Origin of the sequence: Salmonella sp. SG203, assembly GCF_013350575.1 — a bacterium.
Classification (GTDB): domain Bacteria; phylum Pseudomonadota; class Gammaproteobacteria; order Enterobacterales; family Enterobacteriaceae; genus Salmonella; species Salmonella enterica.
Map to the genome: position 1 here is coordinate 1 of NZ_SNMT01000008.1, position 114,446 is coordinate 114,446.

Consider the following 114,446-nt stretch of genomic DNA (forward strand, 5'->3'; position numbering starts at 1 on the left):
CCGGACGCTGACATCCAGGTTGCCGCTGATATTCTGGCTCAGGTCGGGAAGCTCAAAAGGCCCCGGCGACACCCGGGTCTGGTACAGAATGCGACCATTCTGGCTGACGGTGACCTGTGCATTACTGTTCGCAATGCCGCTAATTTTCGGGGCATACCCCTGAAGAGAGGGCGGCAGCATGCGCTCATCGCTGGCCAAAGTGAGCCCAGCAAAGCGGAAGGAGTCAAAAATAGCGGAGCTGAGGTACGTCTGTCCGAGCGTCAGTTTTGAGCGCAGTGCTGGCAAGGCACGGAACAGATACGTCTGCGGCAGATAAAAATCGGACTGTGATGCGCCCTGCCCACTGTCAAAACGGCTGTACTGGTAATCGCTCCGCAATCGCCAGGCGCCGAGATTAAACCCGGCGGTGCCGTAGAGGCTGTAGCTGGTAGAGGTTTCCCCCTGCTGCGGCATATAGCGGTTGACCATCAGGCTGTAATCAAGCAGGCCGGCGGTGACGCCATCGCTCCAGCGTGAAGGGGGCACCCAGTCCGGGTCCTGATAACGCATCCAGGCCTGGGGGATAATGAAGGTCAGACGCTGATTTTCAGCGCTGTACCGTACCTGACTGTCAGCGGAGCGCAGCTCAAGGCATTGCCCGTCCGGGATACCGGTAACGGGTTTCAGGCCATGAATAATCTTATCCTTAAGACCCAGCATGGCCACCATGTCTGTTGTCACACAGATGACGGCCGCGTCGAGTCCGGCAACCGGTACAACCCTGACCGGATACTGTTCCCGTACCGGCTGGTCATTGAGCCAGATATCGAGAATATAGTTACCGGGCGCCACATACCCCTCGCGGCTGAAGGCCGTGAGGTCCACGTTAGACAGGTTCCCGCTGTCCAGCAGGCTGGCATTGAACTCCGTGGCCTGCGACTTCAGGACGGAAAATGTCAGGGTAATCAGAATGGCAAGCCGGGTAATTTTCATGGCATGGCGCTTTCGTGTTGTCGTCCGTGTAACAGACAGCCCGCAGGCACAGTCAGATATAAAAGCCGTCCGATCCCCTCCGTGGACGGCTTCTCTCTGTCGTTATTTACCGCGTAAAATCACAGGTATTTCAGGGTGTAGGTGACGGAGGCGTTAACATCGCCAGGAGTTGCGGCATCTGTCAGGGCTATCAGGCGGGCAAAGAAGTTGAGTTCGTTATTCCCGGCCTGCAGTTGCTGGGCGTCGGTATCCGGCATTGGGGTGTTGGGCTCGATAATTGTGGTGTTGTCACTCTTCAGTAGCTGGACACCAACATGCTGGGCCTTGCCGGTGCTGACGTAAGCTTTACCTGAGGTATCAGCTGTGCCACTGAAAGAGACGGTTACTTTAGACATTTTCCCTGCGGAGCCGGCTATTGTAGTTTCATTCGGATCGAAGGCGCAGTTCTGCAGATGAATGGTGAACGGTTTTGAGTCCGTGGTTGCGTCGGCGGTATTCAGTTTACGGTAAGAAATCTGTCCAAACGGAACGGTGATCGCATCGTCGCCCGGTGCGATATCACAGGGTGAGTTGGTGATGGTACCAGTGAAAAGAATTTTACCTGAGCCGAACGGGCCTGCTGTGGGTGTAGTATCGGCGGCAAATACAGAAGCGCCATACATCATACCGGCAGCCGCCATGGCAAGTATTATTTTATTACGCATAGATAATATGTCCTTTGGGTGAATGAGAATTATTTTGCAAAGGCTGAAAACAACTCTGAGGGTATTAATGAAAGCGTTCAGAAAAGATTCGTATGAATAATAAACGCCTGGTGTTAAACGAAGCACCTGAACTTTCCATCGAAAAATATTGATTTCAGCTAATGCCTAATCAGTTGTAAGAAAATTCTTATTCAAATTAAAACAATAAAAATAGATCGATACGATCGATGATTATGATCGTAATTTAAGAATAATCATCAAAGAAATATTTTTTAATGTAATTATAAGCGGGTGAATACCTAACAGACAGATATTCGCAGCGGACATGAAATGTTTTGTAATATGTTATCGGGAATGTATGTTTTGCTTTTCCATTACACTGGATATTTACAAAACATAATACTAATCATATATAACAATGAAATTACTGGCAGCATAAAAAACTAGATATAACGCAAGTAAAAGGCATTTAATTCCAAAACATTAACTTAATAAATCATTATGAACCATCATAAGTGGAAGGAATAAAAAATAATAAATTGAATGATATTCTTCTGTATTTGTGATGGGCATCACAATAGATATAAATGCAGGTACCCTGACATTTCTGAACTTCGCGGATGAAATTTAAAAACAATGCCGACAGCAAAGAACAAACTGGTAATAGCTGTCAGACATAATGCTGCCTGCTGTAATGTATACAGCAGGCTGGGGGATATTAATGCGCGGCGTCGTGCTGCACGGGGGCCGTGGGTGATTCCTGAACTGACTGAGAGTCTACAACTATGCCATCCTGAGCTGATTTCAGTAACAGACCTGCCTGATAGTATTTTCCTTCGTTCATCAAGGAAAGCGCGGTGGTCACATCCTTACGGGTTTGCTGAAGAGGAATGAGTTCCTGATTTTCAATAACACTGACGCCTGCTAGTTTCAGGGCCTCTATAGTCCCTTTTTTATCTCCTTCTTTCATTTTCTGGTTTGCTTTATTAATAGCATCATTTTTCTGGCCCGCAGGGAGATAATCTTCTGCTACCGTAATCGATGAATTTATCCGAATATAGTGGTCTCCTTCAACTGGGGCTTTTTTATCTGATTTGACATACAGATTCCAGTCAGTGCTGTCATCGTTCAGGAGTTTTTCTGCTTGCGCAGCCAGTTGTTCCGCCTTTTGGGTCCGACCATTAAACAACTCGAATCGCGACATTCCGATATCACGCATGGCCTGCCAGGCCTGTCCGGATATCTTGTCATTATTCAGAGTAACGTTATCAGTCATGTTTGTTGCGGCCATAATATTTCCTGAAAACAGGATAACCATCAGCGCAACGCCTGGCATAATATGGCTTTTCATAATCCATCATCTCCACAAAGTAACATTTTTTATCGGATTATCCTATTCAGAACCGGTAACCCACGCCAAGATTGAAGCCGTTGCTATTAAGGCTTCCGCTGTTATGGGTAGCATCAAAATCCGCGCCCTCATAACCCAGAGTTATAGCGACATTACTGACCGGGGTATAAGCCACGCCAGCAGAATAACCATATCCGACCTTACTATCAGACTCATTTATCCCGTGATCACGCTGATGCAATAATACGGGGCCCACTTGACTATACAGACTTAACTGGTTATTTATTTTCCATGAGGGGCCTGCAAGCAGGGAGTAATAACGGGTTGTTACACGACCATTACTGCTTTCATCGGAATAGCGCTGGCTTCCATTTAGCCAGGCAAATGAGGTTGTCAGCCCCCAGTCCGGTGACATTTCATAGTTGTTTGCCAGCCGAACCCCACGCAACGTCCCGGCGTGATTTGTATGGGACTGGGCGTATCCAAGTGAAAATGTACTGGCATTATCGTCTGCCCATACCGGACTGGCTGCAGCAGACAGCAGAACAATACCGGCACTTCCGGCTAATAGCATTTTGTTCATCTTCTTCTCTCCGGTTATTTTTACCTGATGCCTTACTGGCATGTATTAAGTTAAAATCTTTCCGTGATAACAAACTATAAATAAATCTTTTAATTTATGAGCGCTGTTACGCCAGCAAATACCTTTATCTCCGGCTGTCGGGAGGCTATTCACGAAAATATATCCAGGCCAGAAACAGTATTTAATAATAAATAAACTGAAAAATAAAAACTGACAAAAATAGAAGTTCACTGATATATACCCAAAATAATTTGAGTTGCTTAAAGGCGGCAAGGGAGTGAGTCCCCTGGAGCATAGATAACGATGTGACTGGGGTAAGCGACAAATCTGCCGGGAGCAGATTTGAACGTCGCGTGCGACGGCCCGTCAGGGCGAGGCCCATGGATGGGCCGGGTAATCCGTAGCCAACACATAAGCCACTTGAAGTATGAAGGGTATATAACGGGAAAGAAGGCATATCGGCCTGGTAAATCAACGTCTGTGATTTAAGTTGCAGGAAACGGCTATGGAGAGGGAGGGGGCGGCAGTTATCGGGCAGTAACGGCATTGTTCAGTGAGTATCCAGGAAACAAAAAAAGAAGGGAGCGGTACTCCCTTCGTAAACATGTCAGAATACGACATTTTGGTACTCTTTTATTTATTATCTGGCTGTAAAAGTTATGCTGTTGGCAGATATCTCCAGTCAACATAAAAAAATACCACCAGCTAAAAATGTGATGCAAACCACCATTAAGCAGGTAACCAAATTGACTGTGCCACTAAATCTGGAAAAGAGTTTGAATCCGGGGATAACATCTGATGCAGAAATTAGCACCAGTCTTCTATTCGGATACCCGGAATGCGTTCAAATTCGCGGAGATTGTTTGTGACGACGACCAGTCCGCGGCTACGGGCATGGCCAGCAATCATCTGGTCATAAGGCCCGACAGGTGTTCCCTTGCGGGCCAGTTCGGCACGGATTTGACCGGTATGTATCGCCAGCCTGAAGGGGCATGTTGGCTTTGACGATCAGGCAAAAAACAACGGCGAATAAAGTCGTATGATGATCTTCACATTTATCATCATCAGCGTTCATATTACTCAACCTGTAATCAACCTCTGGCGTTTTTCTGTATCCATCACAACCATTTCCGGTAAAGGTAAAAAAGGGATTTGAACCTTTCCGGAGATGATAATGAAGGTAAATGCATGGACAATTTTGCTTATGTCGGCGCATCTGACGGCCTGTGCCGTCCCTGGCACAGAAAAATATCAGACCAGCATGGACAGCGTTACGGCAGAAAAAATAAGCCGGATTATCCAGTCGGATGTCATTCCTTATAAAGGCGAAAACCATGGAGAAGTTATCAGCCGCGTATCGTCTGCTTTTCTCGGAACACCTTATCAGGCGGATACGCTCATCGGTGGGCTCGGCATCCCCGAAGTCCTTGTAGCGAATTTCAACGGCGTGGACTGCTTTACCCTGGCTGATTACGTTGAAGCCCTGGCCCGCAGCGATAATCAGAAATCGTTTCTGCATAATCTTGCCAGGACTCGCTACGCCGCGGGCAAAGTTGCTTATCTCAGCCGCCGGCACTTCTTCTCTGACTGGTTCGCCGCAGCACCGCGTAATGCACGGGATGTAACGCCGGATATCAGCCCTGATTATGTCGTTGTTGACAAGCAGCTTAACCATAAACCTGATGGCGGCGAGTACATTCCTGGTCTGGGCATCCATCCTCGTAAAATAAATTACATTCCCGGAAGAGCCATCAACCAGCAGGTCATGAACCACCTAAAAAACGGGGATTATATCGGTGTCTACTCCCCGCTTGACGGGCTGGACGTTTCACATGTGGGTATCGTAGTTCGCCATGATGAACAGGTGTGGTTCAGGAACGCCTCCTCATTGGCCGCAAACAGAAAAGTGGTGGACACACCGTTTATGGAATACATGCATTCCAGACCGGGCATCGTTGTGCTGCGGGCTGAATGATAAAGTCATTACCGGAGTCGCCAGCTGATAATAGCCGTCCGACATAGGTATTGAAACCCTGTGTACTGTGGGGCCGACACGGAAAATTGCTATAAATTCGTGGAGTTAGTAGATATTAGAAGGTATTTGTCTGGAGCGGGCGAAGGGAATCGAACACACCCACCAACAACCTGAAAAATATAGAATTTTCAAGTTATATCTTAATTTACACCCCCAAAGATACCCCCAAAGCACAGAGACTTTGAATTCAAGTAATTACCTTTGTCGATAAATCAGCAGGAAGCGAGATGATAGCAAATGGCAGGCATACTCGAAAGCAGCGACACCATTAGCATCAGACTAATTACGATTTAATAAACCCAGATCGCAGCGGGCCCTCATGATATCAATAATCGTGAGATATGACGTTTGTTCTTGCCAGCTAAACCCTCTGCGATCGATACGAACCAGTTCGTACTTTTCCACTAGAAAGTTAATGGCATTAGCGAGAGTGATACCGGCATCGATATGTTCCTTTATAACGGTTTCATCACTGAACGGCGTATCGTTCAGTGTCAGACCATAGTGCTGTTCCAGCAGGCGTGTCAGTAAAGTTTGCCAGACAGCCACGGGCGACAGGCAGGGTTCCGCCGCACGCGAAATTGTAGCAGGTAGAGTTTTCATGTTTGCTCTCGTGAAATTAGTTAGCGTTGACTGGGATAAACAGCGATGTATACGTAGCCGCAACTGCCAAGGGGATCGGCTTCGCAGGTAAAACCATTGTGGTACAGGGTGACGCAGTGGGCATGGCGGGGATTCATTTCACCAGTGGTCAGCATCGACTCCATCTGACTGATAAAGTGCGGGAATGTTTCATCCAGCCTCCGGCATTCGGCGTCACTTAATTTACCAGTGATGCTTGCCCGGTCAGCCAGATAGTGCAGCCGGTTGCCCTCCTGTACCAGACGGGCTCCCAGGCGCGGCGTGATATCACGCTGCAGTCCCCATGTGACATTACTGCTCATCGGGCTTCTCCTTTATTGTCAGTTCAGGGTGATACTCATCAGGCAGGCATAAGGCCCGTTGCGGTCCTGGCGGCGTTCGGCGTATACCGCCAGCACGCCGGGAATGTCAGGAACTACCTGACCGGTGTAATGACAGACACTGCCGTGCCACTGGTATCTGCCGGTACAGTATCGAAAAATGCGGGAGGCCGGATGCTGACGGTAAATCGTCATCGCCCGGCGTTTACTGATAATTTTCATGTAATACCTCAAAGCAGACCGTGTTCAGCGAACGACAATATCTGCGTGCCACCGACGATGAAATGGTCAGGCATACGGATATCAACGAGCTGAAGCGCCTGCACCAGACGCTGCGTGATGGTCTTATCTGCCTGGCTGGGCGTGGTGTCGCCGGAGGGGTGGTTATGCGCCAGAATCACTGCTGCCGCATTGAAGTACAGGGCGCGCTTGACCACCTCACGAGGATGTACCTCGGTGCTGCTGATGGAACCGGCAAACAGGGTTTCGTGGGCAATCAACTGGTTCTGCTGGTTCAGATACAGCACCATAAACTCTTCGCGCTCCAGCCCCGCCATTTTCAGTTTCAGCCAGTCACGGGCAGCCTGAGTGGAGGTGAATGCCACGCCTGTTTCGCGCAGGTGTCGGTCAAGCAGGGTTAAGGCGCGTTTTACCGTAAGTTTTGCTGTCAGTGGAAGTGCCAGAGTCTGTGGGATAAGTGACTGTTCCATCATGAATATCCTTAATCAATAATGCGAAAAATGGCGTGGGATTCAGGGTGCTGCAGAGCGTAATCCCGCAGGCGGTAATAGTGATCCGTCATGGCATCGCATTCAGTGCGACAGGAATGGTGGCTATATGCCATCAGGCAGAGCGCAATACCGGCAGCCTCTCCGCTTATTTCCGCACCATTGCCGTTCATGCCATTGAACAGATGCCATTTATCGTCACCGTCAGCATCAGGGGCCATAAACGCACCGCCATTACTGAGCGTGTAAAAGGACCAGATTCCACCGCAGTACTCGTCACAGAAGCGATCCATCCAAGCGAAAATGCGAGGTTCAAGAGTTATCCATTGCGGGATTGAGCCAAAGTGCTGCGGCCAGAAGCCGATGCGTAGCTCGTCAGGGACCACCGAGGCAGTAATTGCCGCCTGCTCAGCGAACTCAGGGTTGTGTGTATCCATTAAACTATCTCCTTATGCCGGAACGGTTGTTTAACGCCCGAAAAACTCGAGCATGTTTTCTGCCATCACCCACAGAGCACGATTGAGCTTCACATCGCCATCAATACCGGTAACAGCACGCGTGCGGCTGTTTTTCCCCTGTGCGGTTCGCCCTGACAGACCACCTTTCATCAGGTTCTCCTGCACGCGCTGGTATACGGTCCACAGGTCATCGCTGTAGTCCTCCCGACGACGCGGAGTCAGCAACTGCGATACCGTGACCGGCTGGTGGTCCTCACCAAATCGATACTTCAGTGCAGCATTCGCCAGTGCGTGACGGGCGGGTACAGGTAGCGCCAGAGACTGCATTGCATCTCGTTTCTCATCCACCCGGTCAAAGACCCCGAGCACTTCGTAAGCCCCTTCAATCACCTTCTCGATGACATTACCTTTATGCGATACCCGCACTTCTCCGAATGACTGGCCGCAGACCAGGCCGTTGGTACAGACGCCGCGAAACAGTCCCGGCAGCATCTGGTAGCTCGAGGAGCCGTCATGGCTGTTGAGCAGGATGATTTCCGGTACCTGATGCCCGGTAAGTTGCCCGGCTCGACGCAGACGCAGCATATGCTTGGTATGCTCCCGCTTGCTCTGGTCCCGGACCTTCGTCTGGCAGGCAAAGAACGGCTCAAAGCCTTCACGCTGCAGGCTTTCGAGGATGGTAATGGTAGGGATGTAGGTATAACGGTCTGAACGAGACTCATGTTTGTCACTCCCGAACACGCTGGGGACATGACTCATCAGCTCTTCGTGGGTCAGAGGTCGGTCACGGCGTATCTGGTTTATACGGCCAAAGCGGCTGGCTAATCGCATGGGTAACTCCTTATCTGATAATGAAATAAAAACAAAAAAAGCCATGTTCCCGAAGGAGCATGGCCTGTTGCTATCTGGTGTTGGTATGTTGCGGGCTGTAGAGGACTGAAATGTGAAGGATTAATCGCTGTAGTGTGTGGTCCGGCACTCACTGAGGTCAGACAGCTCTTTTTGCGTATTTTTCAGGCCCGGACTGAAGGAGCCAACTTTGTTATTGTTGACGTAGACATCGAAATTAGACGACTGACCCAGCGCGTCAATAAATGACACCCAGGCATTGTCACCGTTTCGCCAGCCGAGGGAGGAAGGTAACGGATACTGGCTGTTATCCATGACCACCGTTATTTCTGTCCCGTCATCGTGAGAATCCAGCATCGTACCATTGGGCAGGGTTATTAATACGCCATGCTGCAGAATGTTTTGCTCATCCGGATTACCGGTGCAGTTGAGGTTAAAAATGACCTTCTCGGGGCTACTGATAATGTATTCCGTCACCCCCATACCAAAACCGCTGGCCCACATATTAGGGATCGCGTGTGCGACGCCAGTGAATGCCAGTACGGCGAACAAGACAGATAAGTAACGTTTCATGACACCACCTCTTTTTATTTTATTCTGAATAGTCGAGAACCTCGACGATTTTGCCTTTGTAGTACAAAGCAACAGACGCCAGGGTGTTACGGTTAGTAGGTTTAATAAAGCCCACTTTAAAATCGGTAGAACAGACCTGGTCGATGTTCAGTTGACCTTGGGTTGGAAAGACATCCATCGCGTCACCGTTAGCACGGTCTACGACGCCGTAGAAGCCACCTGGGCAGGCCTTACTACCAGTGTGGCTGGTAACGATGGCAACCCGCTTATTGGAAGAGATGGAGACAACGGAACAACTCTTCTGCAGCAACTTACGCTGAGTACACCAGTAAGGCTTGTTATTCGCATTGATATCGCGAGTGTAGGCAGGGATCCCGCCATCGATACTCCCCTGGAAGCCACTGAAGACATCAGCCTGCACATGGTTGATGTTAAACCCAACGGCAATAGCCATTAAGGCTGTGTTGAGTAATTTCATACCTGTTCCTTATGGATAAGTTGCCCGTAACTGCCGTCACCGAGCAGTGAATGAAAAACATGAAAATGAGGTAGCGCTTGTAAAAATTCGGAGCGAGACAGGATGTCCCGCATATTGGCATCAGGAGTAAAGCTGTCGGGATGAGAAGTGACCGCCCGAATATCCGCCAGTGGCAGCGCGATAATGCGAGTCTGGTGCGTTCCTGTCAGATACCAGCCACCGTCATACAGAACCAGTCGGTAGGGAGCGACATCTGTATAGCAACATCCGTTGCATCGCAAGGTCACTTTCCTGCATTCCTGGACGGCATTCACCAGCCGGGTAAAGACTCCACTATCGGTTACAGCCGGAGAAGCGCGCCCCTGCCAGATGAGACAGGGTGATTCGCCCGAACCACCAAGAAGTGAACTGACAAGATGACCATCCAGTTCCGGAAACAGCGCTTCGACGCCTGACTGGCGGGCAAAAGTCATTACTACCAGTTCCCTCTGGCGACTGCCGGACAGCAGACGGCACCGGCCCTGACGATAATCGAGGTCCAGATACATCAGTCGTTCGCGGAAATCCCGGCGCAGGGTGCGGACCGACACACCAAACTCGGCGGCCAGTTTGCACATATCCAGCGTTTCACCCGCTACCAGACGACCAATAATCATCGACAGTCTGACCGCAAGCCGGTCATGGCGACGTTCAGCCTGAGTCATAAGACTTCGTTCTCCGGTAAGCTAATTCTCTGAAAAGATGCGGATTAGTGTAACAAGGGGGTATGGCAGGGTATGGACACAGAAAGACGATTTTTTAAATCGGTCGATTCAAGGAAGGGCGCGGTCTGCCCGGGAATTCAGCTCTTTACCCGGTATAAATCCGCCATAAACGGACAGGGTATGTCCCCGCATTATTGCCTTGCCTGCATAGCGTCAGAAGAAAATCCAGTCCCAGACGCCCCGGGCAACCGATACCACAGCATCACGTACGGTACGAATCACAGTTTTAAGGGGAGCGGGCAGGAGCGACGATGATTCTGCCGTATCAAACACCCTCCCCACCGCTTCACCGAAATCGTTACGGGCTTGCGACTTTACCGGCTCTGTGCATAGCCTCCCGTGCAGTTGCGTCGCTACCGGACTGGTGGCTCGATCCGGCAGGCAGCGCATCATGGTTGCCACCATCTCCTCAACGCCCCATCCACTACAGGCTGACACAACACAGACCGGATGACGGGGGCGAAACATCACAGCAATGGCGGCCTGCTTTTCCTGAAGATTAACCCGTTGCTGTGCTGAAGGCGTGCTGGTACGGGTATCCCATTCGTGGCAGGGTTCGATTTTGTCGGCCTGGTTCAGCACAAACAGCACCTGTTGCTGATAAGGTTGCATTACCCCGAGCCAGAACTGCTCGTCCACCGACAGCGCCCGGTCATCGGTTTTGATAACCCACAGCACTAAATCCAGTTCCGGCAGGATGTGACGATACAGTGCTGTATATTCCTCGTCGCGTTGCTCGCTTTCGCCCACACCAGGTAAATCAACAACCATCAGACTGTGATTGCCATTGCAGAGCCGAAAGCGCAGCACATCACGTGTGCAGGCTTTCACATCGCTGACCGGTGTGACTTCGCCCTGGAACAGGGCATTACAGAGCGACGACTTCCCTACTCCAGTTTTACCCATGATACCGATTACCGGCTCGTACTGCGTGAGACTGCGAAGACGTGCAAGGATAAGTTTTCGAAGCGGGTGTGGCAGTGAAGACAAGGGTTGCTCAAAGGCCTTAAGGCCGTCCAACTTTTGCATACGAAGATCTCAGCGTGAAAAATAACAAGCCCCGCAATCCGGAAAAGATGCGGGAGATTCACGAAGATAATATCTGTCTGAAATTATTTGGAATTTTAGATTAATACGTAAATGACCTTGTGCAGTATAGGACTGAACGATGTCCGTTTAGTGCCAGAAGCGGAAACTGGGACAATAGTATTCTATGTAGAGAAAGATCAGGTTATATCCGTTAGAGCCTAGTTGGAGGAAAAAAGGCTCTAATGGGAGAAGCAATCTTTTTTTACTTTGAAGTGGGAAGTCTGAGCGCCAAAGAATTCTGATGTAATTCCTCAAACAGCTCCGACCAGATATTTAGAGCCTCCATAGTAGTTCGGATCGTCGCATACTCTTCACTGTCATGAAGTGTTGTTGACGAAACTGCTGAAAAAAGTGCGCTTTTCTGACACTGATTCAAAAGGGCCCTAACAATTTTATTTAACTCTCTTTTCCTTGCAGGAATTGGAGAAGCCAGATAGTTTTTTAATCTTTCCTCTGCTTTTTCAATCCATTCTTCAATAAGTGTGCCAACTTTACAGCGTTCCGTAACATAATGTTCACTGTCGTTTAAATTAAGAACATCTACGGTCATAACACCCGTCGGATTTCTTCCCTTCAATCTATAAGCTTTTAAATAAATGTAATCTGCTGGATTATCGACGGCAGGATTGATAATAGGCTCGGCAACGACATCATGATCACTTTTTGTACCATTGCAGTGTCGGCAAGCAGGTAAGAGATTATTCCACTCTATGACATCATCTGGATAATCATCTTTATGCTTGAAATGGTCTATTTCTAGATATGTGCTTTTCTGATTAAGAATTACTTCGCAATAGACACACTTATTATTCCCTAACGTAAGGCATGCGTCTTTAACATCCTGATTCTGCCACACATGAGTTTTATTGGATTTATATAATTGGGTTAGTTGAGCAACCTTATTAGGATGAAAAAAGACAGGCGTGAAATTACGGTCGACCTTAATCATGAGTCTTCCCCGCTGTCCTCTAACATATCAATGCTCATACTTAAAGATTTTCGCAGCACGTTCTTCGGATGCAAGATAGTGTCCAGATACATATAAGATACGCGGGCATTTTCATGATCCTCCGCATCGATGTAACGATAAAATTCTTGGAGCTTATGCTCAAGCTCTTTACTTAATGTACTTTCCATCCCCATCACATCGCGCAGCACTTCATCAATAGTCCAGCCCGTATAGCCATTCTCACGCCCCGTATGACTGCGCACCTTGGTCTCACCATTTTCTGCCTGTTCCAATGCAATGATCTGCTCAGGCTTACCATTCTGTACTACATGTGGGCTATGGGTAGTCACAATAAACTGTGTTTGAGGGAACATTCTCGTTATCACTTCAGTGATGCGTGCTTGCCATTCAGGATGGAGATGCATCTCAATTTCATCAATAATAATGATGCCATCGAAATCAGCTGCATAAATATCTTCTTTGATAAAGCGAAGCTCAATCTCTTTGATAATTCCAATGATGATTGCCATGCAGGATTTGAATCCAGATGAAAGATACTCGTACCATATTTCTCCATTAGGAGTATTCACAAAGATATCGAAATTACGCCCATCAATACGACTGAAACTATAATCTTGGTTTAGTTGATAAATGCATGAGAGTGCCAGCGATAGATTTCTTTTTGAGTTTTCCGTGAATATTCCTTTTTGTGAATCTTCCAGCAGATAGCGCTTACCAAGCCACCCTTTTAAATCGTTAAATAAAACACCTTTACTGTTCTGATGAGAAATGTTACTTTCATCTCTTTCGGGATCTTCACCAATATTGGAAAGTCTGGAATAGGGGAGATTTCTTTCGATATCGAAGCGAATAAGATAGCGAATATCAGGTATTTGAGTATGATAACCTGGTTGTACACCCGGGGCTGTGGGCTCAACGTTTGAAATGAATTCGGTAACTGAGTCGTCAAAAAGAATAGCAATTTTTACATTACCATCCTCCTCACTCATAACGTTTTTTTTGATATTCGATCCATGTCTGATGAACATAAATGCAATTGCATCAAGTATAGTCGATTTACCTATCCCGTTAGGTCCGCAAATGATATTCATCGCCTCGGAAAAAGATATTTTTAGGTTCTTTATTCCACCGATGTTGTTGATTTCTATGTTTTTGACTTTCAATATTCTTCCCTCATCTCAAATCTGCATTCATTTCCAGGAATAATAGGACCGTTGGGGCTATGCAGTATTCACCTTCATTTTCACAACGTTTAGATCTCCGGTTAGTATACCTTTACTGCACTCATTTTACGCTACGAGATTCACACAATTTGACCTGACTTGCTTCCAGTGGATTCACACATCTCGATGTTTGTTCTGAACAACGTTCTGATAATAAGAAATGAGAACTTCCGCTTTTCGCTCACAGCGGACCTTTAGCACTTCACCTGATGCCTGACAGCATCGCACCTCGCTTCATGTCTAACCCCTCTGTTAGTCCGGCATGGTCAATGGCTCCGTTGACAATGGTGCTACTTTCCAATACGTTAAGCACAAGGTTAGCGCGACCCGGCAGCTCACGGCCAAAGCGGAATGCAGCGCAGACTTATCAAATCTTTTTTGGTTAAGTGTCTTTGATTCTTATGGTTCGTGAGCACATAAGACAGATTAGAGACTTAAACCATGAAACAATTCCCTACATGCGCTGAAGCAAAAGCCCACGCTAAATACCTTTCACGGTCGCTCAATATCAATCTAAGCTACGCCCGGGATGCAGTGGCATTACGCTATAACTGCCATAACTGGTCGGAACTCAGCACAGTATTTGGTCAGCTTAGCGATAAGTACATGTCGTTCTATGGCCTTGCCAGCCATGAAGAAAAGCGTGTTTTTAGCCAGCTTCTGGCACCGTATATCGCAGAATTGCAAAATGCCATTCATCCTGACCGCCATGTGCCGGAAAGCTTGATACGTAAGATCGCTGAAGGCCATATTTCCCGGGTATCCGGTAAAGTCATGTCGGCTGTAATACGTGAATGCGAGGATTTTCCTCCCACGACAGTTAAAGACATCATTGAACTGCTTGAATTTTATGATGAAACGGTCAGCCGGGTATTAGCAGGACATCACAAACAGATCCCGACCAATAATCCTTGGCTGGAACCTTGGGTATTTGGTGTGCGCTTTTATGCCTATTACCACTTTAATGGCAAGCAGGTCACCATCTTAAGCCGGGAGTGGGATTTAGATATTCATGATGCCTACCTGCCACATGCCTGTGACAGAGTATTTTCACGCCCATGGTTTCAAGACTATATGATCGGCTATCTGGCCTACCTCGTGAAGCAATTTATCGGATTGGGTTACGATGGTACCGTTAAGATTTGTTGCATTAATAATTATAGCGCGCTGGATTACCATCAGAAAAAAGCAGCCCCCAACGGTCGTGTGGGGCTCAATCACTTATACAGAGAGTTACTTAATCGCGGGGGAGAAGAAAAGTGGTCGTTTAGTCAAAATGGTCATAAACATGATTTTGGTATCGATCTCCCGTTTACCGCATTGACCTCATTGAAGAAAGGAAGAAAATGAGATGAACAAAGCCGGAAAAATAGCGTATTCATGGCTAAAGGCACAGAGCGATAGCGAAAAAATTCGATTTATTGCACAAGCGCTGGGGAGTGTCGAATATCAGGCGTTTATAAAAAAACATCAGCCTGAAAAGCAGCATGCCCACAATCTACCTTTAAGTTTTTTGAAATGGCATTTGCCTCAGAAACTAGTGGCCTCCTATCAGGGCAAGGAGATCGGCCTGAGAAGTGTACCGGAGACGGTTGGCGATAAGCTGGAAATTCGGCATACCTGGATGCCAACAGGACAGTTTGCTCCTTCGCGTCATGGATCTTACATACCACTGGGAACCCACGTTGCTTGTACTGCTCTGATGCAACCCTTTTTGCAAAAACAGCAGGAAAAATGTCTGGAGCAGGCCTGGCAGGCAGCACTTCCCCTGCTTCTGTCACCTGACATCAGTAATAACAATGAATTCACCGCTCCATGGCTTGATTACGAGCCCTATCTAAATGGTGAAACGGATGTGTACTTTTTACTGGATGAACCTCAGGAAAGAGTCAAGATTGGAATATCAGGTAATCTCAGGCAACGCGTGGATACCTTGAAGCAACAACATAATACCAGCCTGAGTCTTATCTCCATAATACCCGCAGGGGGTATTGAGACAGAATCCGCATTACATCTTTTCTTTAAAAAATACAGGTTGGATCAGAAGGGGCTTGGTCGAGAGTGGTTTTCTTACACGGATGAATTATGCGAATTTATCAATACCCTGAACACCTATGCAATCAGGAGCCACTGTCTAAGAGCTTACGGCATTATCTGACATAAGATCGTATCTTTAGGGCCCGTGGCGCTACGCACCTACAGGTGTGAAAAATCGATTATTTAACCCCTGTGCCGTATGTAACCATTAAGCCAGTACAGGTCTGGCAGAACCAGGCAACAACATGCCAGAATGAACGCTACAAGCCATCAGTCTTGGCAAGAGAAATTATATCTTCTTCGGAAGCGGTCACGGTGATGAGTACAGCAAAAACCTATCTTATTACGCTACATCCAGATCACACCAACTGCCTTTACGCGCTGGTGCGTATCAGATATCAATACTTATGCTTGGAACTCCGGTTCATGTCAGACAGAGCGTCTACACTGCAGCGCAATATATTCTTTATCACATTGCTGACTTTCACCGGCACAAGGTAATTCAACCTGGATGAGTCTATGGTTGCCACGGGATAGATGAAAACGCATGGCAGGAATAAGAATCAACGTTATTTTTTACCGTGGTAGACCACTATTATGTTGTCTGGTTTTCTTAACGTCGGGGCCGTAGCAGGGTCAATCAGGTACACAGGTACTATCACGGCATTTTTCCCACTAAACAGGATTGGCACCCAGCAGTGAACTCGTGGATCTCCTGTCGTCTCCGGGATACCACTTGTACCGTATGACATAAGATCAACCACATTGATAAAAAGCGCCTTACCTATATCAAAGAAAAACTCGTTAAAAACCACATCTTTTGCCAGCAAAATCACAGCGTCACCTGCCGCAAATTTGACTGGCGATGAGGAGAGTTCTGAGGTCCCGGCATCAGCAAATATAATCCTTTCGGTATAGATAAAACAGGCGTAACGGGCATCCTGTTCTGACCTCTCCAGGATAAACTGACAGAGCTCTTTGATATGTCGATTTTCGACCCTGCCAACTGCATTATCCCGACGGTAGTGTCGTTTATGTTCGCGAACATGCACCCTGCCATTGACGCTGTCAAAGTCATACCCTTTTCCAACCTGGAGCTTACTTTCCCAGATCTCCATGCAGTACTTTTCAGCAGTCACAACATTTCTTCGGCGAGGCAAATCCTGCTGGTAGACACCAGACAGTAATCGGGCCTTAAGTTCGTCCGCAAGCTGATAATAGCGATTAATATCTTTCAGTACCGGAACGGTGGCATCCAGCAATGTGGAAATAACCTGCGATCGTGAGATCTTCTGTTTTTTGCTGTATTCATCAACAACACGCAGAGTCTCAGAATTGGTTACATTGAAAGTGATTCGTTCTGACATGCCAATCACCTATTAAGCATTTTTTGGAAAGTGCATAACAATTAACCTTAAACACCTTCATTATCAACAAGTTTATTTTTTTGATCTTTCTCTTTCGTTATCAATTCATAGTAATATGCTCTCACGTAAAAATACTGAACATGATGCTGTCAGGACAGCCTGGATACCAGGAACGAACATTTGGGTTTTTAGTATAATTAAGGTCTTCATGTTTTAAGAAATTCCTCTTCATATCCCCTCCCACTGTGATCCGCTTAACCCGTCTGTATATCTCCTGTCCCCACAGTACTGCTCAGTAAACAGAAATACTGTGACTTTCCTGCATAAAAATTACATATCACCACCTTCCTTTGTACACACACTACAGAGGATTAAATCATGGACTTTCCCTGGCCCTGGAACCGCAAATACACGATGAACTGGTTCCTGCTGTCGTTACTGAACCACCATCTTGATCAGCTACTGGAACGTTACTCCCGCCTTCAGCCCCTCAGACTCGATGTGTTCTATCAGAATGACACATGGCGTTATAACCATCACGGATGGTACGAGACAGAAAGGGAGGTACGCCAGTTAACAGAACATCTGATGTCAGAGAGCAACATTGTAGGTCACTTCTGGGTGCTGGAGTGTACTTCCCGACACAAATGCCATGCCCATATCGTGATGTATCTTGATGGTCACCATAACCAGGCCACCTTTCCGGTGGCTGAACAGGCGGGGGCTGCCTGGCAGAAGATTACACAGGGTGAGGGGCACCACAATCGCTGTGATCCCAAAAAATGCTACGAAGCCGATATCACCCGCCCCGTCAATTACGATGATGCTGCAGCCATCAACAACCTGCGCTACATCATCAGCTATCTCGCCAAGGAGAAATCAAAACACGGGCAGACTTACTACGGGGCCAGCGAGGTACCACCCGCCAGTGGACTGGGCAGACCGCGAGGGCTTCGATAAAACGACGCACTTTTTTACGTCAGTTCCGGTTGTTATGCCGGAGAAGGGTACAGTGATTCATCACACGACTCCGGTACTTATTTAGCTACCGGAGAATCTCGTCATGACCATTAAACCTTCCCTGTCTGAAGACCAGTTCGTCAATATGGCTTTCATTACCCGTCTCACCGGGTTAACCGATAAATGGTTCTACAAGCTCATCAAAGACGGTGAGTTTCCGGCACCCATAAAGTTTGGTCGTAGTTCCCGCTGGCGACAGAGTGAAGTCGAAGCCTGGCTGCAGGCCCGCATTGATGCATCCCGGGGGGAGAATTCCGCCCTGCCAACGACCCACAAACTTACCGTAACTCCCGTGGAGGCGTTGTCATGAAAACACCGTATTCCCGTCATGACTTCCTGTTGCAGCATTACCAGCGCTGGCTGGACGATTTCACGCGTCTGGCTGTACGACATGGGTTGTGTCACCCGAACATCCAGGCCAGTCATCAACTCACCATAGGTTCGCTCCGCTTCACGGGTACGGGGCAGGTCACTGCCGTGGTACCCCATGCTTTGTACCGGTTGTTCTGCGGTAATCAACCCCCGGTCATCACGGTGACAGAGGACATGTCCACGCGGCTGGATTCAGATACCACGCTGCTGCTTCACCATCCCATGCTGGAAGGCATATTGCTGAGTGAATGTGCCCGACTGAAGCAGTTCCCGGTACAACGGGCACTGCTGGTGATGTTACAGCGACTGACCAGCCGGGAAAGCCGACACAAAATAGTCTGGCTGTGCTGGCGCGATTTGATGTGCGGGGATGACCCTTGCGACTGGCTGGAGCGTCTGGTCGGACAGCCAGACGACGCGCTGTATCTCTGGCTGGGTGACCGCCAGGATAGTGATCCCGTTTTAACCCTGATGATGGATGAATACCTGCTGTTTACCGGCAACTGATGCCAGAGACGAAAGCACATCCTCCTCCCCCAATCCCGCATTATTTTCCACAGATGCCGCTTCCCGCACCGCTTCACACTGGCGGAACGGCGCTGTATGCGATTCAACGATAAGGATTTACAGATGAACTCAACCATTTTTACCGCGCACTGTCAGGCCTGGCTTGATGACCTCACCCGGCTGCAGGTCACTCATGGACTCTGCCGGCCTGGAATTAAAAAGTGGCACAGGCTGACCGTGACGTCCTGCTCGTTACCAAACGGGCTTACCGGACTGCTCATTATCCCGCAGTTTTTGCTGACGGTAACGCAGGCTGCTTGTGTGGAAGAAGAATCGGTAGCGGGACGTATCATTAAACGTGCTGAGGGGCCAGCGCTGGCGGGGATGTTGCGCAGTGAATGTTACCGACTGGGACTCAGTGCCCTTGCTGAGCAGTTATCGCTGCTCTTCCGCCAGTATCCACAGCCCGGTATACGTGAATCACTGATGTTGCTGTGCTGGTGTGAGCTGGTGAAAGGGATTGAGCCGGAAGCATGGTACGCACTGCATCTGCTGCTTCCGGCCACGCTGAAGAAATGGATCAATACACGACAAAAAGAGTTCAATGGTTTATCGGCACTGACTGAGGATTACATTCGTGCCACCCGACCACTGTGAAGGTCGGATACCTGTCCGTAACAGCGATCCGGTACCGGGCGGCATGCGCAATGTACCGGAGCATACGACCTGGATTGAGCAGAAAAATACGCGCTTACTGTATGGCTGTAACGGAGTAGTTGACCATCGGTTAACCGTGCGCCGACGAAGTATCGATTTCTGAGCCTGACAGTTTTTTACGTCAGCATTCCATTATGTGACAGCCACACCAATCCCCTTTTAATCCCTTTAATCCATCTAATCGCAAGGCGCAGACTTCCCTTTTCGGGATGACTTGCGCCTGCCCTCAGGAGTCTGAAGATGTTTGCCAAATTCTTCCTGGCACACAACGGTAAACGGTGCAGTCTGGTCTGCCAGACCGATAGATACATTACAGAACATAACATCCTGGTCGGGGTACTGGCATGCGCATGCTGAAATGTTACCTTGCCAATAATCATGATGGGCACATTGTGACTGCTAAAGACGCGATGCAGTCACCAGGCAGGGTATGGACCTGCTCTTCCTGTGGCTGTCAGTTGATACTTCATGCGGGTTCATCTGGTGAGGCCCCCTGGTTTGAACATGACCAGCGAACAGTGACGACGAACGTTCTGATGCAATGTACCCATCTCGATCCTGAAGTGAAAGCCGAAGCCCGATGCCAAAAACTACGCAGAATCATCGGCAATCTGGATGCACCCGTAATGGTGCTGTTCTGGCATTGCGTATGGTGCGGAAATCATTACAGTGGGAAAAAGCATTGCACTTCATGCGGAACAGGCATCTACAGTATCGAAGAAACTGACAAGCAATCAGATGCGAACTGATTGGGCATGGGGTATTTCCTTAATATGATGAAGATCGCTTTAACACTCATGTTATTTCAGGAAATCTTATGGAGTATTTAAACGATGAGCTGACAGAAATGCAGCAAGTAAAGCGGGTAGTTCAGCAGGCCATCGACCAGTACCCACGTCTGGCTGTATTTCGGTTGACGCTGGACTGCCCAGGCCCTGAGACAATAGGGTGTTTTCAGGATACCGTCTACCGACAAGTAAGTGAACTGGCAGCGACCCGACAATTGAGCGGCAGGCCATCGCCACCAACAATTCTCAGATGGATTGGAAGCAAAACTTCTCCCCACTCATATCAGACACTACTGATGCTCAACCAGGACACTTTTTACCTTTCCCGACACGACTCACTTCCGGAGAAGTGTTTCCAGACAATGAAAACTCTGCTCAGTCAGGCATACAATACAACCCGAATAACGAATGAACAGTATCAGAGTAATGAAACAAAAATAACCGTCTTCAGAGTGGACAGAACCCAGGCAGGACATTCTGACGCTGAGCATAAATTATTACAGGAAAATGCCCTGTCGTTCCGACCAGCAGCGATTACACAGAGCCCCAGTATCTTTCCCTGACTAAGTGACGAAACTAAAGACGCCCCCCAGCTATACGTTGTGTATGTTCAAATATCAGATCTAAATCACAGTATTGTTAAACATACCTACATCATAAAGAAAGCTCCTACCAGTTCTCCTCATGAAGATTTGGTACGGTTTCAAAATGAGACTTAAGTGTATTAAGCTTTGAGGGACCCTGGAGTCCCTCTTTTTTATTCCACTCTGAATAACATCTCCGTACAAATATCATCCCCGCTGCACCTTCCTTTCAGGAGTTAAATAATGCGTAAACAAATATCAATTACATCACCAGATAATTATCTGGCGACAATACAGTTTCGACTGGATGAAATTACCAATAGTAATATTGATCAGGAAGACTCACATGAGGAAACGTTGCGTTATCATACTCTGACCTGGGTAACCGCAGCCTCTTCAAATGGAAAAAAAATAGCATTCATCGCACCAGTTTTTCTGGTCCGGTGTCTGAGTCCTGTAACCGGGCCAGCATATGTCCTCCCGCCATCGTGCGAATTACCGGAACCATTCACAACAGACATCCCATCTCTTTGTCATATTTTACTGAACGAGCTTCAGCGACTGGGCATGATGAAAAGGTATAAAGGGTTAAAAAATACATTAGAGTTAATAAAACAGAACTGGCTAAAAGAAAAGCTGGTTTTGACTAACTGGTATCTGTTGATGTCAGGGAATAATAATTGGATCTGCAGTGACCAGAGCACATGCGATGATAATGTTCTGGATTCAGAGATAACCCGCTGTCTTCAGGCACACGGACATCTTCATTCAGAGATAGATGCCTGTGTCTTTTTTTCATACTTCGGGTGTTGGTCAACAACTCCATAATTCTCTAACAACTTATCTGATAGCGACTGATTTCACCCCTTCAATCTTCAGAATCTCCGGACAAAGATTGCTTATTGATTTTCCGGGACGTAATGTCAGTACCAGAAATAATTCCCATGCCTTATCTTCAGACGGATTTTCTTTCAGTGACCGAAAATCAAAACGGATTGACATCGTCTGCAGCATCGTAAATACCCTCGAAACACTCTGCGGGCTGAGTTTGACCAGCAATCCACAGTGTCTGCTGAGCAAGCGATTACTCAATTGACGAAACACTTCCAGCACAACAAGAGTCAGAAAAGCCCCGTAAATACCAATCTCGTACAAACCGCTACCTATCACCAGGCCAATGGCCGCAGTGACCCACATACCAGCGGCTGTGGTCAACCCTTTTACGATTTGCTTCTGAATGATAATTGTCCCTGCCCCCAGGAACCCCATACCGCTGACCACCTGTGCAGCGATACGGCTTGGATCTAAAGCGACATGGCTTTCCAGCAGAATATCTTCAAAACCATATTTGGAAACAATCATAAACATGGCGCTACCAATACCAACCAGGATATGTGTTCGCAACCCCGCTTCTTTAGCACGTAGCTGACGTTCAAGACCAATCAGACCACCTAATAACCCTGCCAGTGCAATTCTGAGTAATAAATCAGTAACCATTTTTCTTCCTGTTTTTAATTAATATTCCGGGCCGAGCATTTTAAATTGACCGCCCGCAAATAATAATTGTTATCATCAACATCTTCGCATCGGCGAGCTGCTTAAAAACAAACCATTATTCTCTTTCCCAGGCTAATTCCGTATCGCAGGAAAAATTGTGACACCTGTCACAATTAAGCAATTACACAACTCCTCTGGAAACATAATGCCAGTGGAATAGTTATGTTTCGGTGAATGCTGAAAAACCAGAGAAATGCAGATATTTATATTGGTTACACCTCTGAATTTGAGGTAATCAACCGATATCAGGTAAAATACCATGCCTGTACAGAGTTTTAATTTTCACCCTGCCAAATAACGTGGCACAATAAGAATAATTAGTAATGAAATACTAACGTAAATTACCTCATCCTCTTAAGACTAAGATTCCGACCTCCCGCTTTGCCATCCACAATTGTCAACATGATAACTATTCTGAATTTACGATCGATAAACTCGATCGATACGATCGATATTACTCAATTTTAACCAATTGAGATTTTTCTTATAAATAACCACACATGAACTACGGCTATGCCTTTAATTAATATTTACGTCTTTCTTGCCTGAAGCGGATTATTCATCCAGCATGATGAAAGAAAGCCAGTCTGAATATTATCGGTTCATGAATTAACACCTAGCTATTTAAGCTCCTCCAGTTTGTAACCAAGGAATTGATATGTTCAGAAAAACCTCACTGGCCGTAATAACTGCAGCCACCATGCTGTGCGGCACCACTGCTTTTGCAGCTCCACCAGCAACCGGGCCTTTCGGGAACGGCACCATTCACTTTTCCGGTACCATTACTAACTCCCCCTGCGCTGTTGCTCCCGGGGATGATGCCATTGAGGTACCTTTTGGTCAGGTGTCTTACCGTGAACTGGCCACTACGGGTGCAACAACAACATCCCAGCCAGTAGTCATTCACCTGACCGGATGTGCCTTTGACCCGGACACCGCAGCCACCGACGCAAACCCTGTAGGACTGATGTCCAAAGCCAACGTCAGTTTCAGTGGTACAGCAACCTCAGATAAGAAAGGTTACGTCAGCACGGGTAGTGCCTCACATGTAGCCGTTCAGTTACTCAAAAATGATAACAGTACTGTCATTGAAGCTAACAGCATACCGACTCAGGCCGACGCTCAACAATTGCAAACCGGTAATAACGAACTGCGCTTCTTTGCCCGTCTCCTGGCCATGGATACCGTCTCTCCAGGCTCTGTAGATGCCACTGTGAATTACACCCTGACATACCTCTGATTTAAGAAAAATAAAAGCAGTGGTCGCACAAACCTTCCCGGACGGGGAGCCGGGGAGGTTTTGCCTTTTAAAAAGCCTCTCTGACCCTATTATCCCAAAACATGCAGAACCTGGATGTATGAAACTGACCCGGCTTGCCCTGATGATACCCCTGACGTTATCCGCCCGCGTTGTTCCCGCCACGGAGTTTAATGTCAACATGCTGAACACTGAGGACCGGCAGCATGCTGATCTCTCTGCTTTCAGCAGGGATGGATATATCGCGCCGGGTAATTATTTACTGGACATCTGGCTGAACAGTCAGTCTGTTCGTCAGCAATATCCCGTCAGTGTGGTCCCGGTAAATAACAATGCCGGGGCGGACAAAAACGATGGTTCAGCTATCTGCGTGACATTCTCCCTGGTTGAAATGCTCGGTCTGAAAGATGATATCGTTCGCAAGCTTAAGCCCGTTCCGGGCGCTGACAATGGACACTGTCTGGAACTACGATCACAGGACAGTCAGGTGCGTTACAGCGCGTCACAGCAGCGCCTGACCTTTGTGATACCTCAGGCCTGGATGCAATATCAGGACCCGAACTGGGTGCCCCCCTCCCGCTGGAGTCAGGGGGTCAGCGGCGCGTTGCTGGACTATAACCTGATGGCCAGTCGCTATATGCCGCAACAGGGGAATTCATCCACCAGTTACAGTCTGTACGGTACCGGCGGTCTGAATCTGGGTGACTGGCGTCTGCGCACTGATTACCAGTACAACCGCTACGACAGCGGTAAAGGATTATCACAATCCGACTTTTATCTGCCGCAGACGTATCTGTTTCGTCCCCTGCCCACATTGCGGTCAAAACTGACACTGGGGCAGATCTGGCTCAGTTCCGCCATTTTCGATGCCTTCCGGTTTACCGGTATCACGCTGGCCAGCGATGAGCGAATGCTGCCTCCCTCACTGCAGGGGTATGCCCCGCAGGTCAGCGGTATTGCAAACAGTAATGCCGATGTCACTGTCAGCCAGAACGGTCGTATCCTGTACCAGACCCGGGTGTCCCCCGGCCCGTTTGTCCTGCCAGACCTGAGCCAGAATATCAGCGGTAACCTGGACGTCACCCTCCGTGAGAGCGACGGGACCACCCGAACCTGGCAGGTAAATACCGCCAGCGTTCCGTTCATGGCCCGACAGGGGCAGGTGCGCTACAAAGTTGCAGCAGGACGTCCGCTGTATGGCGGGTCACACAGTAACAGGATGGTCAGTCCTAATTTTCTGCTGGGTGAAGCCACCTGGGGAGCCCTGAATAATACCTCGCTGTACGGTGGGATAATTGCCTCTACCGGCGACTATCAGTCACTCGCGTTTGGTGCAGGGCAGAATATGGGGGCTCTGGGGGCTGTCTCTGCCGATATCACACGGTCCGATGCCCACCTGTCGCACGGACAAAATCAGTCCGGATACAGCTACCGGATTAACTATGCCAAAACGTTTGATAAAACCGGCAGCACTCTGGCATTCGTCGGCTACCGCTTTTCAGACCGCAGCTACCTCTCTCTTCCTGAGTACCTGCAACGAAGGGCCATTGACGGGGGAGACGTCTGGCACGAAAAACAGAGTTATACCCTGACGTACAACCAGTATTTCTCAGGGCCGGCCATGAGCGCAGCCCTGTCCGTCAGCCGCCTTGCTTACTGGAATGCGGATTCAAACAATAACTACATGCTCAGCCTGAACAAAACGCTCAGTATCGGCGACATTCGGGGAATTTCCGCCTCTCTGTCACTGGCCCGTAACCAGTACGCCGGGGGAGGCACACAGAATCAGATTTATGCCTCCGTGACCGTTCCATGGGGCGATGGTCGCCAGGTCAGCTATAACGCACAGCGGGATAACCGGGGAAGCATGCAGCAAAACATCAGTTACAGCGATTACCACAATCCCGACACCACCTGGAATATCAGTGCCGGAGCCCGACGGGATGACAGTACCCGTAACACCAGCAATTTCAGCGGCAGTATCCAGAGCCGTCAGCCCTGGGGGCAGGTCAGTGCCGACGCCACCGTGCAACCCGGACAATACCGCAGCCTGGGGCTGAGCTGGTACGGCTCTGCCACCGCCACGGCGCACGGAGCGGCTTTCAGCCAGTCCCTCTCAGGAAACGAACCCCGCATGATGGTTGACACTGGCGGGGTGGCCGGGGTGCCGGTCTCCGGAGACAGCGGCGTGACCAACCGTTTCGGTATTGCCGTCGTCAGCGGCGGCAGCAGTTATCAGCGTAGTGATATTGCCGTGGATGTCACCCGCCTGCCCGGAGATGTGGAGGTCAGTGACTCCGTTATCAGCCAGGTACTGACGGAAGGGGCCATTGGTTACCGCCGAATCAGTGCCAGCCAGGGGGCTCAGGTTATGGGGAGTCTGAGACTGTCTGACGGTAAAGCGCCTCCGTTCGGTGCACAGGTGGTGTCTGAGCAAAGCGGCCGGACGCTGGGTATGGTGGGTGATGACGGGCTGGCTTACCTCGCAGGCATCAGTGAGGGTGACCGTCAGGCACTGGCTGTCACCTGGAATGGTCAGGTGCAGTGTCGGCTGACACTGCCGGAAAAACTGTCGCTGAACCAGGGGCCGCTTCTGCTGCCCTGCCGGTAACCCCGGCTATAACGACCGGAAAACAAGAGAATTTCTGACGGAGAACAGACAGTGAAACAGAGCAGTATTAACGGGGCCTTCGTTTTCGCCCTGGCGGTAGCGTGGAGCCAGTGTGCTCAGTCAGCCATCAACCCTGACCGCACCCGCGTCATCATGAACAGCAATGAGAAAACGGTCTCGGTCACCCTGACGAACGAGAACAGGACGATGCCCTTTCTGGCCCAGTCATGGGTGGAGGACGCTCAGGGCAAGAGGAGTAACATGCTGATGGTCCTCCCTCCGCTGCAACGCATTGACGGAGGGCAGAAATCACAGGTCCGCATTATGCAGGTACAGGGCAGCGGTCTTGACCACCTGCCGAAAGACCGGGAAACCCTGTTCTGGTTTAACGTCAGGGAAATTCCCCCCAAACCGGACACAGAGAATGTCCTGCAGCTCGCCCTGCAGAGCAGACTGAAACTGTTTTATCGCCCGGTATCTGTTGCCAAAAGCAGTAATGATATGTCGGAGAAAAAACTGGTGGTGGAGCGCGAGGGGGAACAGCTGTCGCTGAAGAATCCCACGCCTTACCACATCACCATTGCCTGGCTGGGAACAGACCGCCAGCATCGTCTGACCGGTTTCAGAGAGGGAGTGATGGTTCCTCCGTTTACCGACCTGCCGGTAAAAGCCGTGCTGCCAGCCGCAACAACGAAATTATGGGTCGGTTATGTCGATGACTACGGCGGTCTGAAGATGAATGCGTATACCTGCGACAGTAAATTCTGTGCGCGGTGAAAACAGGAGTGGAATGACAATGCTGAAAAGAGGGTTACAGGCACTCCTTTGTACATTAACCATCCTGACGAGTATGGCGTGTTATGCCATCCCCCCCGGATGCTATTCTGCCAGTTTGGGTCAGGACACCACGTTTCATGTGAACAACATTACCCTCCGTTCAGGCAGTCACCCGAACGTGGGGGATATCATCTATACCAGTCCCGCCTATACCATACAGTACCAGTGCCAGGCCGGTGACTATGGTGCCACAACATACCGGGCCAATCTGGTAAGCCTGCCGGACTTTAACATACTCAGAGATCAACTCAGGAATGCAGGTCTGGCGCTACGGATGCTGGTTAATGATGGTATCTGGTACTCTGGCCAGTTAATTAATTACACCCCGTTTCCATTTGGTGATGTTATTCCTGCTGGCAAAAACTCAGGTGTGAAGACTGTTCGTATTCAACTTCAGATTGAAGTGGTCAGTTCGCCTCCCAATGTTGTCAGCGTATCCCTGTCCCCTCACACCGCCTTTAAAATCATAATGGGTGGCCTTCCGGATCAGAATTACGGGTTAAATATCAACACTTCAGGGTTCCGTCTGCAGTCGATTCCCGACTGCTTTGGCCGGGTGAGCATCAGTCCCACCTGGGTATCTCTTGGTCATATCTATACCGACTATCCGTCATCACAGCACCTTCCCCGTCAGATACCAATAACCATAACTGCCGGGCAAAACATAGGGTGTACCGGCCAGTTCAGTGATAATTACGATATTTTACTGAGCACGACGTTCAGTGCTCCCGGACAGACCCTGACCAGTGCCAGTCAGGCTGTTGCTCTGGCTAACGGTCAGGGGGAACCCAATGGTCTGGCACTTTCCCTGAAAGATAATGCCGGAAACCCGCTCACCTTCGATAGTCCGTCAACGTTTGGCAATCTCACACAAAGCGGAGGCGATATATCCCGGACATACACAGCGAACCTGGATGCAATCCCCGGTACTGAGCTGAAAACAGGTTCTTTTTCGGCCAATGTGGTCGTGAACATCACTTATCAGTGACTGGTCAGCTATGCGGCATTTTCACACTTTCCCCGGCGACCTCTGCATCAGGATTTAACAGCAGAACAAGAAGAGAAATAAAACAGTAAACGGAATACAGCGGACACAGGGATGTATTTTTCAGTACCTCCGGGAATTCTGTTATCCGTTACAAGGAGCAGTGATTATGAGTTCAGAGAAAATGTATCCCCCCGAAGATAACGCGTACTATCCGGCACAGGGCCACAATGATGCCTGTTTTATCCCGGAAAGCGTCCGCCAGTACCATGGCGAACCCCTGTATATCCTGGTGGCATGGTGGTGCATGCAGCAACGGAACTGGGTGAACCGCTGCCAGATTTCGGAAGCATTCCGCATTCCTGTCCAGCGCGCCAGCTACCTGATGGCTTATGTGCGCAATAAAACCCGACGGGTAATCGTTGAAAGTCGGGAGGTGTTACTGGTTAACAATGTGTACCGCTATGAAATACAGGTCACCCGTGTAATGCCTCCTGAGTCTCGTAAAAAGCGAAGCCCGGGAGAAAAAAAACACCTGACCCGCAGCCGTATAGGTAATGCAGACACCTCACAGGCCACGCTTCTCTGGAACAATCTGAGAAAGGGAAATCCACACCCCGTGAAGGAGGGCATGGATAATGACTGAACCTAAAATGACATTTCCAGCAAGCGGAAACATTATCCTTTACGGTGACTGCTGGCCTGTGGTCAGTGCCGTGCAGAGTCTGGTAACGTCGATTCTGCCCGACAGTCAGTGCAAAGTGATTACCACTCTGCCTTCACTTTTAAAACAACTCACTCGGGATCCAAGGGCGTTATTGATTTTATGCCTCAGACCACGGGAGCATGTTTTCCTTTTCTACGCACTCAGACAGGAATTATTTGACCATCCGGCACTGATAATCAGCGACGAGATCTTCTTCAATGACAAACTCATGCTCAGGGTGTGGGGGGATCTTCCCTGTATGATGCATGACGAATTATCCATGATGGTCACCAGTCAGCAACTCTGTGAGCTGCTTACTGTCCCTCCCGATCACTGCCCTGAAAAAAGCCGTCTGGCAGATTTTCTGAAATCTCCGACGCTCCCGGAAGGATTATCAGAGGTACCACAGATATTTCACCTGGAAGAACCTTTGATGGACTATATGTCATTGCTGTTATACCGGGAGATGCTCGACAGAAAGATCACACCATTCCGGATGCGAATGCTTCAGGCAATCTGGTCTGGCTATCAGACCCGCGAAGAGCTAATTGCTGAATTAGATGCCCCAAAAAGCAAAATATGGAATGAGAAACACCGGCTTCTAATCCAGCTGGGGATGGATGCACGTTTACGTAACCTTTTGTACGGTACCCGGTTTTGCCTTTTTCTACAGCGAACAGCATTTATGTCACCAGCTGAAACGGAGCATCTACGGGCTGAAGCCAGGGAACAACTGACAACCGGAACCGAAAATTACTGCACAAAAATTATCACAAACGAAGCAACCTCATGAAGAGGTTACGCTCAAACAGCCAAAGCGACTATCAAATAAACGAAGGGTACCGGCAGAGCAAAGATCCTCCGTTGCGTTAACTCATTGCTGGTGATCATTGAAAACATTAACGCAGAGTGACTACTACCTCATCCCATTCGATAAGCCACGATGTCACCAGCTTAATTGAAGTATTAATGCTATTAGCAGTGACAGTCATAATAGCAACGATTACGACTGGAGGCTGTCTGCAAATTCTGGAATGAAAATAAAATTATGTTACCCGAAGATATCGTACATTCACTTTCTCGCTGGCTATCCGGTATGAATGATGTAGAGAAAATAGCCGCACTCAATAGCCTGCAACGATTTATACATTATCATGGACCGTTTCGCGATGAACCCATCGGTTGCGTACAGTGGGTACCGACTGAGTGTGTCACAGCAAACGACTATAATCCGGAGGCCATTAGTCTGGTCGAGCAAAAAATACTGGAGTTATCATTGGTACAGGATGGATTCACTCAACCTGTTGTTGTCACTGTAGGACGGACTGAAGATCTCCATTATCACGTGATGGATGGCTTTCAGCATTACTTTATCAGCCAGAAACCAGTATTACGTAAAAGACTTCGAGGGCATATTCCGGTAACTATTATCCGTCCCCGGCAAGATGCTATTTTTTCATTGATTGCCGCAGCTACTCGTGAACAAGAGGCGCTCAAAACGAAATAGCTGTTATTTGGAAAATCAAGGACAGGGAAACCGGGGCTCCTGAACTATGTATTCTCCTCATTTACAGACAGGGGTTTAATACTGTTCAGCAAAAGAACACCTGTCCGTGGGTTCCCTATAACCCTGTATCCACTCTCCGAGCTATATGATTCTCGAACTGATACCACCCACACCTTATCGGTTCGATACAACTTCACAGTTTTTCGAACTTTTCCTAAAGCTGTCTCAATAACCACAATCCCCGTATGTGTCTTTCTTATTCGCTTGTACATCGCTCCCCCTATAACACTGTCAACGCATCCCCCTTGATGCCAATGATTCTTAACTCATTGGTATCATCATATCTTTTCGTATTTTTAGAACAATCACTACCCATTGCTTCACACTCTGACTATATGGACATTATCTTTATCAAGAATTCTTTGATCTTCAGAAACACTAGAGCTAATCCAGTCATTGATTGAGATTAACTTTCAAGATTCAGTAAACCGCTCGCTTTAATCCCCTGTAATATCGCTGATATACATACATCGCAATGGTGCTAAATCAATAAGCAAGGAATAACAATCCTAAACTCAAACAAATAAATTTTATTATCACGATAAACACCCCTTGTTTTAGAACAACAAATGAATAGCATTAAATCTCATACAGGCCCATAGATTTATTCTAATTACTCCCGGAACATCACGATGAGAAGACAGGTCTGCCTTTTGAGTACAAAATAAAGTGGATACAATTTTAACGATATAGCTTTATTTGTATCAACAAGTGATATCTAAAACAATTCATCTGTACTGAAACGGTATAACTCGCTATGCTGTCCTGGTTGGCGTGAGTGTTGATATTACGTGTTTAAGGAGTATAAGAATGTCATCGATTTCTGGGATTGATATTGTTACAGGGTTGCTCATCCCTGTAGTTCTGTATTTGATAAAGAAAGTTATTGACTGGACAGGAAAAGTCGTTGGTAACCCACGACCTAAACGAAAATACCAGTTTGATAAAATTCCTGCGGATAAGAAAGTAGAGATTTTTTCAAAAATTGATGCATTAAAAGAAAAAACAACAACGCCGCATGTTCTTGTTCAGATGAAACTTTTATATGAACAACTGGGAATGTATTTGCCTGTGTGGCATTGTCACCAGTTGGTTTCCTGTATGGCGGCTGAAAATATTAGCTCACTGGATGTACGTCTGCGAGGTTTTCTGAAAAACACTATTATCGGTCACTATCCTGAGAAAGGGTTCAGCGTTAACACTAAAGTTGTCCGCAGATTCTACGTGATATCTATCTTGTTCGGGATATCTGCAGTTGCTATGTTTATTTATGCAGGATGGGATACCGTCTCTGCTTTCTGGAAAAACAAAGAGACAGGGTTGTTTATCTTGTTTTTATTGATTTATGCATCCGCTATTATTACTGTTATAGGTTATATAATTTCCCAGATTGAAGATATCTACCTGGGGTCTAAATTTGGGCATTTATTCGAGACTTGGCTCAAGAATAATCCACCGTGTAGCGATGTGTCTCCTGATACTTCTGCAACAATGCCAGCTGAGGAGCAAGAAACATCCGAAGGCCCCCAAGAAGAGTCTCTCGCGAGTTAACATGATTTATTGATGGGAGAAAACCGTTTGAAGTGCGCTTTTCTCACAATCACTATGCGTTTGGCATTACCTAATTACTTACTGCAGAAGTCTGATAATGAAGGGGATTGGAACTGTACTTCAGGCTGGATAATCTGAAACGTAAGGCACCTGAAGATCTAGGCTTGTGGCTGGTTGGACGGCAGGAGGAAAACATATCTCTCACGCAAATGATGGATGAATATCTGCTATTTACCGGCCACTGATATCAGTTCCGATTTGTGCCGAGCCGCTTTTACACCTAGCAAAAAAGCAGAACTCCTCCTCCCTACTACCCACTTTTACTCAATGACGCCCCCTCTTTATCCAAAATGTTCAGGGGCAATGCTATTCACTATTGGTATTTATTGGAGGATACGCTATATTTCCATTATTCTGGAAATATAGAAATGAGATGCAAATGGAGCTTTCAAAAGCAGCAGATACCCTGAAAGAGCTGGGTCACCCTACGCGCCTGAGCGTGTACAGAGAGCTGGTTAAAGCCGGGCATGAGGGGCTACCGGTTGGCGAACTGCAGAAGCGCCTCGACATCCCTGCCTCTACGCTGAGCCATCATCTTTCCTCGTTGATATCAGTTTCTCTGATACGCCAGGAACGTCAGGGCAGAACGCTCTTTTGTCATGCTCGATATGAAAACCTTGAGGCTCTGATTGCCTTCCTGACAGAAGAATGCTGCTCAGGGACTAACAACTGCCTCACCATGCCCCAGAAGACGGAGAAGTAAAATGACAGGCGATCTTAAGAATGTTGATTCAGGTTTGTTTGACACCTCAATCACAGAGGCAAGATTCGGCATTCCTGCCGTTCCCCATCCTCCTCGTATCCTGATGCTGTACGGATCTGTACGCGAACGTTCCTACAGCCGACTGGCAACTGAGGAAGCGGCAAGGTTGCTGACTGCCATGGGCGCAGAGGTGCGGATCTTCAATCCTTCTGGCTTGCCTCTTCCAGATGATGCGCCTGACTCGCATCCTAAAGTCATGGGGCTGCGTGAGCTGGTTCGTTGGTCCGAAGGCATGGTGTGGTGCTCACCTGAACGCCATGGTGCAATGACCGGCATAATGAAGGCTCAAATCGACTGGATACCTCTATCGGAAGGGGCCGTTCGCCCGTCGCAGGGGAAGACGCTTGCCGTCATGCAGGTCTGCGGTGGCTCCCAGTCTTTCAACGCCGTAAACCAGATGCGCATTCTTGGCCGTTGGATGCGGATGATCACCATCCCGAATCAGTCATCTGTGGCAAAAGCCTGGCAGGAGTTTGATGAAGATGGACGCATGAAGCCGTCGTCTTATTACGATCGCATCGTGGATGTGATGGAAGAACTGGTGAAATTTACTCTGCTGACCAGAGGTAGCTCAGCTTATCTCGTCGATCGCTACAGCGAACGAAAAGAGTCTGCAGAAGAACTTTCCCGGCGGGTTAATCAGAGCAAAATCTGAGGGCTGGTATGAGTGATGTAACGGCATTCAACAACTGCATGAGCGTGTTCTGGCGACAACATGAAGCCGAACTCTCTCGCTTCCTGACATCGAAGACAGGTGATAGCGAAAAAGCAGCAGACCTGCTGCAGGAGCTATTCCTGCGTGCCCGCGCTCATTCAGACAGTTTCTGCAAGATGGAGAATCCGCGAGCCTGGCTATATCGGGCGGCGAGGAATCTACTGATTGATGAGTACCGCACCACCAGGGAGTTTGTTGAGCTGGAAGAAGATGCCCCATTAACAGACGCATCCCCTGATGCAATCTCAACGCTGGATATTTGCCTGCCTGAAACATTACAGGCTTTACCCGAAGATGAGCGGTGGTTGATTGAAGAGTCCGACCTTAACCGGCGTCCCCAGCAGTCTCTGGCCGATGAACTGGGAATCACGCTTACGGCGTTTAAATCCCGTCTTCTTCGGGCCAGAAAGCACCTGAAAGAAACGATGACAGAACTTTGTCAGATTGAGGCGGATGACACGTCTCCCGTCTGCTGCCACAAAAAAATGAATTAAGCGCGCATCTTTTTCCCATTACCTTCGTTTACCTCAGTATAAAGCCAAATGACTAAACACTGAGGTAAACAGTCCATGTCAAAAATTGAGATCTTTGAAGCAGCAGGTTGCTGCGCAACCAGTAGCGTTGTGGTCAGCGACGAAGCAGTCAAATGGAACGCCAGCGCCGAATGGGCGAAAAAGAATGGCGTTGATATTCAGCGCTACAGCCTTGCGAAAAACCCGCAGCAGTTCCTGAATACCCCTGTCATCAAAGAGTTTCTGAACACATCAGGAATGGAATCCCTCCCTGTCACCTTGCTTGACGGCAAACTCGTAATGGCAGGAAAACTCCCGACCCGTGAAGATATCGCCCGTTGGGCAGGTATTCCGCTGACTCAGGACTGGAGTGAAGACAGCACGCAACCACGCTGCTGCAGCATTCCACGTATGCCTTAATTCCAGAGGAAATATCACCGATGAATATGCCATTTTTAAAAGACATTCCCCCGTTCATCTTCTTCACCGGTAAAGGAGGCGTGGGTAAAACATCTCTGGCCTGTGCTACTGCGGTATGGCTGGCCGATCAGGGTAAGAGAACGCTTCTGGTGAGTACCGATCCGGCTTCCAATATCGGCCAGGTATTTAGCCAGACTATCGGCCACCGAATCACCGATATCACCACCGTAGAAAACCTAGCCGCGATGGAAGTTGATCCGATGGCTGCAGCGCAAGCTTATCGTGACCGCGTGCTCGACCCGGTTCGCGGGTTGATGCCAGCCGATGTAGTCAGCAGCATTGAAGAGCAGCTTTCAGGTTCATGTACCACGGAAATCGCTGCGTTTGATGAGTTTACTGGTCTGCTCACCAATCATGAGCTGCGGGAAAAATATGACCATATCGTATTTGATACCGCGCCAACCGGCCACACCATCCGCATGCTTGAACTGCCGGGAGCCTGGAGCGGTTATCTCGAAGCGAACCCTGATGCCGCTGCAAACCTCGGACCTCTGGTAGGACTGGAGAAACAACAGCACCAGTACTCTGATGCGGTTAAAGCGCTGTCTGATGCAGCACTCACGCGCTTAGTGCTGGTTGCCCGTGCCCAGGCTTCAACACTGAAAGAGGTTTCCCATACGCACGATGAGCTGTCTGTTATCGGTTTGCAGCATCAGCACCTTGCCATTAATGGTGTGCTGCCGCCGTTTGCGGGTGAAAATGATCCACTGGCGCAAAGTATTCTGGCTCGGGAAGAAAAAGCATTACAGGCAATGCCTGATAATCTGGCTAATCTTCCCCGCTCACAGCTGTATCTGAAGCCATTTAACCTGGTCGGCCTGGAAGCCCTGCGGGAGCTATTTACCCAGAGCAACGCCGCACCGGCTCTTCCTGCTACCACGCTGAATGCTCTGGATTTACCGAAACTTGCTTCACTGGTTGATGAACTGAGCCAGACAGGCAAAGGGCTGGTCATGACGATGGGTAAAGGCGGTGTAGGTAAAACGACCATTGCAGCATCGGTCGCGGTATCGCTGGCGAAGCGTGGTCATAAGGTCCACCTGACTACATCCGACCCGGCGGCACATCTGTCTTACACGCTGGATGGTTCGCTGCCAAATCTTCAGGTTAGCCGTATCGACCCGAAGGTAGAGACAGAGCGTTATCACCGTTTTGTACTGGAAAACCAGGGCAAAGGGTTAGATGCAGAAGGACTGGCGGTGCTGGAGGAAGATCTCCGCTCGCCATGTACTGAAGAGATCGCCGTCTTCCAGGCATTCTCGCGGATCATCAAAGAGGCCGACGACCATTTTGTCATTATGGACACCGCGCCAACGGGTCACACGCTTCTGCTACTGGATGCAACTGGAGCCTATCACCGGGAAATGGTGCGCCAGATGGGGCAAACACATGACCATGTGATGACGCCAATGATGCAATTGCAGGACCCGGAGAAGACAAAAGTGATTATCGTGACGCTTGCCGAAACGACACCTGTACTGGAAGCAGCAAACCTGCAGCAGGATTTGCGTCGCGCTGGCATTGAGCCGTGGGCATGGGTTGTTAATAACAGCCTGGCGGCAGCTGAACCGTCTTCACCTTTCCTGAAGACCAGGGCGAACCGCGAGCTCCCTCTCATATCTGATGTGGAAGAGCAGTATGCAGAACGCATTGCATTAACAGCGCTACAGAGCGAAGAGCCTGTCGGTATTGACCTGCTGGAAGATATGGCGAAGTAACAATAAAGGGGGCATTAGCCCCCTTCATGCTTTGCTGTCGCTCTATTTTCCCGATGGATAATAAAGACCTCTGTCATTTTCCAAAAAGTATCTTTTCAAGTTCAATTAACTGTTGCTGAGATTGCTCATTGAGGTGGGCCTCGGCCTGGTCATACCAGGTCAGCAGGCTACGCCCCAATGGCGTCAGAACTGTCCCACCACCTTTGTTACCACCAGTGGAAGTGATTACAACTGGCTGACCAATTCCCTTATTCAAAGTGTCAATTAAGAGCCATGCTCTTTTATAAGGTATCCCCAAATCTTTAGCTGCCGCCGAGAGAGAGTGAAAACCATCAATTGCTCTTAAAAGGTCAATCTTCCCCGGCCCCAGAGAAATGTTGTCATTAATATAGATCCGTGGTCTGACTAATATTAAGTTCGATTTAAGGGGCTTACTTTTCATTCTGATACCTTTTTCAAAATCATTTTCTCTGTGATGCGGAATAGTCCAAAGCGTAAACCACCATCATCTTTGCCGGGTATGCTTAAAGGTTTTGATTGCGGAAATAAGCAGTACCACGCCCAACAGAGTCATAAGTTCTCTTACTGGGAACATACCGAGCATAAGGCCCCCAACAGCGGCCCCTATAACGGAACCGATGACCATCCACACAAAAAGTTTTTTCTCTTTTCTCAGGATCTGGAAAGCATCAGCATTAGTGTAGCGAGAAAAACCCACAATCATCGTCGGTAAACTGATCATTAATGACAAACTGCCAGCCAGTTTAATATCAGCCCCAAAAAGGATAACAATGGTTGGTATAAGGAGCTCTCCCCCTGCAACACCCAGCAGAGCAGCAACATTCCCGATGAAGAAACCCGCAATAACACCCGCAATAATGGTCGCGATTCCGGGCTGGAATAATCCAGCGGAGCTATCATGCAAAGGCATCCATGCTTCTGAAAGCATGACGAATGACAGGATAACAAGCAGGAGCAGAATGGTTCTGTCCAGCCAAATACGGGACATTTTTATGGCTCTTCCTGCTGCCCACCATGCACCGATAAGGCTCCCGGCCAGCAAATTGATGACAATATCAAGATGAGCAAACAGCTGGTCGATGGCGATGGATTTTGTGCGGAATATCAAAGCAACAGCGACAACAGTAAGGCTCATTGCTTTGTTAAAAATAACCGCTTCCAGCGTCGGCATTTTGAAACTACCCATCAGGACGGGAAGGCGGAACTCAGCACCACCAAGACCAATCAAGCCGCCTAAAGCACCTATTAACGTGCCTGATAAAAAACCTTTTCCATTCCGTTTCGAATCTGATGACATGTATTTACCTTTCCCGTTATGTCAAAAATGACATAACGGGAAAGGTAACATAAAAAATGTGGACTCTGGAAGCGTATATTTGACTTTCTGGAGGGAAGAAAAAAGATGATATGAAAGGGCCGGGGAATCAGCCCTTTCATTAAATGAAATTACTTGTTGTCGATTCGTTTTCCGCTAGCGTCAACCACCTTCTCACCGTCTTCCTTGGTGAAAGCCGCTTTCTGGGCATCTGGAAGGATATCCAGAACCACCTCCGAAGGACGGCATAGTTTAGTTCCCAGTGGTGTTACCACAATCGGACGGTTAATAAGGATCGGATGTTGCAACATAAAGTCGATGAGCTGATCGTCAGTAAATTTATCTTCTGCAAGACCCAGTTCCTCATACGGCTCGACGTTCTTACGCAGCAAAGCACGGACGGAAATGCCCATATCCGCAATGAGTTTGACCAGCTCATCGCGTGAAGGTGGAGTCTCAAGGTAAAGAATAACGGTCGGCTCGATACCGCTGTTGCGGATCATCTCCAGCGTATTACGCGACGTGCCGCAGGCTGGGTTGTGATAAATGGTGATGTTGCTCATATCAGTATCTCATTACAAAGTGAAAGAGAGACGTAGCGCCAGCGCGGCCAGCGTTACAAACAGCACAGGCAGAGTCATGACGATCCCGGTGCGGAAATAGTATCCCCAGGTGATGGTCATGTTCTTCTGTGAAAGGACATGCAGCCAGAGCAGCGTTGCCAGGCTACCAATCGGTGTAATTTTCGGTCCCAGATCGCAGCCAATCACGTTGGCGTAGATCATCGCTTCTTTGATAACGCCTGTTGCGGTGCTTCCATCGATAGAAAGAGCGCCAACCAGCACGGTAGGCATGTTGTTCATGATGGAAGACAGGAAAGCCGTCAGGAAGCCAGTACCCAGCGTAGCAGCCCAGAGTCCTTTATCCGCCAGTACGTTCAGCACACCGGAAAGGTATTCGGTTAGCCCGGCGTTGCGCAGACCGTAGACCACCAGGTACATCCCCAATGAGAAGATGACGATCTGCCATGGCGCACCGCGCAGCACTTTGCCAGTGTTAATGGCATGGCCTCGTTTCGCCACCGCAAACAGAATGACAGCTCCTACGGCAGCAATCGCGCTGACCGGGATACCCAACGGCTCAAGGACGAAAAAGCCAACCAGAAGAAGGATCAACACTATCCATCCGGTTCTGAAGGTTGCCAGATCTTTAATCGCCTTTGCCGGTGTCTTAAGGAGAGCCAGGTCGTAAGTCGGCGGAATATCTTTGCGGAAGAAAAGATGCAGCATAACCAGAGTGGCAACAATGGCTGCAATATCCACCGGCACCATTACCGACGCATATTCGGTGAATCCCAGACCAAAGAAGTCCGCCGATACGATATTCACCAGGTTCGACACGATAAGCGGCAGGCTGGCCGTATCGGCAATAAAACCGGCAGCCATGACGAATGCCAGCGTGGTGCCTTTGCTGAACCCTAATGCCAGCAGCATGGCGATGACTATCGGCGTCAGAATAAGTGCCGCACCATCGTTGGCAAACAGTGCCGCCACCGCCGCACCGAGCAGAACGATATACGTAAAAAGCAAACGTCCACGACCGTTACCCCAGCGGGAAACATGCAGCGCTGCCCATTCGAAAAAGCCGGACTCATCAAGCAGCAGGCTGATAATAATTACGGCAATAAAGGTCGCCGTCGCATTCCAGACGATATTCCACACCACCGGAATATCGCCCACATGCACAACGCCAGATATCAGAGCCAGACCCGCGCCCAGCATTGCACTCCAGCCGATCCCTAATCCCTTTGGTTGCCAGATAACCAAAACAATGGTCAGGACAAAAATAGCGCCTGCCAGTAACATAAAACCTCCTGACAGGGCGACTTTGCCGCCCTGTATATGCAAAAAAATTAACTCATCAACTCTCTGAGCTTTTCAATACCAGCGGGCTCTGACGCCAGCACCGGAACAAGCGCTATACGGTTAGCGTACTGATTCTTAACAGCCTCAATCTGAGGCTGTTCCTGATGAGCGCGCTGGCAAAGCAACGGAGAACGCGTATCCGCAATGGAAAGGCTGTTATTGATAATCCAGCCCCACGGATGAATTCCCGCTCTTTCAAGATCAGCCTGCAGGTTTGCCGCTTCCAGCACCGGTGTGGTTTCAGGAAGCGTAACCAGCAGAACTTTGGTTCGTTCCGGGTCCTGAAGCTGCATCATGGGGGTAGTAAAATGACCTTTACTCCCCATTTTTTTGGCAATCTCTCGGTGGTAAGCCCCGGTCGCATCCAGCAGCAACAGCGTGTGTCCGGTAGGGGCGGTATCCATAACAACAAAGCGCTTACCCGCTTCACGAATCACGCGGGAGAAGGCCTGAAACACGGCAATTTCTTCAGTACATGGAGAGCGTAAATCCTCTTCCAGTAGCCGTTTCCCTGCTTCGTCCAGATCTCTTCCCTTCGTCTCAAGAACATGCTGGCGATAGCGTTCGGTTTCATCGTGAGGGTTGATGCGGCTGACCTGCAGATTTTTGAGGCTGCCGTTCAGCGTTGTACTCAGGTGCGCAGCAGGATCAGAGGTCGTGAGATGCACGTCAAATCCCATGTCTGCCAGCCTGACGGCGATGGCAGCAGCCATCGTGGTTTTCCCTACGCCACCTTTGCCCATCAGCATAATCAGGCCGTGTTCACTGCGAGCGATATCATTGACCAGGCCAGAGAGCGATAAGTTTTCAGGCGTGTACAGGATGTTCGTTACCGGGAGCGGTAATGCCTCAGAATGGGTATCCAGCAGTCCCTTCAATGCTGAAACACCAACCATATTGACTGGCTGTAGTAATAGGGTATCTGTCGGTAGCTCAGATAAACCGGCAGGAAGATTTGCCAGTGCCTCCTGCTCACGTTGCCATATCGCAGCGGCCAGGGCGTCATGTTCAGCTTCGGCTTTAGGCAGCACACCATTAATAACCAGGTACTGGTTTTTCAGGCCAATTGCGGCGAGTTCTTCATGGGTGCGGGCGACTTCCTGCAGCGTAGATTTTTGCAGTCGTGCAACCAGAACCAGGCGGGTACGTTCAGGATCGGATAACGCCTCTACCGCATGAGCATACTGCTCACGCTGCTTTTCCAGCCCGGCCATTGGGCCAAGACAGGAAGCACCATCTGGATTACTTTCAATGAAGCTACTCCAGGCTCCGGGAAGCTGGAGAAGGCGAATCGTGTGGCCCGTCGGCGCTGTATCAAAAATGATGTGATCGAAACGGGTCAGCAGGGAAGCGTCTGTCAATAAACCGGTGAACTCATCAAACGCCGCAATCTCAGTGGTACAGGCTCCTGAAAGCTGCTCACTGATACTGTTAACAACGTCATCAGGCAACAGACCTTTAATAGGATCAACGATTCTGGCGCGGTATTGCTGGGCGGCTTCCTGCGGGTCAATCTCCAGAGCGGAAAGTCCAGGAGCTGCCGTCACAGGGCGAATGGTGTTACCGATAGCCTGATCGAATACCTGGCCGACATTCGAGGCAGGATCGGTACTGACCAGCAAAACCCGCTTACCCTGTTCGGCAAGGCGGATAGCCGTCGCACAGGAAATAGAAGTTTTACCTACACCTCCCTTACCGGTAAAAAACAGGTAAGGCGGGATATTCTGTAAGAATTTCATATGTCCTCCTGACATATTCAGCAACAGGAAGTATTACCACCACAGCAGCTGGTGGGAGCTAACCCGACCTTCTCCAGCGGAATACCGAACCAGCGAGCCAGCTCAGCACGTTTTGGGTATCGCCCTGCCATCACCGTTTCACAGTCCAACAGCAGTAGCGGAAGCCCTTCTGCGCCAGATGCTTCGAGGAATGCTTTCGCTTTCTCATTCTGAACAAAGCTCATGGGCTGCTGCGCCAGGTTGTAACGTTCAACCTGTACACCACGTCCTTTCAGCCACTGCACATCAGCAGAAAAATCAACCAGAACCTGATCGACATCTGAGCCACATACGCCGGTACTGCAGCACATTGCCGGGTCAAACACCGTTAACGTTTTCATTCTGAATACCTCACATTCGTAAAATCATATATGTTCAGGCAAATTTTTTAGATGCAAACAGCCTTACCGCTACCAGAGCAGTTTGCCGATGCCAGCTTACGGGCGATGGCCTGTACGTCGTCCTGTTGGCTTAACCAGGCCTGCTCAATCACCTGAGCGGCCCAGGAAGGAATATGTGGGGATAAGCGGTAGTGAACCCACTTGCCCTGTTTGCGATCCAGCAATAGACCACTTTCCCGGAGCATTGCCAGATGACGGGAGATCTTGGGCTGCGACTGCTCCAGCGCCGTGCAAAGATCGCACACGCACAGCTCTCCCATCTCCCTGAGCAGCAGCACGATGCCCAAGCGGGTTTCATCGGAGAGATTTTTGAATAGTTGTAATGCTGTAAAAATCATAGTCGTTCCCCTACCTACCTGGCTCTATGATACTCGGCTAAAGATTCCTTGCAAGATCATATACGGTAAAACAAATGTATAGAAGAAATAGCGAACGCACAAACTTGTGCGTTCGCTATTAACTAAAGGAATCATTCAGTAAGCCGACAAGTATCGACAAAAATATCGAGGTTTAAATCCAAAGGTTTTGATAAAAATGCTCTCTCATGCTTCCCATCACCAATAAAGAATAAATTCGTACCATCAGGAAAGTATCGATTCTTAATATCTTTCACCTTGGCTCTTCGGAATGCATTTACATTTTTACCATCTTTCAAGAGGTTATCTTCAGAATACTCAGACATCGATATAAATGATTGAGTATCTGTCGGAAGATTTCTTCCAACAAACGAAAGTATGAGATCAAAATTTCTGTCATCGATATCTTCTTTTAGAATCGCATCAAGCATAAATGGAAGTCGATGTATATTGTCTGTTTCTCTTATTAAAGAATTTAATGCAAAATGATATGACATTACAGTTTTGTGAAGCTCAACGCCTTGAAAAGGGAACGAGTTTATTTTATAAAGATCTGTATATCTAGGTTCTGTTACATTGAATAACTGCATGTCATTAAGGTATTTTTTAAATATCCCCTTGAAATCTTTTTCTTTGTTAAACCGCTCGACAAAAAGAGACTGCTCCTCTCCCATCCCATCAATCAACCCTTTAATTTCATCAGACCTTTTTGTATGTTCTTCTATCTCTTCATGAATATTGCTTAACAAACGTATATTTGCTTTATTATCGATCCATGTATTAACAGATACATTTTTTGATTTTTTCTCAAGAAAATATGAATAGTTTGAAGATATATCAATTTCTAACTTTTTAATCTTCGCAAGTGAACCATTAATATCAGACTGTATGTTTTGTATTTTATTATTTATTTGCTCTGATAGTTTATCAGTATCATTGATGTTTTGATAATAACCATATAACCCCTCCAGGGAATAAGGAAGTATTTGCGTACATGCAGGACAACGATCAATATTGTTATAATTTTGGTTTTTGATATTTCTTTTAGTTCTTCTTAGTATCTTGACATGATTTTTAGTTAAGGATAATTTATTACACAAACTCGTATATACATCACGTTCTTCGTCTAATGATGCAACTAAATTTATATAACCATCAATATACTTCTGTGCCTCATCGCCGAACTCTTCATCCAGTAATTTAGAAACAACAAAGTGAGGCTCAGTGCTATATTTACTCAATGAGGAGATCTTCGACTGAAGTTGCGCCCGCTCTTTTGTTAACTTATAAAAATATTCTTTATCAAAAGAATTTTCTATGCCAAGATAATAATCAAGATACGTATCTTTAAAGTCCTTATAAAAACCAAGGTTAGAGAATGACTCTCTTAAATAAACCCACCCTACAGATTGAGAAATATAGTAAGGTAGGAACATACATTCTATCGATGCTTTTTTTAGCTCCCCCTTCTGTTCTAAAAGCATGTTAAAATCAAATAATTGAGATAACATCTCCTTAAGTTTCACATGTTCAACTCGACCATCAGAGTCAATACCATGAAAACTAAAAACATCCCCCCCATCCTCTTTTAAATATATACTACCAAGCTCTCTTACTATTATATATTTTTTATCTACACCTCCTTTAGTGATGCTGAAATCCAATCTGAACGTAGGTTTGTATCGAATAATTTCGCTCAAACCATCTTTAACATCATTAATTCCAAAGGTAAATAAAATACTCTGTATTAAAGTACTTTTACCCGAGGTATTACATCCACTTATTATGTTTATTTTATTTGAAAACTTTTGGTCGAAATATAAATTATGACTTTCAGAGACAACAAACAATCTATCAAACTTTATAATTGTCTTCATGGTATACCTTAATCGTAGCACTCAACGTAAGAACACAGAACTGCAAAAAATGTATCAATATTATCCAGGTTTATAGAATGAGATTTTCTAATATTATCAATATATGCAGTTAATGCTTCTTGCAGAGAAATATATTGTGTTGTGTAATCATTATTTCTAACAAAGTCTTTAATAATTTGATAATCGTAATTACTCATATCCTTGAGTAGCTCAAAAGAGTTAAGTATATAGTTTTCATGATTTTTCTGTATGCTAAGTGGTATTCTAAATTTCATTGAGAATTGCTGTGCTTCGGCACGCCAATAGTCGAATGCCTTTTGCTGTGAATCAATAATATTCATAACTTTTTTTATATCTTCGCCTTCAACCCTTTTTGTTGGATCAAGTAGGCATATTTCCTGCCCTTGGTTATATACAGTCTCTACATCCCTAAATAGAGTAAGTATTACATCAATAGCTGCTTTCGGATCAGCTATATGAGGGAATTTTCTAACCATGAGTCCAATAAGAGATTCTTTTTGTTTCGCAGCAGTTCTTGGGAAATCGACCCACTGAATATGTAAGTTATCTAGCTCTTGCCGATGAAAAACCGAAGATTCTTCATTGCAAACTTCTGTTATTCTATTTTCGATTTTAACTTTAATACTTTCATGTAAATTATTATAAACACAGGTGGAGTTTTGCTCATTTATCTTTACTATCTGCTCAGTAGCACCTTCAGCTTTTAACTTCTTCAGAGGCGAGTATTTTAACTCTATTTCTGTATTTGATATAAATGTTAACTGATGCCTATAATCCTCACTTTTTTCGAAAGAGTCATTTTTAAGATTATCCCCAACTAATAGAATTTTAGATACCATCTCAGAAAATCTAGCATCGATAGTCCATATTTTTCCGCTAAGTTTTTTTGCTTGGTAGGCATATATCTCGTTAATATAAGCTAAACAGTCAGTTTTATAGCAAAAAAGAAAATCATCATGATGTTCAATACAAATAAAGAAGTTTTTGTCAATGAAAGAATTAAAATTATCTAACAAAAGATATAATGCACAGTTTCTTTGAAACTCGAAACCAGTTAAGGCATCTACCCCAGCATTTACCGCTTTATTTTTAGCCACCTCATTCTCCTACAATAGCTAAAAATTCCAATTGTTATCCAGCTGATTTAGTGGATGCAAATGAAACAATTTAAGGCGATATGTATCACGAAAATCAAAAAAAATAAAATTATAGAATCATATTTAGTGATCTAATGCACTGTTTAATATACTGTTTTTTTATACAGCCATGAACAATAATGACCTTAGAAAAAGGGAAGACATCAAAAACTCGTTTTCCCTATTCTCAGACTTATACAAACTTAGTTAAACACGCTTCGACATAATCCCCATACCACTGCATCATCTCCTTCCTCCCCTCCAGATATTGAGCATGGTTATACGTTCCACGAATTGAGTTCTTATCGACGTGAGCCAGTTGTAACTCAATCCAGGCCGAGTTGAATCCCTGCTCATGCAAAATGGTACTCATCGTGTGGCGGAATCCGTGCCCTGTAACGCGTCCTGCATAGCCGATACGCCTGACCAACACAGTCAATGCCATATCACTCATCGGTTTCTTAGGATCATTACGTCCAGGGAACAACAACGCTCCTGCTCCCGTCATGGGTTTAAGCTGATTAAGCAGGTCAACTGCCTGTCTTGATAATGGAACCAGATGAGGGCGGCGCATTTTCATGCGTTCCGCTGGTACATTCCAAACCTTTTTCTCAAAATCAAATTCCTGCCACTCCGCTTGCCTCAACTCCCCAGGCCTTACTCCCGTTAAAATAAGCAATTGCATCGCAATCTTAACAAGCACACTACCGGCATAGGTGTTCATAGTCCGAAGAAACTCTGGCAATTCATCCTGGGTTAAAAAAGCATAGTGCTCTTTCTCATGAGGACTCACGGCGCTGGCTAGATCAGGTGCTGGATTGTACTCGGCCCTGCCAGTCACAACAGCATACTTCCAGACCTCTCCACAGCGCTGGCGAACCTTACGGACCTTCTCAGTTGCCCCTCGTGCTTCTATCTTGGAAAGAACTGCAAGCAACTCCATCGGCTTGATATCTTTGATTGGCCGGTGACCGATATAAGGAAACACATCCTTTTCAAAGGTTCTCAGCATCTCTTCACGGTAAGAGACAGACCAGCGGTCATAGCGACGCTGATACCACTCCCGTGTGATAGCCTCAAACGAGTTTTCAGCGTCTTGTTGACGACTAAGTTTCTCAATTTTTCGTTCAAGAGAGGGATCGTTGCCAGCCGCTAATGTTCTTTTAGCATCCTCACGCTTACTTCGGGCTTCAGCTAAAGAAACATCGGGATAAACGCCAATAGCGAGCAGCTTCTCTTTACCTAACGAACGGTATTTGAGACGCCAGTATCTTTTACCGTTGGGATTAACCAGCAGGTAAAGCCCACCACCATCGGCCAGTTTGTAGGGCTTCTCTTTGGGTTTCGCAGTTTCAACCTGACGAGCAGTCAGCTTCATTGGGGGTACCTCTCAGCAGGGGGGACAATTATACCCCCATCCAAACCCCCACATTGAGCTTGACCCTGGGGGAGTATTATTGAGTTCAATAGACTAATAGAATGCTATAACTGCTGATTTATCAAGGGAAAATTGAGTTGGGTAGACTTCAGGAGACTTGAGTTTGGAGCGGGCGAAGGGAATCGAACCCTCGTATAGAGCTTGGGAAGCTCTCGTTCTACCATTGAACTACGCCCGCTTTGAGATGCGTAAGGCATTATAAACCTTACGCTCTGGTTGGCAAGAGACTTACTGGCTGACTGGCGATTAATTCGCCGTCAGCACTTCGGTTTACTCCCCTGCGGCGGCAGATAACGCAGCGGATCGATGGCCGTCGCCCGATAGCGAATCTGGAAGTGTAGTCTTACGGATGCGGCATCCGTGCTGCCCATCGTAGCGATTTTTTGCCCCGCTTTAACGCTTTGTCCATTATTAACCAGCATGGTGTCATTATGAGCGTAAGCCGTAATGTAATCTTCATTGTGCTTAATCATGATGAGATTGCCGTAACCGCGCAGCTGATTCCCGACATAGACAACTTTACCCGCTCCCGCCGCATAAACAGGCGTTCCGCGCGCGCCCGCAATATCGATCCCCTTATTTCCGCCCTCCGCGGTGGAATAAGGTAAAATCACTTTACCGTTAGCAGGCCATACCCAACAACGCTGCCCCACCGGCGGCCAGGAGGATTTTGGCACCGAAGATGACGGTCTGACCGCAGCAGTTTTTGTTGCTGTTTTATTGCTGGTTTTGCGTGTTGAACTGCTACTCTTTGCACTGTCGCGCACTTTAATTCGCTGCCCCACCTCAATAGTATAAGGCGGAGAAATGCCATTCAGTCGGGCCAGTTCTTTCACGCTGGTTCCCGTGGCGCGCGATATACGATACAACGTATCGCCGCGCTTAACGGTATAGACGGAGCCGGAATACGTTCCTGAGCCGGAATTACTGGAACACCCCGCCAGCAGCAGCCCTGTGCATAACAGCACCGCAATACCCAGGCTATTTTTGTTCAGGCGTCCTGCGCTCAAAACCATTCCTCACTCTATTGACAGACGCCTTATGATAGCAGCCAAATGCCGTATGCCCAATCCATTGACGCCGGAAAGGGTCCGCGCGGATGATGATGCCGCGAATATCCGATATGCCAGCATAATATCGACTCACGGCACAATGGTGCTCGTCTGCGTTCTGTCAGGGCCTGTTTTGGTAATGCCTTTCTTTCTGTTATGCGCTACGCTGATCGTCTGAGTATATGGCCTGGCCATGCTGCCGGGTCATTTTAATTTTCAGGAGCTTTCATGACTGAGGAACATGTCGTTTTATTGGATGAGCAGGATAAGCCTTCCGGCACACTGGAAAAGTACGCGGCTCATACGCTTAATACGCCTTTGCATCTGGCTTTCTCCTGCTGGCTATTTAACGAAGATGGTCAGTTGCTGGTAACACGACGGTCGCTGAGCAAGAAAGCCTGGCCAGGCGTGTGGACGAATTCGGTTTGCGGTCATCCGCAACAAGACGAAACCACCGAAGAGGCGATCATCCGCCGTTGTCGGTTCGAACTCGGCGTGGAAATTACCGATCTCACCCCCGTCTATCTGCACTTCAGCTATCGGGCGACAGATCCAAACGGTATTGTGGAAAATGAAGTCTGTCCGGTATTTGCCGCGCGGGCAACCAGTGTGTTACAGGTTAACAGCGAAGAGGTGATGGACTATCAGTGGAGCGAATTTAAAAGCGTATGGAAAAGCCTTCTCGCTACGCCGTGGGCATTTAGCCCGTGGATGGTCATGCAAGCGTCAGACGAACAAGCGCGTGAACGACTGCTCAATTACTGCCAGCGTTAAAAATTGCCTGATGGCGCTACGTCTGAACGAAGAGATGCCGGATGGCGGCTAATGCCCCATCCGGCAATTTACATCTTATTTCACCGGACGCATCGCCGGGAACAGAATAACGTCGCGAATCGTGTGGCTGTTAGTAAACAGCATCACCATACGGTCGATACCAATTCCCAGACCCGCTGTCGGCGGTAAACCGTGTTCCAGCGCCGTCACGTAGTCTTCGTCGTAGAACATGGCTTCGTCGTCGCCCGCCGCTTTTGCATTAACCTGATCCAGGAAACGCTGCGCCTGGTCTTCCGCATCGTTCAACTCGCTAAAGCCATTACCGATTTCACGACCGCCGATAAAGAACTCGAAGCGGTCAGTGATTTCCGGGTTCACATCATTACGACGCGCCAGCGGAGACACTTCAGCCGGATATTCGGTGATGAAGGTCGGCTGAATCAGATGCGCTTCAGCGACTTCGTCAAAGATCTCGGTGACGATACGGCCCAGACCCCAGCTCTTCTCGACGTGAATGCCGATGCTTTCAGCAATCGCCTTCGCGGAGTCGAAGTTGTCCAGATCAGCCATATCCGTTTCCGGACGATATTTCTTGATCGCTTCACGCATGGTCAGTTTTTCGAACGGCTTACCGAAGTCAAACACTTCATCACCGTACGGAACCTGGGTGGTGCCCAGAACATCCTGCGCCAGCGTACGGAACAGAGACTCAGTCAGCTCGATCAGGTCTTTGTAGTCCGCATACGCCATATAGAGTTCCATCATGGTGAACTCAGGATTATGGCGCACGGAGATGCCTTCGTTACGGAAGTTACGGTTAATTTCGAATACGCGTTCGAAGCCGCCAACCACCAGACGCTTGAGGTACAGTTCCGGCGCGATACGCAGGTACATGTCCAGATCCAGCGCGTTGTGATGGGTGATAAACGGACGGGCAGACGCGCCGCCTGGGATCACCTGCATCATCGGCGTTTCGACTTCCATAAAGCCGCGAGCAACCATAAACTGGCGAATACCGGCCAGGATCTTCGAACGGGTTTTGAAGGTGTTACGGGATTCATCGTTAGAGATGAGATCCAGATAACGCTGGCGATAGCGCGCTTCCTGGTCCTGCAGGCCGTGGAATTTATCCGGCAACGGACGCAGCGCTTTCGTCAGCAGGCGCAGTTCGGTGCAGTGGATAGACAACTCGCCGGTTTTGGTTTTGAACAGCTTACCTTTCGCGCCGAGGATATCGCCAAGATCCCACTTCTTGAACTGCTCGTTGTAAACGCCTTCCGGCAGATCATCGCGCGCCACATACAGCTGAATGCGGCCGCCTACGTCTTGCAGGGTAACAAAAGAGGCTTTACCCATAATACGGCGAGTCATCATACGGCCCGCGACGGACACTTCAATATTCAGCGCTTCCAGTTCTTCAGCTTCTTTCGCGTCAAACTCTGCGTGCAGTTGGTCTGAGGTACGGTCACGACGGAAATCGTTCGGGAACGGGATACCCTGCTCACGCAGTGCAGCCAGCTTCTCGCGACGTGCCTTCATTTCATTGTTAAGATCGACTACCTCGTCAGCGCCCTGTGCGTTTTGTTCAGACATGTTGATTCCTCATAGCCCTGCTTTCAAACTTGCTTCGATAAATTGATCCAGACTACCGTCCAGTACCGCCTGTGTATTGCGGGTTTCCACCCCAGTACGCAGGTCTTTAATGCGGGAATCGTCCAGGACATAGGAACGAATCTGGCTTCCCCAGCCGATATCGGACTTAGTGTCTTCCATCGCCTGTTTTTCAGCGTTCTTTTTCTGCATCTCCAGTTCATAAAGCTTCGCTTTCATCTGCTTCATGGCCTGGTCTTTGTTTTTGTGCTGCGAACGGTCGTTCTGGCACTGCGTCACGATCCCGGTGGGAATATGGGTGATACGCACTGCGGATTCCGTACGGTTAACGTGCTGACCGCCTGCGCCAGACGCGCGATAGACGTCGATACGCAGATCCGCCGGGTTAATGTCGATATCGATATCGTCGTCCACTTCCGGGTACACAAACGCGGAGCTAAACGAGGTATGACGGCGACCGCCGGAGTCAAACGGACTTTTACGCACCAGACGATGTACGCCGGTTTCAGTGCGCAGCCAGCCATAGGCATATTCGCCGGAGATTTTGATAGTCGCGGACTTAATGCCGGCGACTTCCCCTTCCGACTCTTCAATGACTTCCGTCTTAAAGCCGCGCGCTTCCGCCCAACGCAGATACATACGCAGCAACATGCTGGCCCAGTCCTGCGCTTCAGTACCACCGGAACCGGCCTGAATATCGAGATAGCAATCGGCGCTATCGTACTCGCCGGAGAACATCCGACGGAATTCCAACTGCGCCAGCTTCTCTTCCAGCGTATTCAGCTCCGCGACGGCTTCGTTAAACGTCTCTTCGTCGTCAGCTTCTACCGCCAGTTCCAGCAGCCCGGAAACGTCGTCCAGCCCCTGAGTCATTTGATCAAGCGTATCGACGATCGCTTCGAGCGATGAACGCTCTTTTCCCAGCGCCTGCGCGCGCTCAGGTTCGTTCCAGACATCCGGCTGTTCCAGCTCGGCGTTTACTTCTTCCAGACGCTCTTTCTTAGCATCGTAGTCAAAGATACCCCCTAAGAACGTTGGTGCGTTCCGTGAGGTCCTGAATGCGGTTATTCACCGGGTTAATTTCAAACATGGTCTGATTTCTTTTATTTGACTTGTCAAAATGCGGTTATAAGGGCGAAATATTAGCGGATTTCGCCCCTTAATTACAGCGAAAGTGTTGTTAAATCGCCCCGATCATAGCGGCCAAATATCATCGATAATAATCTGTAAACTACGGTTGCCGCGAAACTCGTTAATGTCCAGTTTATAAGCCAGTTCTACCTCCCGCACGCCGTTATCCGGCCAACAGGTCGTATCAATATTAAATGCGATGCCATCCAACAGCGGGCCGCCGCCGACAGGCTCCACCATCACCTTGAGGTGACGCTCGCCCACCAGACGCTGCTGTAGCAGACGGAAACGACCATCGAATAACGGTTCCGGGAACATTTGCCCCCACGGTCCGGCATTCCGCAACAGTTGCGCCACTTCCATAGACATCTCCGCCGCGCTTAATGGACCATCGGAGATCACCTCGCCTTGCAACAGGGCAGGATCGAGCCATTCCGTCACCAGCTCGCCAAAACGTTGCTGAAACTGCTCGAATTTATGCTCTTCCAGCGACAATCCCGCCGCCATCGCATGACCGCCGAACTTGATCATCAGATCAGGGTAAAGGGTATCCAGCCTTTCCAGCGCATCGCGCATATGCAACCCCTGAATCGAACGGCCTGAGCCTTTTAGCGTGCCGTCGCCCGCAGGTGCAAAGGCGATCACCGGGCGGTGAAAACGTTCTTTAATGCGCGACGCCAGAATTCCGACCACGCCCTGATGCCATTCAGGATGGTACATCGCCAGACCGCCCGGAAGCGTTTCACTACTGCGCTCAAGCTTTTCGCACAGGATAAGCGCTTCCGCCTGCATCCCCTGCTCTATTTCTTTGCGCGTCTGGTTAAGCGCATCCAGCTCGCTGGCCAGAACACGCGCTTCGCCGAGGTTATCGCACAACAGTAACGCCACGCCAACGGACATATCATCCAGCCTGCCGGCGGCATTCAGGCGAGGCCCCAACGCGAAGCCTAAATCACTGGCGGCAAGCTGCTGCGGATCGCGATTCGATATCTCCAGCAACGCTTTAATTCCCGGACGGCATTTCCCGGCACGAATACGACTTAGCCCTTGCCAGGTCAGAATACGGTTGTTGGCGTCCAGCGGCACAACGTCTGCTACCGTACCCAACGCCACTAAATCCAGCAGCTCCGCCAGATTCGGCGGCGCGATGTTGCGCTCGTCGAACCATCCTTTGTCGCGCAAAAATGTTCGCAACGCCAGCATCAGGTAAAACGCCACGCCGACGCCCGCCAGCGACTTAGACGGGAATTCGCAGTCGCGCAGATTGGGATTAATAATCGCTTCGGCATCCGGCAACGTGTCGCCTGGCAGGTGGTGATCGGTCACGATCACCGGAATCCCCAACGTCTTTGCATGCGCTACGCCGGCGTGGGATGAAATGCCGTTGTCTACGGTGACGATAAGCTGCGCGCCGCGCGCCTTCGCCTGATCGACCACTTCCGAGCTTAAACCGTAGCCGTCCTCAAAGCGATTAGGCACCAGATAACTGATGTTGTCACATCCCAACGCACGCATTCCCAATACGCTTAGCGCAGTACTGGTCGCGCCGTCGGCGTCAAAATCGCCAACAACAATAATGCGGGTACCTTCGCGAAAGGCGTTGTAGAGGATCTCCACCGCGTTATCTATGCCGCTGAGCTGTTGCCAGGGCAGCATTCCTTTCACGCTGCGCTCCAGTTCGCGGGCGCTACGAACGCCCCGGCTGGCATATAGACGTCGTAGTAATGGAGGAAGATCGGCGGGGAGTTCCGCCGTCTCATCAGCCTCGCGCCGACGAAGTTGTCTCTGTTGTTTCACGCGTATTATTTACCACTGGTCTGTTTTTGATGCTCATCAAGAAACGCTTTCATCTCTTTCGGTCCCTGATAGCCAGGCACCACATAGCCGTTACTCAATACAATGGCTGGCGTACCGCTAACGCCCAACTGCACGCCCAACGCATAATGATCAGCAATGTTCACGTCACAGCTTGCCGGTTTCACGCCCTTACCTGCCATGGCGTCATCAAACGCTTTGTTTTTGTCTTTGGCGCACCAGATAGATTTCATATCCTGCTCCGCCTGGCTTTCCAGCCCCTGGCGCGGGAAGGCCAGATAACGTACCGTGATCCCCAGCGCGTTATAATCTTTCATCTCTTCATGTAGCTTATGACAATAGCCGCAGGTGATATCGGTAAAAACAGTAATGACATGTTTCTCATCCGGCGCTTTATAGACGATCATCTCTTTTTCCAGCGCATTTAGCTGGCTCATCAGCAGTTTGTTCGTCACGTTTACCGGATGCGCGCCGCTCACGTCATACATCGGCCCTTGAATAATATGTTTGCCGTCATCAGTGACGTACAGTACGCCGCTGTGAGTGAGGACGGTTTTCATCCCTGCCACTGGCGAGGCCTGAATTTCCGTACTCTGAACGCCCAGCTTAGCCAGCGACTGACGGATAGCCGCATCATCCGCATGGGCCACGCCTGAAAACGCCGCCGCCAGTAAAGTGAACATCATAAAACGCTTTTTCATAAACTATCCTTTCCTGTCAGCACTCATGCCCGCGGATGGTGCTGTTGATGAAGTTGACGCAAACGCTCCGTTGCGACATGCGTATAAATTTGTGTCGTCGAAAGATCGCTATGCCCAAGTAGCATTTGTACAACGCGCAAGTCGGCGCCGTGATTCAGCAAATGCGTGGCGAAAGCGTGACGTAAAACATGCGGCGACAGTTTTTCGCTATCGATTCCAGCCAGTACCGCATAATGTTTAATACGGTGCCAGAAGGTCTGCCGCGTCATCTGCTGCGCACGCTGACTGGGGAATAATACGTCAATCGATACGCCATTGAGTAACCAGGGACGCCCATGCTCCAGATACGTTTCCAGCCAATATACCGCTTCTTCGCCTAACGGCACCAACCGCTCTTTATTGCCTTTACCGATAACCCGCACCACGCCCTGCCGCAGACTGATATCGCTCATTGTCAGCCCCACCAGTTCCGACACGCGCAAACCGGTGGCATACAGCACTTCCAACATAGCTTTATCGCGCAACTCCAAAGGTTGATCAATAAGCGGCGCCTGCAAGAGCAGTTCAACCTGCGCCTCGCTAAGGTCTTTCGGTAAACGCTGCGGAAGCTTAGGCGAGGCCAACTGCGCGCTCGGATCATCCTCACGATACTTTTCACGGTACAGATGCTGGAAAAAGCGCCGCATAGCGCTTAACAGGCGTGCGGAGCTGGTCGCTTTGTATCCGCCCTCCACCCGTTCAGCCAATAGCGTTTGTAAATCATCAGCCTGCGCCGTCGCAAGCGTTTTTCCGCGATGATGCAACCACGCAACGACCATCGATAAATCGCGACGATACGCGCTTAATGTATTTTCCGCCAGATTTCGTTCCAGCCACAGGGCATCCAGAAACTGCTCAATACGCGCTAAATCCTGTTCCATTCGCGCTCCCCACTTCACGCTGACTTTGGGTGCATTATGCCTCATTGTGCCGTGAATGCAGCGATTCTGTTACACTACCCGCAACGCTATAGCAGAATCGAGATGTAACGTAATGAACATGGGTCTTTTTTACGGTTCCAGCACGTGCTACACCGAGATGGCCGCAGAGAAAATTCGCGATATTCTCGGCCCGGAGCTGGTGACATTACATAACCTCAAGGATGACGCCCCCGCCTTAATGGAGCAGTACGACGTGCTCATTTTAGGCATCCCCACCTGGGATTTTGGCGAAATTCAGGAGGACTGGGAAGCCGTCTGGGAGCAACTGGACGATCTCAATCTGGAAGGCAAAATCGTTGCGCTTTACGGTATGGGCGACCAGCTCGGCTACGGTGAATGGTTCCTGGATGCGCTGGGTATGTTGCATGACAAACTTGCCCTCAAAGGCGTTAAATTTGTCGGCTACTGGCCCACAGAAGGCTACGAATTTACCAGCAATAAACCGGTCATTGCGGATGGGCAACTGTTTGTCGGCCTGGCGCTGGATGAAACGAACCAGTACGATCTCAGCGATGAGCGTATACAGACCTGGTGTGAACAAATTCTCGGCGAAATGGCCGAACACTACGCCTGAAACCTTACTCGCTGTACTTCCCTCTCGACGGAACCGCGTTTACGCCGTTCCGTCAGTGTTGGCCTGATATCGGCTGCTGTAACAGTATCCGACGCAACTCACGCCATTCCGCTTCTTCCATGCTATCCGCCGCCAGCCATAAATGCTGATGACGTCCAGACTCTGCGCGTAAACGCAACACCATCCCGCTCTTCAGTAACCAGGGCGGACGCAAGAGCGTCCAGTCCTGCCCCTGCCAGCGTAAGCGCCCGTCCATGAGTAGCTTGATCTCTCCCTGGCAGGTATTAATCCTGCGCTGGCTACGTACACAGTCAAACACGACCAGCGACAGTAGTATCATCCATAACGGGGTATAACTCAGCGGCCAGGGCATCAATAAAATCACCGCAGAAACCAGCCCATGAATGAGCAATGAGATCCACTGAGCGCGCCATGAGACGCGTAAATCAGATTGCCACAGGACCACGTTCCCGATTCCGTGTCTGAATGAGTCGGACCATCTGTTCCAGTTCAGCGTCAGCCGGTTTACCGTGATTCATTAACCAGTTAAATAAATCCGGGTCATCACTCTGCAACAAACGGACAAAAATACGCTTTTCTTCATCACTTAAACTATCGTACTCATGTTCAAAAAACGGCATGATGGAAATATCAAGTTCGCGCATACCGCGACGACATGCCCAGTGAATACGTGCTTTATTGTGAATATCCATGTTCTTCCTGCCTCGCGAAAATGAAGTACCGGGCTATTGTAACGTGTTTTTGGCGTTGTTTTACGGGAATCTCAGTAATCTGGAACGCGATCGCGAAATAAAAGGCTGGGAATCAATATGTTCATCCATTTTGGATACCGCCTCGCAAAACGATCAATCCGCTCTCAATGGGCTATTTAAAGCACTTGCAATGACCGATGGCTCTTTTACCATTAACCATTATTGTTGCAGCTAACCAGGACATTATTTATGGCTTTTATCTCCTTTCCACCACGTCATCCTTCATCGTCAGCCCGCCTGCCGCTGACGCTGATCGCGCTTGACGACTGGGCGCTGTCGACCATTACCGGCGTAGACAGTGAAAAGTATATTCAGGGCCAGGTCACCGCTGACGTAAGCCAGATGACTGAACAGCAACACCTTCTCGCCGCCCACTGCGATGCTAAAGGTAAGATGTGGAGCACTCTGCGCCTGTTCCGTGAGCGCGACGGTTTCGCCTGGATTGAACGCCGTAGCGTGCTTGAAGCGCAATTAACGGAGCTGAAAAAGTACGCCGTATTTTCCAAAGTGGTCATCGCGCCGGATGACGAACGCGTATTGCTTGGCGTGGCAGGTTTTCAGGCCCGCGCGGCGCTGGCTAATGTCTTTAGCGTACTGCCCAATAGCGAAAATCAGGTGGTCAGAGACGGCGCCTCCACGCTGCTATGGTTTGAACATCCTGCGGAACGATTCCTGCTTGTCACCGATGTCGCGACGGCCAACATGTTAACGGAGAAGTTGCATGGCGAAGCCGAACTGAATAACAGCCAACAGTGGCTGGCATTGGATATTGAAGCAGGCATTCCGGTGATTGACGCGGCGAACAGCGGTCAATTTATCCCCCAGGCGACTAACCTACAGGCGCTGGGCGGTATCAGCTTCAAGAAAGGCTGCTACACCGGACAGGAGATGGTCGCACGGGCAAAATTCCGCGGCGCCAATAAACGCGCGCTTTGGTTGCTGGCGGGCAAAGCCAGCCGGGTACCGGAAGCAGGAGAAGATCTGGAGCTACAGATGGGCGAGAACTGGCGTCGTACCGGCGCTATTCTGGCGGCGACGCAGTTGGACGATGGTCAGTTACTGGTTCAGGCCGTCATGAATAACGATTTAGAAGCCGAAAGCGTCTTCCGTGTTCGCGACGATGCCAACACCCTGCATATCGTCCCGCTGCCCTACTCGCTGGAAGAGTGATATCACGTTAAAAGCCGGATAGCCTGATAGCGCAACGCCATCAGGCTCGCACGTGCTGCTCTCGTAGGCCGGATAAGGTACGACAGCGCCGCCATCCGGCACGGGCATCCGGGAATTACGCCTGTCCCACATACAAATAGATGGCCAGGAAGTGGCACACGCTGCCGCCCAGCACAAAGCCATGCCAGATGGCGTGGTTATAAGGTATGCGTTTGCAAACATAGAAAATTACGCCCAGCGAGTAAACGACGCCACCTACCGCCAGCAGCGTCACGCCGCCTATCGCCAGCTTAATCGCCAACTGATAAACCACTATCAGCGACAGCCAGCCCATTGCCAGATACGTAACCAGTGAAAGCACTTTAAATCGGTGCGCAATCGTCAACTTGAAGAGGATACCGAATAGCGCCAGGCTCCAGATCACAATCATTAGTCCGCGCGCCAGCGGCGAATCCAGACCTACCAGCAGAAATGGCGTATAGGTTCCGGCAATGAGCAGATAGATAGCGCAGTGATCAAATTTCTTTAACCAGATTTTTGCCCGCTGATGAGGAATGGCATGATAAAGCGTTGAGGCAAGAAAAAGCAGGATCATGCTCCCGCCATATAAACTGTAGCTGGCGATAGCCGTCATACCCGCATTCGCCTCTAACGCCTGAACCAACAACAGCACCAGGCCGACAATACCAAATACCAATCCAATGCCGTGGCTAATACTGTTGGCGATTTCCTCAGCCAGCGAATATCCCTGCGTCATTAATGGTTTTTGCACCATAACTTACTCCGGAGAAACGTTCATAACGATGAACTGCGCCTCTAGCGTAACTGAGAATGGTTCCAGTGAACACATGTTAGCTAAAATAAATTCGCAAAATTAAATTTTGTTTATTATTCAATAAGTTAATTACAAAAACTCAACTAACACGCGTTCATATTTATCAAAGGCATTTAAAATCAATCACATAAAATTGCGTCTGGTTGGGATAGATTTCAGCAATGACCCGTTTCAGCTCATCAAGCGACATATTTTCCTGTTGCGCATGTTTTTCGTTCAGCGTATCCAGCGTCACAGTTGACGTTCCTGTCACTTCGATTGTGCAAAAATAGCCATCATCTTCGAACCGTCCCACGCGTAGCACATCGCCTGCTTTAAAGTGGGACTCGGAGGCATCACGAATAGTGATGGTTTTACGCCCTGCCAGAATGTCATTCTGGAAACGTTGAAAGAAAGTAATGTCGTTTGGCTGCATGTGGTTATCCCCTGAATATGGCCCCTTGAAGTGGATGTTACGATCTGAATGTGTTCTTGTCCCGACACGCGAGCATCCTGGAATTTTGCGTACGCTTTACATGCCATTTGGTGCAGAATGAATGATAACAGACTAAATAAATTGAGATTATGCAACAATGAGAAAACTCACCCTGCCAAAAGATTTTTTATGGGGCGGCGCGGTTGCCGCACACCAGGTTGAAGGCGGCTGGAATAAAGACGGTAAAGGCCCCAGCATCTGCGACGTGCTAACCGGCGGCGCACACGGCGTGCCACGCGAAATCACCCAGAATGTCGTTGCTGGCAAATACTATCCGAACCACGAGGCGGTGGATTTTTACGGACATTACAAAGAAGACATCCGTCTTTTCGCCGAAATGGGGTTCAAATGCTTCCGTACCTCTATTGCCTGGACGCGTATCTTCCCGAATGGCGACGAATCCCAGCCAAACGAGGCCGGTCTGAAATTCTACGACGACATGTTTGATGAGTTACTCAAATACAACATCGAACCGGTCATCACCCTTTCCCACTTTGAAATGCCATTACATCTGGTACAGCACTACGGCGGCTGGACCAATCGTAAGGTCGTTGATTTCTTTGTCCGTTTTGCTGAAGTCGTGTTTGAACGCTACAAACATAAGGTCAAATACTGGATGACCTTCAACGAAATTAACAACCAGCGAAACTGGCGCGCGCCGCTGTTTGGCTACTGCTGTTCCGGCGTGGTGTATACCGAGCATGAGAATCCAGAAGAAACCATGTATCAGGTCTTACATCATCAGTTTGTCGCCAGCGCGCTGGCGGTAAAAGCGGCACGTCGCATTAACCCGCAGATGAAAGTGGGCTGTATGCTGGCGATGGTCGCGCTGTATCCTTTCTCCTGTAAACCAGAAGATGTGATGTTTGCTCAGGAGTCGATGCGTGAACGCTATGTCTTTACTGATGTGCAGTTGCGCGGCTACTACCCGTCCTATGTGTTGAACGAGTGGGAGCGCCGCGGATTTAACATCAAAATGGACGATGGCGATCTTGAAGTGCTGCGCGAAGGCACCTGCGATTATCTTGGTTTCAGTTATTACATGACCAACGCGGTCAAAGCCGAAGGCGGTAGCGGCGATGCGATTTCCGGTTTTGAAGGCAGCGTACCGAACCCCTATGTTAAAGCATCTGACTGGGGCTGGCAGATTGACCCGGTGGGCCTGCGTTATTCATTGTGTGAACTGTACGAACGCTATCAAAAGCCGCTGTTTATTGTCGAAAACGGTTTTGGTGCTTACGACAAAGTAGAAGAAGATGGCAGCATCAACGACGACTATCGCATTGACTACCTGCGCGCCCATATTGAAGAGATGAAAAAAGCGGTGACTTACGATGGTGTCGACCTGATGGGCTACACGCCATGGGGCTGCATCGACTGCGTGTCGTTCACCACCGGTCAGTACAGCAAGCGCTACGGCTTCATCTACGTGAACAAGCACGATGACGGTACGGGCGATATGTCGCGTTCGCGTAAGAAAAGCTTCAACTGGTACAAAGAGGTGATTGCCAGCAACGGCGAGAAGCTTTAACTCCTGCACGTTACCCGCCAGTCGGCGGGTAACACTTTGAACGAGTCTTACCAGGTCTTACCTATTTTAAATTCCCAGCGTACATCTTCCATTTTGGTTGGCGACTTCGCTTCCTGCATTACCGGGAAGAAGGCTCCGGCACCAAACCATAACTTCAGTGAATCGACGGCAATATTAAATGACGGACCAACAACCCATTCGGTAGTTCCAGAATGGTTATTAATTACGCTGCCATTAGACAGTTTTTTCGTTCCAGAGGCATTATTGCTGTAGGCACTTTCCAGACCAAGATCCAGCGGTAAATCGCTAAACATATACCGCACCTGGGTATTCCACTGGAATTCGTTACCTCGTTTCACGTCCTGGTTACCGCGCTCAAATGGTCCCTGATAGACAAAACCCATATCCCCTTTAATGTTAGGAGTAAATAATTTTGTTAAAGTGAGTGTTACTCTTCCTCCCCAGGCGCTATTCCCAGGCAAATGATTATCTCCATCTTGCCCGGTGGGTAGTAATACTGCCCCACCTACCGTAACCCAAAACGGATCACCTCTTCGCTGGCTCATTAAAGCATAATTGACCCCCACCGATTGGTCGCCCATTCCCTCTATGTGCTCAGGAGACAGATTGTCTCGTTTGTTATTGATATAGGAACCCACAGTTGATAATTCCAGTCTGTCGGTCAAACCGTAACGAATCTTCAATAACCATATCTGGGAGTAAACATCCGGACTTCCGTGCCCCTCGATTTGATGATCTTTATCGCGAAATGAGCTATTCACGGCGGTTAATAACTTTCCTTCCGGCAATACTGAACCACCAGAAATAGCGGTATTAACTGGTGCACCTAATAGATTACTGGGATTATTTTCTCCGTTAGCTGCCATTGCATTCATTAATAGAAAATATGTCATTAATGGCAGAAATATAAATCGTTTCATTATTCCCTCCAGGTATAAAAAACAAAGCGCTAAGTTAATAAATATTTACGTTATTTATGTTTATTTTTAATTTATAATTTAAATTAATAACTTGATGAATTTAATATACGGAAATTTTTGTAACTATATTGAGAGGTAAATAACGATTCCGGAGAGAAACTATTTGTAACTACATGTAAATATACTGTGTTGTTTTGATTAAATAACAGCAAGGTAAAAATGATGCACAATGAATCATTAGGCTCTAAAAAAGCGGTAATTTAATTCTGGCTAATACACTGATACAAACGCCAGGTTGCCTGACAGGAGCCAACGATTTAGTGTAATATATTGAATTAGTAACACTTTGTAGCCTGAATAAGGCACTCACACTGCATCCGACATAAACAAAGCGCACTTTATTAACAAGCTGAAAAGGCGCCGAAGCGCCTTTAGAAAACAGTCGAATCAGTAAATTACTGGTAGTCGCTAATCGGTACGCAGGAGCAGAACAGGTTACGGTCGCCATAAACATCATCCAGACGTTTCACCGTCGGCCAGTATTTGTCTGCCACGCCTGCCGGGAATACGGCAACTTCACGGCTGTACGGATGCGCCCACTCGGCGACCAGTTCGCTCTGAATGTGCGGCGCGTTCACCAGCGGGTTATCTTCCAGCGGCCAGACACCCGCTTTCACCTGGTCAATCTCTGCGCGAATAGCCAGCATCGCATCGATAAAGCGATCCAGCTCAGCCTTACCTTCAGATTCCGTCGGCTCTACCATCAGCGTGCCCGCCACCGGGAACGACATGGTTGGCGCATGGAAACCGTAGTCGATCAGACGCTTGGCAATATCCAGCTCGCTGATGCCGGTTTCTTCTTTCAATGGGCGAATATCAAGAATACATTCGTGCGCCACACGGCCATCGCGACCGGTATACAGTACCGGATAGGCATCTTTCAGACGGCTGGCAATGTAGTTAGCGTTAAGAATCGCGACCTGGCTTGCCTGCTTCAGGCCTTCTGCGCCCATCATGCGGATGTACATCCAGCTGATTGGCAGGATAGAGGCACTACCGAACGGCGCCGCAGAAACCGCGCCCTGACGGGTTAACATGCCTTCGATTTGCACCACGCTATGACCCGGTACGAACGGTGCCAGATGCGCTTTCACGCCGATCGGTCCCATGCCAGGGCCGCCGCCGCCGTGCGGAATGCAGAAGGTTTTATGCAGGTTGAGGTGCGAAACGTCCGCGCCAATAAAGCCCGGTGAGGTGATGCCGACCTGGGCGTTCATGTTCGCGCCGTCAAGGTAAACCTGACCGCCGAACTGGTGCACAACTTCACACACTTCACGGATCGTTTCTTCGTACACGCCATGGGTGGACGGATAGGTCACCATGATGCAAGAAAGGTTCGCAGCATGTTGTTCTGCTTTGGCCCGCAGATCGTCCAGGTCGATGTTGCCGTTCTTATCACAGGCGACTACCACCACCTGCATTCCTGCCATATGTGCAGAAGCAGGGTTAGTGCCGTGAGCAGAGGCCGGAATCAGGCAGATATCGCGATGCCCTTCGTTGCGGCTTTCGTGATAGTGACGAATCGCCAGCAGCCCCGCGTATTCCCCCTGTGCGCCGGAGTTAGGCTGCATACAGACGGCGTCGTACCCGGTGAGTTTCACCAGCCAGTCAGAAAGCTGGCTAATCATCTGATGATATCCTTCGGCCTGTTCCGGCGGGCAGAACGGATGCAGTTCAGCGAATTCCGGCCAGGTGATAGGAATCATCTCGGCGGCGGCGTTCAGCTTCATGGTGCAGGAACCCAGCGGGATCATCGCCTGGTTCAGCGCCAGATCTTTACGCTCCAGCGAGTGCATATAGCGCATCATCTCGGTTTCGCTGTGGTAACGGTTAAATACCGGATGCGTCAGAATCGCATCGTCACGCAGCATACTTTGCTGAATGGAACGGCTATCAAGCGCCACGTCTTTATCCAGTGTTTCAATGTTCAGACCGTGGCTGTCGCCCAGCAAAACATTGAACAACTGCGCCACATTCTCACGGGTGGTGGTTTCATCAAGGGTAATACCCACCGCGTTATGAATATCGCTGCGCAGATTGATCTCTGCCGCTTCCGCACGCGCCAGTACCGCAGCTTTATCAGCTACTTCCACACACAGCGTGTCAAAGTAGTGCGCATGACGCAGCTTTAAGCCTTTCTGTTGCAGACCTGCCGCCAGAATATCGGTCAGGCGGTGGATACGATTCGCAATGCGTTTCAGTCCAACCGGTCCATGATAAACGGCATACAGACTGGCGATGTTAGCCAGCAGTACCTGCGAGGTACAAATGTTGGAGTTCGCTTTCTCACGGCGGATATGCTGCTCGCGAGTCTGCATCGCCATGCGCAGTGCGGTATTGCCCGCCGCATCTTTTGAGACGCCGATAATACGGCCTGGCATGGAGCGTTTAAATTCGTCTTTGGCGGCAAAGAACGCCGCATGCGGGCCACCGTACCCCATCGGTACGCCGAAGCGTTGCGCAGAGCCGAAAACAATGTCCGCGCCCTGTTTACCCGGCGCGGTAAGCAGCACCAGCGCCATAAAGTCGGCGGCGACGCTGACAATCACTTTACGGGCTTTGAGTTCGCTAATCAGCGCGCTGTAATCGTGAATTTCGCCCGTGGAGCCAACCTGCTGCAACAGCACGCCAAACACATCCTGGTGATCCAGTGCTTTCGCCGCGTCATCCACAATGACGTCAAAGCCAAAGGTTTCGGCGCGAGTACGCACGACGTCCAGAGTTTGCGGATGGACATCAGAGGCGACAAAGAACCGGTTGGCATTTTTCAGTTTGCTGACGCGCTTTGCCATCGCCATCGCTTCGGCGGCGGCGGTCGCTTCATCCAGCAGCGAGGCGGAAGCCATGTCCAGCCCCGTCAGGTCCAGCGTCACCTGTTGGAAGTTGAGCAGCGCTTCCAGACGCCCCTGAGAGACTTCCGGTTGATACGGGGTATAAGCGGTGTACCAGCCTGGATTTTCCAGCATGTTGCGCAGGATAACCGGCGGTAGCTGCACGGCGGTGTAGCCCATGCCAATGTACGACGTGAAGCGCTTGTTACGCCCGGCGATGGCTTTTAATTCCGCCAGTGCGGCATATTCGGTTGCCGCCTCGCCAACCTGCGGCGGAGTCGCGAGCTGAATGTCTTTCGGCACAATCTGACCTGTCAGCGCGTTTAACGACTCGGCGCCAACCGCATTCAGCATCTCTTGTTGCTGTGCGGCGTCCGGTCCGATGTGGCGTTCAATGAAAGCGCCGCGGTTTTCAAGCTGGCTTAACGTCTGTGTCATGGGCGATGGTTCCTGAAACGTGCAGTGAATCGTGATTGTCTCTAACTCAATTGCCCGGTGGCGCTGACGCTTACCGGGCCTACGCGTGCGAAAACGAATACGCAAAATCATTCGCGTTGCAGTGAGTAGGCCGGATAAGCATTAGCGCCATCCGGCACAACATTATTCGTCTTCTAACAATGCCTCATACGCGGTGGCATCCAGCAGCGATTCAAGTTCGCTTTCATCGCTGGCTTTGATTTTAAAGATCCAGCCACCGGCATACGGTTCGCTGTTCACCAGCTCCGGGGAGTCGCTCAGCGCATCGTTTACCGCCACGATCTCGCCGCTTACCGGCGCATAAATGTCGGACGCCGCTTTTACGGACTCCGCCACGGCGCAGTCGTCGCCCGCGCTTACGGTCGCGCCGACTTCCGGCAGATCAACAAAAACCATATCGCCCAACAGCTCCTGAGCGTGTTCAGTAATGCCAACAGTGTAAGTGCCATCCGCTTCTTTACGCAGCCATTCGTGTTCTTTGCTGTATTTCAGTTCTGCGGGTACGTTGCTCATCAATTAATCTCCAAAAAAGGATGAATCACGCGACGGCTTTGCCGTTACGCACAAAAACAGGTTTAGTCACTTTTACCGGCATTTCACGGTTACGAATTTGTACAATCGCCGTCTCGCCGATGCCCGCCGGAACACGCGCCAGCGCAATGCTGTAGCCCAACGTTGGGGAAAACGTCCCGCTGGTGATAATGCCTTCTTGCTGATTGCCCTGCGCATCGGTAAAACGCACCGGCAGTTCATTACGCAATACGCCTTTCTCGGTCATCACCAGACCGACAAGCTGCTCATGGCCTTTTTCACGCTGCATCTCCAGCGCCTCACGGCCAATAAAGTCGCGGTCAGCAGGTTCCCAGGCGATAGTCCATCCCATATTAGCCGCCAGCGGAGAGATACCTTCATCCATCTCCTGACCGTACAGGTTCATGCCAGCTTCCAGACGCAGCGTGTCGCGCGCGCCAAGACCGCACGGCTTCACGCCCGCCTCCACCAGCGCACGCCAGAAATCCGCCGCTTTTTCATTCGGCATGGCGATTTCATAGCCCGCTTCGCCGGTATAACCGGTGGTGGCGATAAACAGATCGCCCGCCTGAACGCCGAAGAACGGCTTCATACCTTCTACTGCATGGCGCTGTTGGTCAGTAAACAGAGTCGCCGCTTTTTCCTGCGCATTCGGCCCCTGTACCGCAATCAGCGACAGGTCGTCACGAACGGTAATGTCGATGGCATAAGGTTCAGCGTGTTGGGTAATCCAGGAGAGGTCTTTTTCGCGGGTGGCGGAGTTAACAACGAGACGGAAGAAATCTTCAGTGAAGTAGTAGACGATAAGGTCATCAATCACACCGCCCGATGCGTTAAGCATACCGGAGTAGAGGGCTTTACCCGTCTTCGTTAGCTTCGCGACGTCGTTTGCCAGCAGATAACGTAGAAACTCTCGTGTGCGGCTGCCATGAAGATCGACAATGGTCATATGCGATACATCAAACATCCCGGCATCGGTGCGCACAGCGTGGTGTTCATCAAGCTGAGAGCCGTAATGCAGGGGCATCATCCAGCCATGAAAATCGACCATGCGGGCGCCGCATAGCGTGTGTTGTTCGTACAAAGGCGTCTGTTGGGCCATCTTTTCCTCGTTGAATTAGCGGGGGCTAACAACCATTTTCATGGGAAATCTTCGCCACGAAACCTGGCATCGACGCCCTTTTTCCTGCGCCGACGCAAACGTTCTCTTGCTCCTGAACTTACCACCGAACCAGGCGCTAAACCATAAGGCTGAATTTACCATCACATTAGCTTATGACTAAAAAACGCTAAAACCCCATCAGCACAAAAAACCACTATTACGCTAAATAACCGTCATAAAAAGGAAGCTGATACGATTTATCACAACATAAATTAATATTAAATGTGGAAAAAATGTCGAAAATCTCGTTCGCAAAAAATAGTGGCATTAGAAAATATAATGCGAAATAAGCGGTGAAATTAGATTATTTCAAACGAGGAAAGCCCCCCGGCGCGATAGCCGGGAAAGCAAAGTGTGACGGGTTTCAAACTCTTGCTGGCGTGCAGTCAGACGCTTAACGAAGCCATTGCGGAAGGTCGTTTAGCCCCATTGCCTGGCGAAGCAGTTGGGGTTTGACGCCGGGGAGCGTATCCGCCAGTTTCAGCCCGATGTCGCGCAGCAATTTTTTTGCCGGGTTTTCGCCGGCAAACAGGTCACGAAAACCTTGCATCCCGGCAAGCATCATCGCCGCGCTATGTTTACGGCTACGCTCATAACGACGGAGATAAAGATGTTGGCCAATGTCTTTGCCCTGGCGCTGAAGCCGGCGCAGATCGTCCACCAGTTCGGCCGCGTCCATAAAGCCGAGGTTGACGCCTTGCCCTGCCAGCGGATGGATGGTGTGCGCGGCATCGCCGACTAACGCCAGACGATGCGCGGCAAACTGGCGAGCATAGCGGCCCGTCAGCGGAAAAACCTGCCGTTCGCTTTCCAGGCGGCATAAGCCCAGCCGATTATCGAAGGCGATAGTCAACGCCTGGTTAAACGCCTCGTCGCCGCTCTGTTGCATACGCTCCGCATCCTGCGGAGAAAGCGACCAGACAATGGAACACAGATGCGGATCGCTTAACGGCAAAAACGCCAGAATACCTTCACCATGAAACACCTGGCGAGCAACCGCGCCGTGCGGCTCTTCGGTGCGGATAGTCGCTACCAGCGCATGGTGACGGTAGTCCCAGAAAGTTAAGGGAATATCCGCTTTGTTACGCAGCCAGGAGTTGGCGCCATCCGCGGCAATCACCAGACGCGCGGTTAACATCGCGCCGTCTTTTAAAGTCAGGAAGGCGTCGTTCTCTCCCCAGGCAACCTGCTGTAACTCCGCTGGCGCCATTAAGGTGATATCCGCCGCTTGCTGCGCTTTTTGCCACAATGCGTAGTGAATGACGCTGTTTTCAACAATATGCCCCAGATGGCTATATCCCATGCTTGCGTCATCAAACGTAATACGGCCAAAGCTGTCTTTATCCCAGACTTCCATACCGTGGTAGCAACTTGCCCGTCGCGCCACAATGTTTGACCATACGCCAAGACGGGTAAGCAGTTTTTCGCTGGCGGCATTAATCGCCGACACCCGAAGCTGAGGCGGCGCATCGTTCGCCAACGGCTGGGGGACAACGTGATCCAGTACCGCAACGCGCAAACCGCTCCCCTGCAAGCCGCAGGCGACAGCCAGTCCCACCATGCCTCCGCCAACTATTGCTACATCAACACTTTGCACTATTTACTCCTGGAAACCGGAACAATCAAAACCGTAGGCCGGATAAGGCGAAGCCGCCATCCGGTATTTTTACGAACACGATGCCGGATGGCGGCTTCGCCTTATCCGGCCTACAGATCTGCTTAACGCGCAACCCAACCTAAGGTCCGCTGTGCCAGCGCATCGCGCGCAGGTGGTAATAATTCCATCGCCATTAAACCGATATTGCGCCCAATAACCAGCGGCGCCCAACGATTTGCAAACAGATGGACCAGACCGTTCGTTACGCCAATCGTCGTATCCCGGTCAACCTGACGACGCTGCTGATAGCGCGATAACACGTGCCAGGCGCCAATATCCTCGCCCGCGTCCTGTGCCGCGACCAGCGTTTCCGCCAGGCTCATGACATCACGCAGACCGAGATTAAACCCTTGTCCGGCGATAGGATGCAACGTCTGCGCCGCATTGCCGACCACGACAGTCCGGTGAGTAAACACTTTCGCCGCCGTAGTCAGGGCAAGCGGATACGCGCTGCGCTTACCGGCCTGAGTAATTCGCCCCAGCCGCCAGCCGAACGCGGCCTGCAATGCATGGCAGAACTGCGCGTCGGACCAGCTCAGCACCTCATCGCGCTGGTCGAGCGGGTGACACCAAACCAGCGAACATCGGCCATGCGACATCGGCAACATCGCCAGCGGGCCATTGGGAGTAAAACGTTCAAAGGCGCGTCCCTGATGCGGGATAGCGGTCGCGACATTCGCTATCACCGCTAACTGTTCGTAAGGCTCCTGATGCCAGTCAACGCCGCAGGCTGACGCGAGCGCGGAGTGGGTACCGTTAGCCGCCACCAGCACGCTGCCAGCTATCACATTGCCGTTTTCCAGAGTGACGTTAACCTGCTGTTGGGTACGCGACACGCTGGCTACGCGCTCCGGGCAGTGCAGCGTAACGCCTGGCGCTTTACGCAAGAGCGCAAACAGACGCAGCCCGATATCATGCAGCTCCGCAACGTGCCCCAACGCTGCCAGACTGTAGTCCTGCGCGTCGAGAGTCACAAATCCGGCATGGCCGCGATCGCTGACGTGTACGGTGTTGATTGCCGTTGCGCAATCGGAAATCGCCTGCCAGACGCCAATTCGCGCCAGTTGCTGGCAAGTGCCCGCCGCCAGCGCAATCGCTCTGGCGTCAAAGCCGGGATGACCGTCGGCTTCAGGCGCTTTCGCTTCAATCAGGTGTACCGGCAACGTCCCATGACTGAACTGAGAGATGGTCAGCGCCAGCGTCGCGCCTGCCATGCCGCCGCCAACGATAATGACGCTCATTGCTGCCGCGCCGCCGCCATTAATGCTTCAATGTCATCCGCCTTCTTCACAACGCCAGCGGTCAGGTTTTCATTACCGGTTTCGGTAATGACAATGTCATCTTCAATTCGAACGCCAATGCCGCGATACGCTTCCGGCACGTCGGCATCCGGCGCGATATAGAGGCCTGGCTCTACGGTCAGCACCATGCCCGGCTCCAGGATGCGGGAGCGATCCGGCCCATAAACGCCGACATCATGAACATCCAGCCCCAGCCAGTGGCTCAAGCCATGCATAAAGAAAGGACGATGCGCATTTTCGGCAATCAGTTGATCAACCTCTCCTTGCAAAATCCCCAGCTTCACCAGCCCGGTTATCATGATGCGCACGACTTCGCCGGTCACCTCCTGAATAGAGGTACCAGGACGGAACAGTCGCAGGCTGGTCTCCAGCGATTCCAGAACGATGTCATAAATTTCACGCTGGGCTGGCGTAAATTTCCCGTTCACCGGGAAAGTACGCGTGATGTCGCCCGCGTAACCTTTATATTCACAACCTGCGTCGATAAGCACTAAATCGCCGTCGCGCATTTCACTTTCGTTTTCAGTGTAATGCAGGATACAGCCATTTTCGCCGCTGCCGACAATGGTGTTATAGGAGGGATAGCGCGCGCCGTGGCGATTAAATTCGTGGTGAATTTCTCCTTCCAGCTGATACTCAAACATCCCCGGACGGCATTTTTCCATCGCGCGGATATGCGCCAGCGCGCTAATTTCCCCGGCGCGGCGCAGGACAGCAATCTCTTCCGGCGATTTGAACAGGCGCATCTCATGGACGATCGGTCGCCAGTCAGTCATGGTGGCCGGCGCGGTCAGATTCTGGCGGGAGCCTTTACGCAGCTTCTCCAGCGCAGCCAGAACAATCTCGTCGGCATACGCATATTCGCCCTGCGCGTGGTACACCACATCCAGACCATTAAGCAACTGAAAGAGTTGCTGGTTGATTTCGCTAAACGCCAGCGCCCGGTCAACGCCCAGTTTTTCCGGCGCGGCATCCTGTCCTAAACGGCGACCAAACCAGATTTCCGCCGTCAGGTCGCGAACGCGGTTGAACAAAACGCTGTGGTTGTGGGTGTCATCACTCTTAATCAGTACCAGCACGGCTTCCGGTTCGTTAAAACCGGTGAAATACCAGAAGTCGCTACTCTGGCGATACGGATATTCACTGTCTGCGCTGCGCGTCGCCTCCGGCGCGGCAAAGATCAGCGCGGCGCTGCCGGGCTGCATTTGCGCCAGTAATGCCTGGCGACGGCGTTGGTATTCCTGCTGAGTCATGACATGGCCTCCATTTCGTTTTTTCTTAGTGTAGCGTCGGTTTACGCACTTCCGGCGCGGTCGGCTGTTGGCGCGTGAAAGTGTCATGACATAACAGCGCCGCAACACGGACATATTCGATGATCTCTTCGAGCGACATCTCCAGCTCTTCCTGATCTTCGCTCTCATCATAACCAAGCTGCGCAATATTACGCAGGTCGTCAATCGCTTCACCCGTTTCGCCGGTGACTTTATCAAGTTTAGGCTGCGTTACGCCGAGGCCAAGCAAAAAGTGGTTAACCCACCCGGCTAAGGCATCTGCGCGATCGAATACGCTGACATCGTCGCCTTCAGGCAGATAAAGCTGAAAAAGAAAGCCGTCGTCTTCCAGCGCGTCGCTGGTCGCCGCGTGCATTTTGCGCAGCGCCTGAGCAAGCTCATGCCCGAAGGCCAGACCTTCGTTCGTCAGATCGTGCAACAGCGGCTGCCATGAGCTGTCGTTGTTGCCGCCGCAAATCATCCCGCTGATTAAACCATGCATTTCAGCCGGGGTCAGACCGGCCCCTTGTTGATTCAAAAACCGGTTCATTTCGTTGTAACCAGGCATTTCGTTCTGTATAGACATAAGCATTCGTCATCAAAGGGAGGATATTCATGATATGCTACCACTTTGGACCCTGGTGAACCAGAAAAGGGCTTGTATCTTCACACCAGGGTAGCTATAGTGTCGCCCCTTCGCGGACCCTGGGTCTGGAGACGAAGGCAGCGCAGTCAATCAGCAGGAAGGTGGCATGTCTGCACAACCCGTCGATATCCAAATATTTGGCCGTTCACTGCGAGTGAATTGCCCGCCTGACCAAAGGGATGCGTTGAATCAGGCTGCGGACGATCTGAATCAGCGGTTGCAAGATCTGAAAGTTCGCACTAGAGTCACAAATACTGAGCAGTTGGTTTTCATTGCCGCATTGAATATCAGCTATGAGTTAACTCAGGAAAAAGCGAAGACCCGCGATTACGCGGCGAGCATGGAACAACGTATTCGGATGCTACAACAGACCATCGAACAGGCGTTGCTTGATCAAGGTCGCATAACCGAAAAAACGGGCCAAAACTTTGAATAACACTTTTCGCTTTACTATGGTAAAGTGATTGTGAAAACAGAATTTCTCTGAGATGTTTGCAAGCGGGCCAGTCCCCTGAGCCGATATTTCATACCACAAGAATGTGGCGCTCCGCGGTTGGTGAGCATGCTCGGTTCGTCCGAGAAGCCTTAAAACTGTGACGACACATTCACCTTGAACCAAGGGTTCAAGGGTTACAGCCTGCGGCGGCATCTCGGAGATTCCCCTTCTGACTGGCGACAGCCATGACGCAACTTCCCGAACTCTCTTTATCACGACAAGAAATCCGCCGAATGATTCGGCAACGTCGCCGCGCGCTGACGCCAGAGCAGCAACGCCGCTTTGGTCAACAGGCCGCCGCCCGAATGCTCAGCTTTCCTCCCGTCGTGATGGCGCACACTGTCGCCGTGTTTCTCTCCTTTGATGGCGAACTCGACACCCAGCCGCTGATAGAACAGCTATGGCAAGCGGGCAAGCGCGTCTACCTTCCGGTTCTTCATCCCTTCAGCCCTGGCAACCTCCTGTTCCTGCACTATCATCCGCAGAGTGCGCTGGTGACCAACCGCTTAAAGATCCAGGAGCCACGGCTTGATGTCCGCGACGTATTACCGCTGGCAAAGCTGGATGTGCTGGTAACGCCGTTAGTCGCGTTTGACGAAGACGGGCAGCGCCTGGGGATGGGCGGCGGATTTTATGACCGTACGTTGCAAAACTGGCAGCAGCATAAGATCCAGCCTGTGGGCTACGCGCATGATTGCCAGTTAGTGGAAAAGCTGCCGGTTGAAGAGTGGGATATCCCGCTGCCTGCGGTGGTAACGCCGTCAAAAGTGTGGGAATGGTGAATTAACGCCTTACCCGCCTACGGTTCAAAATTCGTGTAGGCCCGGTAAGCGTTAGCGCCACCGGGCACTCCGGGCGATCAGTACAGCAGACGGGCGCGAATGGTGCCCGGAATCGCCTTCATCGCCAGCAGCGCTTTCTCCGCCACATCGCCATCGGCTTCTATATCAATTACCACATACCCCATTCGGGCGGAGGTTTGCAGATACTGTGCGGCAATGTTAACGCCCTGCTCGGCAAAGATCTGGTTAAGCGCGGTCAATACGCCCGGGCGGTTTTCGTGGATGTGCATCAGGCGACGACCGCCGTGCAGCGGCAGCGACACTTCCGGGAAGTTCACGGCGGACAGCGTCGAGCCGTTATCCGAGTACTTAATCAGTTTTCCTGCGACTTCCAGACCGATGTTTTCTTGCGCCTCCTGCGTCGAGCCGCCGATATGCGGCGTCAGGATCACGTTATCGAATTCGCACAGCGGAGAGGTAAACGGATCGCTATTAGTGGCCGGTTCCGTCGGGAAGACGTCGATAGCCGCCCCCGCCAGATGTTTCGTCGCCAGCGCGTCGCACAAAGCCGGGATATCCACCACCGTACCGCGCGCGGCGTTAATCAGCAGTGAACCCGGCTTCATCAGGGCTATCTCTTTTGCGCCCATCATGTTTTTGGTGGAGGCGTTTTCAGGTACGTGCAGACTGACCACATCGCTCATATTCAGCAATTCAGACAGGTGCTGCACCTGAGTTGCGTTACCAAGCGGCAGTTTATTTTCAATATCATAGAAATAGACATGCATCCCCAGCGATTCCGCCAGAATGCCCAACTGCGTTCCGATATGGCCGTAACCGATAATGCCAAGCTTTTTACCGCGCGCTTCGAACGATCCCGCCGCCAGTTTATTCCATACGCCGCGGTGCGCTTTGGCGTTCGCTTCCGGCACGCCGCGCAGCAGCAGCAATAGCTCGCCAATCACCAGCTCCGCCACGGAACGGGTATTCGAGAATGGCGCGTTAAAGACCGGAATACCGCGTTTTGCCGCCGCATTTAAATCCACCTGGTTGGTGCCGATGCAAAAACAGCCAATCGCCACCAGCTTCTCTGCGGCGTTAATCACTTCTTCTGTCAGATGAGTACGGGATCGCAGACCGATGAAGTGGGCATCGCGGATGGACGCTTTCAACTGTTCAGCGTCCAGCGCGCCCTTGTGATATTCAATGTTGGTGTAACCTGCCGCACGAAGGCTTTCCAGCGCCTTTTGATGCACCCCTTCAACCAGCAGAAATTTAATTTTATCTTTCTCCAGCGATACCTTTGCCATTTCCCCGATCCTGTCTTTTTTTGCCATCTGATGTTGTGTGTGGATTTGCATCCGTCCTTCAACATATCAAAAAAAATTATCACGGCAATATGAACGTTTGCGCCAGCGTCGTGAAGGAATCGCATACAGCGGGAAATAGCAGATGAAAATACCGGGAATAACTTTTTCTTTGGAGGGATCGGCAGGGCAAACGATTAAACGTGATACATGTCACCAAATTTGCCCTGACCGAATTTTTTACGCGGCAGGAAATACGCCTGGCGGGATCATTTTACGATGGTTTTCACCCCGTCCGGCGTGCCGATCAGTGCGACATCGGCGCCACGGTTGGCGAACAACCCTACGGTCACGACGCCCGGAATCGCGTTAATGGCGTTTTCCAGCGCGATGGGATCAAGGATTTCCATACCATAAACATCCAGAATCACGTTGCCGTTATCCGTGACCACGTTCTGACGGTACTCCGGACGCCCGCCCAGCTTCACCAGTTGACGAGCGACCGCGCTGCGCGCCATCGGAATCACTTCGACCGGCAACGGGAATTTGCCAAGAATATCCACCTGTTTAGAGGCATCCGCAATACAGATAAATTTCTCCGCCACGGAAGCAATAATTTTCTCACGGGTTAATGCCGCGCCGCCGCCTTTGATCATCTGCATATGACCGTTGATTTCGTCCGCGCCGTCGACATAGATACCCAGGCTATCCACTTCGTTGAGATCAAACACGTGAATACCGAGGCCTTTGAGTTTTTCAGTCGAGGCGTCCGAGCTGGAGACCGCGCCTTCAATCTGGCCTTTCATTGTGCCCAGCGCATCAATAAAGTGTGCGGCCGTTGAGCCTGTACCAACGCCCACAATGGTGCCGGGCTGTACATACTGAAGTGCCGCCCATCCTACCGCTTTTTTCAGTTCATCCTGCGTCATAGATCGTTTCGCCTGTGGTGTGAAAATACAGCCGCATTATAGAACATTGTCGGGAAAAATCTCCGTGTCCGTACACAGGCTACGGATTTCATCTGTACCGACGGCAAATTTATGTCATAGTGCGGAAAAAAATAACAGGAGCATGACACAACAATGAAACGTCCGGACTACAGAACACTACAGGCGCTGGATGCCGTTATACGTGAACGAGGATTCGAGCGCGCCGCCCAGAAGCTGTGCATCACGCAATCCGCCGTCTCACAGCGCATAAAACAGCTTGAGAATATGTTCGGACAACCTTTATTGGTGCGTACCGTTCCTCCTCGCCCTACGGAGCAAGGGCAAAAATTACTGGCTCTGCTGCGTCAGGTTGAACTGCTGGAAGAAGAGTGGCTGGGCGATGAACAAACCGGCTCTACGCCGCTGCTGCTGTCGCTGGCGGTTAACGCCGACAGTCTGGCGACCTGGCTGCTTCCGGCGCTGGCGCCGGTGCTGGCGGACTCCCCTATCCGTCTCAATTTACAGGTGGAAGATGAAACGCGCACGCAAGAACGTCTGCGTCGCGGCGAGGTGGTGGGCGCGGTGAGTATCCAGCATCAGGCGCTGCCCAGTTGCCTGGTGGACAAACTGGGCGCGCTCGACTATCTGTTTGTCGCGTCAAAGCCTTTTGCCGAGCGCTATTTCCCCAATGGAGTTACCCGGTCGTCGCTGCTGAAAGCGCCCGCCGTCGCGTTCGACCATCTGGATGATATGCATCAGGCCTTTTTGCAACAGAATTTCGATCTACCGCCCGGCAGCGTGCCGTGCCATATCGTTAATTCATCCGAAGCGTTTGTACAGCTTGCGCGTCAGGGCACGACCTGCTGCATGATCCCTCACCTGCAGATTGAGAAAGAGCTGGAAAGCGGCGAGTTGATCAACTTAACGCCTGGTTTGCTACAACGCCGGATGCTTTACTGGCACCGCTTTGCCCCGGAAAGCCGGATGATGCGCAAAGTGACCGACGCGCTGCTGGAGTACGGGCACAAGGTGCTGCGTCAGGATTAGCCTCTCTATGAATGCCGGATGGCGGCGTGAACGTCTTATCCGGCCTGCATGACCCATTATTCCCTCGTCACTTCTTTGAAGTTCATCACAAAATCATTGCGTTCAGGCGGCAAAAAACGACGCGCCATTGGCTATTTTTTGCTGGCGACAAGGCGATTCAAAACGCTCACCGTATTAGCAAATCTTCATTTCAATGCGTAATACGGAGCAAAAAATGAGAACACCGGGAGAAAACGCGGCCTGGAAGCGCCCAGGCCGGGCAAGATTACTGCGTGCTGGCGGCCGTTGTCGACGTCTGCCCTGTTCCAGGTTCAAGCTGGAATACCACATCGACCTGATCGTCGAACTGAATGGTCGGCTGCTCGTAAGTTTCCTGCGCGGATACCGGCGCAGCATCTGCGGCTTTCATCATTCGCACCACCGGACTCGGCTGATAATTAGAGACATGGTAACGAACGCTGTAAACCGGCCCCAATTTGCTGTTAAAACCGGCTGCCAGCGCTTGCGCCTGATGAATCGCGTCATCAATGGCGGCTTTGCGGGCCTTGTCTTTATAGGCGTCCGGTTGCGCCACGCCCAGCGATACCGAACGAATCTCGTTCAAACCCGCCTTCAGCGCGCCGTCCAGCAGCGAATTGAGTTTATCTAACTGACGCAGCGTCACCTCAACGGTTCGCACCGCGCGATACCCTTTCAGAATGCTTTTACCGTTTTGGTAATCATAATCTGGCTGCGTGCGCAGATTTGCCGCGCTAATGTCTTTTTTCGCAATCTGATTTTGCTCAAGGAAGGAAAGATATTGCGCCACGCGCTCATCGGCCTGCTTCTTCGCCGTCGCCGCGTCCTTCGCCGCGACGTTCACTTCAATCGCTAAGGTGGCGATATCAGGCACAGCATCGACGCTTGCCGTACCGGAAGTCACGATGTGCGGGCCTTCCGGCAATTCGCTTGCCTGCGCCGACATTGCACTTAAACCCACTAATGCCGCCAGGGCCATCACTTTGAACTTCACAGTCTCTCCTCCATATTGCAGTCATTGCCCTGATATACAGGGCGCATGCAGGCAAGCTTAGCGGATATCGGCCTGTTGTCCATCAGACAACGCTTAGTTGAAAAGCGCGTGCATATGCGCGACGCCTTCCCGCGCCAGTTGGAAGGCGATAAGCCACATCACCACCCCTACCAGAATGTTGATAATGCGTTGAGCTTTCGCCGTACGCAGTCGAGGCGCAAGCCAGGCCGCCAGTAGCGCTAACCCAAAAAACCATAAGAACGACGCGCTAATCGTGCCGAGAGCAAACCAGCGCTTTGGCTCCATAGCCAGTTGTCCGCCGAGACTGCCCAACACGACAAACGTATCCAGATAAACGTGCGGATTCAGCCAGGTTACCGCCAGCATCGTAGCAATAATTTTCCAGCGCCCCTGCTTCATAACCTCGGCGCTGGCCAGCTCCAGATTACTGCTCATTGCCGTTTTCAGCGCGCCAAAACCGTACCATAACAAGAACGCAACCCCGCCCCATGTGACCAGCGCCAGCAGCCACGGCGACTGCATCAGCAACGCGCTACCGCCAAAAATACCGGCGCTAATCAGGACTAAATCACTTAACGCGCAAAGCAGCGCTATCATGAGGTGGTACTGGCGACGAATTCCCTGATTCATCACAAACGCATTTTGCGGGCCAAGCGGAAGGATCATGGCGGCGCCAAGGGCAAACCCTTGAAAATAATAAGATATCACGTTAACTACCCTGAGCTGTTTTTCTTAAAGGCAGACTATAGCGCGGGAATATTATTAGCGGAAATTGATAATTTTAATCACTAATAAGAAAAGCTAATAAAGAGACTGAATAACGGATGGCGGCTACGCTTATCCGCTCAATAACCAGAGAATACTGGAGGCGGATAAGCGCAGCGCCGGCAGGCAGCACGGGAGGAAAATTACTCCGCGGCGTTATCTTTCACGCGTTTAAAATTGACGTCCATCTGCGGGTACGGGAAGCTAATACCAGCGGCGTCGAATTCACGTTTAATACGTTCCAGCACGTCCCAATAGACATTTTGCAGGTCGCTGCTTTTACTCCAGACACGCACCACAAAATTAATTGATGAGGCGCCCAGCTCATTCAAACGCACCGTCATTTCGCGATCTTTTAAAATACGATCGTCGGACTCGATAATCGTCGTTAGCAGCTGTTTCACCTGATCGATATCCGAATCGTAGGCCACCCCAATAATGAATTCGTTACGGCGAACCGGCTCACGAGAATAGTTGATGATATTTCCCGCGATAATTTTGCCATTCGGAATCACAATAATTTTGCCGTCTACCGCGCGCATTGTCGTGGAAAAGATTTGCACGTTCAGTACCGTACCGGCAACGCCGCCCAAATCGACATACTCACCGGCGCGGAACGGACGGAACATAACCAGCAATACCCCAGCCGCAAGGTTAGAAAGCGATCCCTGTAATGCCAGGCCAACGGCTAAACCAGCGGCGCCCAGTACGGCAATAACCGAGGCGGTTTGAACCCCCACGCGACCCAGAGCCGCAATCAGCGTAAAAGCGATAACCCCATAGCGCACCAGCGCAGAAAGAAAGTCGGCTACTGTCGCATCAATATGACGCGCACGCATCAGACGATTTACCGTATTGGAGATCACGCGCGCTACAATCAAGCCGATGATGATAATAGCGATAGCCGCAACAATATTCACAGCATAGCTGAGCAATAACGCCTGGTTGCGTACCAGCCAGGTGCCCGCACCATTTATGCTGTCGACAACATTCAAATCTTCCATTCAATATTCCTTGGTCATAGCAAAACAAGCAAATGAGATCATTCTCACGAAAAGAACTTTTTAAAGGTAAACAAAAACAGAGGAATATGCCATTTTTCGGCATCATCCCAAAAAAGGCAGGTACACTGTGAGTTGGCCGGATGAAAGCGCTAACTAACGCCGCTCTCCGGAAATAACGATAAAAAAATGGCTTCCCGAGGGAAGCCATTTCAATCAGCAGACTATATTACAGAACGTCAATCGCGTTCAGTTCTTTAAATGCTTTTTCCAGACGAGCGATCATCGAAGTCTGGCCAGCACGCAGCCATACGCGCGGGTCATAGTATTTCTTGTTCGGCTGATCTTCGCCTTTCGGGTTGCCCAGCTGACCTTGCAGATACGCTTCGTTTTCTTTGTAGTAATTCAGAACACCTTCCCAGGTTGCCCATTGGGTATCGGTATCGATGTTCATTTTCACTACGCCGTAGCTTACGGAGTCTTTGATTTCCTGAGCAGTAGAACCGGAACCGCCGTGGAAAACGAAGTTCAGGCTGTTGTGCGGCAGGTTGTGTTTCTTAGAAACATAGTCCTGAGAATCACGCAGAATGGTCGGGGTCAGAACCACGTTACCCGGCTTGTAAACGCCGTGTACGTTACCGAAGGAAGCGGCAATGGTGAAACGCGGGCTGATTTTGCTCAGCTCAGTGTACGCGTAATCAACGTCTTCCGGCTGGGTGTACAGGGCAGAAGCGTCCATGTGGCTGTTGTCCACGCCGTCTTCTTCACCACCGGTGCAACCCAGTTCGATTTCCAGAGTCATGCCAATTTTGGACATGCGCGCCAGGTATTTGGAGCAGATTTCGATGTTTTCGTGCAGAGACTCTTCAGACAGGTCAATCATGTGAGAAGAGAACAGCGGTTTACCGGTAGCCGCGAAGTGTTTTTCACCCGCATCCAGCAGACCGTCGATCCACGGCAGCAGTTTCTTCGCGCAGTGGTCAGTGTGCAGGATAACCGGCACGCCGTAGTGTTCAGCCATCTGGTGAACGTGATGCGCGCCAGAGATAGCGCCCAGGATTGCCGCGCCCTGAGGTACGTCAGTTTTCACGCCTTTACCCGCGATGAAGGACGCGCCGCCGTTGGAGAACTGAACGATGACCGGTGCTTTAACTTTTGCAGCGGTTTCCAGAACAGCGTTGATGGAATCAGTGCCCACGCAGTTAACTGCCGGCAGAGCAAAATTGTTTTCTTTTGCTACCTGGAACACTTTCTGTACGTCATCACCAGTGATCACGCCTGGTTTTACGAAATCAAAAATTTTAGACATGTTTCGTTGTCCTGTATCGTCGGGCTTTGGGAAAAAACACGGGCCGCCCTGAATGTCAGATCGGCGATAAATCAACGGGCAGGAATCCCTGCCCGTAACGATTACTTCTTAGCGCGCTCTTCGAGCATCGCTACGGCTGGCAGAACTTTACCTTCCACGAATTCGAGGAATGCGCCGCCGCCAGTAGAAATGTAGGAAATTTTGTCAGCAATGCCGAACAGGTCGATTGCCGCCAGGGTGTCGCCGCCGCCAGCGATGGAAAACGCTTCGCTATCAGCGATGGCATTCGCCACGATTTCAGTCCCTTTACGGAAGTTCGGGAACTCAAACACGCCAACCGGGCCGTTCCACAGAATGGTTTTGGCATTCTTGAGGATTTCAGCCAGCTGCTGAGCGGAAGCATCGCCGATATCCAGGATCTGCTCGTCTTCTTTCACGTCGTTAACGGATTTCAGAGTCGCCGGTGCGGTTTCGGAGAACTCGGTGGCAACGCGAACATCGGTCGGAACCGGGATATCGCAAGTGGTCAGCAGACGTTTTGCTTCGTCAACCAGGTCAGCTTCGTACAGGGATTTACCGACGCTGTGGCCCTGAGCGGCAACGAAGGTGTTGGCGATACCGCCGCCGACAATCAGCTGGTCAGCGATTTTAGACAGGGAATCCAGAACGGTCAGTTTGGTAGATACTTTAGAACCACCAACGATAGCCACCATCGGACGAGCCGGTTCTTTCAGCGCTTTACCCAGCGCATCCAGTTCAGCGGCCAGCAGCGGGCCTGCGCACGCAACATCAGCAAATTTGCCGATACCGTGGGTAGAAGCCTGCGCGCGGTGCGCAGTACCAAAGGCGTCCATCACGAATACGTCACACAGGGCGGCGTATTTTTTAGACAGCGCTTCGTCGTCTTTCTTTTCGCCTTTGTTAAAGCGAACGTTTTCCAGAACCACCAGCTCACCTTCGGCCACGTCAACGCCGTCCAGGTAATCTTTGACCAGGCGAACCGGGTTAGACAGTTTGTCTTTCAGGTAGTTAACAACCGGCAGCAGAGAGAATTCTTCGTTGTACTCGCCTTCGGTAGGACGACCCAGGTGGGAAGTTACCATCACTTTCGCGCCCTGTTTCAGAGCCAGTTCGATGGTCGGCAGAGAAGCGCGGATACGCGCGTCGCTGGTCACTTTCCCTTCTTTAACAGGTACGTTCAGATCCGCACGGATAAAAACGCGTTTCCCGGCCAGATCCAGATCGGTCATCTTAATTACAGACATGGTGAATCCTCTCAATGATGCTTAAAGTTTTGTCGACGCTGACGCGTCGAGCCTGAAACCAACTGCGGCCATCGCTAACGTGGTGTCGAGCATCCTGTTAGCAAAGCCCCATTCATTATCGCACCAGACCAGCGTCTTGATCAGGTGGGCGCCACTGACCCGGGTTTGCGTGCCATCAACAATGGCGCTGTGCGGGTCGTGGTTAAAATCTATCGAGACCAACGGTGATTCCGTATAGTCAACTATACCATGAAATGCACCTTGTGCTGCTTTTTGCAGCAACTGGTTGACTTCACTGGCTTTTACTGGTTTTTTCACCGTTACGCTTAAATCGATCGCCGTCACATTAATGGTTGGAACGCGCACCGCAATCGCCTCAAAACGGTCGTTAAACTGCGGGAATATACGCGTAATGCCTGCCGCCAGTTTTGTATCTACCGGGATAATCGACTGGCTGGCCGCGCGCGTGCGCCGTAGATCGGAGTGATACGCGTCGATCACCTGCTGATCGTTCATCGCGGAGTGGATCGTCGTGACGGTACCAGACTCGATGCCGTAAGCATCATCCAACAATTTAATGACGGGAATTATGCAATTCGTGGTACAGGACGCGTTTGAGACAATACGATGTTCCGCACGCAGTTGGTTCTGGTTCACGCCAAAAACGACGGTGGCGTCAAGATCGTTGCTGCCCGGATGAGAAAAGAGCACTTTCTTCGCGCCAGCGGCAATATGCGCCTCGCCATGCTCCCGGTTGCCATATACGCCCGTACAATCCAACACGACATCCACGCCCAGTTCGCGCCACGGCAGATCCGCCAGCGTTCGTTCATGCAGAATACGAATGACATCGTCGCCGACAAAAAGCTGCTCGCGCTCGTGGCGAACCTCCCATGCAAAACGCCCGTGGCTGGTATCGTATTTCAACAAATGCGCCATGCCTGCGGCATCCGCCAGCTCGTTGATGGCCACCACGGTAATTTCCGCCCGACGTCCGGATTCATACAAAGCACGAACCACGTTACGCCCGATGCGACCAAAGCCATTAATCGCTATGCGTACGGTCATAGGTCTCCTGCAAGGCTATCCCGATTCAGATGAGGCTGACAGAGTAATGCAGCTCATCGTCGAGTAAAACCTCACCTGTCGCAAACTGCGACTGATTGGTTAATTGTCGAACATTTAATTAACTGAAACGCTTCAGCTAGAATAAGCGAAACGGGGAATAAAAGGAATGTTTGTCCAGTCGAAGAAGACAGTTATCTGACCTGCATCACATTTCATGGCCGCTTACGCTGCAATTTATTCCATATTTAAGAATCACCAGTACATCCGTCAGATCTTTTCATCGTCGCGTCACAAATACTGATTTATATCAGAAAGCGCTGCCGCCAGCGTCTATATTATCAGCGCCACGTCCGAGTCTCGGAGTCCTGTAACGATGACTGTATCTCACCACAACGCCTCTACAGCGCGCTTTTACGCGCTTCGTCTGCTTCCCGGCCAGGAAGTGTTTTCCCAATTACACGCCTTTGTGCAACAGAACCAATTACATGCCGCCTGGATTGCAGGGTGTACCGGCAGTCTGGCCGATGTTGCGCTGCGTTATGCCGGGCAAGAGGCGACCACATCGCTCACCGGCACGTTTGAAGTTATCTCGCTAAACGGCACGCTTGAATTGACCGGCGAGCATCTGCATCTCGCGGTATCAGATCCCTACGGGGCCATGCTCGGCGGCCATATGATGCCAGGGTGTACCGTGCGTACCACGCTGGAACTGGTTATCGGCGAGCTGCCAGCGCTGACGTTCAGCCGTCAACCGTGCGCCATTTCCGGTTATGACGAACTGCATATTTCTTCCCGTTAATTGACGACTCTTTAAGAGGTACTTTATGGCGCGTCGCCCGTTTTCCAGCCAGTCTCTGGTGCTGATTGTCATCGCTATTGCCATCAATATGATTGGCGGACAGCTTATTAGCATGTTGAAGCTGCCTATTTTTCTCGACTCGATCGGCACCTTAATTAGCGCGGTACTGTTAGGGCCGTTCATCGGCATGTTGACTGGGCTTCTGACCAATTTGCTGTGGGGGCTGCTTACCGACCCTATCGCTGCCGCGTTTGCCCCGGTAGCGATGGTTATCGGTCTGGTCGCCGGGTGGCTGGCGCGCGCAGGCTGGTTTCGTACCCTGCCCAAGGTGATCGTCAGCGGGGTCGTCATTACGTTAGCGGTGACGCTGGTCGCCGTACCGCTTCGTACCGCGCTTTTTGGCGGCGTTACCGGCAGCGGCGCTGATTTGTTCGTCGCCTGGATGCATTCAATGGGCCAAAACCTGGTGGAGTCGGTCGCGATTACCGTCATAGGCGCTAATCTGGTCGATAAAATTCTGACGGCGATCATCGTTTGGGTGCTGCTGCGTCAGCTACCGTTACGTACGACACGGCATTTTCCTGCGATGTCAGCCGTACGCTAAATGCATCCGTTTACCTCGTTAACCTTATGGGCGCTGGCGGCCTGCACCACGCTGCTACTCCCTGTGCAGACCGTGCTCCCGGTTTATAGCGCGGCGGCCTTCCTCTGTCTGCTGGCGCTGAAATCAACGCGGCGGCGGGCGAAGTATGTCGCCTGGCTGATGCTGTCTTTAGGGTTTGGGCTATGGCTGGTACATGGCGGTTGGCTAACGGAATGGATAAGCGGGCAGCCTCGCGATCCGCAGCGCTGGGTATATGCCGTTACGCTATGGCTACGTCTGCTGGCGATCGTGTCGACGTCGCAGCTATGGATGCAGTATGTGCCGGTTCAGCGGTTTATTCGCGCCCTGTTCGCTTCACGTCTGCCGCCCGGCATCGCTTACCTGTTCGCTGGCCCACTGCTGGTCGTCGAACAGCTCAAACGACAACTGACGATCGTTCATGAAGCCCAGCGCGCGCGCGGCGTACCGCTGGATGAAGGCTGGTATCAGCGGCTACGGGCGATGCCTGCGCTGATCGTGCCGCTTACGCAAAATGCGCTTAACGATCTGACAATACGCGGCGCGGCGTTGGATATGCGGGGGTTTCGGCTGCATCGAGCCCGAACCACGCTGTGGGCGCCGAAAGATAGCATGTTACAACGGGTTGCGCGGTATGGCATGGTACTGCTAATACTGGCGGAAGCGGGAGTATGGATATGGTTACGTTAGAGCAGTTTCGTTATCTTCCGTCCGATGCGACACGCCCGCCGGCATGTTTTGATTTCCACTATTCAACACCCGGAATAGTGGCAATAGTCGGCGATAACGGCAGCGGAAAAAGTACGCTGGCGCAACTGATGGCTGGCTGGTATCCGGATTATCTTCCCGGCGATATTGACGGCACAGGCTTACTGCTTGGCGTCCCTATCGGACGGCTCCCGCTGGTAGAACAGTCGCCCACCATCCAGTTGGTGCAGCAATCGCCTTATTTACAGCTTTCCGGCTGTGCCTTTAGCGTAGAGGAAGAGGTGGCGTTTGGCCCGGAGAATCTCGGCCTCCATGAAGCGGAAATTCTACGGCGCATTGACGAGGCGCTGACCCTGACAAACTGCCAGTCGTTACGCCATCGCCATCCCGGCACGCTCTCCGGCGGCGAAACGCAGCGGGTAGTGATTGCCAGCGCGCTTGCCATGCAGCCCAGACTATTCGTTCTTGATGAAGCCTTCAGTCGGCTGACGTCAGCGGCCACCGGGACGCTGCTGGAACGGTTACAACAGTGGGCGCTGGAACGTCATTCTCTCATTGTGCTTTTTGAGCGTAATCATTTCCCCTTTCTGACGCGATGCCAGCGGGTATGGCAATTGCGCGACGGAGCGCTAACCCCATTATGTTGACGTTAAATCAGGTCGCTTATCGCTGGCCGGATGCCGCAGCCGACTGTTTGCACGCTATCTCGCTTGAAGTGCAGGACGGCGAATGGCTGGCGTTGACCGGCGATAACGGCGCGGGAAAATCAACGCTGTTACGGATTATGGCCGGCCTGCTTTTCCCCACTTCCGGCTCGGTAACGCTTAATGGAGAGCCGATTGCGCAGCTTAAAAATCGTCAACGCGCCGCCGCTATCGGCGTACTCTTTCAGGAAGCGGAAAACCAGATTTTCCACAGCAATGTCGCACAAGAGGTCGCTTTTGGACTGAAACTACAACGCTTATCGGCGGAGGAAATTTCACGGCGCACGCAGGCCGCGCTGCGGTTATGCCAGCTAACGGACGTCGCCGAGGCACACCCGCTTGATCTGCACGCCGCGCAGCGCCGGATGGTGGCGGTCGCCAGTCTGGAGGCGATGGCGCCGCCTGTGTTATTGCTGGATGAACCCAGCCGGGATTTTGACGCCCACTGGCTAACCGTATTTGAACACTGGCTGGCGACATGCCGGGCACGGGGAACCAGCGTCGTGGCGATTAGCCATGACGCTGCGTTTACCCAGCGTCATTTTTCACGGGTGGTACGGCTGGAAAACGGCAGGTTGTCAAAGGGGGAATAAAAACGGGTCGCCGAAGCGACCCGTTTTATGCCGTATTAAGGATTACAGCAGCGCTTTCGCTTTGGCGATCACGTTGTCCACCGTGAAGCCAAACTCTTCAAACAACAGCTCTGCCGGGGCGGATTCACCGAAGGTGGTCATCCCGACAATAGCGCCGTTCAGGCCGACGTATTTGAACCAGTAGTCAGCGATACCCGCTTCAATCGCCACACGCGCAGAGACCGCCTTCGGCAGCACGGATTCACGGTAAGCCGCATCCTGCTTGTCGAACGCGTCGGTGGACGGCATGGAAACCACGCGCGCCTTCACGCCTTCGGCAGTCAGTTTTTCGTAAGCGGCAACCGCCAGCTCAACCTCTGAACCGGTCGCAATGAAGATAATCTGCGGCTGGCCCGCACAATCTTTCAGTACGTAACCACCGCGGGCGATATTCGCCAGTTGCTCTTCAGTACGTTCCTGCTGCGCCAGGTTCTGACGGGATAGAATCAGCGCGGTTGGGCCATCCTGACGCTCTACGCCATATTTCCACGCCACCGCGGATTCCACCTGGTCGCACGGACGCCATGTGGACATGTTCGGCGTTACGCGCAGGCTTGCCACCTGCTCGACCGGCTGGTGCGTCGGGCCATCTTCGCCCAGACCGATGGAGTCGTGGGTGTACACCATCACCTGACGTTGTTTCATCAACGCTGCCATACGCACTGCGTTACGGGCATATTCGACGAACATCAGGAAGGTGGAGGTGTACGGCAGGAAACCACCGTGCAGGGCGATACCGTTGGCGATAGCGGTCATACCGAATTCGCGCACACCGTAATGAATGTAGTTACCTGCGGCATCTTCGTTAATCGCTTTCGAACCGGACCACAGGGTCAGGTTAGAAGGAGCCAGGTCAGCGGAGCCGCCGAGGAATTCCGGCAACAGCGGACCGAAGGCTTCGATGGCATTCTGGGACGCTTTACGGCTGGCGATTTTGGATGGATTCGCCTGCAGTTTAGCGATGAACTCATTCGCTTTCGCATCGAAGTCAGCCGGCATGTCGCCTTTCATACGACGAGTGAATTCAGCAGCTTCCTGCGGGAAGGCTTTCTCATAAGCCGCGAATTTCTCATTCCATGCAGACTCTTTCGCCTGGCCGGCTTCTTTCGCATCCCACTGGGCGTAGATTTCAGACGGGATTTCGAACGGCGCGTATTTCCAGCCCAACTGTTCGCGGGTCAGCGCGATTTCCGCGTCGCCCAGCGGCGCGCCGTGGGAATCGTGGGTACCCTGTTTGTTCGGCGAACCAAAACCGATGATGGTTTTGCACATCAACAGGGACGGTTTGTCAGTCACGGCGCGAGCTTCTTCCGTGGCGCGTTTAATGGCGTCGGCATCGTGACCGTCAATGCCACGGATAACGTGCCAGCCGTAGGCTTCAAAACGTTTCGCGGTGTCATCGGTGAACCAGCCTTCAACATGACCATCGATAGAGATACCGTTGTCATCATAGAACGCGATCAGTTTGCCCAGTTTCAGAGTACCAGCCAGAGAGCACACTTCGTGAGAAATGCCTTCCATCATGCAGCCGTCGCCCATAAAGACGTAGGTGAAGTGGTCAACGATATCGTGGCCAGGACGATTAAACTGCGCCGCCAGAGTTTTCTCGGCAATCGCCATCCCGACGGCGTTGGCAATACCCTGACCCAGCGGGCCAGTAGTGGTTTCAACGCCAGCGGTGTAGCCCACTTCCGGGTGACCCGGGGTTTTTGAATGTAGCTGACGGAAATTCTGCAGTTCGGACATCGGCAGGTCATAACCGGTAAGGTGCAGCAGGCTGTAAATCAGCATTGAGCCGTGGCCATTGGACAGCACGAAGCGGTCGCGGTCGGCCCAGGACGGGTTGGTCGGGTTGTGGTTCAGGAAATCACGCCACAGGACTTCGGCAATGTCAGCCATACCCATCGGGGCACCCGGGTGACCGGATTTGGCTTTCTGTACTGCGTCCATGCTCAGCGCACGAATAGCATTGGCAAGCTCTTTACGTGAGGACATTTTGACTCCAGATCGGATGTTGAAAGGCCATGCCCGTAACGACTTGACGACAGCGCGTTTTGGGCTACGCCGGAAAATTTGCCAACAATTTACCCCAAGCCGCGCGTCATGTACATGGAACATCCTTTTACCGCTTCAGAAATCTCCGGATCGTGCTCGCATGTTGCGCAATTAGCTAACTTGCCTGCCACGCTTTTCTTTATACTTAACCCAGGCGCTAATTCATCTGCAACGGGCGCATTTCAAAATAATATTAATTCGTATGGAAGAGAAAAATGAAAATTCGCGCTTTACTGCTTGCTTTGGGCATGGCGACGGTGCTGACCGGTTGCCAGAATATGGACTCTAATGGACTGCTTTCTTCGGGCGCTGAAGCTTTTCAGGCCTATACGTTAAGCGATGCGCAGGTAAAAGCGTTGAGCGATCAATCCTGTCAAGAGCTCGACAGCAAAGCGAAAATCGCGCCGGCGAGCAGCGAATACGCTAAACGACTGGCAAAAATTGCCGCCGCGCTGGGGGATAACATTAACGGCCAGCCGGTGAACTATAAGGTTTACGAGACGAAAGACGTCAACGCGTTTGCAATGGCGAACGGTTGTATCCGCGTCTACAGCGGACTGATGGATATGATGACCGACAACGAAGTTGAAGCCGTGATCGGCCACGAAATGGGCCATGTCGCGCTGGGTCATGTAAAGAAAGGGATGCAGGTCGCGCTGGGCACTAACGCCGTTCGTGTTGCGGCGGCATCGGCAGGAGGCGTAGTCGGCAGCCTGTCGCAATCACAGCTTGGCGATCTTGGCGAAAAACTGGTGAACTCGCAGTTCTCTCAGCGTCAGGAGTCCGAAGCGGATGATTATTCTTACGATCTGTTGCGCAAACGCGGTATCAGTCCGGCAGGACTCGCCACCAGCTTTGAGAAACTGGCAAAACTGGAAGCGGGTCGTCAAAGCTCGATGTTCGACGATCACCCGGCGTCCGCCGCACGCGCACAGCATGTGCGCGATCGTATGAGCGCAGACGGAATCAAATAACCCCCGAACAGTGCCGGATGGCGGCGTGAGCGCTTATCCGGCCTACAAGCATCAATCAGCTGTAGGCCGGATAAGCGCAGCGCCATCCGGCAAAACAACTTACTCGCCCTTCTTCGCCGCCTGGATATAGAGCATTTCTAATGCCAGCGTCGCGGCCGCCAGAGCGGTGATCTCCGACTGATCGTAAGCCGGCGCGACTTCCACTACATCCATACCGACAATGTTCAGATCTTTCAGACCGCGTACCAGTTTAATGGCGCGATCGGAGGTCAAACCGCCGATCACCGGCGTACCGGTGCCAGGCGCAAACGCCGGGTCCAGACAGTCGATATCAAAGGTCAGATAGACCGGCATATCGCCGACGATCTGTTTCACCTGAGCGAGGATATCATCCACGCCGCGATCGTTGACCTGGCAGGCATCCAGCACGGTAAAGCCATTGTCTTTGTCAAACTCAGTACGAATACCGATCTGTACCGAATGATGCGGATCGATCAGGCCTTCTTTCGGCGCGGTGTAGAACATCGTGCCGTGATCGAATTCGCAGCCGTTAGCGTAGGTATCGGTATGCGCATCAAAATGTACCAGCGCCATTTTGCCAAAATGTTTCGCGTGGGCGCGCAGCAGCGGCAGCGTGACGAAGTGGTCGCCGCCGAAAGAGAGCATACGCTTGCCTGCAGACAGCAGTTTTTCAGCGTGCGCCTGTAATTTTTCGCTCATTTCACGGGCATCGCCAAACGCATACACCAAATCGCCGCAGTCCACGACGTTCAGGCGCTCGCGCATGTCAAAATTCCACGGGAAACGGTGATGTTCCCAGGCGAGGTTGGTCGACACCTGACGGATCGCCGCCGGGCCATGACGGCCGCCAGCGCGACCGGACGTTGCCATATCAAACGGTACGCCAGTGATCACCCAGTCGGCATCGCTGTCATACGGCTGGAAGTTCATTGGCAGACGTAAAAAACCAAACGCATTAGAAACCAGTGAGTTATCGTACTGATGACCTAAGGTGCTCATGGCAAAAACCTCTTCTTAGTCAATATAAAAAAACCCTCCCGCGTCGTTAGGCCCGACGAGGAAGGGTTTGAATTTGTTTACGGCTCAAAGTTTACTCTGACAGACCGCATTATTGAAGTCAGTTTAGCCAGGTACAGTAGACAACGCCCGAAAAAAATATATATCCAGCGCAAATCAGTAGGCTCATACGTCCATCGCGGTCAGTTAAGAGGCCTTAGGGATTTGCCGCTGTAAAAACTCAAGCACTAATGCGTAAAACAGCGGTGTTTTTCCTGGCGTCTGGAAAATGGCGTGACCGCTACCGGGAATGAGGGTCATCTCCGCCTGAGGCAGCAGCCGGTACAGCTGCGTTACTTCTTCAACGGTGAAAAATTCATCCCGGTCGCCGTCCAGTAATAGCACAGGAATGTGGATTTTTTTCACCTCTTCTTCCGCCAGCGATGTGGGCGTTGTCCACATTGGCCAGACACCTTTGAGGAACGTGCGCCAGTAGTCTTTTTGCTCTGGATGATGCATGTTCTGATAAAATTTAACCATCCCGGGCGCATCCGAAGCCATTTTATCCAGATCGCGATCCGTCAATTGCCCCTGAGGCATTCCTTTACCATAAAAAATTTCCATCCCCTGCATGTAATGGGTCGTAGCAAAGCGATGCGTTGCGCCGCCGACGATAGCAGCGCGCGCTAGATCCGGGTATCGGCTGGTTAACTTCAGAACGACCATGCCGCCATCGCTGTAACCCATCACCAGCGGTTTTTCCAGCTTTAGCGCTTTAACAAAAGCCGCCATATCTTCCGTCATCAGATCATAGCTAAACGTTCCTTGCGGGTTATTGGTTAATCCATGTCCACGACTGTCCGGCATGATGACGCGAAAATATCGAGATGCCTCTTTCGCTAATCCCTGCCAGCTTTTCGCCGTCAGACCACCACCATGAATCAACAGCAGCGGAGGCCCCTCGCCCTCTTCAACGTAATGAATTTTGATACCATTCGCTTCCACAAATTTATCTTTGTCCATCGTTGTTGCTGAAGCATTTATTAAAAATATAATATTGATAATAAAAATAAATGCTAATTTAAAAATATGATTCATAACACCTCGCCAATCACTTCCCGTGTAAAAGACCATATTATTCAGATTGAACAAAAATAACATCAAAATCGATTTGTATCATTTTCACTTATTTACCGGGGAGACCCCGCATCCTCTTTTTACAGAACGTAAAAAGCCTTTCCGCGATTAGCCTCAACGCGAAAAGGCTCTGAAGTCAGAAAAGTGCCACCTTATTCATTCTGGCTGTAATTCAGGATGACTTGAAGGTCTCTTCCTGAATTGCATTTGGCGCTTTCTTTATTCCTTCGTCTGACAGGGCAAGCTTGACTCGCTAAATGCCGTGGCCGGAATTTTCACAATCGCTTTTTTAACCGGCGCAGGTTTACCACGCGTACAAAGCGGACGGTGGACCTGGTTGGGATAAAAAAGCGCGAAATCGCCAGGATTTAATGTAACGAACTGCTCATTAGCGACACATTCAGGAAAGATGATGTCATCAGGAAGATGCTCAAGCTCCTTTATCCTGGTATCAATTTTGTTGGAATAGCCAATCTCCTCATAACCGCTTAGTAAAATCTGAACATCGATATATTTTTTATGAAGTTCAGCTTTGCGGTTTAACGAAGAGTGTGTTTCTCCTTCGCTTATCATAAGAAATGACTCCGGGAAAGAAAGTTCATATCTACCAGCAGGCTGATCTTCAGCTATCTTCACCGCTTCGATGATAAGTTTTTTAATAATGTGGTTAACGTAAGGTAATAAAGTAAGCTGCTCTATATTTCCATATAGCATACTATAGTTATCCTAAATAATGGTCGTGATTATAATTATCAGCCAATCAGGTACTGGTAAATACCTTCAGCCACAGGAATACCTTCTTTTAAACATTTTTCTTTATAGGCGATTTGCGGATCGTTTGGCGCCAGCACTTTATCAACACCGGGCATCGGTTTTACAGCCCTTAGCTCATTGACCATTGTGCTCATTATTGAGGAAAACAGCGGATTGCCCAACATCTGCGGATCAATAACGATAACCAGACTCGCTAACTTGCGCATCTTGTCATAGTCGCCATACATCCGAACAATATGGTTGCTAAAGTTTGCCCCCATCAGGACGCCCGTGAGCGCATCAATCGCCAGGGCAATACCAGAACCTTTGTGCCCGCCAAAGGGCAGCAGATTTTCAATTTTATGCGGATCGGTAGTGATATGTCCCTCTTTATCCAGCGCCAGGCCGTGACCTATTGGTTTCCCGGTTTCTTTGGCGTGCAGAATTTTACCAAACGCAATGGCGCTGGTCGCCATATCGACGATCATCGGATGGCTGTCTTTAACGGGGAAGCCGAAGGCGATTGGGTTAGTCCCCAGAAAGCGCTCCGCGCCGCCATACGGCGCAACGCAGGTATCCGTTTGCGTCATGGCGATAGCCACCATTCCCTGGCTTGTCGCCTGCTCAATAAACCACGAGAGCGCGCCGCAGTGGGACGTATTTTTGACGCTGACGAAGCCCAGCCCCGTCTCTCTTGCCAGACTAATAGCGTGGTCTGTCGCCTTTATCAGCGCGCAGTGTCCCATTCCATCATCAGAGTCCAGAATAGCGACAGAAGGCGAAATCTGTTCGATGCTGAATGTTGCTTTTGGATTGAGCCCGCCTGCGTTCAGGCGGGTACAATAGTGCTCTACGCGAATAACGCCGTGGGAGTGAACGCCGGTAATATCGGCATGAACCAAAACGTCGGCTACCTGCTGCGCCGTTTGCGCGTCAAGACCCGCCTGGGTGAGTTTATTAAACGCCAGCGCTTTCAATTCATTTTCTTTGACTAATATTGTTGACATAACTATCCCGCTATTAAAATTTGATAACGCCTTTAACCAATTTTTTGTTTTCTACCACGTTCTTCTGGTACTGGTTGCCGAACGTATAGAAATCGAATTCCTGGTTTTTCATCATTGTTTCGCTAATAGCGCCCTGAGCCATTAGCTCAATGACACATTCGAAGTCTTCCCGCGTCGCGTTACGACTGCTCAATAGCGTGGTCTCTTTTTTATGGAAGGTCGGATCGTCAATGACGAGCTCGCCGATATACAGCCCGATGAAGACGATTTTTCCGCCGTGACGAATCAGATCGACAGCGCGGCTCATGGAGGATTTATTGCCGGTGGCATCAAGCACAGTGCCGGCTAATTCACCGGAGAAACAGGCTTTCAGCGCATCAATATAGCCGTCTGACGACGGATCGAGCGTTGCAACGCCTACCTTTTCGGCGACCAGACGACGGCGTTCGGCGTCAATATCAGCTACCGCGACGCGAGCACCTTTGGCTTTTGCTATCGCGGCGGCGGCCAGCCCAATCGGCCCGGCGCCGACCACCAAAATGTTTTGCTGCGGCTTCACGTCAGCGCGGCGTACTGCATGGGCGCTGATGGCGAAACACTCAACCAGCGCGCCCGCGCTGTCGGTGAGGTTATCCGACAGTTCAACCAGATTTTGTTCACGAACGGCCAGATATTCGCTAAAGCCGCCGTCCTGGTGAACACCATACAGCGAGACGTTCTCACAGCAGTTGGTTTTTCCTTCCCGGCAGGCTGCGCAAGCGCCGCAAGGAATACAGGGAATAACGCTATAGCGTTGGCCGACCTTCGCCGTGCTGCACGATTTACCCAACATTTCAGCCACGCCGCAAATTTCATGACCCAGCACGCGCGGATAGGCAAAAAAGGGCTGCCGGCCGGCAAACGCATGGATATCGGTGCCGCAAATACCAACCGCTTTAATTTTTAACAGTACTTCATCGTCTTTTAAATGAGGAATATCTCTTTCAATGTATTCGATATTTCCCGGATTATTACAGATAAGCGTTTTCATACTTAACCCTTTGAAGATAAACGGTGAATGGTGGCCGTGACGCCATGTAATTCAATATGGTTAAAGGCCTGCTGAATGTCGTTTAAAAAATCTGCGTTGTCGCCGGCCAGCGTTCCAAAGATGCTATTTATCTGCAGCAAAGACAGCGCTTGTTCCCATCGCGTGTTTTTATTTTTAATAGCCGCATTGAAGGTATCATTGAGCGGGTCGGCCACGCTCTGCCCCTGAGAGAGCGTATTAATGACGTAATGGAGCCAGCCCGCAATCAGCGTCGCCAACGCCCTGCCCTTAACGCCGCGCGCCTGGAGCGTCAGATAAGGATCGACGGCCCGCTGAGGCAGCTTCTGAGAACCGTCCATCGCAATCTGTCCGGTCTTATGTTTAATATTCGGGTTGCTGAATCGCTCAATGAGCAACTGCGCATATTGATGTACATCTACCGCCAAATTCGGGCGCAGCGATTTTGCCTGCTCTTCCGTCATTAAATGATGTACGGCGGTTTTAAAAGCGTCGTCTTCCATGCACTGATAGATAAACTCATATCCGGCCAGGCTGCCGTTATAGGCGAGAAACGAATGGCTGCCATTCAGCATACGAAGTTTCATTTCTTCATAGGGAAGCACGTCCGAGACGAACATCGCCCCTGCTTTATCCCAGTCAGGACGACCGGCAACGAAATTATCTTCGATAACCCACTGACGGAAATCCTCGCATACGATGCCGCAGGGATCGGCAAAACCGATCTGGTCTTTAATCATGTCAAATTGCTCTGGCGTCATTGCCGGCACGATGCGATCGACCATGGTGCCAGGAAAGGTGACATGCTTCGCTATCCAGGCCGCCAGCTGCGGATCGAGATTATCGGCAAACGTAACGATCGCCGTTTTGGTCAAATGACCGTTTTCCGGAATGTTATCGCACGACAGTACACTAAACGGGGGAAGCCCTTGCTGGCGGCGTATCCGTAGCGCTTCGACGATTAGTCCGAGTGCTGACCGGGGATGTTCAGGATCGGCAAGATCGTGTTTGATGAGCGGATGGCTGAGATCGAGCGTTCTGGACCGCGGATCGGTGCAGTAACCTTTTTCCGTTATCGTCAACGAAACAATTTTTACCTGCGGCTCAGTCAGCTTCTCGATCGCCGCCTGAATACCTGACTTCGGCGTATGCAACGCGCCGGTGATGGTACGAACCAGGCGACTATTGATGGCGCTGGCTGACGTTTCCACCACTGAAAACAGCCCCTGTTGCGCATTTAGCGCATCCACCAGCTCCGCATCGCCGAACAGATTCAGTTCAAAAATCCCCCAGCGGTTGCCGGTTATCTCATTCGTGAGATCGTTATAAACAGCCTGATGACCACGGTGAAAGGCGCCAAATCCAATATGTACGATGTTGGCTTCCATTCCCTGACGTGAATAAGTCGTTTTGAATTGGTGCCTTGCGGCGTCTAACTGGCGAGCTATGGTGTCCATGAATTTTTCCCACTCCTGTTTTGTTTACCAATTCTGCTTAAACACCATACCAAAATCCGTGAATATGATCACACTCATGGCACCAGATTCTTTACCATGGTATGCTGACTAATAGCCAATGAATAAAAATAATTTATTTATCAATTAGTTACAAAAAGCACTTCTCAGGATAAATTTTACGATTCACAAAAGCGTGATTTTGATTAGAAAAATCGGCCACGAATTGGCATACCACCCATACAACCCGTAATCATTAAACCACATGAAAAACAATAGCTTATTGAATAACACGCCCGCTGCAAGCGTATATGTCACGCATGATTGGTTCAATAATTACCCGAAACACAGCAAACCAAACCTGATAATTTGTCTAGTGAATTAATGAACTCAATTTATTATCAGCATCAACATTAACCTAAGAACATCAGTTACGGTTTTGATCATCCGGGTCGCTGCTAAAGCGATGAGGAGTGAGCCGCCTTTAGACGTAATTGGCAAATTAATCCATTGATTTGAAACAGGAAAAAATTGATGAAGACGCGGATTAGGTACGTTGAAAAAAAGCTTTCAAAGCCCCTCTGGCCGAGGTCTTAGTTGACGCGAAACATGGCATAATAGCCATTTCGAACTGGTAACCACGACGATTACGCTGGAAGACGGTTCAACTGGCACCGGATATTCCTATACCGGCGGAAAGGGTGGGTATGCAATTAAAGCGATGATCGATCACGATCTTGCCCCGGTACTGTCAGGGAAAGAGGCGCTGCGATTGACGATATCTATGACTTTATGGAATAGCATATTCACTATGTGGGTCGCGGAGGCATCGCATCGTTTGCGATGTCTGCGGTGGATATCGCCCTTTGGGATTTGAAAGGCAAACGTGAAAAACTGCCGCTGTGGAAAATGGCTGGTTGAAGGCGGCGCGTCTGTCGACGAATGGCGGTCGTTTGGTATGCTCGCTCGGTATGCAGGAATTACACGTCAGACTGGTTTCCGCATTCGAGACTGACTGACTGGAGGTTCACAGTTTCCCGATCGATCAATATACCAAACATCCGCTGGTGGTCGACAATTATCGCGCCGTGGCACCGGACACCTACGGCATTGGCGTAGAGTTTGACTGGGATAAGCTGAGCGTTTACGAAGCCTGATTCCCTCTCTCCGGGCTTGTTTTTGGCGGCAGGCCCGGTTAATCGCTGACAAAAATGTCATCCGCCTGAAAATAGCCGTCAGGTGGCGAAGAAAAAATCATCAAAATCTTCCAGCGAATCATCCTGTTGGAAGATTTTTACCAGCTCATTTTTACTGTTTTCAAGATGGGTCCACGAAGCCTGTCTGGCCTGCTCAGCATCGCGTTTTTGCAATGCAAGGAAGATACTACGGTGATCTTCCACCCATTTCATTCTTAACTCTTTCTTATGTAAATACTTATAGTTTAACTGCTTCCAGCGCGGATTTTCGGTCCTGACAGCCCGCCACAGCTCGGCAGATTGTTTCATTAATACACGATTTTGCGTGGATTCCGCGATGATATTGTGGAACTGACGATCCAGTTCTTCAAATTTGTCGCTGTCGCCGCCAATCTGCTTTTCCTGCTGCTCAATAATACGTTTAAGCTGCTTAAGCTCATTAAATCTTATTTGCGTAGCGGCAAAACCGGTGATGTTACTTTCGATAACCTGCCGGGCCTGTAGCAATTCAAAGGGGCCAATGTCTGAGTAAGGCAAGAGCGCTTTTTGATTGATTTTTTCCAGACTATCAATAAAGTAAGTGCCTGCGCCTTGCTTAACCTCTACCACCCCCTTCAGCTCAAGCATAATAATCGCCTCACGAATCGTCGTGCGGCTGGTTTGAAAACGCTCGCTGAGTTCTCTCTCCGCCGGAAGTCGCTCGCCAGCTTTAAATACCCCTGAATAGAGTAGTTCTTCTATTTGCAGCCCTATATCAAAATAGCGCCGCTTGGTTAAAATTTGTTCCATGCACATACCTATGTAGACAGCAATTGCTCCACTTGAGGGTAGTGTAAACAAATCCTAATGTTTATGGTAAACAATTTCCCTGCCAGAGAGTGGTCGTTTCTTTCCCGCAACCTACGGCTATGCGCGTCACACAGTCCTTCCCCACCAGACTCGGCAGGAAAAGCGCTGATTCCCGTAACGCATATTTGACGTTTGATGGCGGGTTTATTTGCGGCAGGGCGGCGGCGCATACCCGTTATTGTCCGCTGGGAAAGCCTGTGAGGAACAAGGCGGTAGCGTATTTGTTGCTTTACCCTGCAATGCAAAAGCGGCAAAGCCGATGACGCCGATGTTGCGTACATCGCCCTGCGCGGAGTGGGCCGCATAAGCGTCAGCTACGTCGGCGAACTGGAATGCCGCCTCAGTGTGTTTATCTTTGCGAAACCCTTTAATCGCCAGTGAATCGCCGGCGTTAACAATATAGCCATGATGATTCAGCGAGCCTGCTTTTCCGTTCAACACGTCCAGGCCATCAACCGTTGCGACGATTTCGTAATTGGTATCATGACTGTAATTACGAATATATAACTGATAGTTCATCCCTGATCTTGCAGGAATACTATATTGCCATTGTCCCATTGATGCGTTGTAGCGACGAGTAATTGGAATCGAATTAAAATTAGCGTCGCGCACAGCATATTCAAGATCGCTGATACGTATACTATAAACTTTATCGTAACCTGACGGATATTGAGTGGAGTAATTTATTATCACCATTTCGGCAGGTTCTCGATCGGCACGTTCTACCGAAACGCTTTGTACCGATGAATGCACGTCGCCGCCCCAGGCGGTGCCGACGTCGGATGAAGAGCCATTATTAGATTGCATTCCGCTGGAACAGCCGCCTAACAGCAAAAACAAGCCAACAATGACGGCATTAAATTTAAATTTGCTCATACTCACACCCCTTTTTAATTATTAGGGGGATTGTAGGCCCATAAAATTACATAGAGAAGCGGCACCGCTGATAATTAAGAATTTATAAAATATAAAAGGGTCGATTTAAATAATTAAATCGACCCACAAGCGGAATACTCTTAATTACTCATCTTCAAGATAAGTATAACCGTACAGTCCCGCTTCAAATTCCTCAAGGAACTGCTGCTGCAACGCATCGTCCAGATCCGTCTGTTTTACCTGGTCGCGGAAATGCGTTAACAGCGTTTTTGGATCCAGTTGCACATATTGCAGCATATCCGCAACGGTATCGCCTTCGTCCGACAGCTCAACCTCGACGCTACCATCCGGGAAAACAAACACATCAACCGCTTCAGTATCGCCAAACAGGTTGTGCATGTTACCGAGGATCTCCTGATAAGCGCCGACCATAAAGAAGCCGAGCATCGGCGGATTCTCTGGATCGTATTCCGGCATCGGCATCGTCGTGGCGATACCGTCGCCATCGATATAGTGGTCAATAGCGCCATCGGAATCACAAGTAATATCCAGCAGCACGGCACGACGTTCCGGTACCTGATCTAACCCTTCCAGCGGCAGTACCGGGAAGAGCTGATCGATTCCCCACGCGTCCGGCATTGACTGGAACAGCGAGAAGTTGACGTACATTTTGTCCGCCATTCGCTCTTGCAGTTCGTCGATAATCGGACGATGCGCACGGTTTTGCGGGTCCAGTTGCTTCTGCACTTCATGGCACATGCTGAGATAAAGTTGCTCCGCCCAGGCGCGCTCCTGCAAACTAAACGCGCCGGAAGAGTAGCCGATATGAATATCGTGCAGATCCATTTGGCTATCATGCAGCCATTCACGCAGCGAGCGGCGGGTGCCAGGCTTATGCATCTCCTGCCAGGTTTCCCAGAGATTTTGCAGCGCGCGCGGCGCATCTTCAGCAGGGGCAGTCGGATCCGTGTATTCGTTACGCTCCACGCCGATAATGTTAGAGACCAGTACCGTATGGTGCGCAGTGACGGCGCGGCCAGACTCGGTAATCACCGTCGGATGCGGTAAACCATGCTCTTCGCAGGCATCGCCAATCGCCCAGATGATGTTATTGGCATATTCGTTCAGGCCATAGTTCACCGAACAGTCGGACTGCGAGCGGGTTCCTTCATAATCCACGCCCAGACCGCCGCCCACGTCGAAGCACTGGATATTAACGCCCAGCTTATGCAGCTCAACATAGAAACGCGCGGACTCGCGCACGCCGGTCGCGATATCGCGAATGTTCGCCATCTGCGATCCCAGGTGGAAGTGCAACAGTTGCAGACTGTCCAGACGCCCGGCGTCACGCAGGGTCTCCACCAGTTGCAGCACCTGCTTCGCTGCCAGGCCGAATTTTGATTTTTCGCCGCCGGAGGATTGCCACTTACCGGATCCCTGAGAGGCCAGACGCGCACGCACGCCCAGGCGAGGAACCACGTTCAGGCGCTCAGCTTCTTCCAGCACAATCGCGATTTCAGACATCTTTTCGATGACCAGATAAACCTTATGGCCCATCTTCTCGCCAATCAACGCCAGCCGAATGTATTCACGGTCTTTATAACCATTACAGACGATCACGCTACGGGTCATGCCGGCATGTGCCAGCACCGCCATCAATTCCGCTTTCGACCCCGCTTCCAGCCCCAACGGTTCACCGGAATGGATAAGGGACTCGATCACGCGGCGATGCTGATTGACCTTAATCGGATAAACGAGGAAGTAGTCGCCGTTATAACCGTAAGATTCACGCGCACGCTTAAACGCCGCGTTAATTGAACGCAAACGGTGTTGCAGGATCTGCGGGAAGCAGAACAGCGCCGGCAGACGCTGGCCTTGCGCTTCGCGCGCTTTCACCAGTTTGGCAAGATCGACACGCGCTTCCGGTACGTCGGGATCGGGGCATACGCTAATATGGCCCAGCTCGTTGACGTCGTAGTAGTTATTGCCCCACCAGGCAATATTGTAAGTGCGCAGCATCTTGCTGGCTTCCTGGGAGCTCATTGCAACCTCCTGCATGGAGCGTAGTACACCCTGTTCGCCTGCTGACGAAGGCGAACCCATAGACATGTCGTCAGACATAGCGAACCTCAATTTTTATTAGCAAGTGTAAAACAGTTGACCACTATCGCAATCCGAAGACGCGATAACAACCCATAGACAAGCGGATTTTCCAGCAGATAGCGCTGATGCTCCGCCTGCGCGACCGGTTTCTTTTTCATATCATTGTAAACACGTAACCGAACTCACAGATAACGGTTCGGCGAAACCACGAGAAAACTCTTGCGTTAACAAGAGCGCCCTTGTTCAGTCTTCAGCGCCATTGCCGGCTCTGGAATCCTGAGAAGCGCCGAGATGGGTATAACATCGGCAGGTATGCAAAGCAGAGATGCAGATTGCGGGGGACATGCGCGCACCAGAACGATGCGACAAATTCAGCAGAATACAACGGTTCATTATCTCGTATCACCTCCACGGCCGCCTCGTAAGACGAACCCACAAGCCAAAGCAACGTTTTAACCCGGCTGGAAGTGGCGACACGAAGAAAACGTCGTGTGCTTTTGTATGAGCCGCGCGTCGCGTTTTATACCCAGAACGCAGAAAAAAAGCAAAGCATAAATGCGCATAATGTCAGCATTATCAGAAACGTTTACCGCCTGATTTTTACCGACATTGCGACGGCCTTCAAAAAAAGCTGGAAATTGGGCGAAGAAGTGACCTAAAATAGCCGTCCAGATGTTAATCCATCCATACTGATTAACACTCAGACTGCCAGTGTCAGTAACCTTCAGACTCATGGTAGAATCTTCTGTCATGACTATTCCGCACAACAGTTTGAGCTAACTAAATTCTCCTTAGGTGAAATTAAATATGGCAAAACACCTTTTTACGTCTGAGTCCGTATCAGAAGGGCATCCTGACAAAATCGCAGACCAAATCTCTGATGCCGTGTTGGACGCTATCCTGCAACAGGATCCGAAAGCACGCGTCGCCTGTGAAACCTACGTTAAAACCGGCATGGTTTTAGTTGGCGGTGAGATCACCACCAGCGCCTGGGTCGATATCGAAGAGATTACCCGTAATACGGTGCGCGAAATTGGCTATGTGCATTCCGACATGGGCTTTGACGCCAACTCTTGCGCGGTACTGAGCGCAATTGGCAAACAGTCTCCGGATATCAACCAGGGCGTTGACCGCGCAGACCCGCTGGAACAAGGCGCGGGCGACCAGGGCCTGATGTTTGGCTACGCGACAAATGAAACCGACGTACTGATGCCTGCGCCAATCACCTACGCGCACCGTCTGGTACAGCGTCAGGCTGAAGTGCGTAAAAATGGCACCCTGCCATGGTTGCGTCCGGATGCAAAAAGCCAGGTCACTTTCCAGTATGACGACGGCAAAATCGTCGGTATCGACGCCGTGGTTCTCTCTACGCAGCACGCAGAAGATATCGACCAAAAATCGCTGCAAGAAGCGGTGATGGAAGAGATCATCAAACCCATTCTGCCGTCTGAATGGTTAAATACGTCCACTAAGTTTTTTATCAACCCAACCGGTCGTTTTGTTATCGGCGGCCCGATGGGCGATTGTGGTCTGACCGGTCGTAAGATCATCGTTGATACCTACGGCGGTATGGCGCGTCACGGCGGCGGCGCCTTCTCCGGTAAAGATCCGTCTAAAGTTGACCGTTCTGCAGCTTACGCTGCGCGTTATGTCGCGAAAAACATCGTGGCGGCAGGTCTGGCGGATCGCTGTGAAATCCAGGTCTCCTACGCTATCGGTGTAGCGGAGCCGACGTCCATCATGGTGGAAACGTTCGGTACTGAAAAAGTGCCTGCTGAACAGTTGATTCTGCTGGTGCGCGAATTCTTCGACCTGCGCCCGTACGGCTTGATTCAGATGCTGGATCTGCTGCACCCTATCTACAAAGAAACTGCGGCTTATGGCCACTTCGGTCGCGAAAACTTCCCATGGGAAAAAACCGACAAAGCGCAACTGCTGCGCGATGCTGCCGGTCTGAAATAATCGCCCGCGCCTGACGCTGTTTTTCAGTCAGGTAAACCATACCGTACTTATCAAGGCCAGCGCCCTGCTGGCCTTTATCATTGCTGATACACGCAAAGTTATCAGATGTTCCAGCGTGTATTTATACTGACCTTTTTGTGATGTGCAGCACAATCCACTCTCCCCTTTCGTTTCTTCGACTACACTTTTTATCATTCAGTTTCAGTCATCATGAAAGCGGTTACATTCATTTTCATTAAGAACTGACCGCATCACTATCGGTATGCTAATTCTGCGATGAAAATATTACATAATTTTTCAACTTTGTCTGAATACCAGGCGATTGATATGGTTATAAGATTATTAAAACTATTATTTTTCAGATAATTAAATAATCACCGAGATAAATAGTAGTGTAAACGATTACACCATTGTGATTGGCCTCACATCTTTTTACGGCGTACTCACCTACTCTTAACATCGATAAAATTGCTAACCCAACCGGAGGGCATAATGCCTGACAATAAAAAACAAGGGCGTTCCAACAAGGCCATGACATTTTTTGTCTGCTTTCTTGCAGCCCTGGCAGGATTACTTTTTGGCCTGGATATCGGCGTTATCGCCGGTGCTTTACCCTTCATTACCGACGAGTTTCAGATTACCGCACACACTCAGGAATGGGTGGTCAGCTCCATGATGTTTGGCGCGGCCGTCGGCGCTGTCGGCAGCGGCTGGCTCTCCTTTAAGCTGGGTCGTAAAAAAAGCCTGATGATCGGCGCTATCCTGTTCGTCGCCGGTTCGCTGTTCTCCGCTGCGGCGCCTAACGTTGAAGTCCTGATTATTTCTCGCGTGCTGCTGGGTCTGGCCGTCGGCGTCGCTTCCTACACTGCACCGTTGTACCTGTCCGAGATCGCGCCGGAAAAAATTCGCGGCAGTATGATCTCAATGTACCAACTCATGATCACCATCGGGATTCTGGGCGCTTATCTGTCCGATACCGCGTTCAGCTACAGCGGCGCATGGCGCTGGATGCTCGGCGTGATCATCATCCCGGCCATTCTGCTGCTGATCGGCGTCTTCTTCCTGCCGGACAGCCCGCGCTGGTTTGCGGCGAAACGCCGTTTCCATGATGCTGAACGCGTCCTGTTGCGCCTGCGTGACACCAGTGCGGAAGCAAAACGTGAGCTCGATGAAATTCGCGAAAGTTTGCAGGTTAAACAGAGCGGTTGGGCGCTGTTCAAAGAGAACAGCAACTTCCGCCGCGCCGTGTTTCTTGGCATTTTGTTGCAGGTAATGCAGCAATTTACCGGGATGAACGTCATCATGTATTACGCGCCGAAAATCTTCGAACTGGCGGGGTACACGAATACCACGGAGCAGATGTGGGGCACCGTTATTGTTGGTCTGACTAACGTGCTGGCAACCTTCATCGCTATCGGCCTGGTTGACCGCTGGGGCCGCAAGCCGACCCTGACGCTGGGCTTCCTGGTCATGGCGATTGGTATGGGGATTCTGGGTACGATGATGCACATCGGCATCCATTCGCCGTCTGCGCAATACTTCGCTATCGCTATGCTGCTGATGTTCATCATTGGATTTGCGATGAGCGCTGGTCCGCTGATTTGGGTACTGTGCTCCGAAATCCAGCCGCTCAAAGGCCGCGATTTCGGCATCACCTGCTCCACCGCGACCAACTGGATCGCCAATATGATCGTCGGCGCAACGTTCCTGACCATGCTGAACAATCTGGGTAACGCCAACACCTTCTGGGTCTACGCTGGCCTGAACGTGCTGTTTATCCTGCTGACCCTGTGGCTGGTGCCGGAAACCAAACACGTTTCGCTGGAACACATTGAACGTAACCTGATGAAAGGTCGTAAACTGCGCGAAATCGGCGCCCACGACTAATCCCTCCACGCTTCCTCCTGCCACAGGAGGAAGCGTTTTTCTTGCAGTCCCTCTTCCGTCGCACTATTCTCTGCCGCTATGAAAACCCCTCGTCTCCCTATCGCTATCCAGCAGGCCGTGATGCGCCGTCTGCGGGAAAATCTCGCCCAGGCGAACCTCAAGCTCGATAGACATTATCCGGAGCCGAAACTGGTGTATACGCAACGCGGCACCTCGGCGGGCACCGCCTGGCTGGAGAGCTACGAAATCCGCCTCAACCCGGTGTTACTGCTGGAAAACATCGACACCTTTATAGCAGAGGTCGTGCCGCATGAACTGGCGCATCTGTTGGTGTGGAAGCACTTCGGACGCAAGGCTCCGCATGGCAAGGAATGGAAGTGGATGATGGAAAGCGTGCTGGGCGTTCCGGCCAGACGTACTCATCAATTTGCGCTGCAATCCGTACGGCGCAATACCTTTCCCTACCATTGCCAATGCCAGCAACATCAACTCACCGTCCGCCGTCATAATCGGGTAGTACGCGGCGAAGCGGTTTATCGTTGCGTTCACTGCGGCGAACCACTGGTCGCCGGGTAGTTCCCGAAACGTCCGGGAACTTTCCTGAGCGGACTGATTGCATACAGACACAACTTTCGTTACGTTGCGGGCTCGTTTTGCTATGGAGTGTGCAATGTACCGTAATTTTTCTTTTGCCGCTGCGTTGCTGGCCGCAGCGTTTTCAGGCCATGCATTGGCCGATGGCATTAACAATTTTTCTCAGGCCAAAGCGGCGAGCGTCAAAGTCAATGCCGACGCGCCCGGCAGCTTTTACTGCGGGTGCCAAATCCGCTGGCAGGGTAAAAAAGGCGTCGTAGACCTGGAGTCCTGCGGCTATAAGGTGCGTAAAAACGAGAATCGCGCCAGACGCATTGAGTGGGAGCACGTTGTCCCCGCCTGGCAATTCGGTCATCAGCGCCAGTGCTGGCAGGACGGCGGGCGAAAAAACTGCGCTAAAGACCCGGTCTACCGCAAAATGGAAAGCGATATGCATAACCTGCAACCCGCGATTGGCGAAGTGAATGGCGATCGCGGCAACTTTATGTATAGCCAGTGGAACGGCGGCGAAGGTCAGTACGGGCAGTGCGCCATGAAAGTGGATTTCAAAGCGAAGCTCGCCGAGCCGCCCGCCCGCGCCCGTGGCGCAATCGCCCGCACTTATTTTTATATGCGCGACCAATACCAACTGAAACTTTCCCGCCAACAAACGCAGCTTTTTAACGTCTGGGATAAGCAGTACCCCGTTACCGCCTGGGAGTGCGAGCGCGATGCGCGTATCGCGAAGGTCCAGGGTAATCATAATCCCTATGTGCAACGCGCTTGCCAGGCGCGAAAGAGCTAACCTACACTAGCGGGATTCTTGTTAACCCATGCCCTGGATAGCCAAACGCCGGGGCCATGACGCGGATTTTTTTATTATGCGTATTCCCCGCATTTATCACCCTGAATTGTTGACGTCCGGTACGCAGATTTCGTTATGCGAAGATGCGGCCAACCATATTGGTCGTGTACTGCGCATGGGACCGGGACAAGCGTTACAGCTGTTTGACGGCAGTAATCAGGTATTCGATGCTGAAATCATTAGCGCCAGTAAGAAAAGCGTTGAAGTGCAAGTGATGAAAGGCGAAATCGACGATCGTGAATCGCCGCTGCATATCCATCTGGGCCAGGTGATGTCGCGCGGTGAAAAAATGGAATTTACTATCCAGAAATCGATCGAACTAGGTGTAAGCCTCATTACGCCACTGTTCTCTGAGCGCTGCGGCGTTAAACTGGATAATGAACGTCTGAACAAAAAGCGCCAGCAGTGGCAAAAGATCGCCATCGCCGCCTGCGAACAATGCGGGCGTAACCGGGTGCCGGAAATTCGCCCGCCGATGGCGCTGGAAGCCTGGTGCGCCGAGCAAGATTCCGGGCTGAAGCTCAATCTTCATCCGCGCGCCCATGCCAGCATCAACACTCTGCCGCTGCCGGTTGAACGCGTCCGACTGCTGATCGGCCCGGAAGGCGGGCTGTCGGCGGACGAAATCGCGATGACCGCGCGCTATCAGTTTACTGATATTCTGTTAGGACCTCGCGTTCTGCGTACTGAGACAACCGCGCTCACCGCCATTACCGCGCTACAGGTGCGTTTTGGCGACTTAGGATGAAGCGTTAACGGAGAAAATAATGATCAAGCTCGGCATCGTGATGGACCCCATCGCACACATCAACATCAAGAAAGACACCAGTTTCGCTATGCTGCTGGAAGCCCAACGTCGTGGTTATGAACTTCATTATATGGAGATGGCCGACCTTTATCTGATTAACGGCGAAGCCCGCGCCCGCACGCGAACGTTGAGCGTGGAGCAAAATTACGATAAATGGTACGAGTTCGGCAGCGAGCAGGAGATTAAACTCGCCGATCTGGACGTCATTTTGATGCGTAAAGATCCGCCGTTTGATACCGAGTTTATTTATGCGACCTATATTCTGGAACGCGCTGAAGAAGAAGGGACGCTTATCGTCAACAAACCGCAAAGCCTGCGCGACTGTAATGAAAAACTGTATACCGCCTGGTTTGCCGATCTGACGCCGGAAACGCTGGTAACGCGCAATAAAGCGCAGCTCAAAGCGTTTTGGGAAAAGCACGGCGATATCATTATGAAACCGCTGGACGGTATGGGCGGCACGTCCATTTTCCGCGTTAAGGAAGGCGATCCTAACATAGGCGTTATTGCCGAAACGCTGACCGAACTGGGCAACCGCTACTGCATGGCGCAGAACTATTTGCCCGCGATCAAAGATGGCGATAAGCGCGTACTGGTCGTCGACGGCGAGCCGGTGCCTTACTGCCTGGCGCGTATTCCGCAGGGCGGCGAGACCCGCGGCAACCTGGCGGCTGGTGGTCGCGGCGAACCCCGTCCGTTGAGCGAAAGCGACTGGGAAATCGCCCGCCGCGTTGGACCAACGCTTAAAGCCAAAGGGCTTATTTTCGTCGGTCTGGATATTATCGGCGACCGCTTAACGGAAATTAACGTGACCAGCCCAACCTGCGTGCGTGAAATCGAAGCGGAATACCCGATCTCTATCACCGGGATGTTGATGGACGCCATCGAAGCGCGTCTGGCGAAGTAGACGTTTATTGCCCGGTGGCGTGCGCTTACCGGGCCTGAGCAATCACGCCGCCCCGGTCGGATAAGGCGGCGCGTCAGCATCGCCATCCGGCAGTCTATTGCCCGATAAGGCCGCCGTCCTTTGGCAAAAGACGGCTTATATGAGTGACAACCGTCCGCTTTCCCCACATACTGAACGCTGTCGTTTTTTTGAACCAGGAAACAGAACCTCTGACAATGAATTTACAGCATCACTTTCTTATTGCCATGCCTGCGCTCCAGGACCCGATTTTCCGCCGTTCCGTAGTGTATATTTGCGAGCATAACCAGGACGGCGCTATGGGGATTATTATTAATAAGCCTTTGGAAAATCTGCAAATTGAAGGGATTCTGGAAAAACTAAAAATTACGCCGGAACCGCGCGATTCGGCAATTCGTCTTGATAAAGCCGTGATGCTCGGCGGCCCGTTGGCGGAAGATCGCGGATTTATTCTCCATACTCCGCCGTCACGTTTCGCCTCCAGCATTCGTATCTCAGACAATACCGTGATTACCACCTCCCGCGATGTGCTGGAAACGTTAGGTACCCAACAACAGCCTTCCGATGTGCTGGTCGCGCTGGGCTACGCCTCCTGGGATAAAGGCCAGCTTGAACAAGAGTTGCTTGATAACGCCTGGCTTACCGCGCCCGCCGATCTCAATATTTTGTTCAAAACGCCCATTGCCGAGCGCTGGCGCGAAGCGGCAAAACTTATTGGCATTGATATTCTGACCATGCCTGGCGTTGCGGGGCACGCCTGATGAACGGCACCTTACTGGCCTTTGACTTCGGCACAAAAAGCATCGGCGTTGCAATAGGACAACGCATTACCGGCACCGCCCGTCCGCTTCCGGCAATCAAAGCACAGGACGGCACGCCCGACTGGACGCTCATTGAACGTTTGCTGAAAGAGTGGCAGCCGGACGAAATTATTGTCGGGCTACCGCTCAATATGGATGGCACTGAACAACCGCTGACGGCGCGCGCACGTAAATTCGCCAACCGTATTCATGGGCGTTTCGGGGTAACTGTCACGCTGCACGATGAACGACTCAGCACCGTTGAAGCACGCTCCGGTCTGTTTGAACGAGGTGGGTATCGCGCGCTGAACAAAGGCAAAGTGGACTCGGCCTCCGCCGTGATTATCCTCGAAAGCTATTTTGAACAGGGGTATTAAAGCCGTTTTGTCAGCAGGCGGATAACGCGGTCACGGTTGCCAGGCTTACTGGGCAATAAGCTGGTTTAATGCCTTCAACGCCTGTAAACGCGCAGCCGCCTCCGCCTCATCAATCCGCCACATTCCCGCAAAGGCCAGCGCTGCGGCGTGCTTGCCTAGCGGTTGCGCCATAGAAACTTCACCATCAGCGTGATGCCACAGCACGTATCCCCGCTGGCGCTGCTGCGCCACATGCGGTGCCAGATTACGCCACTGCTCCGGAGTAAAACGCTGCATTAGCGCCTCATCGCTTTCTGCCGCCAGTAACGCCACTCCTGTTACCGACTGCCAGGCCGGGCACATACGAAACCCCGCCAGCGCCTGACTTCCCTGCGAACCCGGCCTAGAGTGATAAATATAGATAATCTGATCCTCCCATAGCACACCTAATGCCACCACGATGTCTTTGGGCGCATGGCGCTCAAGGATAGGCAACGCATGGGAGAACAGCGCTGAACCGCGAATCGCCTGCGCCGCCAAAGCATGAATGCCTGGCCCGGGTAAATAGCGTCGGTGCTCATCCTGCATCGTGAGTCCAATAGAGGCCATCGTCATTAACAGGCGATTAACGCGCGTGGTATTAATATCCATCAGCCGGGCAAGCTCGCGACATCCGATAGCACGGTCGCTGGAAACCAGATATTGCAGACAGCGAATGCCATCTATCAGGCTTTGATTCGGTTGTGATGACATCGTTAAATGGCTTCGCTGTGGTTTTAACAAAGCTGCGATTTTAACGCCGGTTCGCCAGGATACAAGCCTGCATGCCGTTCAATCCACCGCGCCAGTCAACACTTTCCTCCCCCCCCTACGCCGCCATCTTCGCTACAGCCGTCCCTGCACCTGACGCCATTGCGCGCTCTGGGCGAATGTCATCATCCCCTGCTGCTGCCCGGTTTGTATCACGTGGGCCAACTGATGGAGTTTGCCTTCACGGATCAAATTCCCTGTGGCTGGCGTATTAATCAGTAATTCAAACAACGCCACGCGCCCATCTTGTCTGTCGACCTCCAGTTTTTGCGATAGTACAGCGCGCAGACTACCCGCCAGTTGACTGCGTACCGGTTCTTTTTCCTGCGCCGGAAAACTATCCACTAATCTTTCCACCGCCTGCGCCGCGCCACGAGTATGCAGGGTTGCCAGTACCAGATGCCCCGTTTCCGCCGCCGTCAGCGCCAGGCGAATGGTCTCGCTGTCACGCAGCTCTCCCAGTAAAATGACATCGGGATCTTCACGCAACGCCGCGCGCAGCCCGGCGGCAAAAGTGGCGCAATGCTGGCCGATTTCCCGCTGCTGTATCAGGCAACGCTTGCTGGTGTAACGGTACTCAATAGGATCTTCCAGCGTCAGGATGTGTTTATCGGCATGTTGATTAAGATGTCCCACCATCGCCGCCAGCGTAGCGGATTTCCCGCAGCCAGTGGCGCCAGTGACCAGAATCAGTCCGTTCTCGCTGGCAAGCAGTGCGGGTACTATCGGCGGCGTCTGGATTTCCGCCAGATCAGGACAACGCTCGGGCAATAGCCGTAGCGCCAGCGACGTTCCCTGTTGATGTTTGAACGCACTGGCGCGCAAGCGCCGCGTGCCAGACAGCGAGACGGCGAAATCAAGCTGGCCGTGCTTTCGCCACTGATATTGTTGCGCGTCATTAAGCCAATCAAGCAGAAGCCTGTCGACATCAGGCGCGGTAAAAGGCGCGGTCTCCATGCGTCCTTGTTTGCGCCATCGCGCAGGCCATGCGTTACACAGGTGTAGATCCGAGACGTTATGCTTTACACTAAGCGTCACAATTTCTTCCATATTCATATAAACATCCTCGGAAAATGAACGATATCGCGCATAACCTGGCACACATCCGGGACAAAATCTCCGCCGCGGCGACGCGTTGCGGCCGCTCTTCAGAAGAAGTTACGTTGCTTGCAGTGAGTAAAACCAAACCTGCGAGCGACATCGCAGAAGCCATTGCCGCCGGACAACGGGCATTTGGTGAAAATTATGTACAAGAGGGGGTGGAAAAAATCCGCCACTTTCAGGAAGCGAAAGTGGAAGGCCTGCACTGGCACTTTATAGGCCCTTTACAATCCAACAAAAGTCGGCTGGTGGCCGAGCATTTTGACTGGTGTCATACCATCGATCGCCTGCGTATCGCCTCGCGGCTGAGCGAACAGCGTCCGGATAATCTGCCAGCGCTAAATGTTCTGATCCAAATTAATATCAGCGATGAAAACAGCAAATCAGGCATTCCGCTGGCGGAACTGGATGAGCTGGCCGCTGCGGTGGCTACACTGCCGCGTCTGCGGCTTCGCGGACTGATGGCGATCCCGGCGCCAGAGTCAGATTATGTAAGGCAGTTTGAAGTCGCACGTCAAATGGCTGTAGCATTTGCCGGGCTGAAAGCGCGCTACCCTGACGTTGATACCTTATCTCTGGGTATGAGCGACGATATGGAAGCCGCGATTGCGGCAGGTAGCACAATGGTGCGCATCGGCACCGCTATCTTTGGTGCTCGTGATTACACAAAAAATTAAGGAAAACTGAGGAACGCCATGAATACGTTGACCTTCCTGCTCTCAACGGTAATTGAGCTGTATACCATGGTGCTATTATTGCGCGTGTGGATGCAGTGGGCCCGCTGTGACTTTTACAACCCTTTCTCCCAGTTCGTGGTGAAAATTACGCAGCCCATCATCGGACCGCTGCGTCGTATTATCCCGCCAATGGGGCCGATTGACAGCGCTTCCCTGCTGGTGGCGTTTATTCTTAGCGTTATTAAGGCGATAGTGCTGTTTAAGGTCATTACGTTTCAGGCGATTATCTGGATTGCCGCAGTGCTTATCTTGCTTAAAACAATCGGCCTGCTGATCTTCTGGGTGCTGCTGGTCATGGCTATCATGAGCTGGGTGAGCCAGGGTCGTAGCCCGATTGAATATGTATTGATTCAGCTTGCCGAGCCGCTGCTCAGCCCGATTCGCCGTATACTGCCTGCGATGGGCGGCATCGACTTCTCGCCGATGGTTCTGGTGCTGCTGCTGTATGTCGTTAATATGGGGATCGCTGAAGTCTTACAAGCGACAGGCAACATGTTGCTGCCGGGGCTGTGGATGGCGCTATGAGTGCTGTGACTCGCTGCGAAGACGGTCTGGTGTTACGGCTTTATATTCAGCCGAAAGCCAGCCGCGACAGTATTGTGGGCTTACATGGCGACGAGGTGAAAGTCGCCATTACTGCCCCGCCGGTTGACGGTCAGGCAAACAGCCATCTGATCAAGTTTCTCGGTAAACAGTTTCGCGTGGCGAAAAGTCAGATCGTCATCGAAAAAGGCGAGCTGGGCCGTCACAAACAGGTAAAAATTATTCACCCGCAACAGATCCCGCCGGAAATTGCGGCGTTAACTGAGTAGGTACTCCATGCAAAAAGTTGTTCTCGCAACCGGCAACGCCGGTAAAGTGCGCGAGCTCGCGTCGCTGTTAAGCGATTTTGGGCTTGATGTGGTAGCGCAAACGGAACTGGGCGTTGACTCCGCGGAAGAAACCGGCCTGACGTTTATTGAAAACGCGATTCTCAAAGCGCGCCATGCCGCTAAAATGACCGGTCTGCCCGCCATTGCCGATGACTCCGGTCTGGCCGTTGACGTTTTAGGCGGCGCGCCGGGTATCTATTCCGCGCGCTATTCTGGCGAAAACGCGACAGATCAGCAAAATCTGGAAAAACTGCTGCATACTCTACGAGATGTTCCGGACGACAAACGCCAGGCGCGATTCCATTGTGTACTGGTTTATTTGCGTCATGCCGAAGATCCCACACCGATAGTCTGTCACGGTAGCTGGCCTGGCGTCATTACTCGCCAGGCGGCCGGAAATGGCGGATTTGGCTATGATCCCATTTTCTTCGTACCGTCTGAAGGCAAAACCGCCGCAGAACTGACCCGTGAAGAAAAAAGCGCGATTTCCCACCGTGGACAAGCGCTCAAGCTGCTGCTGGATGCGTTACGCAATGGCTAAACTACCGTCGCTCAGTCTTTATATTCATATTCCCTGGTGTGTACAAAAATGTCCATATTGCGACTTCAATTCCCATGCGTTGAAGGGCGAGGTGCCGCATGACGACTACGTCCAGCATCTGTTAAGCGATCTGGATGCCGACGTCGCCTGGGCGCAAGGGCGTGAAGTAAAGACCATCTTTATTGGCGGCGGTACGCCAAGCCTGCTTTCCGGGCCGGCGATGCAAACGCTGCTGGACGGCGTGCGCGCGCGCCTGAATCTGGCGGCGGATGCGGAAATTACTATGGAAGCGAACCCCGGCACGGTCGAAGCCGACCGCTTCATCGACTATCAGCGCGCCGGCGTAAACCGGATCTCCATTGGCGTACAGAGCTTTAGTGAGCCTAAGCTGAAACGTCTTGGCCGTATTCACGGTCCACAAGAGGCGATGCGGGCAGCAAGACTGGCAAATGGGCTTGGACTACGCAGCTTTAACCTCGACTTGATGCATGGATTGCCGGATCAAACGCTGGAAGAGGCGCTGAATGATTTGCGACAGGCGATTGCGCTTAATCCGCCGCATCTCTCATGGTATCAATTGACGATTGAACCCAACACTCTGTTCGGTTCGCGTCCGCCGGTTTTACCGGACGATGACGCTCTGTGGGATATCTTTGAGCAGGGCCACCAGTTATTAACCGCCGCTGGCTATCAGCAATACGAAACGTCGGCCTATGCCAAACCCGGTTATCAGTGCCAGCATAATCTGAACTACTGGCGCTTTGGCGACTATCTGGGTATTGGCTGCGGCGCCCACGGTAAAGTCACCTTCCCGGACGGCAGGATCCTGCGCACCACCAAAACCCGTCACCCACGCGGTTATATGCAGGGACGTTACCTGGAAAGCCAGCGTGACGTGAGTGATGACGATAAACCCTTTGAGTTCTTTATGAACCGTTTTCGGTTGCTGGAGCGCGCGCCTCGCGCCGAATTTGTCGACTACACCGGGCTTACGGAAGCGGTTATTCGTCAGCCAATCGACGAGGCTATTGCCCAGGGCTACCTGACAGAATGCGAGCAATACTGGCAGATTACCCGTCACGGTAAACTGTTTTTAAACTCTCTTCTTGAGTTGTTTCTCGCGGAATAACAAGGATAAGCCTGTCGCGCCAGCGGGTAAAATACCTGATGGCGCGACGCTTACCGACCTGTGGCGGTTAATGCGCCGCCGGCAAGCGCATTATTTAATAACGCCTTTACGACGCAAATCGTCGGTATCTTTTTTCCAGCGCTCGTAACCGTCATTAATATCCGTGATTTTCATGCGGATATCACTCTGTTGCATCTGAAGTTTCTGTACCGCTATATTCAGCGGATATTGTCCTTTCTCTAACGATATCCAGTCATTCTGCGCTTTTCGACGCAGCTCTTCTGATTTCAAAAATACCTGCCGCCGTTGCTCGTGTATGTCTAAATCTCTTTTCTGCTGAATAGCCGCTTCATTGCACGGCTCACTCTGCTTACGGCACGCGTCTAATGCCGGTTGATAGACCTCTTTTTCGTATTTCTCGGCATATACGCTGCTATCGTTGGCTTTTACATAATCATCGCGCTCTTTTAACGTCTTTTTAAACGCCTCGGCGCGGGTCAACGGTTTCCCATCAGCGCCTTTTCCCCAATATGCGTCCGCTTCTTTTTTAGCTACCGCTATTTTCTTATCCAGGGCAGAGAGTTGTTCTTCAAGACCGGGGATCGACGCTTTCTGCGCACGCCAGGAGGCTTCAATGTTGCCAAACCGATAGTTAAAGTCATCACTGTTGACGATCAGGTATTTATCATTCGTTTTAATGTCGTCAATAGCCCGGCCCTGATCGCTGGCTGCCATTTGTAATGAGTAATAGCTCACCGTCCAGCCAGAGGCTGGCGTCCCTTTGCTGGTTAACATGGCAGAAAATTTAACGGGATGATCTTTGGTCCAGGTTTTTTCAACAAAATAATAATCTGCCGCCATACCAACGCCGGTATACATATCTTCACGGGAAGAAATATCCCCTTCGGCAGACCAGGTGGCCTGATTGCCCGTCGAATCAAGATTTTTTAAGGTAATGGAATCCAGTTTAAGTATGCCGTGGTACTGCTTACTAAACTGTTCTTTTAAGATGTTATCGGAGGGTTGAGCAACCTCTGCCCAACTATAGCCTGAAATCAGGGCAAACAGCGCTGCGCCAGCAATCCATTGTCGAACCACTTGTGGACCTCCCGTCCAGAGACATGAC

General features: G+C 50.8%; 120 protein-coding genes, 1 tRNA gene, 1 other RNA gene and 2 pseudogenes. 52 read left to right on the forward strand and 72 right to left on the reverse strand.

Going from position 1 to position 114,446, the window contains the following annotated elements; all coding sequences use genetic code 11:
- The 5 genes and pseudogenes from HV477_RS13060 to vapC all read right to left on the reverse strand — a co-directional run.
- A partial coding sequence (locus tag HV477_RS13060) for a fimbria/pilus outer membrane usher protein (protein WP_175065045.1) occupies positions 1-972 on the reverse strand: 972 nt, incomplete at its 3' end.
- 119 nt (positions 973-1,091) lie between these two features.
- Positions 1,092-1,676 (reverse strand): fimbrial protein, encoded by a 585-nt coding sequence (locus tag HV477_RS13065; RefSeq protein ID WP_023233802.1) that lies wholly within the window; start codon positions 1,674-1,676, stop codon positions 1,092-1,094.
- A gap of 718 nt (positions 1,677-2,394) precedes the next feature.
- Positions 2,395-3,027 carry a YfdX family protein gene (locus tag HV477_RS13070; RefSeq protein WP_023233801.1) on the reverse strand — a complete coding sequence of 211 codons (633 nt, stop codon included), beginning with the start codon at positions 3,025-3,027 and terminating at the stop codon, positions 2,395-2,397.
- A 46-nt stretch (positions 3,028-3,073) separates the two neighbouring features.
- Entirely contained in the window at positions 3,074-3,610 is a 537-nt protein-coding gene (locus tag HV477_RS13075; RefSeq protein ID WP_001038500.1) for an STM3031 family outer membrane protein, read from the reverse strand.
- Positions 3,611-4,417: 807 nt separating this feature from the next.
- Positions 4,418-4,588 (reverse strand): annotated as a pseudogene (vapC, locus tag HV477_RS13080) (tRNA(fMet)-specific endonuclease VapC); the annotation flags it as partial.
- 190 nt (positions 4,589-4,778) lie between these two features.
- Between vapC and HV477_RS13085 the strand changes: the two are divergent.
- Positions 4,779-5,585: a DUF1460 domain-containing protein gene (locus HV477_RS13085; protein ID WP_077910616.1), complete on the forward strand. Its 807-nt coding sequence runs from the start codon at positions 4,779-4,781 to the stop codon at positions 5,583-5,585.
- Between the two features lie 339 nt (positions 5,586-5,924).
- Here HV477_RS13085 and HV477_RS13090 read toward each other — a convergent pair whose 3' ends face one another.
- The 12 genes from HV477_RS13090 to HV477_RS13145 all read right to left on the reverse strand — a co-directional run bounded on the left by HV477_RS13090 (position 5,925) and on the right by HV477_RS13145 (position 13,679).
- Entirely contained in the window at positions 5,925-6,248 is a 324-nt protein-coding gene (locus tag HV477_RS13090) for a TA system toxin CbtA family protein (protein ID WP_020839085.1), read from the reverse strand.
- Positions 6,249-6,268: 20 nt separating this feature from the next.
- Positions 6,269-6,589, reverse strand: coding sequence for a type IV toxin-antitoxin system YeeU family antitoxin (locus tag HV477_RS13095; RefSeq protein ID WP_175065046.1), 321 nt, complete (start codon positions 6,587-6,589; stop codon positions 6,269-6,271).
- 18 nt (positions 6,590-6,607) lie between these two features.
- The gene (locus HV477_RS13100; protein ID WP_016151535.1) at positions 6,608-6,829 is read right to left on the reverse strand and encodes a DUF987 domain-containing protein; all 222 of its coding nucleotides are present in this window, start codon (positions 6,827-6,829) and stop codon (positions 6,608-6,610) included.
- 8 nt (positions 6,830-6,837) lie between these two features.
- Complete coding sequence (gene radC / locus HV477_RS13105) at positions 6,838-7,320, reverse strand: DNA repair protein RadC (RefSeq protein ID WP_023193097.1); 483 nt, start codon at positions 7,318-7,320, stop codon at positions 6,838-6,840.
- A gap of 8 nt (positions 7,321-7,328) precedes the next feature.
- Entirely contained in the window at positions 7,329-7,772 is a 444-nt protein-coding gene (locus tag HV477_RS13110; protein ID WP_020839081.1) for an antirestriction protein, read from the reverse strand.
- Positions 7,773-7,802: 30 nt separating this feature from the next.
- Positions 7,803-8,624: a DUF932 domain-containing protein gene (locus HV477_RS13115; protein WP_057950967.1), complete on the reverse strand. Its 822-nt coding sequence runs from the start codon at positions 8,622-8,624 to the stop codon at positions 7,803-7,805.
- A 120-nt stretch (positions 8,625-8,744) separates the two neighbouring features.
- Complete coding sequence (locus HV477_RS13120) at positions 8,745-9,215, reverse strand: hypothetical protein (RefSeq protein WP_175065047.1); 471 nt, start codon at positions 9,213-9,215, stop codon at positions 8,745-8,747.
- Between the two features lie 19 nt (positions 9,216-9,234).
- Positions 9,235-9,693 carry a hypothetical protein gene (locus HV477_RS13125; RefSeq protein WP_175065048.1) on the reverse strand — a complete coding sequence of 153 codons (459 nt, stop codon included), beginning with the start codon at positions 9,691-9,693 and terminating at the stop codon, positions 9,235-9,237.
- The gene (locus tag HV477_RS13130; protein WP_175065049.1) at positions 9,690-10,397 is read right to left on the reverse strand and encodes a YafY family protein; all 708 of its coding nucleotides are present in this window, start codon (positions 10,395-10,397) and stop codon (positions 9,690-9,692) included. Before HV477_RS13130 ends, HV477_RS13125 begins: the two co-directional genes overlap by 4 nt.
- 213 nt (positions 10,398-10,610) lie before the next feature.
- Positions 10,611-11,486, reverse strand: a complete 876-nt coding sequence (locus HV477_RS13135; RefSeq protein ID WP_175065050.1) for a GTPase family protein — start codon at positions 11,484-11,486, stop codon at positions 10,611-10,613.
- Between the two features lie 262 nt (positions 11,487-11,748).
- Positions 11,749-12,495, reverse strand: coding sequence for an HNH endonuclease (locus HV477_RS13140; protein ID WP_175065051.1), 747 nt, complete (start codon positions 12,493-12,495; stop codon positions 11,749-11,751).
- Positions 12,492-13,679 carry an AAA family ATPase gene (locus tag HV477_RS13145; RefSeq protein WP_175065052.1) on the reverse strand — a complete coding sequence of 396 codons (1,188 nt, stop codon included), beginning with the start codon at positions 13,677-13,679 and terminating at the stop codon, positions 12,492-12,494. Before HV477_RS13145 ends, HV477_RS13140 begins: the two co-directional genes overlap by 4 nt.
- 501 nt (positions 13,680-14,180) lie before the next feature.
- Between HV477_RS13145 and HV477_RS13150 the strand changes: the two genes are divergently transcribed.
- On the forward strand, positions 14,181-15,089 hold the full coding sequence (locus tag HV477_RS13150) for a hypothetical protein (RefSeq protein ID WP_175065053.1): 909 nt from the start codon (positions 14,181-14,183) through the stop codon (positions 15,087-15,089).
- 1 nt (position 15,090) lies between these two features.
- On the forward strand, positions 15,091-15,897 hold the full coding sequence (locus tag HV477_RS13155; RefSeq protein ID WP_001608817.1) for a GIY-YIG nuclease family protein: 807 nt from the start codon (positions 15,091-15,093) through the stop codon (positions 15,895-15,897).
- A gap of 448 nt (positions 15,898-16,345) precedes the next feature.
- Here HV477_RS13155 and HV477_RS13160 read toward each other — a convergent pair whose 3' ends face one another.
- Entirely contained in the window at positions 16,346-17,143 is a 798-nt protein-coding gene (locus tag HV477_RS13160) for a hypothetical protein (protein WP_175065054.1), read from the reverse strand.
- A gap of 378 nt (positions 17,144-17,521) precedes the next feature.
- On the opposite strand from HV477_RS13160, the gene HV477_RS13165 reads away from it, so the two are divergent.
- The 8 genes and pseudogenes from HV477_RS13165 to HV477_RS13200 all read left to right on the forward strand — a co-directional run bounded on the left by HV477_RS13165 (position 17,522) and on the right by HV477_RS13200 (position 21,959).
- Entirely contained in the window at positions 17,522-18,103 is a 582-nt protein-coding gene (locus tag HV477_RS13165) for an inovirus-type Gp2 protein (protein WP_175065055.1), read from the forward strand.
- Between the two features lie 103 nt (positions 18,104-18,206).
- A pseudogene (locus tag HV477_RS13170) lies at positions 18,207-18,407 on the forward strand (helix-turn-helix transcriptional regulator); the annotation flags it as partial.
- Between the two features lie 62 nt (positions 18,408-18,469).
- Positions 18,470-19,042, forward strand: coding sequence for a hypothetical protein (locus HV477_RS13175; protein WP_175065057.1), 573 nt, complete (start codon positions 18,470-18,472; stop codon positions 19,040-19,042).
- 123 nt (positions 19,043-19,165) lie between these two features.
- Positions 19,166-19,699: a secretoglobin family protein gene (locus HV477_RS13180; RefSeq protein WP_175065058.1), complete on the forward strand. Its 534-nt coding sequence runs from the start codon at positions 19,166-19,168 to the stop codon at positions 19,697-19,699.
- Positions 19,680-19,862: a hypothetical protein gene (locus tag HV477_RS13185; protein ID WP_175065059.1), complete on the forward strand. Its 183-nt coding sequence runs from the start codon at positions 19,680-19,682 to the stop codon at positions 19,860-19,862. Before HV477_RS13180 ends, HV477_RS13185 begins: the two co-directional genes overlap by 20 nt.
- A gap of 241 nt (positions 19,863-20,103) precedes the next feature.
- Positions 20,104-20,508: a putative zinc ribbon protein gene (locus HV477_RS13190; RefSeq protein ID WP_175065060.1), complete on the forward strand. Its 405-nt coding sequence runs from the start codon at positions 20,104-20,106 to the stop codon at positions 20,506-20,508.
- Positions 20,509-20,576: 68 nt separating this feature from the next.
- A complete protein-coding gene (locus HV477_RS28415) occupies positions 20,577-21,110 on the forward strand; it encodes a hypothetical protein (RefSeq protein WP_254621660.1) in 534 nt (177 codons plus the stop codon).
- Between the two features lie 264 nt (positions 21,111-21,374).
- Positions 21,375-21,959 (forward strand): hypothetical protein, encoded by a 585-nt coding sequence (locus tag HV477_RS13200; RefSeq protein WP_175065061.1) that lies wholly within the window; start codon positions 21,375-21,377, stop codon positions 21,957-21,959.
- A 12-nt stretch (positions 21,960-21,971) separates the two neighbouring features.
- Here HV477_RS13200 and HV477_RS13205 read toward each other — a convergent pair whose 3' ends face one another.
- Entirely contained in the window at positions 21,972-22,628 is a 657-nt protein-coding gene (locus tag HV477_RS13205; protein ID WP_175065062.1) for an MgtC/SapB family protein, read from the reverse strand.
- Between the two features lie 718 nt (positions 22,629-23,346).
- On the opposite strand from HV477_RS13205, the gene HV477_RS13210 reads away from it, so the two are divergent.
- The 13 genes from HV477_RS13210 (at position 23,347) to arsA (HV477_RS13270) (ending at position 36,451) form a co-directional block, all read left to right on the forward strand.
- Complete coding sequence (locus HV477_RS13210; RefSeq protein WP_175065063.1) at positions 23,347-23,928, forward strand: fimbrial protein; 582 nt, start codon at positions 23,347-23,349, stop codon at positions 23,926-23,928.
- A 118-nt stretch (positions 23,929-24,046) separates the two neighbouring features.
- Positions 24,047-26,557, forward strand: a complete 2,511-nt coding sequence (gene stdB, locus HV477_RS13215) for a fimbrial outer membrane usher protein StdB (RefSeq protein ID WP_175065064.1) — start codon at positions 24,047-24,049, stop codon at positions 26,555-26,557.
- Between the two features lie 51 nt (positions 26,558-26,608).
- Entirely contained in the window at positions 26,609-27,334 is a 726-nt protein-coding gene (locus tag HV477_RS13220; protein WP_175065065.1) for a fimbria/pilus periplasmic chaperone, read from the forward strand.
- A 13-nt stretch (positions 27,335-27,347) separates the two neighbouring features.
- Positions 27,348-28,382 (forward strand): fimbrial protein, encoded by a 1,035-nt coding sequence (locus tag HV477_RS13225; protein ID WP_175065066.1) that lies wholly within the window; start codon positions 27,348-27,350, stop codon positions 28,380-28,382.
- Between the two features lie 166 nt (positions 28,383-28,548).
- The gene (locus HV477_RS13230; RefSeq protein ID WP_020839057.1) at positions 28,549-29,025 is read left to right on the forward strand and encodes a CaiF/GrlA family transcriptional regulator; all 477 of its coding nucleotides are present in this window, start codon (positions 28,549-28,551) and stop codon (positions 29,023-29,025) included.
- On the forward strand, positions 29,018-29,878 hold the full coding sequence (locus HV477_RS13235) for a hypothetical protein (RefSeq protein ID WP_175065067.1): 861 nt from the start codon (positions 29,018-29,020) through the stop codon (positions 29,876-29,878). The genes HV477_RS13230 and HV477_RS13235 overlap by 8 nt, the downstream gene beginning before the upstream one ends.
- 255 nt (positions 29,879-30,133) lie before the next feature.
- The gene (locus HV477_RS13240; protein ID WP_024143521.1) at positions 30,134-30,592 is read left to right on the forward strand and encodes an immunoglobulin-binding protein; all 459 of its coding nucleotides are present in this window, start codon (positions 30,134-30,136) and stop codon (positions 30,590-30,592) included.
- Positions 30,593-31,462: 870 nt separating this feature from the next.
- Positions 31,463-32,203, forward strand: coding sequence for a hypothetical protein (locus HV477_RS13245; RefSeq protein ID WP_175065068.1), 741 nt, complete (start codon positions 31,463-31,465; stop codon positions 32,201-32,203).
- A gap of 439 nt (positions 32,204-32,642) precedes the next feature.
- Positions 32,643-32,966, forward strand: coding sequence for a helix-turn-helix transcriptional regulator (locus tag HV477_RS13250; protein ID WP_024143519.1), 324 nt, complete (start codon positions 32,643-32,645; stop codon positions 32,964-32,966).
- A 1-nt stretch (position 32,967) separates the two neighbouring features.
- Entirely contained in the window at positions 32,968-33,681 is a 714-nt protein-coding gene (gene arsH / locus HV477_RS13255; protein ID WP_175065069.1) for an arsenical resistance protein ArsH, read from the forward strand.
- Positions 33,682-33,689: 8 nt separating this feature from the next.
- On the forward strand, positions 33,690-34,235 hold the full coding sequence (locus HV477_RS13260) for a sigma-70 family RNA polymerase sigma factor (protein WP_020839051.1): 546 nt from the start codon (positions 33,690-33,692) through the stop codon (positions 34,233-34,235).
- A gap of 75 nt (positions 34,236-34,310) precedes the next feature.
- Positions 34,311-34,673 (forward strand): arsenic metallochaperone ArsD family protein, encoded by a 363-nt coding sequence (locus tag HV477_RS13265; protein ID WP_020839050.1) that lies wholly within the window; start codon positions 34,311-34,313, stop codon positions 34,671-34,673.
- A 20-nt stretch (positions 34,674-34,693) separates the two neighbouring features.
- On the forward strand, positions 34,694-36,451 hold the full coding sequence (arsA, locus tag HV477_RS13270) for an arsenical pump-driving ATPase (RefSeq protein WP_302675409.1): 1,758 nt from the start codon (positions 34,694-34,696) through the stop codon (positions 36,449-36,451).
- Positions 36,452-36,524: 73 nt separating this feature from the next.
- On the opposite strand, the gene HV477_RS13275 is transcribed toward arsA (HV477_RS13270), so the two are convergent.
- The 12 genes from HV477_RS13275 to actS all read right to left on the reverse strand — a co-directional run bounded on the left by HV477_RS13275 (position 36,525) and on the right by actS (position 47,735).
- Positions 36,525-36,893: a winged helix-turn-helix domain-containing protein gene (locus HV477_RS13275; RefSeq protein WP_020839048.1), complete on the reverse strand. Its 369-nt coding sequence runs from the start codon at positions 36,891-36,893 to the stop codon at positions 36,525-36,527.
- Between the two features lie 63 nt (positions 36,894-36,956).
- On the reverse strand, positions 36,957-37,769 hold the full coding sequence (locus HV477_RS13280; RefSeq protein WP_175065070.1) for a sulfite exporter TauE/SafE family protein: 813 nt from the start codon (positions 37,767-37,769) through the stop codon (positions 36,957-36,959).
- 149 nt (positions 37,770-37,918) lie between these two features.
- The gene (gene arsC, locus HV477_RS13285; protein WP_020839046.1) at positions 37,919-38,350 is read right to left on the reverse strand and encodes a glutaredoxin-dependent arsenate reductase; all 432 of its coding nucleotides are present in this window, start codon (positions 38,348-38,350) and stop codon (positions 37,919-37,921) included.
- A gap of 12 nt (positions 38,351-38,362) precedes the next feature.
- Positions 38,363-39,652: an arsenite efflux transporter membrane subunit ArsB gene (gene arsB, locus HV477_RS13290; RefSeq protein WP_020839045.1), complete on the reverse strand. Its 1,290-nt coding sequence runs from the start codon at positions 39,650-39,652 to the stop codon at positions 38,363-38,365.
- Between the two features lie 47 nt (positions 39,653-39,699).
- The gene (gene arsA, locus HV477_RS13295) at positions 39,700-41,451 is read right to left on the reverse strand and encodes an arsenite efflux transporter ATPase subunit ArsA (protein WP_175065071.1); all 1,752 of its coding nucleotides are present in this window, start codon (positions 41,449-41,451) and stop codon (positions 39,700-39,702) included.
- A gap of 17 nt (positions 41,452-41,468) precedes the next feature.
- Positions 41,469-41,831 carry an arsenite efflux transporter metallochaperone ArsD gene (gene arsD / locus HV477_RS13300; RefSeq protein ID WP_175065072.1) on the reverse strand — a complete coding sequence of 121 codons (363 nt, stop codon included), beginning with the start codon at positions 41,829-41,831 and terminating at the stop codon, positions 41,469-41,471.
- A gap of 47 nt (positions 41,832-41,878) precedes the next feature.
- Entirely contained in the window at positions 41,879-42,229 is a 351-nt protein-coding gene (gene arsR / locus HV477_RS13305) for an As(III)-sensing metalloregulatory transcriptional repressor ArsR (RefSeq protein ID WP_047620677.1), read from the reverse strand.
- 131 nt (positions 42,230-42,360) lie between these two features.
- A complete protein-coding gene (locus HV477_RS13310) occupies positions 42,361-44,124 on the reverse strand; it encodes a hypothetical protein (RefSeq protein ID WP_175065073.1) in 1,764 nt (587 codons plus the stop codon).
- Between the two features lie 8 nt (positions 44,125-44,132).
- A complete protein-coding gene (locus HV477_RS13315) occupies positions 44,133-45,242 on the reverse strand; it encodes a dsDNA nuclease domain-containing protein (RefSeq protein WP_175065074.1) in 1,110 nt (369 codons plus the stop codon).
- Between the two features lie 232 nt (positions 45,243-45,474).
- Positions 45,475-46,659, reverse strand: coding sequence for an integrase arm-type DNA-binding domain-containing protein (locus tag HV477_RS13320; protein WP_175065075.1), 1,185 nt, complete (start codon positions 46,657-46,659; stop codon positions 45,475-45,477).
- 164 nt (positions 46,660-46,823) lie between these two features.
- A tRNA-Gly gene (locus HV477_RS13325) sits at positions 46,824-46,897 on the reverse strand.
- A 79-nt stretch (positions 46,898-46,976) separates the two neighbouring features.
- A complete protein-coding gene (gene actS / locus HV477_RS13330) occupies positions 46,977-47,735 on the reverse strand; it encodes an amidase activator ActS (RefSeq protein ID WP_077917318.1) in 759 nt (252 codons plus the stop codon).
- Positions 47,736-47,999: 264 nt separating this feature from the next.
- Here actS and idi point away from each other — a divergent pair, with 264 nt between their 5' ends.
- Complete coding sequence (gene idi / locus HV477_RS13335) at positions 48,000-48,545, forward strand: isopentenyl-diphosphate Delta-isomerase (protein ID WP_079898920.1); 546 nt, start codon at positions 48,000-48,002, stop codon at positions 48,543-48,545.
- Positions 48,546-48,620: 75 nt separating this feature from the next.
- Here idi and lysS read toward each other — a convergent pair whose 3' ends face one another.
- From lysS to xerD, 5 genes are all read right to left on the reverse strand, one after another.
- Positions 48,621-50,138: a lysine--tRNA ligase gene (gene lysS / locus HV477_RS13340; protein WP_000003339.1), complete on the reverse strand. Its 1,518-nt coding sequence runs from the start codon at positions 50,136-50,138 to the stop codon at positions 48,621-48,623.
- Positions 50,139-50,147: 9 nt separating this feature from the next.
- Positions 50,148-51,246 (reverse strand): peptide chain release factor 2 gene (gene prfB / locus HV477_RS13345; RefSeq protein WP_010989230.1). Its coding sequence is split into 2 segments (ribosomal slippage): positions 50,148-51,170 and positions 51,172-51,246, totalling 1,098 coding nucleotides; the frame shifts between segments, so codons are not numbered across the junction.
- A gap of 104 nt (positions 51,247-51,350) precedes the next feature.
- The gene (gene recJ / locus HV477_RS13350; protein ID WP_079898919.1) at positions 51,351-53,084 is read right to left on the reverse strand and encodes a single-stranded-DNA-specific exonuclease RecJ; all 1,734 of its coding nucleotides are present in this window, start codon (positions 53,082-53,084) and stop codon (positions 51,351-51,353) included.
- A 5-nt stretch (positions 53,085-53,089) separates the two neighbouring features.
- Positions 53,090-53,803 carry a bifunctional protein-disulfide isomerase/oxidoreductase DsbC gene (gene dsbC / locus HV477_RS13355; RefSeq protein ID WP_000745614.1) on the reverse strand — a complete coding sequence of 238 codons (714 nt, stop codon included), beginning with the start codon at positions 53,801-53,803 and terminating at the stop codon, positions 53,090-53,092.
- 23 nt (positions 53,804-53,826) lie between these two features.
- Positions 53,827-54,723, reverse strand: a complete 897-nt coding sequence (gene xerD / locus HV477_RS13360) for a site-specific tyrosine recombinase XerD (RefSeq protein ID WP_023193392.1) — start codon at positions 54,721-54,723, stop codon at positions 53,827-53,829.
- A 112-nt stretch (positions 54,724-54,835) separates the two neighbouring features.
- Here xerD and fldB point away from each other — a divergent pair, with 112 nt between their 5' ends.
- Positions 54,836-55,357, forward strand: coding sequence for a flavodoxin FldB (gene fldB, locus HV477_RS13365; RefSeq protein ID WP_001055885.1), 522 nt, complete (start codon positions 54,836-54,838; stop codon positions 55,355-55,357).
- Between the two features lie 52 nt (positions 55,358-55,409).
- Here the strand turns inward: fldB and HV477_RS13370 are convergent, their stop codons facing one another.
- Both HV477_RS13370 and sdhE read right to left on the reverse strand, forming a co-directional pair.
- Entirely contained in the window at positions 55,410-55,823 is a 414-nt protein-coding gene (locus HV477_RS13370) for a protein YgfX (protein ID WP_000244761.1), read from the reverse strand.
- A complete protein-coding gene (sdhE, locus tag HV477_RS13375) occupies positions 55,804-56,070 on the reverse strand; it encodes an FAD assembly factor SdhE (RefSeq protein WP_000351186.1) in 267 nt (88 codons plus the stop codon). The genes HV477_RS13370 and sdhE overlap by 20 nt, the downstream gene beginning before the upstream one ends.
- A 249-nt stretch (positions 56,071-56,319) precedes the next feature.
- On the opposite strand from sdhE, the gene ygfZ reads away from it, so the two are divergent.
- Positions 56,320-57,300 (forward strand): tRNA-modifying protein YgfZ, encoded by a 981-nt coding sequence (gene ygfZ, locus HV477_RS13380; RefSeq protein WP_000874174.1) that lies wholly within the window; start codon positions 56,320-56,322, stop codon positions 57,298-57,300.
- Between the two features lie 115 nt (positions 57,301-57,415).
- On the opposite strand, the gene HV477_RS13385 is transcribed toward ygfZ, so the two are convergent.
- Both HV477_RS13385 and yqfB read right to left on the reverse strand, forming a co-directional pair.
- The gene (locus tag HV477_RS13385; RefSeq protein ID WP_079898918.1) at positions 57,416-58,075 is read right to left on the reverse strand and encodes a hemolysin III family protein; all 660 of its coding nucleotides are present in this window, start codon (positions 58,073-58,075) and stop codon (positions 57,416-57,418) included.
- 163 nt (positions 58,076-58,238) lie between these two features.
- Entirely contained in the window at positions 58,239-58,550 is a 312-nt protein-coding gene (gene yqfB / locus HV477_RS13390) for a N(4)-acetylcytidine aminohydrolase (RefSeq protein ID WP_001182976.1), read from the reverse strand.
- Between the two features lie 157 nt (positions 58,551-58,707).
- Here yqfB and bglA point away from each other — a divergent pair, with 157 nt between their 5' ends.
- Positions 58,708-60,141 carry a 6-phospho-beta-glucosidase BglA gene (bglA, locus tag HV477_RS13395; protein WP_001230140.1) on the forward strand — a complete coding sequence of 478 codons (1,434 nt, stop codon included), beginning with the start codon at positions 58,708-58,710 and terminating at the stop codon, positions 60,139-60,141.
- A gap of 47 nt (positions 60,142-60,188) precedes the next feature.
- Here bglA and HV477_RS13400 read toward each other — a convergent pair whose 3' ends face one another.
- The 8 genes from HV477_RS13400 to HV477_RS13435 form a co-directional block, all read right to left on the reverse strand.
- Positions 60,189-61,082: a transporter gene (locus tag HV477_RS13400; protein ID WP_000819375.1), complete on the reverse strand. Its 894-nt coding sequence runs from the start codon at positions 61,080-61,082 to the stop codon at positions 60,189-60,191.
- A gap of 455 nt (positions 61,083-61,537) precedes the next feature.
- A complete protein-coding gene (gcvP, locus tag HV477_RS13405) occupies positions 61,538-64,411 on the reverse strand; it encodes an aminomethyl-transferring glycine dehydrogenase (protein ID WP_000194964.1) in 2,874 nt (957 codons plus the stop codon).
- A gap of 162 nt (positions 64,412-64,573) precedes the next feature.
- Positions 64,574-64,963, reverse strand: a complete 390-nt coding sequence (gcvH, locus tag HV477_RS13410; protein ID WP_001295377.1) for a glycine cleavage system protein GcvH — start codon at positions 64,961-64,963, stop codon at positions 64,574-64,576.
- 25 nt (positions 64,964-64,988) lie between these two features.
- The gene (gene gcvT / locus HV477_RS13415) at positions 64,989-66,083 is read right to left on the reverse strand and encodes a glycine cleavage system aminomethyltransferase GcvT (protein WP_000068738.1); all 1,095 of its coding nucleotides are present in this window, start codon (positions 66,081-66,083) and stop codon (positions 64,989-64,991) included.
- Between the two features lie 454 nt (positions 66,084-66,537).
- Positions 66,538-67,740 (reverse strand): FAD-dependent 2-octaprenylphenol hydroxylase, encoded by a 1,203-nt coding sequence (ubiI, locus tag HV477_RS13420; protein WP_001192144.1) that lies wholly within the window; start codon positions 67,738-67,740, stop codon positions 66,538-66,540.
- 122 nt (positions 67,741-67,862) lie between these two features.
- Positions 67,863-69,041, reverse strand: coding sequence for a 2-octaprenyl-6-methoxyphenyl hydroxylase (gene ubiH, locus HV477_RS13425; protein ID WP_079898916.1), 1,179 nt, complete (start codon positions 69,039-69,041; stop codon positions 67,863-67,865).
- Positions 69,038-70,354 carry a Xaa-Pro aminopeptidase gene (gene pepP, locus HV477_RS13430; protein ID WP_000193681.1) on the reverse strand — a complete coding sequence of 439 codons (1,317 nt, stop codon included), beginning with the start codon at positions 70,352-70,354 and terminating at the stop codon, positions 69,038-69,040. The genes ubiH and pepP overlap by 4 nt, the downstream gene beginning before the upstream one ends.
- 25 nt (positions 70,355-70,379) lie before the next feature.
- Positions 70,380-70,958 carry a YecA family protein gene (locus HV477_RS13435; RefSeq protein ID WP_000027236.1) on the reverse strand — a complete coding sequence of 193 codons (579 nt, stop codon included), beginning with the start codon at positions 70,956-70,958 and terminating at the stop codon, positions 70,380-70,382.
- A gap of 166 nt (positions 70,959-71,124) precedes the next feature.
- Here HV477_RS13435 and zapA point away from each other — a divergent pair, with 166 nt between their 5' ends.
- The 3 genes from zapA to HV477_RS13450 all read left to right on the forward strand — a co-directional run bounded on the left by zapA (position 71,125) and on the right by HV477_RS13450 (position 72,296).
- Positions 71,125-71,454 (forward strand): cell division protein ZapA, encoded by a 330-nt coding sequence (gene zapA, locus HV477_RS13440; protein WP_001276011.1) that lies wholly within the window; start codon positions 71,125-71,127, stop codon positions 71,452-71,454.
- Between the two features lie 41 nt (positions 71,455-71,495).
- A non-coding RNA gene (gene ssrS / locus HV477_RS13445) (6S RNA) lies at positions 71,496-71,679 on the forward strand.
- A 20-nt stretch (positions 71,680-71,699) separates the two neighbouring features.
- Positions 71,700-72,296, forward strand: a complete 597-nt coding sequence (locus HV477_RS13450) for a 5-formyltetrahydrofolate cyclo-ligase (protein WP_079898915.1) — start codon at positions 71,700-71,702, stop codon at positions 72,294-72,296.
- A 77-nt stretch (positions 72,297-72,373) separates the two neighbouring features.
- Here HV477_RS13450 and serA read toward each other — a convergent pair whose 3' ends face one another.
- Together serA and rpiA are read right to left on the reverse strand one after the other, a co-directional pair.
- Positions 72,374-73,606, reverse strand: a complete 1,233-nt coding sequence (gene serA / locus HV477_RS13455; RefSeq protein WP_001151627.1) for a phosphoglycerate dehydrogenase — start codon at positions 73,604-73,606, stop codon at positions 72,374-72,376.
- Positions 73,607-73,872: 266 nt separating this feature from the next.
- Complete coding sequence (gene rpiA / locus HV477_RS13460) at positions 73,873-74,532, reverse strand: ribose-5-phosphate isomerase RpiA (RefSeq protein ID WP_000189741.1); 660 nt, start codon at positions 74,530-74,532, stop codon at positions 73,873-73,875.
- A gap of 153 nt (positions 74,533-74,685) precedes the next feature.
- Between rpiA and argP the strand changes: the two genes are divergently transcribed.
- A complete protein-coding gene (gene argP / locus HV477_RS13465) occupies positions 74,686-75,579 on the forward strand; it encodes a DNA-binding transcriptional regulator ArgP (RefSeq protein ID WP_000828345.1) in 894 nt (297 codons plus the stop codon).
- Positions 75,580-75,844: 265 nt separating this feature from the next.
- On the opposite strand, the gene HV477_RS13470 is transcribed toward argP, so the two are convergent.
- The 6 genes from HV477_RS13470 to epd all read right to left on the reverse strand — a co-directional run bounded on the left by HV477_RS13470 (position 75,845) and on the right by epd (position 82,020).
- Entirely contained in the window at positions 75,845-76,591 is a 747-nt protein-coding gene (locus tag HV477_RS13470; RefSeq protein WP_000669854.1) for an oxidative stress defense protein, read from the reverse strand.
- A 93-nt stretch (positions 76,592-76,684) separates the two neighbouring features.
- Positions 76,685-77,320, reverse strand: coding sequence for an arginine exporter ArgO (gene argO / locus HV477_RS13475; protein WP_000626863.1), 636 nt, complete (start codon positions 77,318-77,320; stop codon positions 76,685-76,687).
- A 200-nt stretch (positions 77,321-77,520) separates the two neighbouring features.
- Positions 77,521-78,381 carry a small-conductance mechanosensitive channel MscS gene (locus HV477_RS13480; RefSeq protein ID WP_000389833.1) on the reverse strand — a complete coding sequence of 287 codons (861 nt, stop codon included), beginning with the start codon at positions 78,379-78,381 and terminating at the stop codon, positions 77,521-77,523.
- A 226-nt stretch (positions 78,382-78,607) separates the two neighbouring features.
- Complete coding sequence (gene fbaA, locus HV477_RS13485; protein ID WP_000034386.1) at positions 78,608-79,687, reverse strand: class II fructose-bisphosphate aldolase; 1,080 nt, start codon at positions 79,685-79,687, stop codon at positions 78,608-78,610.
- 101 nt (positions 79,688-79,788) lie between these two features.
- Positions 79,789-80,952: a phosphoglycerate kinase gene (gene pgk, locus HV477_RS13490; protein WP_000111274.1), complete on the reverse strand. Its 1,164-nt coding sequence runs from the start codon at positions 80,950-80,952 to the stop codon at positions 79,789-79,791.
- Between the two features lie 21 nt (positions 80,953-80,973).
- Complete coding sequence (epd, locus tag HV477_RS13495; RefSeq protein WP_000218338.1) at positions 80,974-82,020, reverse strand: erythrose-4-phosphate dehydrogenase; 1,047 nt, start codon at positions 82,018-82,020, stop codon at positions 80,974-80,976.
- A gap of 373 nt (positions 82,021-82,393) precedes the next feature.
- On the opposite strand from epd, the gene HV477_RS13500 reads away from it, so the two are divergent.
- From HV477_RS13500 to HV477_RS13520, 5 genes are read left to right on the forward strand one after another with little or no spacing between them, the layout of a single operon-like run.
- Positions 82,394-82,819, forward strand: coding sequence for a PPC domain-containing DNA-binding protein (locus HV477_RS13500; RefSeq protein ID WP_000218562.1), 426 nt, complete (start codon positions 82,394-82,396; stop codon positions 82,817-82,819).
- A gap of 25 nt (positions 82,820-82,844) precedes the next feature.
- Complete coding sequence (locus HV477_RS13505; RefSeq protein WP_000124001.1) at positions 82,845-83,423, forward strand: ECF transporter S component; 579 nt, start codon at positions 82,845-82,847, stop codon at positions 83,421-83,423.
- Positions 83,424-84,131, forward strand: a complete 708-nt coding sequence (locus HV477_RS13510) for an energy-coupling factor transporter transmembrane component T (protein WP_052934874.1) — start codon at positions 83,424-83,426, stop codon at positions 84,129-84,131. It abuts the gene before it with no gap.
- Positions 84,119-84,796 (forward strand): ABC transporter ATP-binding protein, encoded by a 678-nt coding sequence (locus HV477_RS13515; RefSeq protein WP_162785465.1) that lies wholly within the window; start codon positions 84,119-84,121, stop codon positions 84,794-84,796. The genes HV477_RS13510 and HV477_RS13515 overlap by 13 nt, the downstream gene beginning before the upstream one ends.
- Entirely contained in the window at positions 84,790-85,446 is a 657-nt protein-coding gene (locus HV477_RS13520) for an ABC transporter ATP-binding protein (RefSeq protein ID WP_079898913.1), read from the forward strand. The genes HV477_RS13515 and HV477_RS13520 overlap by 7 nt, the downstream gene beginning before the upstream one ends.
- Positions 85,447-85,488: 42 nt before the next feature.
- Here the strand turns inward: HV477_RS13520 and tkt are convergent, their stop codons facing one another.
- Positions 85,489-87,480: a transketolase gene (gene tkt, locus HV477_RS13525; RefSeq protein ID WP_000098651.1), complete on the reverse strand. Its 1,992-nt coding sequence runs from the start codon at positions 87,478-87,480 to the stop codon at positions 85,489-85,491.
- A 275-nt stretch (positions 87,481-87,755) separates the two neighbouring features.
- Between tkt and HV477_RS13530 the strand changes: the two genes are divergently transcribed.
- Complete coding sequence (locus HV477_RS13530; protein WP_000701824.1) at positions 87,756-88,514, forward strand: M48 family metallopeptidase; 759 nt, start codon at positions 87,756-87,758, stop codon at positions 88,512-88,514.
- Between the two features lie 99 nt (positions 88,515-88,613).
- Here HV477_RS13530 and speB read toward each other — a convergent pair whose 3' ends face one another.
- The 6 genes from speB to HV477_RS13560 form a co-directional block, all read right to left on the reverse strand.
- Positions 88,614-89,534: an agmatinase gene (gene speB / locus HV477_RS13535; protein ID WP_000105550.1), complete on the reverse strand. Its 921-nt coding sequence runs from the start codon at positions 89,532-89,534 to the stop codon at positions 88,614-88,616.
- A gap of 204 nt (positions 89,535-89,738) precedes the next feature.
- On the reverse strand, positions 89,739-90,695 hold the full coding sequence (locus HV477_RS13540) for an alpha/beta fold hydrolase (RefSeq protein WP_079898912.1): 957 nt from the start codon (positions 90,693-90,695) through the stop codon (positions 89,739-89,741).
- Positions 90,696-90,887: 192 nt separating this feature from the next.
- Positions 90,888-91,382: a YhcH/YjgK/YiaL family protein gene (locus HV477_RS13545; protein WP_000965539.1), complete on the reverse strand. Its 495-nt coding sequence runs from the start codon at positions 91,380-91,382 to the stop codon at positions 90,888-90,890.
- A gap of 38 nt (positions 91,383-91,420) precedes the next feature.
- On the reverse strand, positions 91,421-92,428 hold the full coding sequence (locus HV477_RS13550) for an Ldh family oxidoreductase (RefSeq protein WP_000104231.1): 1,008 nt from the start codon (positions 92,426-92,428) through the stop codon (positions 91,421-91,423).
- Between the two features lie 13 nt (positions 92,429-92,441).
- Complete coding sequence (locus tag HV477_RS13555) at positions 92,442-93,458, reverse strand: zinc-binding alcohol dehydrogenase family protein (RefSeq protein ID WP_023209125.1); 1,017 nt, start codon at positions 93,456-93,458, stop codon at positions 92,442-92,444.
- A gap of 2 nt (positions 93,459-93,460) precedes the next feature.
- Entirely contained in the window at positions 93,461-94,933 is a 1,473-nt protein-coding gene (locus HV477_RS13560; RefSeq protein WP_000379526.1) for a mannitol dehydrogenase family protein, read from the reverse strand.
- An 840-nt stretch (positions 94,934-95,773) separates the two neighbouring features.
- Between HV477_RS13560 and HV477_RS28790 the strand changes: the two genes are divergently transcribed.
- On the forward strand, positions 95,774-95,851 hold the full coding sequence (locus tag HV477_RS28790) for a hypothetical protein (RefSeq protein WP_023228383.1): 78 nt from the start codon (positions 95,774-95,776) through the stop codon (positions 95,849-95,851).
- A 314-nt stretch (positions 95,852-96,165) separates the two neighbouring features.
- Here the strand turns inward: HV477_RS28790 and HV477_RS13570 are convergent, their stop codons facing one another.
- The 6 genes from HV477_RS13570 to HV477_RS13595 all read right to left on the reverse strand — a co-directional run bounded on the left by HV477_RS13570 (position 96,166) and on the right by HV477_RS13595 (position 100,706).
- On the reverse strand, positions 96,166-96,966 hold the full coding sequence (locus HV477_RS13570) for a FadR/GntR family transcriptional regulator (RefSeq protein WP_001576357.1): 801 nt from the start codon (positions 96,964-96,966) through the stop codon (positions 96,166-96,168).
- A 153-nt stretch (positions 96,967-97,119) separates the two neighbouring features.
- A complete protein-coding gene (locus tag HV477_RS13575) occupies positions 97,120-97,851 on the reverse strand; it encodes a hypothetical protein (RefSeq protein ID WP_000032793.1) in 732 nt (243 codons plus the stop codon).
- A 144-nt stretch (positions 97,852-97,995) separates the two neighbouring features.
- Entirely contained in the window at positions 97,996-99,972 is a 1,977-nt protein-coding gene (gene speA, locus HV477_RS13580; protein ID WP_175065076.1) for a biosynthetic arginine decarboxylase, read from the reverse strand.
- A gap of 8 nt (positions 99,973-99,980) precedes the next feature.
- Positions 99,981-100,112 (reverse strand): acid stress response protein YqgB, encoded by a 132-nt coding sequence (yqgB, locus tag HV477_RS13585; protein ID WP_000729109.1) that lies wholly within the window; start codon positions 100,110-100,112, stop codon positions 99,981-99,983.
- Between the two features lie 85 nt (positions 100,113-100,197).
- Positions 100,198-100,347, reverse strand: coding sequence for a hypothetical protein (locus HV477_RS28795; RefSeq protein ID WP_001751809.1), 150 nt, complete (start codon positions 100,345-100,347; stop codon positions 100,198-100,200).
- 59 nt (positions 100,348-100,406) lie between these two features.
- Entirely contained in the window at positions 100,407-100,706 is a 300-nt protein-coding gene (locus tag HV477_RS13595) for a hypothetical protein (protein ID WP_052931760.1), read from the reverse strand.
- Between the two features lie 55 nt (positions 100,707-100,761).
- Here HV477_RS13595 and metK point away from each other — a divergent pair, with 55 nt between their 5' ends.
- From metK to ruvX, 8 genes are all read left to right on the forward strand, one after another.
- Positions 100,762-101,916, forward strand: a complete 1,155-nt coding sequence (gene metK, locus HV477_RS13600; protein ID WP_001062140.1) for a methionine adenosyltransferase — start codon at positions 100,762-100,764, stop codon at positions 101,914-101,916.
- Between the two features lie 492 nt (positions 101,917-102,408).
- Positions 102,409-103,803, forward strand: a complete 1,395-nt coding sequence (galP, locus tag HV477_RS13605; protein WP_001113171.1) for a galactose/proton symporter — start codon at positions 102,409-102,411, stop codon at positions 103,801-103,803.
- Positions 103,804-103,881: 78 nt separating this feature from the next.
- Entirely contained in the window at positions 103,882-104,379 is a 498-nt protein-coding gene (locus tag HV477_RS13610) for a SprT family zinc-dependent metalloprotease (RefSeq protein WP_000856775.1), read from the forward strand.
- A gap of 94 nt (positions 104,380-104,473) precedes the next feature.
- The gene (gene endA, locus HV477_RS13615; protein WP_001650639.1) at positions 104,474-105,181 is read left to right on the forward strand and encodes a deoxyribonuclease I; all 708 of its coding nucleotides are present in this window, start codon (positions 104,474-104,476) and stop codon (positions 105,179-105,181) included.
- Between the two features lie 76 nt (positions 105,182-105,257).
- Complete coding sequence (gene rsmE, locus HV477_RS13620; protein ID WP_001222488.1) at positions 105,258-105,989, forward strand: 16S rRNA (uracil(1498)-N(3))-methyltransferase; 732 nt, start codon at positions 105,258-105,260, stop codon at positions 105,987-105,989.
- 19 nt (positions 105,990-106,008) lie between these two features.
- Positions 106,009-106,956 carry a glutathione synthase gene (gene gshB, locus HV477_RS13625; protein ID WP_052931757.1) on the forward strand — a complete coding sequence of 316 codons (948 nt, stop codon included), beginning with the start codon at positions 106,009-106,011 and terminating at the stop codon, positions 106,954-106,956.
- Between the two features lie 215 nt (positions 106,957-107,171).
- Positions 107,172-107,735: a YqgE/AlgH family protein gene (locus HV477_RS13630; RefSeq protein WP_001053167.1), complete on the forward strand. Its 564-nt coding sequence runs from the start codon at positions 107,172-107,174 to the stop codon at positions 107,733-107,735.
- Positions 107,735-108,151, forward strand: a complete 417-nt coding sequence (gene ruvX, locus HV477_RS13635) for a Holliday junction resolvase RuvX (protein WP_001014571.1) — start codon at positions 107,735-107,737, stop codon at positions 108,149-108,151. The genes HV477_RS13630 and ruvX overlap by 1 nt, the downstream gene beginning before the upstream one ends.
- A 45-nt stretch (positions 108,152-108,196) precedes the next feature.
- On the opposite strand, the gene HV477_RS13640 is transcribed toward ruvX, so the two are convergent.
- Together HV477_RS13640 and HV477_RS13645 are read right to left on the reverse strand one after the other, a co-directional pair.
- Positions 108,197-108,883: an IclR family transcriptional regulator gene (locus HV477_RS13640; protein WP_023243685.1), complete on the reverse strand. Its 687-nt coding sequence runs from the start codon at positions 108,881-108,883 to the stop codon at positions 108,197-108,199.
- Between the two features lie 132 nt (positions 108,884-109,015).
- A complete protein-coding gene (locus HV477_RS13645) occupies positions 109,016-109,996 on the reverse strand; it encodes a type IV pilus twitching motility protein PilT (protein ID WP_052931755.1) in 981 nt (326 codons plus the stop codon).
- Between the two features lie 17 nt (positions 109,997-110,013).
- Here HV477_RS13645 and HV477_RS13650 point away from each other — a divergent pair, with 17 nt between their 5' ends.
- From HV477_RS13650 to hemW, 5 genes are read left to right on the forward strand one after another with little or no spacing between them, the layout of a single operon-like run.
- On the forward strand, positions 110,014-110,718 hold the full coding sequence (locus tag HV477_RS13650) for a YggS family pyridoxal phosphate-dependent enzyme (protein ID WP_000997790.1): 705 nt from the start codon (positions 110,014-110,016) through the stop codon (positions 110,716-110,718).
- An 18-nt stretch (positions 110,719-110,736) separates the two neighbouring features.
- On the forward strand, positions 110,737-111,303 hold the full coding sequence (locus HV477_RS13655; protein ID WP_001094848.1) for a YggT family protein: 567 nt from the start codon (positions 110,737-110,739) through the stop codon (positions 111,301-111,303).
- The gene (gene yggU / locus HV477_RS13660) at positions 111,300-111,590 is read left to right on the forward strand and encodes a DUF167 family protein YggU (protein ID WP_001277203.1); all 291 of its coding nucleotides are present in this window, start codon (positions 111,300-111,302) and stop codon (positions 111,588-111,590) included. Before HV477_RS13655 ends, yggU begins: the two co-directional genes overlap by 4 nt.
- Positions 111,591-111,597: 7 nt before the next feature.
- Entirely contained in the window at positions 111,598-112,191 is a 594-nt protein-coding gene (locus tag HV477_RS13665; protein WP_001174769.1) for an XTP/dITP diphosphatase, read from the forward strand.
- On the forward strand, positions 112,184-113,320 hold the full coding sequence (hemW, locus tag HV477_RS13670; RefSeq protein WP_052931753.1) for a radical SAM family heme chaperone HemW: 1,137 nt from the start codon (positions 112,184-112,186) through the stop codon (positions 113,318-113,320). The genes HV477_RS13665 and hemW overlap by 8 nt, the downstream gene beginning before the upstream one ends.
- A 90-nt stretch (positions 113,321-113,410) precedes the next feature.
- Here hemW and HV477_RS13675 read toward each other — a convergent pair whose 3' ends face one another.
- Positions 113,411-114,418 (reverse strand): DUF1202 family protein, encoded by a 1,008-nt coding sequence (locus tag HV477_RS13675; protein ID WP_052931751.1) that lies wholly within the window; start codon positions 114,416-114,418, stop codon positions 113,411-113,413.
- Between the last annotated feature and the right edge of the window lie 28 nt (positions 114,419-114,446).

Excerpts from the sequence above, each read along its gene's own strand:
- arsA (WP_302675409.1), top strand. The coding sequence starts at position 34,694 with ATGAATATGCCATTTTTAAAAGACATTCCCCCGTTCATCTTCTTCACC.
- HV477_RS13075 (WP_001038500.1), bottom strand. The coding sequence starts at position 3,610 with ATGAACAAAATGCTATTAGCCGGAAGTGCCGGTATTGTTCTGCTGTCT.
- actS (WP_077917318.1), bottom strand. The coding sequence starts at position 47,735 with ATGGTTTTGAGCGCAGGACGCCTGAACAAAAATAGCCTGGGTATTGCG.
- HV477_RS13230 (WP_020839057.1), top strand. The coding sequence starts at position 28,549 with ATGAGTTCAGAGAAAATGTATCCCCCCGAAGATAACGCGTACTATCCG.
- yggU (WP_001277203.1), top strand. The coding sequence starts at position 111,300 with ATGAGTGCTGTGACTCGCTGCGAAGACGGTCTGGTGTTACGGCTTTAT.
- lysS (WP_000003339.1), bottom strand. The coding sequence starts at position 50,138 with ATGTCTGAACAAAACGCACAGGGCGCTGACGAGGTAGTCGATCTTAAC.
- pepP (WP_000193681.1), bottom strand. The coding sequence starts at position 70,354 with ATGACTCAGCAGGAATACCAACGCCGTCGCCAGGCATTACTGGCGCAA.
- gcvT (WP_000068738.1), bottom strand. The coding sequence starts at position 66,083 with ATGGCCCAACAGACGCCTTTGTACGAACAACACACGCTATGCGGCGCC.
- HV477_RS13630 (WP_001053167.1), top strand. The coding sequence starts at position 107,172 with ATGAATTTACAGCATCACTTTCTTATTGCCATGCCTGCGCTCCAGGAC.
- HV477_RS13155 (WP_001608817.1), top strand. The coding sequence starts at position 15,091 with ATGAACAAAGCCGGAAAAATAGCGTATTCATGGCTAAAGGCACAGAGC.
- HV477_RS13280 (WP_175065070.1), bottom strand. The coding sequence starts at position 37,769 with ATGTCATCAGATTCGAAACGGAATGGAAAAGGTTTTTTATCAGGCACG.
- HV477_RS13400 (WP_000819375.1), bottom strand. The coding sequence starts at position 61,082 with ATGAAACGATTTATATTTCTGCCATTAATGACATATTTTCTATTAATG.
- HV477_RS13250 (WP_024143519.1), top strand. The coding sequence starts at position 32,643 with ATGGAGCTTTCAAAAGCAGCAGATACCCTGAAAGAGCTGGGTCACCCT.
- radC (WP_023193097.1), bottom strand. The coding sequence starts at position 7,320 with ATGATGGAACAGTCACTTATCCCACAGACTCTGGCACTTCCACTGACA.
- HV477_RS13065 (WP_023233802.1), bottom strand. The coding sequence starts at position 1,676 with ATGCGTAATAAAATAATACTTGCCATGGCGGCTGCCGGTATGATGTAT.
- HV477_RS28790 (WP_023228383.1), top strand. The coding sequence starts at position 95,774 with ATGTCTGCGGTGGATATCGCCCTTTGGGATTTGAAAGGCAAACGTGAA.
- HV477_RS13085 (WP_077910616.1), top strand. The coding sequence starts at position 4,779 with ATGATAATGAAGGTAAATGCATGGACAATTTTGCTTATGTCGGCGCAT.
- arsH (WP_175065069.1), top strand. The coding sequence starts at position 32,968 with ATGACAGGCGATCTTAAGAATGTTGATTCAGGTTTGTTTGACACCTCA.
- HV477_RS13225 (WP_175065066.1), top strand. The coding sequence starts at position 27,348 with ATGACAATGCTGAAAAGAGGGTTACAGGCACTCCTTTGTACATTAACC.
- HV477_RS13510 (WP_052934874.1), top strand. The coding sequence starts at position 83,424 with ATGCATCCGTTTACCTCGTTAACCTTATGGGCGCTGGCGGCCTGCACC.
- arsC (WP_020839046.1), bottom strand. The coding sequence starts at position 38,350 with ATGAGCAACATCACCATTTATCACAACCCAGCCTGCGGCACGTCGCGT.
- gcvH (WP_001295377.1), bottom strand. The coding sequence starts at position 64,963 with ATGAGCAACGTACCCGCAGAACTGAAATACAGCAAAGAACACGAATGG.
- speA (WP_175065076.1), bottom strand. The coding sequence starts at position 99,972 with ATGTCTGACGACATGTCTATGGGTTCGCCTTCGTCAGCAGGCGAACAG.
- HV477_RS13180 (WP_175065058.1), top strand. The coding sequence starts at position 19,166 with ATGAACTCAACCATTTTTACCGCGCACTGTCAGGCCTGGCTTGATGAC.
- HV477_RS13505 (WP_000124001.1), top strand. The coding sequence starts at position 82,845 with ATGGCGCGTCGCCCGTTTTCCAGCCAGTCTCTGGTGCTGATTGTCATC.
- HV477_RS13645 (WP_052931755.1), bottom strand. The coding sequence starts at position 109,996 with ATGAATATGGAAGAAATTGTGACGCTTAGTGTAAAGCATAACGTCTCG.
- arsD (WP_175065072.1), bottom strand. The coding sequence starts at position 41,831 with ATGAAAACGTTAACGGTGTTTGACCCGGCAATGTGCTGCAGTACCGGC.
- ubiH (WP_079898916.1), bottom strand. The coding sequence starts at position 69,041 with ATGAGCGTCATTATCGTTGGCGGCGGCATGGCAGGCGCGACGCTGGCG.
- HV477_RS13545 (WP_000965539.1), bottom strand. The coding sequence starts at position 91,382 with ATGCTATATGGAAATATAGAGCAGCTTACTTTATTACCTTACGTTAAC.
- ygfZ (WP_000874174.1), top strand. The coding sequence starts at position 56,320 with ATGGCTTTTATCTCCTTTCCACCACGTCATCCTTCATCGTCAGCCCGC.
- metK (WP_001062140.1), top strand. The coding sequence starts at position 100,762 with ATGGCAAAACACCTTTTTACGTCTGAGTCCGTATCAGAAGGGCATCCT.
- arsB (WP_020839045.1), bottom strand. The coding sequence starts at position 39,652 with ATGTTACTGGCAGGCGCTATTTTTGTCCTGACCATTGTTTTGGTTATC.
- HV477_RS13160 (WP_175065054.1), bottom strand. The coding sequence starts at position 17,143 with ATGTCAGAACGAATCACTTTCAATGTAACCAATTCTGAGACTCTGCGT.
- dsbC (WP_000745614.1), bottom strand. The coding sequence starts at position 53,803 with ATGAAAAAGCGTTTTATGATGTTCACTTTACTGGCGGCGGCGTTTTCA.
- HV477_RS13560 (WP_000379526.1), bottom strand. The coding sequence starts at position 94,933 with ATGGACACCATAGCTCGCCAGTTAGACGCCGCAAGGCACCAATTCAAA.
- HV477_RS13175 (WP_175065057.1), top strand. The coding sequence starts at position 18,470 with ATGAAAACACCGTATTCCCGTCATGACTTCCTGTTGCAGCATTACCAG.
- fldB (WP_001055885.1), top strand. The coding sequence starts at position 54,836 with ATGAACATGGGTCTTTTTTACGGTTCCAGCACGTGCTACACCGAGATG.
- HV477_RS13200 (WP_175065061.1), top strand. The coding sequence starts at position 21,375 with ATGCGTAAACAAATATCAATTACATCACCAGATAATTATCTGGCGACA.
- HV477_RS13125 (WP_175065048.1), bottom strand. The coding sequence starts at position 9,693 with ATGAAATTACTCAACACAGCCTTAATGGCTATTGCCGTTGGGTTTAAC.
- HV477_RS13665 (WP_001174769.1), top strand. The coding sequence starts at position 111,598 with ATGCAAAAAGTTGTTCTCGCAACCGGCAACGCCGGTAAAGTGCGCGAG.
- HV477_RS13070 (WP_023233801.1), bottom strand. The coding sequence starts at position 3,027 with ATGAAAAGCCATATTATGCCAGGCGTTGCGCTGATGGTTATCCTGTTT.
- HV477_RS13610 (WP_000856775.1), top strand. The coding sequence starts at position 103,882 with ATGAAAACCCCTCGTCTCCCTATCGCTATCCAGCAGGCCGTGATGCGC.
- HV477_RS13655 (WP_001094848.1), top strand. The coding sequence starts at position 110,737 with ATGAATACGTTGACCTTCCTGCTCTCAACGGTAATTGAGCTGTATACC.
- gshB (WP_052931757.1), top strand. The coding sequence starts at position 106,009 with ATGATCAAGCTCGGCATCGTGATGGACCCCATCGCACACATCAACATC.
- rsmE (WP_001222488.1), top strand. The coding sequence starts at position 105,258 with ATGCGTATTCCCCGCATTTATCACCCTGAATTGTTGACGTCCGGTACG.
- ruvX (WP_001014571.1), top strand. The coding sequence starts at position 107,735 with ATGAACGGCACCTTACTGGCCTTTGACTTCGGCACAAAAAGCATCGGC.
- HV477_RS13595 (WP_052931760.1), bottom strand. The coding sequence starts at position 100,706 with ATGACAGAAGATTCTACCATGAGTCTGAAGGTTACTGACACTGGCAGT.
- yqgB (WP_000729109.1), bottom strand. The coding sequence starts at position 100,112 with ATGAAAAAGAAACCGGTCGCGCAGGCGGAGCATCAGCGCTATCTGCTG.
- HV477_RS13095 (WP_175065046.1), bottom strand. The coding sequence starts at position 6,589 with ATGAGCAGTAATGTCACATGGGGACTGCAGCGTGATATCACGCCGCGC.
- HV477_RS13530 (WP_000701824.1), top strand. The coding sequence starts at position 87,756 with ATGAAAATTCGCGCTTTACTGCTTGCTTTGGGCATGGCGACGGTGCTG.
- HV477_RS13090 (WP_020839085.1), bottom strand. The coding sequence starts at position 6,248 with ATGAAAACTCTACCTGCTACAATTTCGCGTGCGGCGGAACCCTGCCTG.
- HV477_RS13130 (WP_175065049.1), bottom strand. The coding sequence starts at position 10,397 with ATGACTCAGGCTGAACGTCGCCATGACCGGCTTGCGGTCAGACTGTCG.
- HV477_RS13575 (WP_000032793.1), bottom strand. The coding sequence starts at position 97,851 with ATGAGCAAATTTAAATTTAATGCCGTCATTGTTGGCTTGTTTTTGCTG.
- HV477_RS13640 (WP_023243685.1), bottom strand. The coding sequence starts at position 108,883 with ATGTCATCACAACCGAATCAAAGCCTGATAGATGGCATTCGCTGTCTG.
- HV477_RS13115 (WP_057950967.1), bottom strand. The coding sequence starts at position 8,624 with ATGCGATTAGCCAGCCGCTTTGGCCGTATAAACCAGATACGCCGTGAC.
- tkt (WP_000098651.1), bottom strand. The coding sequence starts at position 87,480 with ATGTCCTCACGTAAAGAGCTTGCCAATGCTATTCGTGCGCTGAGCATG.
- sdhE (WP_000351186.1), bottom strand. The coding sequence starts at position 56,070 with ATGGATATTCACAATAAAGCACGTATTCACTGGGCATGTCGTCGCGGT.
- HV477_RS28415 (WP_254621660.1), top strand. The coding sequence starts at position 20,577 with ATGGAGTATTTAAACGATGAGCTGACAGAAATGCAGCAAGTAAAGCGG.
- HV477_RS13435 (WP_000027236.1), bottom strand. The coding sequence starts at position 70,958 with ATGTCTATACAGAACGAAATGCCTGGTTACAACGAAATGAACCGGTTT.
- HV477_RS13260 (WP_020839051.1), top strand. The coding sequence starts at position 33,690 with ATGAGTGATGTAACGGCATTCAACAACTGCATGAGCGTGTTCTGGCGA.
- HV477_RS13210 (WP_175065063.1), top strand. The coding sequence starts at position 23,347 with ATGTTCAGAAAAACCTCACTGGCCGTAATAACTGCAGCCACCATGCTG.
- HV477_RS13110 (WP_020839081.1), bottom strand. The coding sequence starts at position 7,772 with ATGGATACACACAACCCTGAGTTCGCTGAGCAGGCGGCAATTACTGCC.
- fbaA (WP_000034386.1), bottom strand. The coding sequence starts at position 79,687 with ATGTCTAAAATTTTTGATTTCGTAAAACCAGGCGTGATCACTGGTGAT.
- HV477_RS13515 (WP_162785465.1), top strand. The coding sequence starts at position 84,119 with ATGGTTACGTTAGAGCAGTTTCGTTATCTTCCGTCCGATGCGACACGC.
- stdB (WP_175065064.1), top strand. The coding sequence starts at position 24,047 with ATGAAACTGACCCGGCTTGCCCTGATGATACCCCTGACGTTATCCGCC.
- HV477_RS13275 (WP_020839048.1), bottom strand. The coding sequence starts at position 36,893 with ATGAAAAGTAAGCCCCTTAAATCGAACTTAATATTAGTCAGACCACGG.
- galP (WP_001113171.1), top strand. The coding sequence starts at position 102,409 with ATGCCTGACAATAAAAAACAAGGGCGTTCCAACAAGGCCATGACATTT.
- pgk (WP_000111274.1), bottom strand. The coding sequence starts at position 80,952 with ATGTCTGTAATTAAGATGACCGATCTGGATCTGGCCGGGAAACGCGTT.
- HV477_RS13450 (WP_079898915.1), top strand. The coding sequence starts at position 71,700 with ATGACGCAACTTCCCGAACTCTCTTTATCACGACAAGAAATCCGCCGA.
- yqfB (WP_001182976.1), bottom strand. The coding sequence starts at position 58,550 with ATGCAGCCAAACGACATTACTTTCTTTCAACGTTTCCAGAATGACATT.
- HV477_RS13500 (WP_000218562.1), top strand. The coding sequence starts at position 82,394 with ATGACTGTATCTCACCACAACGCCTCTACAGCGCGCTTTTACGCGCTT.
- HV477_RS13480 (WP_000389833.1), bottom strand. The coding sequence starts at position 78,381 with ATGGAAGATTTGAATGTTGTCGACAGCATAAATGGTGCGGGCACCTGG.
- HV477_RS13320 (WP_175065075.1), bottom strand. The coding sequence starts at position 46,659 with ATGAAGCTGACTGCTCGTCAGGTTGAAACTGCGAAACCCAAAGAGAAG.
- argP (WP_000828345.1), top strand. The coding sequence starts at position 74,686 with ATGAAACGTCCGGACTACAGAACACTACAGGCGCTGGATGCCGTTATA.
- epd (WP_000218338.1), bottom strand. The coding sequence starts at position 82,020 with ATGACCGTACGCATAGCGATTAATGGCTTTGGTCGCATCGGGCGTAAC.
- HV477_RS13235 (WP_175065067.1), top strand. The coding sequence starts at position 29,018 with ATGACTGAACCTAAAATGACATTTCCAGCAAGCGGAAACATTATCCTT.
- HV477_RS13165 (WP_175065055.1), top strand. The coding sequence starts at position 17,522 with ATGGACTTTCCCTGGCCCTGGAACCGCAAATACACGATGAACTGGTTC.
- gcvP (WP_000194964.1), bottom strand. The coding sequence starts at position 64,411 with ATGACACAGACGTTAAGCCAGCTTGAAAACCGCGGCGCTTTCATTGAA.
- HV477_RS13205 (WP_175065062.1), bottom strand. The coding sequence starts at position 22,628 with ATGGTTACTGATTTATTACTCAGAATTGCACTGGCAGGGTTATTAGGT.
- HV477_RS13240 (WP_024143521.1), top strand. The coding sequence starts at position 30,134 with ATGTTACCCGAAGATATCGTACATTCACTTTCTCGCTGGCTATCCGGT.
- HV477_RS13385 (WP_079898918.1), bottom strand. The coding sequence starts at position 58,075 with ATGGTGCAAAAACCATTAATGACGCAGGGATATTCGCTGGCTGAGGAA.
- HV477_RS13100 (WP_016151535.1), bottom strand. The coding sequence starts at position 6,829 with ATGAAAATTATCAGTAAACGCCGGGCGATGACGATTTACCGTCAGCAT.
- HV477_RS13245 (WP_175065068.1), top strand. The coding sequence starts at position 31,463 with ATGTCATCGATTTCTGGGATTGATATTGTTACAGGGTTGCTCATCCCT.
- HV477_RS13135 (WP_175065050.1), bottom strand. The coding sequence starts at position 11,486 with ATGCAAAAGTTGGACGGCCTTAAGGCCTTTGAGCAACCCTTGTCTTCA.
- HV477_RS13265 (WP_020839050.1), top strand. The coding sequence starts at position 34,311 with ATGTCAAAAATTGAGATCTTTGAAGCAGCAGGTTGCTGCGCAACCAGT.
- endA (WP_001650639.1), top strand. The coding sequence starts at position 104,474 with ATGTACCGTAATTTTTCTTTTGCCGCTGCGTTGCTGGCCGCAGCGTTT.
- serA (WP_001151627.1), bottom strand. The coding sequence starts at position 73,606 with ATGGCAAAGGTATCGCTGGAGAAAGATAAAATTAAATTTCTGCTGGTT.
- HV477_RS13555 (WP_023209125.1), bottom strand. The coding sequence starts at position 93,458 with ATGAAAACGCTTATCTGTAATAATCCGGGAAATATCGAATACATTGAA.
- zapA (WP_001276011.1), top strand. The coding sequence starts at position 71,125 with ATGTCTGCACAACCCGTCGATATCCAAATATTTGGCCGTTCACTGCGA.
- hemW (WP_052931753.1), top strand. The coding sequence starts at position 112,184 with ATGGCTAAACTACCGTCGCTCAGTCTTTATATTCATATTCCCTGGTGT.
- HV477_RS13550 (WP_000104231.1), bottom strand. The coding sequence starts at position 92,428 with ATGTCAACAATATTAGTCAAAGAAAATGAATTGAAAGCGCTGGCGTTT.
- bglA (WP_001230140.1), top strand. The coding sequence starts at position 58,708 with ATGAGAAAACTCACCCTGCCAAAAGATTTTTTATGGGGCGGCGCGGTT.
- speB (WP_000105550.1), bottom strand. The coding sequence starts at position 89,534 with ATGAGCACCTTAGGTCATCAGTACGATAACTCACTGGTTTCTAATGCG.
- HV477_RS13190 (WP_175065060.1), top strand. The coding sequence starts at position 20,104 with ATGCGCATGCTGAAATGTTACCTTGCCAATAATCATGATGGGCACATT.
- HV477_RS13310 (WP_175065073.1), bottom strand. The coding sequence starts at position 44,124 with ATGAAGACAATTATAAAGTTTGATAGATTGTTTGTTGTCTCTGAAAGT.
- HV477_RS13650 (WP_000997790.1), top strand. The coding sequence starts at position 110,014 with ATGAACGATATCGCGCATAACCTGGCACACATCCGGGACAAAATCTCC.
- xerD (WP_023193392.1), bottom strand. The coding sequence starts at position 54,723 with ATGGAACAGGATTTAGCGCGTATTGAGCAGTTTCTGGATGCCCTGTGG.
- HV477_RS13150 (WP_175065053.1), top strand. The coding sequence starts at position 14,181 with ATGAAACAATTCCCTACATGCGCTGAAGCAAAAGCCCACGCTAAATAC.
- HV477_RS13140 (WP_175065051.1), bottom strand. The coding sequence starts at position 12,495 with ATGATTAAGGTCGACCGTAATTTCACGCCTGTCTTTTTTCATCCTAAT.
- arsA (WP_175065071.1), bottom strand. The coding sequence starts at position 41,451 with ATGAAATTCTTACAGAATATCCCGCCTTACCTGTTTTTTACCGGTAAG.
- HV477_RS28795 (WP_001751809.1), bottom strand. The coding sequence starts at position 100,347 with ATGAACCGTTGTATTCTGCTGAATTTGTCGCATCGTTCTGGTGCGCGC.
- idi (WP_079898920.1), top strand. The coding sequence starts at position 48,000 with ATGACTGAGGAACATGTCGTTTTATTGGATGAGCAGGATAAGCCTTCC.
- HV477_RS13120 (WP_175065047.1), bottom strand. The coding sequence starts at position 9,215 with ATGAAACGTTACTTATCTGTCTTGTTCGCCGTACTGGCATTCACTGGC.
- HV477_RS13520 (WP_079898913.1), top strand. The coding sequence starts at position 84,790 with ATGTTGACGTTAAATCAGGTCGCTTATCGCTGGCCGGATGCCGCAGCC.
- arsR (WP_047620677.1), bottom strand. The coding sequence starts at position 42,229 with ATGATTTTTACAGCATTACAACTATTCAAAAATCTCTCCGATGAAACC.
- rpiA (WP_000189741.1), bottom strand. The coding sequence starts at position 74,532 with ATGACGCAGGATGAACTGAAAAAAGCGGTAGGATGGGCGGCACTTCAG.